Source organism: Sphingomonas kyeonggiensis, from assembly GCF_014196745.1.
In the GTDB taxonomy this organism is placed as follows: domain Bacteria; phylum Pseudomonadota; class Alphaproteobacteria; order Sphingomonadales; family Sphingomonadaceae; genus Sphingomonas; species Sphingomonas kyeonggiensis.
In genome coordinates, this window is the sequence record NZ_JACIEH010000002.1 from 1 (window position 1) to 113,896 (window position 113,896).

Here is a 113,896-nt window from a genome sequence, read left to right on the forward strand (position 1 = left end):
GCCTTTGGCGCGGGATGGAGCAGCCCGGTAGCTCGTCAGGCTCATAACCTGAAGGTCGTAGGTTCAAATCCTACTCCCGCAACCAGGCCCCGCAGCCAACAAGACAAGCCAGTCCACCAGGACTGGCTTTTTTCGTTTCTGCTGAACACCACAGACACCGCCCCGCAAGTCTAGCGACTTGGCGGGGCTTTGTTGTGGCCGGCGGAGATGGGCCCATCCTGCCGAAAACCCGATCCGCGCCTTCGCCGTTGACACCAGCGCTCGCGCACGGCTTTCTCCGCGGCGATGAAGCGCATCCTCCTCGCAATTGCCGCCCTCGCCGTGCTCGCCGCGGGCGTCTGGTTCTTCTTCCTGCGCACGACCGGGGTCCCGGTCTATGCCGCGGCGGTCACCGCCACGCATCCGCACGACCCGACGGCGTTCACCGAGGGCCTCTTCTTCAAGGACGGCGCGCTCTACGAGAGCACGGGCCAGGAAGGTACGTCGTTCATCCGCAAGGTCGATCCGGCAACCGGCAAGGTGCTCCAGCAGGTCGATCTGCCCGCGCCCTATTTCGGCGAAGGTATCGTGGCGTTCGGGGACAAGCTCTACCAGCTGACCTGGAAGGACCAGACCGGCTTCACCTACGGCCTCAAGGACATGACGCTTGGCGATACCTTCGCCTATCAAGGCGAAGGCTGGGGCATGACCCAGAACGGCAAGAATATCATCATGTCGAACGGCAGCGATGAGCTTCGCTTCCTCGATCCCAAGACGATGCAGACCGTCTCGACGCTAAAGGTCACGGCCAACAATTGCCCGGTCGAGAAGCTCAACGAGCTTGAATGGATCGACGGGGAGATCTGGGCGAACATCTGGCAGAGCAACCTGATCGCGCGGATCGATCCCGCCACCGGCAAGGTGAAGAGCTTCCTCGACGTGAGCGCGCTCGGCCCGAAGAACCGTGACATCGACGATGTACCCAATGGCATCGCCTATGACGCCACCGGCAAGCGCGCGTTCGTGGTCGGCAAGCGCTGGCCGCAGCTCTACGAAGTGAAGCAGGGTGCGGCGGTGAACGACAATGCCGACGCGGCGCGCCTGACGACCTGCTCGGGCTGATCCCGTAACATTCTGCGTTCAAACCCGACCGGGCGGCGACCAAATCGGACGCCGTGCCCTTCGCATCATGGTATGAGAAGGGAATGGGTCTGAAAGACATAATGGGTCTGCACCACAAGCGCCAAGTCCGCGCGGCCACGCTCCTGGCGTTGGCCCTTTGGTCTGTCGGACTCGTGCTCTGGACGATGCCGGGCTTGGCAGCGGGCAGCCCCTTCACGATGTCGCTGGCCGTGCTGCTCGCCGAGACGTTCGTGGTCGGCCTGGCCTTCTCCGCGCTCCTCGCCGCGGCACTGATGCGGGTGGAGCGCTGGGATGCGCGCGTGCCGCTATTGGCCGTCGCCGCGCTGACCCTGGCGCTCGCGCTCGTGCATGGCTGGTTCGACGCGATCTTCGTGAACCAGGCACGCGCGGCGATGGGACTGGCGGGAACGCCGCTATGGCGGCAGTTCGTATTCGGGCTGATGCCGTTCGTCCTGGTCTACGGGCTTTTTGCCTCCGGGCTCGGCCTGGTGTTCAGCAGCATGGTGGCACAGGAGCGCGAACGCCAGCTCGCCGCGGCGCAGAATGCGGCGCAGCAGGCCCAGCTCGCGGCGCTGCGTTTCCAGCTCAACCCGCATTTCCTGTTCAACACGCTCAACGCAATCTCGTCGCTGGTCATCACACGCCGGAATGACGAGGCGGAGGGGATGATCGGCAAGCTCTCTGACTTCCTGCGTGCCAGCCTGGAAGCCGATCCGCAGCGGGAAGTGACGCTGGACGAAGAATTCTCGACGCTCCAGTCCTATCTGGACATCGAGGCGGTGCGCTTCCGCGACCGGCTCGACACGGAGTTCATCTGCCCGGCGGAGCTGCTCGACGTGTTGGTGCCGAGCTTCATCCTGCAGCCACTGATCGAGAATGCCGTCAAATATGCCGTCGCGCCATCGCGCAAGGCGGTGCGGATCATCGTGCGAGCCACGGCCGACGCGCCGAGCGTGCTGCGCCTGTGCGTCGAAGATGATGGTGGCCAGGCCTTTGGCGGCGGTCCCAAGGGCGGCACCGGCCTGGGCCTCGCCAATGTCCGGCGGCGTCTCGAGGCTTTCTACGGGAACGAGGGCGGGTTGGTCGCTACCGCGCGGGACCGCGGCTTCGTCGCATCGATGACGCTGCCGCTTCGCCGCGCGCACAGGGCGGAGGCCGCGGAGTGATGCGAGTATTGCTGGTCGATGACGAGCCACTGGCGCTCGACAGACTGAAAGCAGGGTTCGAGCGGCTCACGGATGTCGTTGTCGCGGGGACTGCTTGCGATGGAATAGAGGCCGCCGAACAGATCCGTACGCTCGAGCCGGACCTGGTTGTTCTCGACATCCAGATGCCGGGTCGCAGCGGCATGGACATCGCGCGTGCGCTGCGCCCGGGCGAAAACCGGCCCGAGATCATCTTCGTCACGGCGTTCGACCGGTTCGCCACCGATGCCTTCGACGTGGAAGCGGCGGACTATCTGCTGAAGCCGGTGGCGTTCGACCGGCTCAAGCTCGGCGTGGAGCGCGCCCGGCGCCGGCGCGCGCTGCGCGACATGGAGGCACGGACCACGCCCCCAGCCACCACCCCCGCACCGGTGGAATCGCCCCATGACCAGGGCATCTGGGTGCCGGGCCGGCAGGGCGCGGTGCTGGTGCCCGTCTCGACGATCGACTGGATCGAGGCGGCACGGGACTATGTGCTGCTCAACACCCCGCTCAAGAGCCATATCCTGCGCGCGCGGATGAACGATATCGAGAAGCGCCTCGACCCAGGCGTGATGCTGCGCGTCCATCGCTCCCACATCGTGCGGATCGGCGCGGTGGTCGGCGTCGAGCGGCCCGGCAAGGGCGCGTTGCGGGTGGTGCTCTCCGACGGCGCAGTGCTGCAGGTGGGCCCCAATTACCAGGATGCCGTGGAGGCGGCCCTCAAGCTCTAGGCTCGTCGCAAGGGCGTCCGGACCGATCGCATCGCGCAGGGCAAGGCGGGTGGACGCGCATATCAGCGTCGGAATGGGCGAGGGGGACTCGCCATGGAGCTGATATGTCCAACCTCAGGAATTTTGCGCTTGTCGCCGCTGCGTTGCTGGCCATGGCCAATGGGCCCGCGGCCGAGGATGATTTCGACACGCTGATCGCCGCCGAACGGCACTTCGCGGCGGACGCCGCGGCGCTGGGGATCACGCCCGCCTTTCGCGCGCACGTCGCGCCCGAGGGGGTGTTGATCGCGCAAGAGCCGCGCTCTGCACCCGTCGCGCTTGCCACACAGACCGACCCGCCCGGGGCGAAGCTGGAGTGGCAGCCCGAAGCGGCAGGCATCGCGCGTTCAGGAGACCTCGGCTTCACTACGGGCCCCTATGTCCTGCGCCTCGGCGAACAGGTTTCCCATGGCCAGTTCTTCACGATCTGGCGGCGGGGCGCCGACGGCAAATGGCGCTGGCTGATCGATTCGGGAAGTGGTCCCTTCAAGCTCGGCGAAGTTGGGATGCCTGCACAGGTCAAGCGGATCGGAACGCCCGACGCCTCGGCGCAGGGCGAGGATCTCGCCGCCATCGAACGGCGGCTCGATGCTGACGTGACGGCGGTACGGGAGTTTCTCGCCGGGGATGGCCGCGTGCTGCGCCCGAGCGGCCCCCCGGCGATCGGGGAGGCAGGCATCGCACTTGCCGCGCGCGGGCCCCGGGGAACCGGCACGCGGCTCGGCGGCGGCCAGTCCTTCGCGGGCGACCTCGCCTATAGCTATGGCCGGATCGATGCTGCCGGCGGCACCCTGATCGGCCATTATGTACGCATCTGGCAGCGCGGGGCGACGGGCTGGCGCCTGCTGGTCGATCAGTTCGCGCCGCTGCCGCCCAGGCCCGTCGCTCAGGCTGGCGAGGTGACCCAGCCGACGCCGGGATCGTCATAGTCGACGACCTCCCCGAGCTCCCAGACATTCGCATAGCCATAGCCGACCAGGTTGATGAAGGTCTGGATGTTGAGCGCGAGCGGCGCCGATTTGAGCGGCACCGGCGGGCGGTGGTTCGAGAAGTTGTTGTTGCAGTAGATCAGTACCTGGCGATCGCGGTTCGGCCCGATCACTGCCGCCAGCGATTCCGCGGTGAAGTCGGTAAGGGGAAGGTTCACGGCCCCTGCGATGTGCCCGCGCGCGAAGGCGTCCTTCGAGCGGGCGTCGAGCAGCAACGCGTCCTTGCGGGCCGCCATCGCCTGGAAGCGGGCGAACGGCAGGAGCCGCTTGGCGCGGAGCCCGCGCACGTCGCGGGTGAGTGCCGAGAAGCCGGCATAGTCGATCTGCGGATTGGCCGGCGGATCCTGTGGCATGGCCAGGGTCAGGGCGAAAGCGGTGAGCAGCAGCGGCATGGCGGGCTCCATCGAATACCAGCGTAACGATTGCCCGGCGCTGCTGCACGGGAGCTGAATGCCCGTTCTTCCCTCTCCTCCGAAGGGGGGGAGAGCCCTCCTCCCAGGACGTTCGCGGATTGCTTCCCTCTCTCTTCCCCTCTCCCCGGCCCCTCTCCCCTGAAGGGAGGAAGGCGTAGTGGTGTGAAACAAAGTTGCGCGCTCGCCGCAGGTCGTTACATCTTCGCGGAAAGAGAGAGGATCGTGAGATGGCCAGCCTGTTCCGCTTGAAGCAGATCGTCGCGGAGGAAGATCGCCCGCCCGAGCACCGGCTCGCGCGTACGTTGTCCTGGCCGCATCTCGTCGCGCTCGGCGTCGGCGCGATCGTCGGGACCGGTATCCTCACCCTGATCGGTGTCGGCGCGGATCGGGCCGGGCCGGCGGTGATCCTGTCCTTCATCGTCGCGGGCGCGATCTGCGCCTGCGCCGCGCTGGCCTATGCCGAGATGGCGACGATGATCCCCGCCTCGGGCAGCGCCTATACCTATAGCTATGCCTCGCTCGGCGAGATCGTCGCCTGGGTGGTGGGCTGGAGCCTGCTCGCCGAATATACCCTGGTGGTCGCCACCGTGGCGGTGGGCTGGTCGGGCTATACCCATGGTTTCCTCGAGGGGATCGGCGTGCATCTGCCCGCGGCCCTGTCGCACGGGCCCAGAATGGTGGGCTGGCAGGTGGTCGAATGGGGCGTGAACGTGCCGGCGCTGTTCATCGTCGCCGTCGTCGCCGGCCTGCTCTGTGTCGGCACGCGCGAGAGCGCCACGATCAACGCCGTGCTGGTGGTGGTGAAGCTCGTCGCGCTCGCCGTGTTCGTCGCGGTCGCCTTGCCCTATTTCAATGCCGCCAATCTCGAACCGTTCAGCCCGTTCGGCTTCACCAAGCATCTGGGCCCGGACGGGGTGGAGCGCGGGGTGATGGCCGCCGCCGCGATCATCTTCTTCGCATTCTACGGCTTCGATGCGATCTCCACAGCCGCCGAGGAAGCCAAGAATCCGGGGCGCGACCTGGCCATCGGCATCGTCGGATCGATGGTGGTCTGCGTCGCGATCTACATGGTCGTCGCCGTCGCCGCGGTGGGTGCGCTCACCTATACCCGTTTCACCAACAGCCCCGAGCCGCTGGCGCTGATCCTGCGCGAAGTCGGCCAGCCCGGGGTGGCGACCTTTCTGGCGGCCAGCGCGGTGATCGCGCTGCCCACCGTGATCCTCGGCTTCCTCTATGGCCAGAGCCGCATCTTCTTCGTGATGGCGCGCGACCGGATGCTGCCCGAGAGCCTGGCCAAGGTCTCGTCGCGCGGCACGCCGGTGCGGATCACGGTCTTCACCGCCTGTATCGTCAGCTTCTTCGCCGCCTTCTTCCCGATCGACGAGATCGCCGCGCTGGCCAATGCCGGCACGCTGACCGCCTTTGCCGCGGTGGGCCTGTGCCTGCTCGTCATGCGCCGGCGCGCGCCCGATGCGGTCCGCCCGTTCCGCACGCCGGCGGCCTGGGTCGTCGGGCTCGGGGCGATCCTGGGCTGTCTCTATCTTTTCATCAGCCTGCCGCATCAGACGCAGGTCGCATTCGGCGTCTGGAACCTCTTGGGTTTGGTCTTCTATTTCGCCTATGCACGCCGCAACGCAGCAAAGGGGTGAGCAATGGGTGGCTGGACGATCGGGATCATCGGCGGGTCGGGTCTCTACGATGTCGAGGGCATCGAGGATGGCGAGTGGATCTCGACCGAAAGCCCCTGGGGCAAGCCTTCTGACGATTGCTTCGTCGGCTGGGTCGGCCATGTCCGCGTGGTGTTCCTGCCGCGCCATGGCCGCGGCCACCGCATCTCGCCTTCGGACCTGAACGTCCGCGCCAATATCGACGTGCTGAAGCGCCTGGGCGTGACCGACGTGCTGGCGGTATCGTCGGTGGGGTCGCTGGCCGAGGAGCGCGCGCCGGGCACCTTCACCATCGCCGACCAGTTCATCGACCGGACCAAGGGCCGCCCGTCGAGCTTCTTCGGTGCAGGCATGGTCGCGCACGTCTCGATGGCCGATCCGGTCTGCCCGCGCCTCTCGGCGCTGGCGGCCGACGCAGCCAAGGCGGCGGGCGCGACGACGCATGTCGGCGGCACCTATCTGGCGATGGAAGGCCCGCAATTCTCGACCCGCGCCGAGAGCAACCTCTATCGCAGCTGGGGCTGCGACATCATCGGCATGACCGGCATGCCCGAGGCAAAGCTCGCCCGTGAGGCGGAGCTGCCCTACGCGCTGGTCGGCATGGTCACCGACTATGATTGCTGGCGCGAGGGTGAGGAGGCGGTCGACGTCGCCACGGTGATCGCCCAGCTCGGCACCAATGCCGACAAGGCGCGCAAGCTGGTGATGCACCTGCTGCGCAACCTGCCCGAGGAGCGCCCCGCCTCGCCGATCGACACCTGCCTCGATTATGCACTGATCACCGCGCCGAACGCCCGCGACCCGCATCTGCTGCGCAAGCTCGATGCCGTCGCCGGCCGCGCTCTCTCCAACTGAGGACCGAACATGTCGTTTTTCGCCGCTCTCGCCCTGCTCGCCGCCCAGGATGCACCCGCACCCGATCGCTCGCAGGACATGGCCTGGCAGAGCCAGCAGATGCTGGCGCTCGCCAAGCTCAACGGCGCCCAGGGCTGGAACAGCACCCCGGAAGGGCTGCGCTGGCGCCGGGTGAAGGGCAATGGTTCGGGCAAGCACCCGACCGTGGCCGATACGGTGACGCTGCACTATGCCGGCACCTTCATCGACGGCGAGAAGTTCGACAGCTCCTATGATCGCGGCGAGCCGGCGACCTTCCCGCTCGGCATGCTGATCAAGGGCTGGCAGGTCGCGGTGCCGCTGATGGGCGTGGGCGACACGTTCGAAGTCGCGATCCCGGCGAACCTTGGCTACGGCTTCAAGGGCAAGGGCCCGATCCCGGGCGGCGCGACGTTGCTGTTCAAGATCGAGCTGCTCGACATTCCCGCCGCCGGCTGAGCCGAAGGCACTTTTCCCGGGCGGCGCCGTCGCCCGGACAAGGCACAAAAAAGGGGCGGTACCCGAAGGTACCGCCCCAATTTTTTGTTCTGCAGGCGGTTAGAACTTGAAGTTCGCGCCGGCGCGGAACGAGCGGCCGACCAGGCCCGCAGCGTGCCACGAGGTCAGCGTGTTCACCTGGCTCGGATAGGCCGTGTTCGCGAACAGCGGCGCATGCGCGCCGGTGACGTTGCCGACGAAGCCGAAGAAGCTGAACTGGTCGTTGACCTTCACCGTCAGGTTCACGTCCGTGTAGACGAAGCTGTGGATGTGGCAGAAGTCGGCCGAGCCGGTGCTCGGCTTGTAGATCGCCGCGGTGGCGCACGACGTGTCGCCATTGACCGAGGTCGCCTGGTCCGCCGCAACTGCCTTCATCGAGCCGGTGAAATAGGTCGTCGTGCTGAGCGCGAACTGGTTGAGCGTGAAGGTGTTCTGCCAGTTGCCGCGCCAGCGCGGGGTGCCACCGCCCGACGACAGATCCTCCGGACCCACCGTGCCGGCATAACGCTGCACGGCGCGACCGCCACCCGGGTGAAGATCGTACTTCAGCGTCTCCTGCACGTCGACGCGGCTCTCCCAGCGGAAGTCTTCGCTGAACTTGATCCGCGCGTCGGCCGTGAACTCGAGCCCGGCGATGACCATATAGGCCGTGTTCACATAGGGCGCGTTGACCACGAGCAGGCGCGGCAGGGCGTTGGGGGCGAAGGGATCGGCCCCGTCGACCACGTTGCACGAATAGCCCGTACCGACTGCAGCGACCTTGGCGCAGCCCGCTGCGGCGGCCGCCGCGGCGTTTGCGAAGGTCTGGCCCGCAACCGAGTAATAGGCGTTGATCGCGTCCGACGTCTGCGGGCCGGTGACGATCAGGTTCGACTTCTTCACGTTGAAATAGTCGGCCGTGAAGCTCAGCCACGGGGTCGGCTCGAAGATCGTGCCCAGCGTGAAGCTGCGCGACGTTTCCGGCTTGATCGCGGCGTTACCGACATAACCACGGCCGAGGCTGTACGGCGCGGTGTACGACGCGTTGGCCGCGTGCGCGGTCAGGAACGCGCCGGTCGGCGTGTAGCCGACGAAGCCGGAGTAGGAGCTGCGCGGATCCGATTCGGCGAAGGTCGGTGCGCGGAAGCCCTCCGAATAGGTGCCGCGGATCGCGAGCTGCTTGATCGGCTGGAACTTCGCCGTCGCCTTGGGCGAGAAGCGGCCGATGCCGGTCGAGTAGTGATCGTAGCGGCCGGACAGATCGACGTTGAGCGAATCCAGCAGCGGAACGTCGACTTCGAAGAAGCCTGCCCACACCGACCGGTCGCCATAGGCCTGCGCGGTCGAGAGACCCGGGATGTCCAGGTTCGGGTTGGCGCTGTTGTTGGTCAGCTTCTCCTTGCGATACTGGCCGCCGACGGCGAGCTTCACATCGCCACCCGGAAGGGTGAAGAGGCTGCGGCTGACCGACGCGTCCACCGTCAGCTCGCTCGAATTCGAGAGCGCGGTGATCGGCGGCAGCACCGAATCGCGGACCGCCTGCGAGTTGAGGCTCGGATTGACGAAATTGTACGAGCCGGTGTTGATCGCCTTGACCAGGCCGTTGAGATTGGCCCAGCCATATTGGGTCAGGTTGAGGTCGGCGCGGGAATAGCCGGCCTCGACGTTCCAGTCCCAGGTGTCGGCGATGGTGCCGTGCAGGCCGCCGGTGACGCGGTACACCTTGTTGATGCGATTGCTGCCCGAACGGACGTCGCCGAACAGATAGTAGAGGCGCGCGGCGCCATTGGCCGGGTCGTTGGCATAGGCCTGCGCATAGGGGTTGTTCGGGTTGAGCTTGCGGTCGGCCGCGGTCGAGCAGTTGACGCCCGATGCGCAGATATAGACCGGCAGCACGATGCCCGGATTGGTCGTCGACGTCGCCGGCGAACCGCCGAACGCCTGGGTCTGGCGGATCGCGCGCGGCGGCGAGATGATGTCGACGCGGCTACGGGCGAAGCTGCCTGCGACATAGCCTTCGACATTGTCGCCGAGGCGGAAGCTCAGCCGTCCGACGACGTCGTAGCGCTCCTGTAGCGGCGTGATCTGCGCATATTCGCGGGTGTTGTCGTGCTTGCAGGCGGTGCCGACGCGCGAGGAGGTGTTCTCCGAATAGGTGCCATAGGCGCAATTCGTGAGCGGCGTCAGCGTGGTGAAGAGTGCCGGCGAGGTGGCGTTGGTCACCGAGCCCGCGAGCGGGTTGTTGAGGTCGGTCTGGGTCGTGCGGGTGACCATCGCGTCGGTCGTCGCGGTGCCCAGCGTGTCGTCGGCGCGGTTGTTGTCGTTGCCGCCGATCGAACGGAGATCGAGCGTGTTGAAGGGGAAACCACGCGAGGCTGCCGAGATGCGGCCGCCATATTCATAGTCGCCGCCGATATAGATGTTGAAGCCCTGCGTGTCGTAGTCGCCATAGCCGAACAGCAGCTTCGCGCGGTACTTGGAGCCGTCGCCCTTCTCGGTCGCGCCGCCTTCGATGCCCGCCTCGAGGCCGGTCATCGTCTTGCGGGTGATGATGTTGACCACGCCGCCGATCGCGTCCGCGCCGTACAGCGACGATGCGCCGTCCTTGAGGACCTGGACCTGCTGGACGTTGACCAGCGGGATGCTGTTCAGGTCGACATAGGAATTGTGGCCGTCGTCGCTCAGCGGGAAGTTGGTCGAGCGGAGACCGTCGACCAGCACCAGGGTGGACGACACGCCGAGGTTGCGCAGCGAGACGGCGGCGCCGCCGGCCGAGAAGCCGCTGGTGAAGCCGTTACCGATCGAGCCGGCGCCGTCGGCCGAGGCCGAACGGATCGCGTCGGTCACGTTGGTGATGCCGGCGCGCTGCAGGTTCTCGGCCGTGATCACCGTCACCGGCAGGGCGGTGTGGGTGTCCGACTGACGGAAGATGGTGCCGGTGACGACGATGTCGCCGTCGCTCGAGGGCGCTGCCGGCTCCGGAGCGGCGGTGGTGGTGGAAGCCGGCGTATCCTGCGCGAAGGCGGGCGCGGCAAACAGCGAGCCCGCGAGCACGAAGGCGGACAGGGCCGCTCCAGTGCGCAGGCGTGCGATCTGAGTCTTCTTCATTATCTTCCTCACTCTCCATGGATCTGCCCGAGGCAGTCGGTGGAATTTCCCCGTATCTTCGTCACCCCCATCCCCTGGGGCTGATGGCGAAGCTGCGGCGAGGATGTGAGAGTGTCTGATGTGTGTAAAGCGCCTCCGATTGTTGCTCTTCTGTTTCTTGATCGTGTGTTTCTGAAAAGCAACACAGGCAGAGCCAGCGCGCGCATCGTTACGGGATCGGCACGAATTCCGCGTTCAGGCTCCCGGCTGCTCCTCGCAAGTTCCCGATCCGGGCACAAAAAAAAGGGAGGGCGTCGCCGCCCTCCCTCGATGTTCCCGGTGATGCCGATCAGGCGGCGAGCTTGCGCAGCACGTACTGGAGGATGCCGCCGTTGAGGAAATATTCCAGCTCGTTGACGGTATCGATCCGGCAACGGGTGAGGAAGGTCTCCTTGGTGCCGTCCTCGCGGGTGAGCTCGACCTCGACGTCCTGGCGCGGGCGGAGACCCGCGACGTTCTTGATCGTGAAGGTGTCGCTGCCCTTGAGCTTCAGCGTCTCGCGAGTCAGACCTTCCGCGAACTGCAGCGGCAGGATGCCCATGCCGACCAGGTTCGAGCGGTGGATGCGCTCGAAGCTCTCGGTGATGACGGCGCGGACGCCGAGCAGGTTGGTGCCCTTGGCCGCCCAGTCACGCGAAGAACCGGTGCCGTATTCCTTGCCCGCGATGATCACGAGCGAAGTACCGTCGGCCTTGTGGCGCACGGCAGCGTCGTAGATCGGCATGACCTGGCCGCCATAGCGGGTCATGCCGCCTTCGACGCCGGGGACCATCTCGTTCTTGATGCGGATATTGGCGAAGGTGCCGCGCACCATGACCTCGTCATTGCCACGGCGCGCGCCGTAGCTGTTGAAGTCCTTCTTCGAGACCTGGTGCTCCTGCAGGAAGGTGCCTGCGGGGCTGTCGGCCTTGATCGAGCCGGCGGGGCTGATGTGGTCGGTGGTGATCGAGTCGCCGAGGATGGCGAGCGGCTTGGCTTCGATGATGTCGGTGACGGGCGCCGGGGTCATCGTAAGGCCCTCGAAATAGGGCGGATTGTGGATGTAGGTCGAGCTGGTCGGCCACGCATAGGTGTCCGAGCCCACGACGTCGATCTTCTGCCAGTGCGTGTCGCCGGCATACACGTTCGCGTAGCGCGAGCGGAACATCTTGTCGTCGATGTTTGCACTGATCAGCCCGGCGACTTCCTCGTTGGTCGGCCAGATGTCCTTGAGGAACACCGGACCATCGGTGCCTTCGCCGATCGGCGTCTCGTACATGTCCTCGGTCACCGTGCCCTTGAGCGCATAGGCGACGACCAGCGGCGGCGAGGCGAGGAAGTTGGCGCGGACGTCCGGCGAGACGCGGCCTTCGAAGTTGCGGTTGCCCGACAGGACCGAGGCGGCGACGATGTCGTTGCCGTTGATCGCCGCCGAGATCGGCTCGGCGAGCGGGCCCGAGTTGCCGATGCAGGTCGTGCAGCCATAGCCGACCAGGTTGAACCCGATCGCGTCAAGATCCGCGGACAGACCGGTCTTGTTCAGATAGTCGGTCACCACCTGCGAGCCCGGCGCGAGCGAGGTCTTCACCCACGGCTTGCGGGTCAGGCCCTTCTCGCGTGCCTTGCGGGCGACGAGGCCGGCCGCGATCAGCACCGAAGGGTTCGAGGTGTTGGTGCACGAGGTGATCGCCGCGATCACCACGTCGCCGTCACCGATGTCGTGGTCGCGACCTTCGACGTCCACACGGACCGCATGGTCCTTCTTGTAGACCTTGGTCAGGTCGCCGTTGAACACTTCGTCGACGCTGTCGAGGCTGACGCGGTCCTGCGGACGCTTCGGACCGGCGAGCGACGGGCGCACCGACGACATGTCGAGCTCGAGCGTGTCGGTGAAGATCGGCTCGGGGCCATCGACCGAGTGCCAGAAGCCCTGCGCCTTGGCATAGGCCTCGACCAGCGCGACGGTCTCGTCCGGACGGCCGGTGAGGCGCATGTAATCGAGCGTCTTGTCGTCGATCGGGAAGAAGCCGCAGGTCGCGCCGTACTCGGGCGCCATGTTGGCGATCGTCGCGCGGTCCGCCAGCGTCATCGCGTGCAGGCCCGGGCCGTAGAACTCGACGAAGCGGCCGACGACACCCTTTGCACGGAGCATCTGGGTGACGGTCAGCACCAGGTCGGTGGCGGTGATGCCCTCGCCGAGCTTGCCGGTCAGCTTGAAGCCGACGACTTCCGGGATGAGCATCGACACCGGCTGGCCGAGCATCGCGGCCTCTGCCTCGATGCCGCCGACGCCCCAGCCGAGCACGCCGAGGCCGTTGACCATCGTGGTGTGGCTGTCGGTGCCGACCAGCGTATCCGGATAGGCGATCGTAGCGCCGTCGGCGGTCTTGGACGACCAGATCGACTGCGAGATATATTCGAGGTTCACCTGGTGGCAGATGCCGGTGCCCGGGGGAACCACCGAGAAATTGTCGAGCGCCTTCGAGCCCCACTTGAGGAACTCATAGCGCTCCGCATTGCGCTCATATTCCAGCGCGACGTTATCCTCGAACGCCTTGGGCGTGCCGAACTCGTCGACCATCACCGAGTGATCGATGACGAGGTGGACGGGAACCTGCGGATTGATCTTCTGCGCGTCGCCGCCGAGCTTGGTGATCGCATCGCGCATCGCGGCGAGATCGACCACGCAAGGCACGCCGGTGAAGTCCTGCATCAGCACGCGGGCCGGGCGATACTGGATCTCGCGGTTCGAACGCGCGTCCTTCTGCCAGTCGACGATCGCCTGGGCGTCGTCACGGGTGACGGTGACGCCGTCCTCGAAGCGCAGCATGTTCTCGAGCAGCACCTTCATCGAGAAGGGCAGGCGGCTGATGTCGCCGAGCTTCTTCGCGGCCTTGGGCAGCGAGAAATAGTCATAGCTGGCGGTGCCGACGGTGAGCGTGTCGCGGGTGCCGAGGGTATCGTTGCCGATCGCGGTCATGAGGCGCGGGGTCCTTTCTTTATGTCCGACCGGGCGCTCGGGGGACGTGGCTCCTTTATAGGGCCGCGCGGGCGCACCGGGGTGCTGCGAATGCGAAGATTCGCGGGTGCCGCTAGCACGCGGGAGGGGCGGGGGGAAGGGGAGGGAGCAGGCGGACTTCAAATGGCGGGATTTGGGCCGATTGCGGAACGTCCGCGCTTGGCACGACGTCGCGAATGCCGCCGTTTGTCAGATAGTCCCCAGCCCCATACTATTCGCGCCTAATGTCAAAGGCGTGCAACAACTACCAGGTTCCGCAATGGCATCAGAGAGAATTTCTCGAGGAGTGTCAGGCGAAGTTGAGCAACCTCGGCCTTCGACCGGCGCGGCGCGCCTGCGAACGAGGTCTTCAGGGCCAATGACATCGAGGGCTGGACGAGATTCAACATGGTGAGTTCGATATCCATGAGGACGTCGAACTCACCACATTCACCTAAGACGATTTGGATGTATTCTATTTAAATTACATCGCACTTGCAGAATATTTCCGCATTCACCCCCAAGGGGCTGGCTCCCGACCAAACTGGTGTAAAATTTTTGTCAGTCGTGAAAGCGACGGCAATGGGGCTTGTCGCGCCCACGGAGAACGGAGTCAGATGAACCATGATTGGCTCGCCCACCAAGCCATGGGATTGAGGAACTCCACTCTCCATATTCAGCGAGACGACATTCCTGGTCTTGTAGTTTATATTGCCACTCACCCGGATGCCGTTGAAATCCCCCTGTTTGCCGGTCACGGTAGGCTTGATCAGCTTTCCGGGTCCAAAGTTGTTGCCGGTCCATATTCCATCCGACCCGCCTGCGTGCTCAATTTCATACAAGCCCGGCGTGCCATCGAAATTATTGTCATGATAGTGACTGTCGGTTTGACCCGATACGATCGGCAATCCGCATTGATAGAAGTAGCAGTCCCTCACCTTGAGCCCCTGTCCGGCACTGAGGATCCCTGTCGACCAATTATAAATCTCGCAGCTATGAAGCGACGTGCCTCGAGCGCTGCTGCTGACTGCGACCGTCCCAGGTGCCGCCATCGCTACGGCACTGGCGGACGCGGTAACCGCTCCACTCCATGATACCGAGGTGCTGTTCTTGGTCAGAGTCGCAGTGCGTACCGATCCGTCTGAGAAGTAAATTCCATAGCTGCCGGTCGTCGCGTGCCAGCCGGTATTCAGGACTGCCGACGTGGCCTGCGAAAGCGGGCCGGAAAAGGTGATACCGGTGGCAGTCGATGGGCCAATCAACTTGACCCCTGTCAGGTCGATCTGGAAATTGCCTGGATCGTTGGCGATTTCCACTCCGCAAGGGGCAAGCGCGGTGTTGGCAATGATCGTCTTCCCGACAAACCGGGAGGAGCCACAGCCATTTCCGAACTCTGCTCCGGCAACGCTGAACCCTTCGAAGTGACAGTCGATAATGTGTGTCTCGGGCGAATTGTCACCATAGAAACCATGGGTGCATCCGTCAGAAATACATTGCGTCAGTCGAGACCATTTTGCTCTATTTTGAAATGCCTTTCCACCGCAATTATTTACGTAACAATTGCGCAATTGAGTGTGCCCAGTTACATCCCCATTGGTTACTCCATTCGTGAAACCATTTCCTCCAACCGACCAGACCTGACAGTCCTCGAACTTCATCAGTCCGACAAGGTCGATACGGAAGCCGTCACCAGTAGGATAAAGATTCAGGTCGCTACTTATTGCGATTCCGAAGATGGCACCACTCTCGGAATATCCGCCGGATCCGATAACTTCCACACCATGGTCTGAGTGGGCTTTGAAGATGATGGTGCCACAAACGCGGGCATTGCCGGGATTGTATGTGCCAACCGGGAACGGAACACCTTCGCCACGCCACGTAGTTTTTCGATCCTTGGAAATCTTTGCCGTTGTCTTGTAGGTTTTTGCGGCGAATCGAACCTCTGCACCATTTACGGCGGCAAAGTCATCGGCGGCCTGAATGGCCGAAGTATCGTCAGTAACTCCGTCGCCTACTGCACCGAACTGTTCCGGTCGGATAAAATAGACAAGTTCCTTTAGAATGGTGGATGAAACTTCATTGCCAGGGTGATTGAAACCTACCAGCGACGAACCGTCGTTGGTGGCGAGTTCTTCCTTTGTAACGTCGACCATTCAAATTCTCCATCATGCCAAGCGAATCACGCTGGAACATAAGGAGAACATTGCAAATCCTACATTGCAACTCGATCGAGGGCGCGGCCGCTATCTCCCCTCCAACCACCGTCTCCGTGCCAATGGAAGAATGCTGGCAACTGGGTCATCAGCGGCCACTCGGTGAAGGCTGAGCGAAGGTCTACCTTCTGGCGCTGGCGAGAGCGGATGGAACGACCGGAACTGGGGCGCAATGCGGACGAGCACTAGCGGCCGTTCCCACACCTATCGTTCGTCATTTGTTCTCCGCTCCACAGCAGCGGAGCGAGTCGGATGGCGGGGGAGTTCGGGCGGCAGCGTTGCCGTGCCGCGGTGCTGTCAGCCGATCCGGCGGATCACCACGTCGCCGGTGCCTGCCAGTTCCACTTCGGCGGGTTTCCCGGCCTGCAGGCGGAGATGCGTTTCGGCGGCGCCGGCGTGCAGCGCATAGTCGCCCGCCGCTTCGGCCCGGAGGCGCAGGCGGAGTTTCGGGGCGTGCGGGATGAAGCGCTCGGGGGTGAAGCGGATCCCGTCGCCCGTCTCCTCCAGGCGTATTGGGGTGGCGCTCGCGAAGCGGGCGTTGCGCAGCTCGAGGTCGAGGCTCGCATCCGCGAGCCGCACGCTCAGCCGGCGGCGGACGCCGTCGCGGGGGATAACCGCGATCTCGCTGCCCTGCTGCGTCCAGGTGCCGCCATGGCAGATGCGGCCGAGGATCGGGTCGTCGGCCAGGGTCGTGCGGGCGGCGCGCAGCGCGCCGCAGAAGCCGAGATCGGCTTCGCAGGCATAATACCAGGCGCCGCGGTGGTGCGGCTGGTCGAGCCAGGTCTCGCCGCGAGGCGCGGGCTCGAAGCCGCCGGCCGCGGCGCCGTCATTCGCCTCGCCCGGGAACCAATAGCCGTAATCGCTCGCCGGGGTGCCGGTGTTGAGGATCGCCCAGGCGCTCAGCTGCGAGGCATAGCCGAGGCGGAGCAGGGCGTTGAGCTCGGCCGGGTCGGGGCGCTGGTCCGGGGCGTGATCGCCGTGCAGCGCATGGTCGAGCACCGCCCAGCCGCCCATCTGCGCCATATAGGTGAGCGTGTAGGAATCGGCGCCCTGGGCGCGATAGTCGCTGCCGAGGGTGTAATAGGCCGGCTCGAGCCAGCCGCGGCAGAACAGGTTGGCGGCGATCTGTTTTTCGGCGAACGCGCGGGCCTGGTCGCGCGTGACGCCCATCGCGGCGGGATCGTCGAGCGCCGAGCGGGCGAGCGCCTGGGTCGATTCGAAGCCGGTCGAGTCGAAGGGATATTCCGAGCCGAACAGGTCCGGGCTCTCCTGGACGAAATGGCGGACCTTGCGGGCCCAGTGCGACTGGAGCTCGGCGGCCTCGCGCGTCCAGCCCCGGGCGGCGAGCGCCTCGATCAGCGCGGGGATCTCGCACTCATTGTAGAAGCCGGTGCCATAGGCCGACCAGCCGGTGACGCGCATCGGGATGGTGAACATGCCGAGCGCGGTGCCATGGGCGCGGCGGAGATAGGTGTCTGCGTCGAGCTTGGTGGCGATGTGCGGGTGGTCGCGGGCGACGCGGTACATGCCGAAGTACAATGCGATGAGGTGCGGATAGTCATAGGGGCGCCAGATATGGTCGCGGCCCTTGGGGCCGGGATCGGCGCTCTCGCGATTGGTCTTCCAGTCGGGAATGCCGTAGATGCCGTAGGTGTTCTTCTCGCGGTCCGAGCGCTGGAGGCCGCCCCAGACGAACCTGTCGACATAGCGGTCGAGCGCCGCGACTTCGGCCACGACCGGATGCTCGGCATTCTTGAGCGCGAGGAAGGCGGGCTTGCTGAGGCCCGGATCGTCGCAGGTCACTTCATAGATGCGCCAGCCCTTGATCCGGTCGTAATTGTCCGGGCCGAGCAGGGTGCCGGTGTCCGACGCCCATTCGCCGAACAGCCCGTCATACCATTTGGCGGGGTCGCGGTGCTGGTGCCGCGCGATGAAGGCGCCGCGCTTGGCGATGAGGGTTTCCTGGGGCTCGGTGGCGAAGAACTCCAGATGGGTGACGCGGCCGCCCGGCTGGTGGAGGGTGAGGCGGTTCTCGCCGAGCTTGCGGAAGGCGAGGCGGTAAAGCTGGCGGCCGGCGCGATCGGGCAGGGGCTCGATCCGGGTGTGCTCGGGGAATTCGGCCTCGATCCGGGTGACGGGGCTGGACGAGCGCAGCGCGAGTATCGCCTCCAGGTCGGTGGGGAGGGTCATGCCGGGCGCGATCTCGACATCGACGCCGCCGGTCTCGGCGATGGCCGCGCGAGCGGCGGCATAGTCGGCGACCCAGCGGAAGCGGAAGCCATGGGCGCGACGCTCGCCGGGGCGGAGCGTCAGCGCGCTGACCGGCTGGCGCCAGTTGGTGCCGGTGGCGCGGGTCTCGGCGGCGGAGGCGGCGGCGTGGACGAAGGCGCAATAGCTGTCGGGGGCCTTCTCGCCCTCGAGCCGGCGGCGCTCCCAATATTCGAGATGCGTGTCGGCATCGGGGAGCAGCATCAGATAGGGCCCGGCACTGTTCGAGCGCATCCAGAAGAGGTGCGAGCCATGGCCGGAGACGAAGCTGTGCTTGAGCACCGACTCGGTCGATGGGCGGCCGCCGACGAAGCGGGTGTGCATCGGGAGCGGGAGGATCAGGTCGCCGATCTCTAGCGGCTCGGCGCCGTGGTTCTCCAACTCGATGCTCCACAGCATCTCCTGGCCGACGAGGCGGAGGCGGCTGGTCAGCGCAAGCAGGCCGTCCGCGACGCGGGTCTCGAGCGTGTCGGCGGTGTAGGCGGGGGTGCCGGTGCGGCTGTCGAGCGGTTGCCAGGTGCCGCCGGCGGTGCGGTGGCGGGCGATGACCTGGCCGAGCAGCGAACCGGCGCTGACATAGTCGGTATCGAACCTGTCGCCGCGATAACGCAGGCTGGTCACGCCGGTGCTGTCGCAGCCGATGACGAAGGGCGTGCCGGCAGCGGCGAGCGCACGGGTGACCGTGCGGGGGCGGGGCTCGGGTTCGGCGCGCGGGACGGCGGCTGCACGGAGAGAGCTGGCGAGGCTGGCCGCCGCGCTGGTCAGGAGGAGGGTGCGCCGGCTCGGCATGATCGCTCTCGCATAGAATGTTATACGATATACGTCATTCCATGGCTCGCATTTGTCAAGGCGGCGTTGCACCCGTCAGCGGGCGTCCCATTCCTCGCGCGCCAGCCGGTATACCGCCGTATCGCGGACATGGCCGGTCCAGGTGGTGAGGTCGGCTCGGCGAGTCTCGACCAGCCGGGCGCCGAGTTTCTCGACGGCGCGGCAGGAGCGGGCGTTGCGGGTATCGACACGGAACTGGACCGCGGCAAAGCCCTTGGCGAAGGCATTGGCGATCATCAGTCGCTTCATTTCCGCATTGAACGGGCCGCCGCGCACATCGGGGGCGATATAGGTCGCCCCGATCTCGATCGCGTCGTCGGCACCCGGCACCGGGATGTAGCTGGTCATGCCGACCAGCCTCTCGCTGCCGGCCTCCGGCCCGTCGAGCACCGCGAACATCGTCCAGCCCGGCATCGCGCGCAGCAGGCGCAGCGAGGCGTCGAACTGCGTGCCGGCCATGCCGACCGGATAGATCTCCCAGATATCCGGATCCGCGGCGCAGGCCGCGCGCAGCGGCTCGACATGCGCGTCTTCGAATGGGCGCCAGCATGACGCGCGCGCCGGCCATGGGTGTCCCCAGGGTCATCCTCTCCCCCTTGCTTCCGGGCCGGTCGTTCTGCCGGCGCCCTGGGTGCAGGTTCGGCGCGGATTGCAGCGCAAGTACGGCGCCTTCACGGTCGGCTTTGCGTGGGAGGGCATATTCCAATGCGTCGGTAAGGGCGCGGGCCGAAGCCCGCGCCCACCGATGGTGACCGACGGGTGGGAAACCCGACAGCCCGCTTGGCCACCGAATTGGGTCGATGGCCTTGCTTCCAGGGGCGACGTCATGCCGCCCGAGTCCCTTGATTTGGCGCGGCTATTGGCGCCGGCGGCGATGTCCTCAAGCGGGTCGTTGCCCATTTTGGCGGAAGTCGGGACGAGTCCCGCTGCGGGATGCGATCAGTCGAAGGGAACCGGCTCCGGACGGCCGGCGAGATAGGCACGGGCGGGGTCGTGGAGCGGAAAACCATTCACTCCCAGGCGCGCGATCAGCAGCCGGACCGTGCCGAAGCTTCGGGTGCTGGTCTCGATCGCTTCGGGGCGGTTGAGCCAGGCTTCGGAGGCGAGCAGCTTCTTGCCGACCCGCTCGACCCGGCCATCCTCGAGCAGGCGGACGAGACGGCGGCGGACGGTGGCCTCGGGCAGGCCGAGCGCGCGGGCGACGTTGCTGGTGCGCACCGGCTGGCGCAGGTGCATCGGCGGCACCTTGCGGCCATCGGCATAGTGCCAGGCGAGCTCGCGATCGGCGTTGAGCAGGCGCGAATTGGCGGCGTAGATCGTCGAGAAGAGGACGAGCTCGAGCCAGTCGGCATGGACGCGGCGATTGGTGTCGAGCACCGCGAGCATCAGGTCGATCGCGGCCTGGACGCCAGCGGCGTGGTGATAGGGGCGGACGGTGCCGACCTCGGGCATCGGCACGCCGGCGCGGGCCATGTCCGCCACGAAGCGGACCGCGGCGTCGTGGACCAGGGTGAGGAACTCGGTCAGGTCTGGCGACTGGATCTCGGCATGGTTGGCATGGACGCCGTCGGCGCCGCGCGCGCACCAGCCGGCATCGACCAGGGCATGGACGTGGCGGCGGACGGTCTCGTACGGGCGCGACAGCGACATGGCGAGCGAATGGGCGGAGACGGTGGGCGCGAGCCCCTCGCGCGTGTCGAACGGATAGGTGTCGCGCGCGATCACCGCGAAGATCGTCACCCGATCGAGATCGCCGTCGAACATGCGGATCGCGCGGGCAAGCACCGTCGTCTGCAGCTCGGCAAGCAAGCGGGTCATTAGCCGGATCGGCGGGGGATCGAGAGGCAGGCGGATCGACATGCTCTGCGACGACCTTCGCCGCTGCGGGCGCGGACAGCTAGTCCGGGGAAACCCTGATTCGCCATTTTGAGTACCAGAAAATGTCTGATTCCCTAGGGAAAAGCGTCTTCCCTGCCTCGATTGCTAACCATGTTTTCCCGCGCTTGCGGTGACGGGCGGGGCGGTGGAGTATCCCGGGCGAGGAGACGGGAATGGGGTTGAGGCACATTGTCGCGGGCGTGGTGATGGCGCTGGGGGTGGCGGTGGTACCGGCCAACGCACAGGGTTTGGTGCCTGCCGCGCCCCCCGTAGCGCCGGTGCCGCCCGAGCGGCCGGCGTGCCGCGAAGTGGCGGACCTGCCCTTCCTGACGATCGACCCCGACAGCGCCGCGCGGCTGGGAGCGATCGGGCTGAGCCGGGCGGCGATCTTCGCCCAGATGCACGAGACGTCGATCCCCGAGACGATGGGCTGCTGGGCGATGCCGGTGGGCAATTTCGACAGCCAGCTGGTCTCGGTCGGCATGTCGCAGTGGAATTTCGGGACGGGCAGCCTGCAACCGCTGTTGAAGGCGTGGAAGAAGGCGCGGCGCGGCCGGTTCGGGCGCGAGCGGCGGGCGCTGATGCCGGCCTATGGCAAGACGATCTTCTCGCGCGACTGCCTGGCGGTGCCGGTGAAGGACAAATGCCGCGAGAAGATCCTCGCGGCGCACGGCGCGGACGGGAAGCTCAACCCGGTGATCCGGGGCGAGTTCAACGCGCTGTTCGAGAGCGATGCGATGCTGCAGGTGCAGCTGGACACCTATCTGGTGCTGCTCGAGGCGGTGCGGCAGGACCTGCTGCGCGTGTTCCCCGAAGGACCGATCACGCTGCGGAAAGTGCGCTGGGCGGTCGACACCAAGGTGCAGCAGGGCGGCTTCCCGCTCGACGAGGACCTGGCGCGGCTGCGGCGCAAGCTCGCCGCCATGTCCGAGGGCGAGCGGTGGGAGCGGCTCGGGGCGATCTTCGCCTGGTACGGCGCGCTGTCGCGCTCGATCGACCAGGACGGGGTGCAGCGCGACTGGGCGTGGAACATGGATCGCTGGCGATGCCTGCTCGACACGCGGCGGATCGATCCGGAGCAGTACGAGATGCTCCATTTGACCTTCCTCAGGAGCCGCACCGCGATCGGCAATTCGGGGCGCTGGCAGGCGCTGACCTTCGAACGGCGGGCCAAGATCATCCTTGGGGTGGGCAGCGTCTCCGGCAAGACGGACGGAGAATGTTTGCGCTGACCCCTTGGAACCGGCGGCTTCGACGACCATTACGTCACGGGAACATTTATCCGGAGTGCGGGCAATGCGCGGTTTGCTGATTGTGGCGAGTATGTTGGCGGTAGCGGGTTGTGCGAAGCCCGAGAAGAATGCGCGCTACATGGCCGGCCATTTCCGCGCCCAGGCCGACCTGAAGATGGCCGACGGCACCGATGTCGGCAAGGCGATCGCCGAGGAAGTGGACGGCACGATCCGGGTGATGGTGGAAGTGCACGGCATGACCAAGGGCGTGCACGGCACCCATGTCCACACCGTCGGCAAGTGCGAGGGCCCGGACTTCGCGAGCGCCGGCGGCCACTGGAACCCGACCGCGCACCAGCATGGCAAGGACAATCCCGCCGGCCCGCACGCCGGCGACATGCCCAACCTGTCGGTGGGCGAGGATGGCCGAGACCGCACGATCTTCGTGCTGCCGGGCGGCACCTATGAAGGGCTGATGGACCAGGACGGCGCCGCGCTGGTCGTCCATGCTAATGCCGATGACTACAAGACCGATCCTTCGGGCAATTCGGGCGGGCGCATCGCCTGCGGCGTCTTCCACGCGATGTAATTGCCGGATCGGGGTGGGGAAGTGACGTCGGTCCTGTTTGTGTGCCTGGGCAATATCTGCCGTTCGCCGCTCGCCGAAGGTGCGCTGCGGGCGGCGGCGGCGCATGCCGGGATCGAGGTGGAAGTGGATTCCGCCGGGACCGGCGGCTGGCATGCCGGCGACCCGCCCGACCGCCGGGCGCAGGCGGCGGCGCGGCGCCACGGCACCGACATTTCGGGCCTGCGCGCCCGGCAGGTGCGGCCCGAGGATTTTCGGCGCTTCGATTTCGTGTTCGCGCTCGACCGGCAGAATCTGCGCGACCTCCAGGCGATCGCGCCGGCGGATGCGAGCGCCGAGCTCGGGTTGCTGATGGACCTGGTGCCGGGGCGCGAGGGCAGCTCGGTCGCCGATCCCTATTATGGCGAGGACCGGGATTTCGACGTGACCTGGGCCGATGTGCACGCTGCGGCCGACGCGCTGGTGGCGCGGTTCGGGCGGTAAGTCGGGTCAGCCCGGAACGCTTTCCGCAGCCCATCCCGGCATCCGGGCGAAAGCCGGGATCTCGTGTGGCTCTTTCCCTGCGTCTTCGCCTGAGATCCCGGCTTTCGCGGGCATGACGATTGGGGCTGCGGCGGGCATTCCTGCCGCGCCCGCTTGACTTGCGCTGCGAAGGCACGAATTGCAGGTGCATGGGGGCGGCGATCCCCCCATGAGGCGTCAGCCAAAGTATCGCGTCCAACTCCAGAAGCGGACGCATTTCCATGCATTTCCCCCGATATCTGCTTGCTCTGACCCTGTGGCCGGCAACCGCGCCTGCGCAGGACCTCGACGTTTCCGGCACGGTCCGGGTTCGCTACGAGGCGATCGCGAACCAGCCACGCGCCGGCTTCAACCGCGACGACGAGCTGGTCAATCTGCGCACCACCCTGCTCGCCAGATACGATAGCGGGCCGATCCTCGTCGCGGCCGAGATCTGGGACAGCCGGGTGTATGGCGGCGACGCGGGCACGCCGGTGACGACCGGGGAATCGAATGCGCTCGAGCTGGTGCAGGCCTATGCCTCTGGCGAGATATCCCTGGGAGGGGGTGCCAAGGCCGTGCTTCGCGGGGGGCGCTTCATGCTGAACATCGGCTCTCGCCGGCTGGTCGCGGCCGACGACTACCGCAACACCACCAATGGCTATACCGGCCTCCATGCCGAGATCGCCACCAGGCGGGGCGTGACGGCGAGCCTGATCTACGTCCTGCCGCAACAGCGCCGTCCCGACGATCTGCTGTCGCTGCGGAACAACGCAGTTGCGCTGGATCGGGAGGGATTCGATCTGGTGCTGTGGGGCGGCACGGCGGCGAAGGCCCATGCCCTGGGGCCCCTGATGCTGGAGGGCAGCTTCTATCATCTGGGCGAGCGGGACAGGCCGGGAAGACCCACGCGCGACCGCTCGCTGAATACCTATGGCGGGCGGGTGCTGCGTGATCCTGCGCCGGGCAAGGCGGATGTCGAGGTCGAGGCCTATTATCAGTCGGGAAGGGCCAGCACCTCGACCGCGGGAAATGCGATGCCGATCCCGGTGTCCGCATGGTTCGTCCATGGCGATGCGGGATACACGTTCCGCGGCGGCTGGAGGCCGCGACTGTCCGTCGAATATGACCGCGCCAGCGGCGATCGCCCCGGCAACCGATATGGCCGCTTCGACACGCTGTTCGGGATGCGCCGCGCCGACCTGGCGCCCTCGGGTCTCTACAATGCCGTTGGCCGCGCCAACATCTCGGCTGTGGGCATGCGCGCGGAAGTGACGCCGTCGAAGCGGCTCGACGGTCTTGTCAGCTATCATGCGCTATGGCTGGCCGAGCGGACGGACAGCTTCTCGACGACGGGCGTCCGCGATGCGACCGGCCGGTCCGGGGACTTCGCGGGACATCAATGGGATGCGAGACTGCGCTGGTGGGTCCGGCCCGCGGCGTTGCGTTTCGAAGCGAATGCGGTGGTGCTTTCGAAGGGGCGGTTCCTGGAGCGGGCGCCCAATGCCAATGGCGGCGGCACCACCCTCTACGGCTCGCTGAACCTGACCGCGAATTTCTAGGCTTGCAAGGCGAGGGGATGCTCGTGATGGGGCGCGATGCGGCCCATTCGCTCGCGTTGAGCGGGTTGAGCGGAGGGCCGTTCGTTCGCCGCGCCAGCCGGCGCGACGGTACCGGGGAGTTCGCATGCTGTTGGTTCTGAGTGCCCTTCTGCTCCAGCCGAGCCCCGCAGCGGACCCGCAGGAGATCGTCGTGACGGCGGCGCCCGCCGACAAGGTGGAGCGGGTGCGGCGGTTCGTCGAGCGGGTGGCGCCGGCGATGCCGATGGACCGGCCGGTGGCGCGCTTCACCGATCCGGTCTGCGTCGGCAGCGCGGGGCTTCCTGCGGATGCCGGCCAGACGGTGATCGACGGGGTGAGCGAGATCGCCCTGTCGGTCGGGCTGCGCATCGGCGCGCCGGGCTGCGCACCCAATGTGCTGGTGCTGTTCGTCGAGGACGGCCGGGCGGCGGTGCGCAAGCTGGCGCGGGGCGGCTCGTCGGGGCTCAAGGGCCTGTCGCTGGCCGATGTCGACCGCATCCTCGAGGAACAGGGGCCGGCGCGCGCCTGGGGGCAGATCGAGACGCGCAGCCGGGACGGCGAGAGCGCGAGCCGGGCGCCCAACGAGCCGCCGGTGATGAACGTCGCCACGTCGAGCCGGCTCTCGTCCCCGGTGCGCCGGGACATATTGCGCGCGACGATCGTGATCGACCGCGATGCCGTGGCGAACCGCGACCTGCATCTGGTCGCCGCCTATGCCGCGATGCGGGGGCTCAGTGGTGCGCGGCCGGCGGCGGGCGCCGAAGCGGGCTCGATCCTCGGCCTGTTCGGGCCGGGCGGCGACGCGGAGCATCGCGCCGGGCTGAGCGCGCTCGACCGCAGCTATCTCGAGGGCCTCTATGCCGGGCGCGGCGACCTGCCCTGGGCGATGAAGAAGCAGGGCATCGTCGCCCATATGGTCGATGCCAGGCCCTGATCACCCACCGCGGAACGCATTGCCGCCAGCGATGGAAAATGGATAGATTCGGGCATGATCCATGCCCTTCTCCTCGCCGCTTCGATTTCGACCTGCGTCATCGAGAATGCCCGCTACGAACTGCGCGGCGCACCGGGGGTGACGGCCAGCTTCGAGCCGGTTCGGAGCACGGTAGACTGGCCCGCCGGGCTGGCGCTCCGCGTCAGCGTCGCCAAGTCCGGCAGATCCTATTGGTTCCTGCCATGGCAGGGCGGCACGGATGGAAGAACCAATCTGGCCTGGGTTCGTGAGGCGGGTTCGCCGATCCAGATTCAGTCGGTGCGACGCGACATGGAATTCTTCGCGACCGACGCAGCGTACAACCTGTCACCCGGGACTCCCAGGGCGGGCGGTCCCGCGCCGACGCATCTGCTGCTGCCCGACCTTCCGGACCTTGCCTGGCATTCGACGACCGATAGCAACCGCGATGGCCTTCCGCGCGCGTTCTTCGACCTGCGGGGCTGCAGCGGGCACGGCAAAGCGCGCTACGTGCCGCGGATCGATTTCCCGCCCGTTCCCTGATCCGTCCCGCGCTGCCCCGCGGTCCCGCCAGCCGCCCAGCGCCTCCAGTCCGCTCGCCATGCCCGGGAGCCACATCTTCGTGGCGAACTGCCAGGTGGCGAGCAGGATGAAGGCGCTCGCACCGAGCAGCGCCACCACCGCGCCGATGCGCAGCGCCGGGGCAGCGTCGTCGCGGCGGGCGCGGATGAAGGCTTCGGCGACGGCGAGGTTGGGCAGGTAGAAGGCGAAGTCCATCACCATGTCGAAAGCGCCGCGAAAGTCCGGGGTGTGGCCCTGCTGGCCGAACAGCAGGAACCAGAAGCCATATTCCATCCGGTAGAGCCAGGAGCCGATCGCCAGTGCGAACAGGCGGATCGCCCAGGCGCGGTGGACCTCGATCCGGCGCGCGCGGGCATTGGTGAAGGCGAGGGTGGCGCAAAGCACCATCAGCGCGCCGTACAGCCCGAAGCCGATGTCCATCGCCGGGCCGCCCACCGTGCCCTTGGCCAGGATGAAGCCGAGCCCGCCCAGACCGGCGATCGCGGCGGCGAGGACGTAGAGCCGGCCGAGCCAGCGGTGGAGCGGCGGGATGCGATTGCGGATCGCCGCGATCAGCTGGACCGGGCCGAGCAGCAGCAGGATGCCGCCGGTGACGAAATGCGCCCCGATCGCGATCGTGGCGAAGGGCGTGGCGGCTTCGTGCAGGCGGGGCAGGCTCTCGTTCCAGCGGTCCGGAGAACCGCCGGCCAGCGTGCCGCCATAGAAGGCCAGGATATAGGCGCCGAACAGGCCGGCGCTCAGCCAGCTCGCCGCGACGAGCAGGATCGCCGACCAGCGCAGCGCCGCCTCGAGCGTGCCGCCTGGTGTCCGTTCCGGAATGGCATCCGCCAGTGTCGCCACGCTGCGCCTCCCTCCTTGCCTCTGCCTGGGGAGTATAGGGCAGGGGCGGCGGGTGCGGACACTGTAATTGGTGCTAGCGGACGCTCCGGTTCGGAAATACCTATCCCCGAGGGACCGGCGACCCTTGCTCCACATCGGCGCAAACCCTTGCCATCGCCGCCATTCCCGCGTCTTTTCCTGCTTGGCTTTCGCTGTATAAACCATCGCACGGGCGGGGGCCTGAGGGACGCATAATGGCAAAAGCCGACGCCGCCTGGCCCGATCATGGCGGGGAAACAGGGGAGATGCTGCGCGCGCCGGGTTTCGCGGTGCCGGAGCTTGGTCCGATAGAACGCTGGCCGCGCGAGCTGCGCCAGGCGATCGACCTGATGCTGGCCTCGCCGCAACGGGCCTTCGTCACCTGGGGCCCGGACTATATATTCTTCTACAACGACCAGATCCTCGACGCCTATCGCGACGAGAACAAGCGGATCTTCGGCCGCTCCTATCGCAAGAGCTGGCCCAAGGTGTGGGAGGATGTCGGCGCGCATTTCGAGCAGGCCTATGCCGGCGCGCCGGTGCTGCGGCCGGGGCTGCACGTGCGGAGCGTGCGCGGCAGCGGCGAGAAGATCGACATCCGCGTCGACCTGGCGATGACGCCGATCCGCGGCGAGGACGGCAGCGTGCTCGGCATCTACGGCACCAGCGCCGACCGCACCGAGCATTACAACATCCAGCAGCGCGAGCATGCGGCGCTCACCGCGCTGGAGGAGAAGACGCGCACGCTGGAGGTGGTCAACCAGGCCGGCACCGCGATCACCGGCGAGCGCGACAGCGCACGGGTGGCGCAGACCGCGGTGGACGCGGGCGTGGCGCTGATCGGGGCGAAGTTCGGCGCCTTCTTCTACAACAGCACCGACGAGACCGAGGGCGAGCGCTACATGCTCTATGCCCTGGCAGGGGCGCCGCGATCGGCCTTCGACAAGTTTCCGATGCCGCGGATCACCAGGCTGTTCGAGCCGACCTTCGCCGGCACCGGGATCATCCGCGTCGACGATGTCACCGTGGACGAGCGCTATGGCCGGAACGGGCCGTTCCAGGGCATGCCCGCGGGGCATCTGCCGGTGCGCTCCTATCTGGCGGTGCCGGTGCGCACGCCGTCGGGCGATGTGATCGGCGGGCTGCTCTACGGCCATCCCGAGCCCGGCATGTTCGGCGCGGCGGCCGAGGCGAGCCTGGTCAGCCTGGCGGGGCAGGCAGCGCTGGCGATGGACAATGCCCGGCTGTTCGAGACGGTGGAGCGCGAGCTGGTGCGGCGCTCCCAGGCCGAGGAAGAGCTGCGCGTGCTCAACGAGCGGCTCGAGGCGCGGGTCGCCGAGGCGGTGGCCGAACGCGAGACGGTGTTCGCGGCGCTCCAGCAGGCGCAGAAGATGGAGACGATCGGCAAGCTGACCGGCGGCGTGGCGCACGACTTCAACAACCTGCTCCAGGTGATCTCGGGCAACCTCCAGCTGCTCACCCGCGACGTGCAGGGCAATGACAAGGCCGAGCGGCGGGTGGCGAACGCGCTGGCCGGGGTGCAGCGCGGATCGAAGCTCGCCAGCCAGCTGCTCGCCTTCGGCCGGCGCCAGCCGCTCGAGCCGCGGGTGCTCAATGTCGGCAAGTTCCTGGGCGGGATGGACGACATGCTGCGCCGCGCGCTGGGCGAGGCGATCGGGATCGAAGTGATCACCTCCGGTGGCCTGTGGAACTGCCAGGCCGATCCGACCCAGCTCGAGAATGCGATCCTCAACCTGGCGATCAACGCGCGCGACGCGATGCACGGGACGGGCAAGCTGACGATCGAGGCGGCCAACGCCTCGCTCGACGACGATTACACGCGGCGGCTGGAGGATGTGCCGGCGGGCCAATATGTGATGCTCGCGGTGACCGACACCGGCAGCGGCATCGCGCCCGAGCTGATCGAGCAGGTGTTCGAGCCCTTCTTCTCGACCAAGCCCGAGGGGCAGGGATCGGGGCTGGGGCTTTCGATGGTCTATGGCTTCGTCAAGCAATCGGGCGGCCATGTGAAGATCTATTCGGAGATCGGCCACGGCACGACGGTGAAGCTGTATTTGCCGCGCGTGCGCAAGCGCGAGGAAGTGCTGGTCGTCTCGCCCGAGGCGGTGGCGATGCGCGGCGGCACCGAGACGATCCTGGTCGCCGAGGACGATCCTGACGTGCAGGCGACCGTGGTCGAGCTGCTGACCGAGCTGGGCTATACCGTGCTGCGCGCGAACGACGCGCAGAGCGCGCTGAGCGTGATCGAGAGCGGGGTGGCGATCGACCTGCTGTTCACCGACGTGGTGATGCCGGGCGCGCTCAAGAGCCCCGAGCTGGCCCGCCTGGCACGCGCGCGGCTGCCCGAGCTCTCGGTGCTGTTCACCTCGGGCTATACCGAGAATGCGATCGTCCATGACGGGCGGCTCGACGTGGGGGTGGAGCTGCTGTCCAAGCCGTACACGCGCGAGCAGCTGGCGCGGAAGGTGCGGGCGGTGCTGGAGGGGAAGCGGAAATAGGGGGCGGTCGCCCATTACCGTCATCCCGGCGAAAGCCGGGATCTCAGGCGGAGGCGCGGGGAAGGAGCCGCACGAGATCCCGGCTTTCGCCGGGATGACGGCTGTGGAAGGGGATGGCGGACTGGGGAGGGGAACGCTGGGCCTCAGCCGTCCAGCCGGTACCGCTCCACTGCGTCGTACCGTGCGCCTTCGTGGCCGAGGCTGCTCTCGAACAAATAGAAATGGTCGAGGGTGAAGGGCGGGCTCGCCAGGCCGGCATGCGCCTCGATGAAGCGATCGGCGACTTCGGCGGGGCTGTTCATCCGGGCGAGGGTGATGTGGGGGAGATAGGCGCGGCGCTCCGGCTCCTGGCCGGCGCGGACCAGCGCCTGGTCGATCTTGCGGTGGAGCCCGGCGAGCGCGTCGCGCGGGCGGATGCCGGCCCAGACGGTGTGGATCCGGCCGCGCTTGTCGAAGGTACCGACGCCCTCCACGGCGATCTCGACCGGCGGCCAGTGCACCGCGGAGAGGGCGAGCGCGGCATCCTCGGCGGCGCGCTCGTCGACATCGCCGATGAAGCGCAGGGTGATGTGGAGCTGCCCGTCATCCTGCCAGCGCGCGCCGGGAATGCCGCCGCCGAGCGCGAGCAGCTGGGCGCGGATGGCGGCGGGAAGACGCAGGCCGACGAACAGGCGGATCATACAGAGGCACTAGACCCCCGGGTTTCGCTTGAAAACACCCCGTATCAGGGCGATATTACACGTGTTCCGGCAGGTGCCGGGAAAAGGAGTTTCAAATGGCTAATTGGTCGGATCCCCAGACGGGCGCCTATGTGACCGCCGGCGCGGGTGCGGATGCGCGCGATGCGGGGCTCAGGTCCTACATGCTGTCCGTCTACAACTACATGGCATCGGGCGTGCTGCTGACGGGCATCGTCGCGCTGCTGTTCGCCAAGAGCGGTGCGATCAGCGTGCTGTTCACGCTGCAGGAAACCTCGCGCGGCATGGCCTATTCGCCGTCGCTGCTCGGCTGGGTGGTGATGCTGGCGCCGCTGGGCATCGTCCTGGTGATGAGCTTCGCCCAGCGCAGCCTCTCCACCCCGGCGATGCAGGCCCTTTACTGGGTCTACGCCACGGTGATGGGCCTGTCGCTGTCGACGATCTTCCTCGCCTATACCGACACCTCGATCGCCCAGGTGTTCTTCGCCACGGCGGCGGGCTTCGCGGGCCTCAGCCTGTGGGGCTACACCACCAAGCGTGACCTGTCGGGCTTCGGCACGTTCCTGATCATGGGCGTGGTCGGCCTGATCGTCGCCTCGATCGTCAACCTGTTCCTGAACTCGGGCCCGCTGAGCCTGGCGATCAGTGCGATCGGCGTGCTGCTGTTCGCGGGCCTGACCGCCTATGACACGCAGAAGATCAAGAGCATGTACTTCTACGTCGCCGGCACCGACATGCGCGGCAAGGCCGTGGTGATGGGCGCGCTGACGCTCTACCTCGACTTCATCAACATGTTCCTGTTCCTGCTGCGCCTGTTCGGCAGCCAGCGGAACTAAATTCCGGGAACGGAATGCGAAATCACGGCCCGGCGGGGAAACTCGCCGGGCCGTTTTCTCTTGCGTCCAGAGAGTTACCGCCACGGGAACGCGAATCGAATTGTGTTCGTTACATCAGGGCAACGCTCAGGAGAGTGAGTCATGGAAGCGAACCCGATCGACCCGGCGCTGGACCGCATGTCGGTGGCACCGGGCCCGGACGAAGAAACCAAGCGCACGCCGGCCCAGTCGGCGGACGCAGGCACCGATGAATCGATTGCCGAGCGGCTCTACCGCAACCCGGAGAGCAAGGAGGCAAGGCTGGACCGCGGGCTCGACGAGTCGATGGACGCGTCGGACCCGCCCGCCTCGACCCAGCCGGTGCACAACCATGGGCATGACGAGCTTCCCGAAAGCTCGGGCTATGATCCAAAGGCCGAAGCCAAGCTCGCCAAGGCGGGCGAGGAAAAGGGCGTGGTCGGCAGGATCCTGTCGAAGATCGGCCTCGGCTAGAAGCGCGTGGCGGCCTCGCCTGCGTCAGGCTGGCGCGCCAATATCGTCATCTATGCGGCGCTGGCCGCAAACCTCGGAATCGCGGTCGCCAAGTTCGTGGCGGCCGCGATTTCCGGTTCTTCCTCGATGCTCACCGAAGGCGTGCACAGCCTGGTCGACACGGGCAACCAGGGCCTGCTGCTCTACGGGCAATATCGGGCGAAGCGCCCGCCCGATTCCGACCATCCCTTCGGCTATGGCCGCGAGCTCTATTTCTGGGCCTTCATCGTCGCGATCCTGATCTTCGGGCTGGGCGCGGGCGTGTCGGTCTACGAGGGCTGGAAGCACATCGCCGCGCCCGAGGAACTGCGCGATCCGCTGATCAACTATGTCGTGCTCGCCATCGCCTTTGCGCTGGAAGGGACGAGCTGGTGGATCGCGATGCGCGAGTTCGCGAAGAGCAAGGGCGATCATGGCTGGTGGCAGGCGATCCGCGATTCCAAGGACCCGTCCGGCTTCATCGTGCTGTTCGAGGATTCGGCGGCGCTGGCCGGGCTGGTGGTGGCGGCGGCGGGCGTCTGGGCCAGTCACCATTGGGGCGATCCGCGCATCGACGGCTGGGCCTCGATCGTCATCGGCGTGATCCTCGCCGGCGTGGCGATGCTGCTCGCGCGCGAATCCAAGGGGCTGCTGATCGGCGAGCGCGCCAATCCGGACATGGTCGCGGCGATCCGCGCGCTGCTCGAGGCAGAGCCGTGCATCACCCATGTGAACCATGTCCGCACCATCCATACCGCGCCCGACCGGGTGTTCGTCGCGGTGAGCGCGGACTTCGTCGATACACTGCCGATGGGCGAGGCGGAGACGCTCATCGAGCGGCTCGAACAGCGGCTGAAGGCGCAGGAGCCCAAGCTCAGCTCGATCTATATCCGGCCCGAGAAGCGCGAGGATGCGGTGGACGCGGTGGCGATGGGGTGAGGCCGGATTTCGGCATGCCCTTCCATCAAATCGTCATCCCCGCCTGCGCGGGATGACGAATGGAAGGAAACGAAAGCCTAGATCCGCCCGCAGTCGCTGGGCGGCCGCTCCCCCGCGAAGCGCGCATCGAGCCAGTCGAGCGTGGCGGTGGCACTGCCGCGGGTGACCCCGGCATGGCCGCCCGAGGACAGCGCGACATAGCGCAGCGGCGCGCCGCTGCGGCAGCGCTGTACGGCGAAGCTGCGGGTGACGGTGGGGGCGACCACCGTGTCGTCGCTGGCCTGGGCGATCAGCAGCGGGCCGGGCACGGCGCGCGGGAGGACGCTGTTGGCGCGGGCGATGCCGGCCCAGGGCTCGATCCGGCCCATGTCCTTGCTGCGCAGCGCGTTCCGGATCGACAGGATGCCGAGGATGGTGCCGATCCGCGGGTTCTTGCCGAGCTCGACGCAATTGTTGCGCGCCAGCCGCGTGGCGACGCCGGCATTGGTCTTGTTGAACAGGCTGGAGAGCGGATGGCCGAAATGCTGCGACCAGCTATAGGCGGCATAGGCCGCCAGCATCGCGCGGACATTGAGGTCGCTGCCCGAGCGGAGATTGGCCGCGAGGTCGGTCGGCGGTGCGGCGGCGGCGGTGCCGACCAGGCGCAGCTCGGGCGCGTAGCGGGCGGCTTCGGTGGCGGTCCACAGCGCGGCGTGGCCACCCTGCGATTCGCCCCAGACCGCGAAGTCGCGGCCGGCGCGTGCCTCGGGCAAGGCGCGGGCGGCGCGGACCGCGTCGAGCACCGAGCGGGCAGTGTCGGTACCGACCAGATAAGGATGGGGCATCGGCGAGCCGAGGCCGGGATAGTCCGGCGCGACGACGAGATAGCCGCGCGCCAGCATGTCGCTGAGAGCGGGCGTCGCGCTCCAGAAATTGGTGCCCAGCGAGGGCGCGCAGCGCTCGACCACGCCCCAGGTGCCATGCGCCCAGGCGATCACCCGGCGGGGCGCGAGCGCGCGATCAAGCGGAGCGACGAGCATGCCGGTGACCCGGATCGCGCGGCCGCGCGCGTCGCTGGTCCAATAGGCGATGCGCCAGGATCGGCTCGCCTCGGGACCGCCGGACACGGGGTCCGCGGAGATCAGCGTGCCGGGCGTCTGGGCCAGCGCGGTGGCGGGCAGGGCGGCGAGGAACAGGATCGCGGACAAGAGGATGCGCAGCATGTCGGGCCTCCTTTGGTCGCGGCATTATTCCAGATTGGCCGGGCGCCCTCAACCTGCAGGTTTCGGCTATGATTCTCGCGCCTCGCGCATCGCCTGCGGAACGATCAATCGCAGGTGCGGGCGCAGTGCGCGCTATCCCCCATCTCTGCGTCATGCTACAGCGAGCCATCGCGAGCAGTTCCGACATGTAGGCGCCCGCGGCTGAGAGACTTGTGCGCTCCCGCTTACACGGTGCGGAGGCTCATCATGGATCTCAATTATCTTCTTTACCGCCACCAGATATCGCTGATGCGTGCGGGTTCCGCCGCATCGGTGGAAGCGCGCCATGCCCATGAAGGGCTGGCACGCGGCTATGCGACGCGGATCGCCGGGTTGCGCGACTTGCTGGTTGCGAACCAGCCGATGCTGGCCGCCCAATGAGCGAGGCGAATGCGCCCGCCGCGGCGGAGGAAGCGCGGACTCCGGCCAAGCCCTTTCGCAAGCAGTTCAACACTGTGCGGCTCGATCCCCAATCCGCCGAACGCCAAGGGCGCGCGGCGCGGCTGGCGTTCGAGGCGCTGGGCCGGGAGGAAGCCACCAGCTTCCTCAACGGCCATGACGCGGGATTGGGCGGACGGCCGCTCGACCTTGCCGTGGCCAGCGCCGAAGGGCTCGCCGCGGTGGAGCGGGCGATCGCCGCGCGCAAGGAGGCCGCATGCTGAGTGGGACAGTCTATTTCTATCATGCCGCCAGCGGCTTCGGCGTGATCCGGGCGGACAAGGGCGGCGACGACGCCTTTGTCCATGAAAGCGCGCTGCGGGGCTGCGGACTCGACCGGCTCGAGCCGCGCCAGCGCGTCACCTATGCCCTGCGCACCGACGCGCGGGGCCAGACCTGCGCGCACGACCTGAAGCTTTGCGGCTGAGCCCCTGGAGCGGGGAGCTTGCCCGCGCACATGCCACGCTGGAGCGGGGCGCGCAGTTCCTGGGTAGGGGACTCGACGCCGGCATGGCGCGGGCGATCGTGGGGCCGTACCGCGCCAAGGTGCTCGGCAATGGCCTGCGCGAGCTCGACCGATTCCTCCAGTTGCTGGTGCTGGCGATCGCGGCGACGCGGGGAATCGCGCTGCCGGAGCAGGAGCGCAACACTGCCAACATGGTCGCACGGTTGCGGCAGGCGCTGGGTGCGGTCGATCCGGACCGGGCGCGGCTGCTGGCGCTGGGGCGCACGCGCGACTGCCTGTTCCATTGCGGCGGGCTGGTGCGGCGGGGTGACGCGCGCGGCGGCACGGTGATGACGATCGGCTGGCACGGCGCCGGCGGCGGCTCGCTGCTCCGCGTCGCGGTGGGCGAGCGGCTCGACCCTTCGGCGCGCGAGCTGCTCGACATCTGCCTCTATTATCGGGTGCTGGCGGCGCGGCTGCTCAGCGAGGCGGGGCTGGCAGTTCCGCCAATATCCATTCACGAAACGCCGCCATTGCCGGGCTCGTGCTGCGCGACTGGAGCCAGGTGAGCCAGTAGCGGCCGGTGCTGACCTCGAGGTCGAAGGGGCGGACCAGGCGACCCTCGTCCAGATGGCGGGCGAGCATCGCGGGCGGAGCGAGCGCGATGCCGATGCCCTGGATCGCCGCCTCGGCCATTGCCAGCGAACTGTCGAACACCGGGCCGCGCAGCGGCGGCGGGGCAATGCCCGCCTGGGCGAGCCAGCGCGGCCATTCATCGGCACGATAGGAACGCAGCAGCGGTAGCGCGAGCAGGTCGGCGGGTGTCGAGAGGCGCGCGGCGAGCGCGGGCGTGCAGAGCGGGGTGAGCGGGGTCTCGATCAGCGGCACCGCATCGGTGCCGTGCCAGGCGCCGGCGCCGAAGCGGATCGCATAGTCGAGCCCCTCGCCGGCCAGGTCGACCCGGTTGTTGTTGGTGAACAGCCTGAGGTCGATGCGCGGATGCGCTGCGTGGAAGGCTGGCAGGCGCGGCAGCAGCCAGCCAGTGGCGAAAGTGCCGACCGCGGCGACCGAGAGGAGCTGGGCGGCGGTGCCGCTGGCGATCCCCTCGACCAGCTCGGCGATGCGATCGAAGCTGTCGCCGAGCGCCGGGAGCAGGGCCAGTCCCTCGTCGGTGAGCGCCAGCCCGCGCGGGAGGCGGCGGAAGAGCTGCGCGCCCAGGCGCTGCTCGAGCCCCTTCACCTGGTGGCTGATCGCGGCTTGCGTCACGCACAGCTCGATCGCGGCGCGGGTGAAGCTCAGGTGCCGCGCCGACGCCTCGAAGGCGCGCAGGGCGTTGAGGGGGAGGTGGGGGCGGACCATCGGGATCGGAGCATAAGAAAAGCTAATGGCTCTTGCCAGCTTTGATCCTTTGCGAGGATGCGTTTCCGGGCCTTACTTCCCTGTCCGGACCTCAAAGGGGAGACGGACGATGAAGCTCGATCGACGCACATTCGCGGCATGCCTGGCGATCGGCGCGGGCGCTGTGGTGGCGGGGATTCCGGCAGCGGAAGCGGCGCTGGCGGTACCACGCAGGCTGCGCGCGACGGTGCTGGTCGATGCGGCGAGCGGGAAGGCCCTGCACCGCTCGGGACCGTGCGCCAGCCGCTTCACCCCCTGCTCGACCTTCAAGGTCCCGCTGGCGCTGATCGGCTTCGACAGCGGTATCCTGACCGATGCCCATCACCCGGCCTGGGACTATGATCCCGCCCGCCACGTCGCGCACCGCGAAGCCGAGCGCAAGCGCGTCGATCCGACCAGCTGGGAGGCGGATTCGGTGGTGTGGTACTCGCAGGAACTGACGCGCAAGCTCGGGATGCAGCGCTTCCAGGCCTATGTCGACCGCTTCGGCTATGGCAATCGCGACCTGCGCGGAAACCCCGGCAAGGGCGACGGGCTGACCCGGGCCTGGCTGGGGTCGTCGCTCGCCATCTCGCCCGACGAGCAGGTGGCGTTCCTGCGCCGCATGCTGGCGCACCGGCTGGTCTCGGCGCGCGCGCATGCCCAAGCGGAGGCAGTGATCCCGGTATTCGCGGGGCGTGGCGGCTGGACGGTGCACGGCAAGACCGGCAGCGGCGGCCTGCCCGATGGCAGCCTGCTCGGCTGGTTCGTCGGCTGGGCCGACAAGGGCGGGCGCCGCATCGTCTTCGCGCGGTTCGGCGCGGGCGAGGGCATGTCGGACTCAGGCGGCAGGCAGATGCGCGAGGCGCTGCTGGCGGAGTTCGACGGGCTGGCGGGGAGGTAGTCGCGCCCGGGCTTTACGACGGCGCTATATACCTATAGGGGGTATGGGTATATGGCACATCTTTCCCATGACAATGCCGCGCTGCTGGCGCGGGTGCGGCGCATCGGCGGGCAGGTCGGCGCGGTCGAGCGGGCGCTGCAGGGCGAGGCGGGCTGCGCCGAGGTGCTGCAGCTGGTCGCCGCCGTGCGCGGCGCAGTGAACGGGCTGCTCGACGAGATCATCGCCGATCATCTCGCGGCGCATGTCGCCGCACCGGGCCTGAGCGACGCCGAACGCGCGCAGGGTGCCGAAGAATTGCTGACGGTGATCCGCCGCTACGCGAAATAGGATCCCCGATGGCCAGCCAGCCTGAAATCGACGCATTCGCGCACGAGCATGTCTTCCTGGGCGCATCGCATGACGAGAATGCCCGGCGCACCCTGTGGGTGGTGGCGCTGACCGCCGTGATGATGGTCGGCGAGATCGTCGCCGGATACTGGACCGGATCGATGGCGCTGCTCGCCGACGGCTTCCACATGGCGACGCATGCCGGGGCACTGGCGGTGGCCGCGATCGCCTATGCCTATGCGAGGAAGCATGCGCGCAATGCCGCCTATTGCTTCGGGACCGGCAAGGTGGGCGACCTGGCCGGCTTCGCCTCGGCGATGGCGCTGGGGTTGATCGCACTGGGGATCGGGGTGGAATCGGTGCTGCGGCTGTTCGAGCCGACGGCGGTGGCGTTCGGCGAGGCGGCGATCGTCGCGGTGCTGGGGCTGGCGGTGAACCTGGTGAGCGCGGCGCTGCTCTCGGGCGGGCATCATCATCACCATCACCATCACCACGATCACGACCACGACCATCATCATGATCACGGCCATGGGCATCATCACGGGCAGGGCCACGACAACAACCTCCGCTCGGCCTATGTCCATGTGCTTGCCGACGCGCTGACTTCGGTGCTGGCGATCGCGGCGCTGCTTGCTGGGCGCTATCTCGGCTGGGGCTGGATGGACCCGGCGATGGGGATCGTGGGCGCGGTGGTGATCGCGCGCTGGTCGTGGACGCTGATGCGCGACACCGCCGCGGTGCTGCTCGACCGGACCGACACCCATGTCGCCGAGGAAGTGCGCGAACTGCTCGGCGATGTGCGGATACTCGACCTGCACGTGTGGCGGGTCGGCCCCGAGGCGCGGGCGGCGATCGTCAGCGTGGCGGGGCTCGATGCCGACACGGTCCGCGCGCGGCTGGCGCCGGTGCACGAACTGGCGCACCTCACCGTCGAGTGCCGCTGAGCGCAGGCTCAGTGCGCGGAGGACAGCTTCATCAGCACCAGGCCGGAGACGATCAGCGCCGCGGCGCCCAGCCGCATCAGGCTGGCCTGTTCGCCGAGCACGACGATCCCGACCGCGAAGGCGCCGACCGCGCCGATGCCGGTCCACACCGTATAGGCGGTGCCGAGCGGCAGGGTGCGCATCGACAGCGACAGCAGGCCGAAGCTGGCGCCCATGGTGACGAGGGTGACGATCGAGGGGACGAGCCTGGTGAAGCCCTCGGACTGCTTCATGAAGAAGGCCCAGACGACTTCGAGCAGACCGGCGATAACGAGAATGAACCAAACCATGGCAGCCTCCTTGAACAGAGCTGCCGGGCCGTCCCGGTCTTGAACCTCCGCATGGGAGACGGGAACGTGGTCGCCGCGCCGGTCATCTAGGGCGGCGCGGCGACCGGATCAAGGCGGGGTCAGTCGATCGCCTCGATGCCCTCGGCCTTCAGCCGCGCGAGCGCGTCCTTCATGTGCTGCAGCTGTTCGGGCGCATGGCCCTGCCATTGCTCGACCTCGCCGGTGACGCGCAGCGGCGCGTGCGAGCGGTAGGAGAGGGTGGGATTGCCGGGGAATTTCTTGTCGGTGAGGTTGGGATCGTCGATGAAGTCGCCGGTCGGCTCGACGATGTAGATGCGCTCGCGGCCTTCGCCCTGCGCCAGCTCGGCGCCCCAGATCGCGGCTTCGAGCGCGCCGGCGAAATAGACCCAGGGATTGGCTTTGCGCGCGCCATAGTTGGAGGCGTAGCCGGCGGCGATCAGGTCGCCGGGGGCCAGGTCCGCGCGGGTGCCGTGGTAATAGATCATGTGCCGTTGCTCCTCGTCTGCGAATCGAGGGCAGCTACATGCAACAGGAACCCCGGCTTGCCGCAATCCCGGTTCCGGGTTAGACAATGATAGTGGGAAGAGGCCGCGACGACTCGCTGGCATCCCGCCCCATCCCGTCCGTCTTTCTTCATTCTGGTTGCCGAGTGCAGCGCGCTGCCTTGCTGGATGCCGGGCCTTCGATAGAAGACCACATGGCCATTGAACGAAACTCAGCGGCGCGCGGGGTCAAACAGGGTGAGGATGCCGAGCAGTTTCGAGACGGCGTGATCCGGCCCGGCATTGTGCCAGATCGAGTTTCTGCACCTGTGGCGGCCTATTTTCGTATTCCCCCGATCTGGATCGACCAGTCGCCGCCCTTTTCACCTACCCAGGCGCGGCCTCTGGCATGGGGGCATGCCGTGGTTCTTCGTCGCGTGATGAGATGCGGGATAGAGGTTCGGGTTCAGCGTGACGGGTTATTCGCTTTCGACTTCACCGACTTCCCGCCAGCATCCTACACCTTAGTTCCGGGCTTTGTTCACCCTGAGTCGCCCCATCTAATTCCTGAGGAACATAGCGCGGCGGAAGAGCAGGCCGAAGCCATCGCCGTCTATCGCGCGCAGATCATGAATGCGCATCAGGCGTGTTTTACAACTGCGGAAGCCCTGGTCCGGGGGCGTGGAGCTGCGATGGGATATCCCGTCAACGCCTGGAACACTTTCAAGTCACTCGATCTGGAACTCGTACCTGAATATCGGGATGATACCGAAGACCCGCGTGCAGTTGCCCGGAATGTCTACAACAACAGCTATCAGGTGATCGGCGATCGTGATCTAGCGCGGCGGTTGGTCGAGCTGGACGTGATCGAGGCGTCGCTCGACCTGCTTGACCAAATACTGGCTGCGCCCCCCGGAACGGTCCCCATGGTCGAAGGCGCGTATATGGCCGCATCACGTGCCGCGGAGAAGCGCTTCGGGGAGAGCATCGTGCTCGGCTGGACGGTTTGCGAGCAACTGGTTTCCATCGCCTGGCGCAGGTTGCTCGATAGCGAGAAAGGTGAGGGCGCCGAGAACAGGACGCCGCGCAAACGCATCGAGAAGCCGATCGGTCGCGACCATTCAGCGTCGGTGATGACCGAGGCGCTGGAACTGAATGGCGTGATCTCGGCGGAGGTACATGGGTGGTTGGAAACGGGAAGAAAGGCGCGAAATGCCTGGGCACATGCCATGAAAGTGCCGGCGCAGGCTGAGGCGCTGGCATGTCTCTTGGCGGCACGCAGTCTCTTCCGGGAATTACTGGCGATCGATCTGCGCTTGCAGAGCGGAGGACGCGGCAGCGTTCCGCAATGGCCGATCTGGATGTTGCCAGATCGGCGCGGCTAGAAGGGTCCGCATCGCCGCGCTTGCATTCCGAAGCGGAGGCTATTTCTTCAGGATGTCCAGCGCCGCCGCGGTCATCGCCTCGGTCGCGGTGCCGACCACGGCCTCGGCGTCGGGCGCCCAATAGGCGCTGTGGAGCGAGGGCAGGGGCTTCTTGCCATTGTCCGAAGCCGCCCATTTGTCGGCCGGCACGCCACCCACCCAGAAGATCAGGCTCTGGATCGAATTGTCGGCGAGCCAGTAGCGGCTGAAATCCTCGCCGCCCATCACCGCCTTGGTCTCGACCACCCGGTCCTTGCCGAAGCGGGCGGTCCATAGCGCCTTCATCCGGTCGGTGATCGGCTGGGTGTTGAAGGTGGCGGGGGTGAAATTGTCGCGCACCTTGATCTCGGGCATGCGGTCGTCGGGGACCCCCGCCGCGATCGCCTCGCCCCTGGCGATGCGGGCGATGCCGTCGAGGAGGAGCTTGCGCACCTCCGGCTTGAAGCTGCGCACGGTGAGCAGCATCGTCACGTCGCTGCCGATGATGTTGTGGGTCGAGCCGCCCTTGATCATGCCGACGGTGACCACCGCGGCTTCCTGCGGATCGACCTCGCGGCTGACCAGGGTCTGCAGCGCGCCGACGATGCGGGCGGCGAGTACGATCGGGTCCTTGGTGGTCTGCGGATAGGCGCCGTGGCCGCCGACGCCCTTCACCGTGATGTCGACCGAATCGACATTGGCGAGCGCATAGCCGGCGGTCACGCCGATCTGGCCGGCGGGCGCGCCGGCGCTGTCGTGGAAGGCGAGGGCGAATTGCGGCTTGGGGAAGCGGGTGAACAGGCCGTCGTCGAGCATCGCCCGGGCGCCGAGCCCGCGCTCCTCGGCCGGCTGGGCGATCATCACCACGGTGCCGTGCCATTTCGCCTTCATCGCGGCGAGGTTGCGCAGCGTGCCGATCCAGCTCGCCATGTGCGTGTCGTGCCCGCAGGCATGCATCACGCCGCTCTCGATCCCGTCGTCATTGGTGGTGCGGACCTTGGAGGCGAAGGGCAGGCCGGTCGCCTCGGTGACGGGCAGGCCGTCCATGTCGGCGCGGATCAGCAGGACCGGGCCGGGGCCGTTCTCGAGCACCGCGACGACGCCGGTGCCGCCGACCTTCTCGGTGACCTTGTAGCCGGCCTTGCGCGCTTCCTCGGCGAGCTTGGCGGCGGTCTTCACCTCATGGGTGCTGAGCTCGGGATTGGCGTGGAAGTCGCGGTAGAATTCCATGAGCTGGGGGAGCGCGGCCTGGGTCGCGTCGTGCACCGGGTCGGCGAGGGCGGGCGTGGTGAAGGTCATCGCAGTGGCGAGAAGAAGCGACCGGAGCATATGGTTCCCCCTGATGAAGCGGGGAATGTCGCTTGGGGATCGGGGTGTGTCAAACGCTCAGGAGAAGCGTGGTCGCCTGCTTCTCCCCTCCCTGGAAGGGAGGGGTTGGGGGTGGGTACCGCCGAGGCACTCGGCGGTCTTGCTGAGGATATACTGGGCAGCCCCATCCGGGTTTGACAGGACATCGCTGTTCCACAGGCGGATGACCGTCCAGCCCTTGGTCTGCAGGAAAGCGGTGCGACGGGCATCCGCTTCGGCGGTTTCGAGATGCTGGCTGCCATCGAACTCGATGGCGAGCTTGGCGCCGCGGCATACGAGATCGATTATATAAGGAGGCTCGATGTGCTGGCGCGTGAAGGCTGGGCGGAAGCGCGAGACGCGATACCAGATTTCGCGCTCCGCTGGCGTCGGGTTGCTGCGCAACTCGCGGGCCCGGGCGGTCAGCTTGGGATCGATGCGGCGGAGCATGCGGTTAGCTTGTCATGGCGAGCTGCGCTCGCCAACCCACCCCTAGCCCCTCCCTTTCAGGGAGGGGAATCCCGCAGGCTCACCCAGCCGGCACGAGCTCGATCACGTCCAGTTTCGACTCGAACCCCGGATAGGGGAGGACCAGGCGCCAGCGGTTCTCGTCGATGCGCTCGATATAGCCGATCATGTCGCGCTTGCGATCTACACCATAACGAAGCGGCGCGGTCTCGTCGCCGAGGACCATCACGCCGATGAACATCGCCCGGGCATCGGTGTTCATGTAGATCAGCCCGTCGGGCCGCTGCTGGCCGTCGAGGCGGACGAAATGCGTCTCCTTGCCCTGGACGGTGATCCGGCACTGGCCGGCGGGATAGGCCGTGAAATATTGCGTGATCGGCTGCTGCGAGCCCAGCTTGAAGGTGCGGCAGCGATAGTCGCCCGCCGGCGGCAGGGCACGGCCGAGCGCGACGTCGGGATCGAACAGCTTGGGATCCGCCGCGATCGCCGTGGGGGCCGCCGCCTTGGCGGGGGCGAGCGCATCGTCCCAAGCTCGGCGCCACTGGCGGATGCGATCGGCATCCGCCGTGGTCATCACCTTGCGCCAGCTCCAGCCGGAGGGCGGACGCGTGGCGGTGGCGTCGCGATAGACGCTGCAGCCGGTGGTGAGGCCGATCGCGAGCAATGCCGCGGCGGCGGGAATCCCCTTCATGCCTCTTCCCTTCTTCAGGCGCCAAGCCGCCTTACGCAGCGGTCCAGCCGCCGTCGATCGAGTAATTGGCACCGGTAATCTGTGCCGCCTCGTCCCGGCAAAGGAAAAGCACCAGCGCGGCGACCTGTTCCGACGTGACGAACTGCTTGGTCGGCTGCGCATCGAGCAGCACGTCGTTGATGACCTGCTCGCGAGTGAGGCCGCGAGCCTTCATCGTGTCGGGGATCTGGTTCTCGACCAGCGGGGTCCAGACATAGCCGGGCGACACGCAGTTGACGGTGACGCCGTGCGTCGCGACTTCGAGCGCGATCGTCTTGGTGAGGCCGGCGATGGCGTGCTTGGCCATCACGTACGCGCTCTTGTTCGGGCTGGCGACGAGGCTGTGGGCCGAGGCGGTGGAGATGATCCGGCCCCATTTCTGCGCCTTCATGAACGGCACCGCGGCGCGGATCATGTGCCAGGCCGAGGACTGGTTGATCGCGATGATCGCATCATATTTCTCGACCGGGAATTCCTCGATCGGCGCGACGTGCTGGATGCCGGCATTGTTGATGATGATGTGCGGGCCGCCGAGTTCGTCGTGGCAGCGCTGGATCATCGCCGCGATCTGATCGGGCTTGGTCATGTCGGCCGCGTCGTAGAGCGCCTTGGCACCGCTGGTCGCCTCGAGCGCGGCACGCTCCTTCTCGATCGCGGCGGCGTCGCCGAAGCCGTTGATCAGCACGCTAGCGCCCTCGGCGGCCAGCGCCTTGGCATAGGCCAGGCCGATGCCCGAGGTGGAACCGGTGATGACGGCGGACTTGCCCTTGAGGAACATGGAATACTCCTAACGCTGGGTGAGATCGAAGGCGGCGGTGTTGCCGTCGAGGATGTTGCGGGCGACGATCTGGGCATTGGCCATCGTCTCGGCCACCGCGGTGCGGCCGGCCTGCCAATGCTCGTGCATCGAGCGCGCCGAGAATTCGAAGTCGCGCGCGCCGCCTTCCCAGGCATTGGCGCGGTAGATCAGCTGGACGAGGCTGACCGGATATTCGGAGACGCGGGCGCGGACCGCCTGGACGTCGGGATCGTCCATCAGCTCGGGGGGCAGCTTGTCGAGCAGGCGGCAGACCATCTGGCGCTCCTGGCGCAGGCGCATGCGCTCGTCCGAGACGGTGCGGGTGCGGCTGGAGAAGCGGATCTCCTTCTCACGCGCGACCACGTCGGTCATCGTGCGCGGCAGCTCGTCGGCGGCGGGGAAGAGATCGATCTGGAAGATCAAAGTCTCGGCATATTGCCGGTCGAGGATATGGGTGAGCGGGGTGTTGGAGACGAGGCCGCCGTCCCAATACCAGCAGCCGTCGATCTCGATCGGAGGCAGGCCCGGCGGCAGCGCGCCCGAGGCCATGATGTGGCGCGCGTCGAGCTTCTCGTCCTGCGTGTCGAAATAGCGGAAATTGCCGCTCTGGATGTCGACCGCGCCGACCGAGAGGCGGACGGGGCCGTTGTTGAGCAGGTCCCAGTCGACCAGGCGGTCGAGCGTCTCGCGCAGGGGCGACGTGTCGTAGAAGCTCAGCGCCTCGGGCGTGCCGGGGGCGGCGAAGGCGGGCGGCAGCAGGCGCGGGCGGAAGAAGCCGGGGACGCCGCCGAGCATGACCATGCCGGCGGCCCATTCGTGGCTGAGCTCGCGCGCGGCATCGTGCATCGGCAGCGAGAAATCGGGGAGCGCGGCGGTGGCGTCTTCCCAGAAGGTGCGGATCGCGGCGAGGCGCTTCTCGGGCGGGTTGCCGGCGAACAGCGCCGCGTTGACCGCGCCGATCGAGATGCCGGCGACCCAGTCGACTTCGATCCCGGCAGTGTGCAGCTCGTCGATCACGCCGGCCTGATAGGCGCCAAGGGCGCCGCCGCCCTGAAGGACCAATGCGACCGTATCCGGCAGCGGCAGGCCGGGCGCTTGGCGGCGGGGACGTGACTCGGCGTCTGCCATGCCCGGTGCTGTGGCCGAAAGCCGGGGCCGAGGGAAGTGCATCTTTTGGTATGGCTTGGCACGTGCAACGCAACGCCAGTTCGGGCATTGTCGCGATGGCTAAATAAAGAGGATCGCCATGCGGCTCGACGATATCGACCCCACCGACAATGCCGACGATCTGGGCAGCGGCGGCGGTGGCGGAGGCGGCGGCGGTTTCGGGCTGCTCGGCCTGCTGCCCCTGTTGCTCGGCCGCGGCATGGGCTGCGGCAGCATCGCGATCATCGGCCTGATCGCGATTGCCTATTTCGCGATGAGCGGCGGCGGCGGCGGAATGCTCGGTACCACCGGCGGGGGTGGTGCGGGTACCGGCCAGTCGCCGACCGCGGGGCAGAGCGGCCGCCAGGTATGCACCGGCGAACGGCTCGAATCGTGCCGGGTGATGCGGCTTGCCGACACCACCTGGGAGACGATCTTCCGCGAGGCAGGGCAAAGCTATCGGCCGGCGCGGATCCGGTTCTACCAGGGCGACGTCCAGTCGGGCTGCGGCGCGGCGAGCTCTGCGGTGGGGCCGTTCTACTGCCCGGCGGACAATGGCGTGTATCTCGACACCAGCTTCTTCCAGGAGCTGGAGAAGCGCTTCGGCGCCAAGGGCGACTTCGCCCGCGACTATGTGATCGCGCACGAGATGGGCCATCACATCCAGAACCTGCTCGGCACCTCGGACAAGGTCTCGCGGCTGCAGGCGCGGGCGAGCCAGGCCGAGGGCAATGCGCTGTCGGTGCGGCTGGAGCTGCAGGCGGATTGCTTCGCCGGCGTCTGGGCGGCGCGCAACAAGGACCGGATCGAGCCGGGCGACATCGAGGAAGGCATGACCGCGGCGAACGCGATCGGCGACGATACGCTCCAGAAGCAGATGCAGGGCACAGTGGTGCCGGAGAGCTTCACCCATGGCACCTCGGCGCAGCGCATGGCCTGGCTGAAGAAGGGGCTGGAGACGGGCGATCCGGGGCAGTGCGATACGTTTTCGGGAGGGATCTAATTCCCTCTCCCGCATGCGGAAGGGTGAGGGTGTGGGCTGGCCGCGAGCAATGCGCTTGCCTCCCGCACTGACCCTCACCCGGCCGGCGCTCCGCGCGGCCACCCTCTCCCGCAAGCGGTAGAGGGTTTTAAGGGGGCCATTGCGCAGCTATCCCCTCGTCATGACCGAAGAAACCACCGCGCCCGAAGCGCCGCCGCGTCCCAATCTCGCCTATCATCACACCCCGGGCGCCGGCCCGACGGTGATGTTCCTGTGCGGCTATGCGTCGGACATGCAGGGCACCAAGGCGCTGCACCTCGAGCAATGGGCCCGGGCGACCGGCAGGGCGTTCCTGCGCTTCGACTATTCGGGCTGCGGCGAGAGCGAAGGCAATTTCGAGGACGAGACGCTCGCGAGCTGGCGCGACGATGCGCTGCGGATGATCGACGACGTGGTGAAGGGGCCGGCGGTGCTGGTCGGCTCGTCGATGGGCGGCTGGATCATGGCGATGATCGCCAAGGCGCGGCCCGAGCTGGTCGCCGGCATGGTCGGCATCGCGGTGGCGCCCGACTTCACCGACTGGGGCTTCACCATGGAGCAGAAGCTCGCGCTGCTGCAGACCGGGCGGATCGAGCAGCCCAACGACTATGGCGATATGCCGACCGTCACCACCCGCGGCTTCTGGGCATCGGGCGAGGCGAACCGGGTGCTGGTCCAGCCGATCGCCTGGGGTGGGCCGGTGCGGCTGCTCCAGGGACAGAAGGACAAGGAAGTGCCGTGGGAATATGCCCCGCGGCTGGCGGCGATGATCCGTTCAGACATGGTGCAGACTCTGCTGGTCAAGGACGCGGAACATCGTTTTTCGCGCGAGCAGGACCTGGCCCTGATCGTGCGCGCGCTCGAGGAAGTGCTCGCCCTATGCTCCCCATCCTGATCCTCGCCCTCCAGACCGTTCCGGTGCAGGAGGCGACCGCGGCGCCCAAGGAGCCGCCGCGCTTCACCCAGTGCATGGACCTGGCGACCAGCGATCCGGCCAAGGCGCTGGCCGACGCCGTGCAGTGGCGCGGGGAAGGCGGCGGCGTGCTGGCGCGCCAGTGCCTGGGCGTCGCCTATGCCAATAGCGACAAATGGGCGGCGGCGGCGGGCGCGTTCGAGGACGCGGCACGCGAGGCGGAGACCGGCAAGGATCCGCGCGCGCCGCAATATTGGGCCTCGGCAGGCAATGCCTGGATCGCGGCGGGCGAACCCGCCAAGGGTCGCGCGGCGATCGACGCGGCGCTGGCGACGGGCAAGCTCGCCGGGCTGGACCTGGGCGAAGCGCATCTCGACCGCGCCCGCGCGATGGTCGCCGCGGGCGACATGGAGGCTGCGCGCAGCGACATCGACAAGGCGCTGACCTATGCCGACAAGGATCCGCTCGCCTGGCTGCTCTCGGCGACGCTGGCACGGCGCGCCGGGGACCTGCCGCGCGCGGCCAACGACATCACCACGGCGCTGCGGCTTTCGGGCGAGGATCCCTCGGTCCAGCTCGAGGCGGGCAATATCGCCGCGGCGAGCGGCAACGAGGCAGATGCGCGGACGGCCTGGGCGCGGGTGATCGAGCTGGCACCGGGCACTGGCCTCGCCACCGCGGCGCGCAAGGCACTGGAGCAGTTCTCCGCGACGGAGAAGTGATTTCCTAATTCCTCCCCCAGCTTGTCTGGGGGAGGAGGACCGCCGCCGAAGGCGGTGGTGGAGGGGCCGTCGATATCGTCGGCGTCCCGCAATTGCCCCACCACCATTCGCTGCGCGAATGGTCCCCCTCCCCGAGACGAGCTCGGGGAGGAATTGATTAGGGTAGCGCTCCCGCTTGCCCGCCCCTATCTCCCGCCGCATGCGCTATCTCCACACGATGATCCGCGTGACGGATCCCGACGCCACCATCGCCTTCTTCGAACTGCTCGGCCTCAAGCAGGTGCGGCGGATGGACAGCGAGAAGGGGCGGTTCTCGCTGATCTTCCTCGCCGCCGACGAGGACAGCAAGGGCGAGGGCAAGCGCGCCGATGCCGAGGTGGAGCTGACCTATAACTGGCCGGCCGAGGATGGCAGCCCGGCCGAAGTCTATACCGGCGGCCGCAATTTCGGGCACCTGGCCTACCGCGTCGACAATATCTACGAGACCTGCCAGCGGCTGCTGGACGGCGGCGTGACGATCAACCGCCCGCCGCGCGACGGCAACATGGCGTTCGTCCGCACCCCCGACAACATCTCGGTCGAGCTGCTCCAGGCGGGCGATCCGCTGCCGCCGGCAGAGCCCTGGGCCTCGATGGCCAATACGGGCGAGTGGTAGGATTGCTCGAACGGATCGGGGCCCGCGCCCCGATCATCCAGGCGCCGATGGCCGGCGCCGGGGGCACCGCCCTGGCGATCGCGGCGATGCGGGGCGGTGCGGTGGGCTCGTTGCCCTGCGCGCTGCTGACACCCGAGCAGCTCGCCGGCCAGGTCGCCGAGGTGCGCGGCGCCGTGAAGGGCCCGCTCAACCTCAATTTCTTCTGTCACCGCCTGCCCGAGCCGGCGCCCGACGAGCGCGGCTGGCGCGCGCTGCTCGCGCCCTATTATGCCGAGGAAGGCGTGGAACCCGGCCCACCGCCGCCGCTTCGCCGGCCGTTCGACGATGCGCTGTGCGCGGCGGTCGAGGCGGCGCGGCCGGAGATCGTCAGCTTCCATTTCGGGCTGCCCGAGGAGTCGCTGCTCGCCCGGGTGCGGGGCACCGGCGCGCTGGTGTTCGGCAATGCGACCACGATCGAGGAAATGCGCTGGCTGGCCGCGCGCGGCGTCGATGCGGTGATCGCGCAAGGGGCCGAAGCGGGCGGGCATTCGGGCTGGTTCCTGGGTGATGCGCACCGGCCCGTGCCGCTGGCCGAGCTGCTCGCCGAGAGGATTGCGGTGCCCGTGATCGCGGCGGGCGGGATCGTCGATGGCGCGGACATCGCCCGGGCATTGGCCGGCGGGGCGAGCGCGGTGCAGCTGGGCACCGCCTTTCTCGCCGCGGCCGAGAGCAGCATCTCGGCGCCGTTCCGCGCGCTGCTCGGCAGCGAGGCCGCGACCCAATTCACCAACCTGTTCTCCGGGCGCGCGGCGCAGGGCATCGTCAACCGGCTGATGCGCGAGCTGGGGCCGATCCGCAGCGAGGTGCCGGCCTTCCCCTATGGCTCGAACGCGCTGGCGCCGCTGCGCGCGCATGCCGAAGGCGAGGGCCGGGGCGATTATTCGCCGCTCTGGGCCGGCACCGGCGTCGCGCGGGTGCGGGCGATGGGGGCCGAGGAACTGGTGGGCGTGCTGGCCGGCGAACTTGCATCGACACGCAGCTAAATGGGCCGAAAATGGTGCAAAATCCGGCCACAGGCCTAAATAGCTAGGCGGGAGACTATCATGGCACTCGAGATCATCCGCATTCCCGCGCTGAGCGACAATTACATCTGGCTGGTCCACGACAAGCGTGCCGACAAGACCGCGGTGGTCGATCCTGGCGTGGCGGCGCCGGTGCTCGCCGAGCTCAAGCTGCGCGGCTGGAAACTCAACGCGATCCTCAACACGCATTGGCACCCGGACCATACCGGGGGCAATGCCGAGCTCAAGGCGGAGACCGGTGCGGTGATCATCGCACCGTCGGGCGAGGGCACGCGCATTTCCGGGGCCGACTGGCTCGCCGGGGGCAACAACCGGATCAAGGTCGGCCAGCACATCGCGCAGATTCTCGAAGTGCCGGGCCACACCGCCGGGCACATCGCCTATCACTTCGCCGAGGACGGCATCCTGTTCGTCGGCGACACGCTGTTCGCGATGGGCTGCGGCCGGCTGTTCGAGGGCACGGCGGAGCAGATGTTCCGCAACATGCAGCTGTTCCGCACGCTGCCGCCCGAGACAATCGTCTATTGTGCGCACGAATATACCCAGGCGAACGGGCGGTTCGCGCTGACCGTGGAACCCGACAACGAAGCGCTGCAGGCGCGCATGGCGGAAGTCGATGCGCTGCGCGAGGCGGGCGAGCCGACCGTGCCGACGACGATCGGCGCCGAGCTTGCCACCAATCCCTTCCTGCGTGCGGAAACCGCCGAGATCCTCGCGGAACGCCGCGCCGCCAAGGATGCTTTTTGAGCGGGGCGGGGCTATAGTCTCGCTGTCGGGGGCGACAGGAGAGACACGATGTTGCGTTTCGTCATTCCCGGCGCTCTGATCCTCGCCGCGGCCTGTGCCGCCAATGCCGCGCTGCCGCAGCGCGGCGGCGACCGCAGCGAGGAGGCGAAGATCGCCAGGCAGCTGGCCGGCATGACCCCGGGCAAGCCGCAGGACTGCCTGCCGCGCGATCGGTACAACGGCATGGAGGGCTACAGCACCACCATCCTGTTCATCGGCGGGCCGAAGAAGATATGGCGCAACGAACTGATCGGCGCCTGCACCGGTTTGTCGCGCGATGACCTGCCGGTGATCACCAGCCCCTCGGGCCGGATGTGCCGGGGCGACCGGGTGGAGACGCGCTCCCGCATCGGCGGGATGATGACCGGCGCCTGCGCGCTCGGCAGCTTCGTGCCCTACAGCAAGTGAGGAACAGGATGATGCGCAATCTTCTACTTGCCGCCCCTGCGGCGCTCGCCCTGGCGGGCTGCACCGCGAGCAGCGAAATGCAGGCCTCGCAGGCGGCCGAGGCGCAGAAGGACCTGGCCGCGGTGCTGGGCGACCGGGTGGCGGGGGCTCCGCGCGACTGCATCTCGGTGACCGATTCCGACGGCCCGCAGATCATCGACGACCACACCATCGTCTACAAGCCGCTGGGCAGGACGGTGTGGCGCAACGACCTGGGCGCCTCCTGCCCGGGGCTGCGGCCCTACACCACGCTGATCGTCGAGGTGCACGGATCGCAGCTCTGCCGGAACGACCGGTTCCGCGTGCTCGATCCTGGATCGAGCATCCCGAGCGCATACTGCATGTTCGGGAAGTTCACGCCGTACGAGAAGGCGAAGTAGCACGAATGTCGTCATCCCGGCTTTCGCCGGGATGACGGAATTACAGCACGTAGCGGCTGAGGTCGGTGTTGCGGGCCACGGCGGCGAGCTGGTTGTCGACATAGGCGCCGTCGATCACCAGCGTCTCGCCCTTGCGGTCCTCGGCGCCGAAGCTGATGTCCTCGAGCAGCTTCTCCATCACCGTCTGGAGGCGGCGGGCGCCGATATTCTCGACTTCGGCATTCACTTCGGCGGCGATGCGCGCGACGGCACGGATGCCGGTGTCGGTGAAGTCGATCTTCACGCCTTCGGTGCCGAGCAGGGCCGCGTACTGCTGGACCAGGCTCGCCTTGGTGTCGCTGAGGATCGCGACGAAATCCTCCTCGGTCAGGCCCTTCAGCTCGACGCGGATCGGCAGGCGGCCCTGCAGCTCGGGCAGCAGGTCGCTCGGCTTGGCGACGTGGAAGGCGCCCGAGGCGATGAAGAGGATGTGGTCGGTCTTCATCGGGCCGTATTTGGTGGCGACCGTGGTGCCCTCGATCAGCGGCAGCAGGTCGCGCTGCACGCCTTCACGGCTCACCGAGCCGCCGCGCACGTCGCTGACCGCGATCTTGTCGATCTCGTCGAGGAAGACGATGCCATTGGCCTCGGCATCGGCGAGCGCGACGCGGCTGACCTCGTCCTGGTCGAGGCGCTTGTCGGCCTCTTCCTCGACGAGCTTCTCCCAGGCGGCGCGGACGGTCATCTTTCGGCGCTTGAGCGGCGTGCCCGACAGGCCCTTCATCATCTCGCCCAGGTTGATCATCTGCGGGCCGGCGCCCGGGATCTCGAAGGGCATCTGCGAAGCCTGCTCGACTTCGATCTCGATCTCGCTGCCGTCGAGCGAGCCTTCGTGGAAGCGCTGCTTGAACGCCTCACGCGTGGCGGTGGACGAATCCTTGCCGGTCAGTGCGTCGAGCAGGCGGCCCATCGCGGCTTCCTCGGCCTTGTCCTTCACCGCGGCGCGGCGGCGCTCCTTCTCGAGCCGGATCGCTTCCTCGACCAGGTCGCGGGCGATCTGCTCGACGTCGCGGCCGACATAGCCGACCTCGGTGAACTTGGTCGCCTCGACCTTCACGAAGGGAGCGTCGGCGAGCTTGGCGAGGCGGCGGCTGATCTCGGTCTTGCCGCAGCCGGTCGGCCCGATCATCAGGATGTTCTTCGGCGTGACCTCGTCGCGGAGATCGGCCGAGAGCTGCTGGCGGCGCCAGCGGTTGCGCAGCGCGACCGAGACGGCGCGCTTGGCGTCCTGCTGGCCGATGATGTGCGCGTCGAGTGCGGCGACGATCGCCTTGGGCGTCAGATTCTCGTTCATTGGGGGATTGGGTACTCTGGTTCGTTTCGATCCCCGATGTTGGGGGCCGGCACCGCCGCTTCAAGCCGTGCAGCGAAACCCCGAGAAGAAGGCCTGTTGGCGGGCGAGTATCCTGGCGATGCGTTCGGGCTGGGGCGTGGGATCCCATTCGCCATGTTCGAAGCTGCCGCCGCAGATGATGCCGTCGGCGCGGGGGAACATGTAGCCCATCTGGCCGCCATAGGCATATTGGACTTCCGGCTGGGGGAGCAGCACCGCGAGCTGGCCGCGCACTGGCTCGATCCCGGTGTCGCCGAACAACCTGCCGGCGCCGAGGCCGGTGCAGTTGAAGACCAGCGTCTCGGGCAAGGCGAGAATCTCGGCGAGGGTGGCGAAGTCGCGGATCACGAACCTGCCGCCGGCGATCTGGATGTCGCGCATCAGCTGGCGGAGGAGATGGCCGCTCTCCGCGTACATGGTGCTGAAGCGGCGGACGCGCCGGACAGGGAGGGGGTGCTCGCCGGGGCCGAGGATCACCCGGTCGGCTTCATAGGCGTCGGCGGGATCGGGTTCGGCGGAATCCTCGGACGGATCGTCGTGCATCTGGAGATAGGTCGGCACCCAGCGGATACCGTACTCCTCGCCGACCATGATCTGGAAGCGCCGCCAGCTATAGTCCATCGCGGCCTTGAACTGCGCGATCCATTCGGGCGTGACCTGGGCGGGATCGTAGAGGCTGGCGGGGTGCCACTGGCCGCCGGCGATGTTCGACGTGGTGTGGGGCGGCAGCTGGGCTGCGTAGAGCGTGACCTGCCGGCCGGCCTCCTGGAGCAGGCGCGCGGTGGTGAGGCCGACGATGCCGCAGCCGAGCACGGCGACCGGGCCGCTATGGCCGGGCAGGCCGAGATCGACCGCGAGGCGCGAGGTGCCCCAGCTCAGCGTGATGCCGGCGCCGCCATGGCCGTAATTATGGACGAGCCGCTTGTCGCCCAGCGCCTCGGCGCGGACGACGAAGCCCGAGGGGCGATAGGGACGCAGGCCCGCGACGGTGCGGATGACGCGGGCGGGCGAGACGTTGACGATCGGCAGGCATCGCGGCCCGCGCGTGGCGCTGAGCGGCTGCGGGCGCGGCGTGGCGGTGCAGGCGGGAAGGGCGAGCGCGGCAGAGGCGATCAGCGGGCGGCGGGCGATCAGCATGGCCGCAGCCTAGGGGCGGTGGGGCCGGGCTCAACCTCGATTTGGTTGGGGGAGGCATGAGCTGGGCTCATGGATGGAGCTTGCCGATTACCTGAAAGCAGACCAGCGTTACCCATGCGCCTGGATGACCAGATCCGGGACCAGGCTTATCTTTTATCGCCCAACCAATCGGCGGTGATCTCGCCCCGATGCCCTTCCGGTGCCAGTGCGGCGCGAAGGGCTTCCAGCAGAGGCGGCAGCGCCTGCGTGAAGGCATAGGGCGGGTTGACGATGAAAAGGCCCGCGCCGTTATAGATGCCGGGCTGATCGGCATCATATAGCCAATGCTCCACCGAGAGGAATTTCGGGATGCCGAGCCTGCGCAAATCGCCCTTCCACCGCTGATGCGTCGCGCGGTCTTTCAGCGGATACCAGATCACCGTCACGCCATGCGCCCATTTGCGGTGCGCCGCGGCGAGGGTGGCTGTGATGCGGGCACGCTCGTCTGTCTGCTCGTACGGCGGATCGACCACCACCACGCCGCGAGGCGTTCGGGTCGGAAGCATCGCCAGCCAAAGCTCATAGGCATCGCGCTCATGCACGGCAGCAGGCGTGCCGCGCATCGCGCCGCGCAGGGCGTGCGCGTCCTCGGGATGCTTTTCATTGAGGATCAGCACGTCCTGCGGGCGCAGGAGCTGCGCCAAGAACTGTGGCGAGCCGGGGTAGAGGCGCGGCTCCGCCCCGACATTCACCGTCCGGACGGCGGCGCGATAGTCGTCCAGCAAGGGGTTCTGGTCGGCAAAGGCCCGTAGCACCCCTTGTGCGGCTTCGCCGGTGCGGAGGGACTGCTCGCCGCCAAGGTCGTAGAGCCCGCAGCCGGCATGGGTGTCGATCAGGGCCAACGCGCCGTCTTTTAGCTGCAAGGCCCGGACAAGGGCGATCAGCAGGCTATGCTTCACGACATCGGCACTGTTGCCGGCATGGAAGGAATGGCGATAATTCATTGGAATCCAAAACTCTGGAAGGCGTCGAAGCCCCTCTGAGCGAAGCCTCAAACCAGCTTTCGCGGTCGGCGGCAACTGGCAGCAGGTACAGCTGCGATCCGCCATCCCGCCAACCGGTTCGCCTTCGTCCGCCAAACTGCGCCATCGGTCCTGCGTGCTGCCGGTACCCTCGCCCAGGTTAGAGAACGCCTCGCACTGGCCGGGTAAGCAAGTGCAGGCATCGCCTGTACCTTGGGCATGAACCCGCCCCTGTGCTTCGGGATGGTTGGCATGCTAGTGCCGACTATATGTCGAACTCCCGAGGCAATGCCGGCACCGTAAATGTCGATGGCGTATCCTATGATTGGCACCTTCAGCGCGAACCGCATCTATCGGATGACGAAGGCTGGAAGGGAATGACGATTTCCATTCTCCAGCAGGATGCCAAGCGCGAAGCATTGGTGGAATTTCCGCCGCCCAAGCGGCTGTTGAAGGGGTTGCCACGCGGTCGTCTTCAGCTCGATGACGCCACGATCTCGCGGTGCGTGCGCGCCGCCCTGTCGGCTGGCTGGGAGCCGATGTCGCGCGGTCGGCCGATGGTGTTCATGGTCGACGCCGAAGGCAACTGAGACGCTCGCCGCGAATGCCGCCTGCGTCCACGGCCCGGTCAAGCAGAGGGTTTAGCGCGGTTCCGCGAGCCAGGCCTCGGCTTCTTCCACCGTCATGAAGATCCGCATCCGGGGATGGGTCTGGGTGCGTTCGGCCTGGAGCTTGTTGAGATGGCTGCCGACGACCGAGGCTGCCCGGCCCGAGGTGAGGGTGAGTCCCGCCTCGGCGATGCTGGGCAGCAGATCGGCGACGTCGTTGGCCTGGACCGGGAAGGCGCGCGAATCGATCAGCACGTCATAGTCGCTGCGGATCGCGCGCACTTCCTGGGCCTTGGCACCCGCCGCGGCCGCGAATTCGCGGACGGTATCGATCGTCCAGAAATCGCGGATCTCGACCAGGATGCGGTTGCGGGCGGTGTCATAGTCCATGCGGAACTTCATGCCGCCGCCGATGCGTTGGTTAATTGGCGCTGTCCAGCGTTTCCACCGTGAGGCGATCGTTGGTGTAGACGCAGAGCTCGCCGGCGATCTTCATCGCGGCGCGGGCGATCTTCTCGGCGTCGCTCTCGTAATCGACCAGCGCGCGGGCCGCGGCGAGCGCGAAATTGCCGCCCGATCCGATCGCGGCCACACCGCCCTCGGGCTCCAGCACGTCGCCATTGCCGGTGACGACCAGAGTCACTTCCGCGTCGGCGACGATCAGCATCGCCTCGAGGTTGCGGAGATACTTGTCGGTCCGCCAGTCCTTGGCGAGCTCGACCGCGGCGCGGAGCAGCTGGCCGTTATGGCGCTCGAGCTTGGCCTCGAGCCGTTCGAACAGGGTGAAGGCGTCGGCGGTGGCGCCGGCGAAGCCTGCGATCACCTTGCCATCGCCCAGTGGACGCACCTTGCGGGCGTTGGGCTTCATCACGGTGTTGCCCGCGGAAACCTGTCCGTCGCCTGCAATCACCACTTTGCCGGATTTGCGCACGGAAAGGATCGTCGTGCCGTGCCACGCGTTTGTTTCGCTCATGGCGACGATATGGGGAACACCCCGCACGCGCCGCAAGAGGGACTCCCCATGACCGGTCGATTGCGGGGTCGAGGGACGAGTGTTGCATTCCAGACACACCGCAGTGCAGCAAAATTCACCCCCGACAACGCTGACGCATTCGCCGCATTGACGTTTCATGGAACCGGTTTCATTGGGGGTTTCAGGCGATCACCAAGAACAGAACAACAGCCGCCGAAGTTTGTAACCGGTTACAATCTCGCTGGGGAGGAATGATAGTGGGAATTCAGAAGAAGAATCGCGTCCTGACGCGTGGCATCTCGGCAACGGCGATGGCGATGGCCACGCTGTTTGCGAGCGGTGCCGTCATGCTGCCGACCATGGCGTCGGCGCAGGTTAGCACCGCCAGCCTGAGCGGCCGGGTGACCGGCGCGGATGGCAGTTCCGCGGCGAGCGCGCAGGTTGCGGCACGCAGCATCGCGACCAACCAGACCGTGCGCGCGACGAGCGATGCGAACGGCTATTACACGCTCACCGGCCTGCGTCCCGGCGAGTATGAAGTGACCGCGACGGCGGGGACCGAGACGGTCAGCCAGAACGTCATCGTCAGCATCGGCCAGTCGGCCAGCCTCGATCTCGCCATCGGCGGCGCCGCGGCCGAGACGGTGCCCGAGGGCCAGATCGTCGTCACCGGCACCCGTGCCCGCGAAGTGCGCACCAGCGAAGTCGCGACCAACGTCTCGACCACGCAGATCGAGCGCCTGCCGCAGACCGACCGCAACTTCCTGTCGTTCGTCGCGCTCGCGCCGGGCGTGAAGTACAATGACAGCGAGACCGACAAGGGCTTCACCTCGGGCGCCTCGACGGCCAGCCAGGTCAACGTGTTCATCGACGGCGTCAGCCTGAAGAACCAGGTCCGCGAAGGCGGCATCGCCGGCCAGCAGAACAGCCGCGGCAACCCGTTCGGCCAGCTCGCCGTGCAGGAATTCCGCGTCCTCACCCAGAACTACAAGGCCGAGTACGAGCAGGCCGGCGCGGCGATCGTGACGGCGCTCACCAAGTCGGGCACCAACGAGTTCCACGGCGAGATCTTCGGCCAGTACACCGACAAGGGACTGAGCGAGAAGGCGTATCTCGACAAGCGCAACAACCGTCCCGAGCCGGCGTTCGAGCGCAAGCAGTATGGCGTGTCGCTCGGCGGCCCGATCATCAAGGACCGGCTGTTCTTCTTCGGTGCCTATGAAGGCAACGACCAGAACCGCGCGTTCAACGTCGACAGCACCGGCTCGGCCGCGGCGATCCAGCAGTTCGAGCAGTATTCGGGCCGCAAGCTGAGCGATTTCGAAGGCGCGTTCGTCAGCCCGTTCCGCGGCGACTTCTACTTCGGCAAGCTGACCCTGACCCCGGACGATCGCCAGACCTTCGACCTGTCGTTCAGCCGGCGCCAGGAATCGGACATCCAGGGCTTTGGTGGCAACACCGCCTATGAGAATGCCGAGAACAAGAAGAACAAGGTCGACACCTACCTGTTCAAGTGGGCGTACAATGGCAACAACTTCACCAACGAGTTCAACGCCAGCTACCTGAACTATAATTTCAACCCGACCTCGCTGCATCCCGAGCTGCCCTCGTACGAATATGCCAGCGTGATCCTGTTCGGCGGCAAGGATTCGACCCGCAACGAGACGCAGGCGAGCTACACGCTGCGCGACGACTTCACCTTCACGGGGATCGACGGGCACGCGTTCAAGTTCGGTGCGCGCGTCGAGGTGACGGACATCCAGTTCGACAACAACGCCTATCTCCAGCCGCGCTACACCTTCCGCATCGACAATGCCGGCACGCCGGCGGATGCGAGCGACGACACCAACTTCTCGTTCCCGGCGGAAGCGCGCCTGGGCCTGGGCAGCGGCCAGATCCGGGCGTCGAACACCCAGATCGGCCTGTACCTGCAGGACGACTGGGACATCACCGATCGCCTGCAGCTCAACCTGGGCGTGCGCTGGGATTACGAGACCAACGGCTTCAACAACGAGTATCGCACGCCGGCTGCCGCCGCCGCCGCGATCCGCTCGCTGCCGGCGACCTTCTACTTCAACCCCGAGAACTACATCACCGATGGCCACCAGCGTAAGCCGTTCGGCGGGGCGATCGCGCCGCGCTTCGGCTTCTCGTGGGACATCAAGGGCGATCGCTCGACGGTGATCTTCGGCGGCGCCGGCCGCTATTACGACCGCAACAACTTCAACAATACGGTCGACGAGCTGTCGCGCACGATCAACCCGATCGGCGTGTTCCGCTTCTCGGCGAACGGCCTGCCGCGCTCCGGCCTGCCGACCGTGATGTGGAACCCGGCCTATGCCACCCGCGCGGGCCTGCTCGCCCTGGCGGCGAGCTCGACCACCGGCCTGCCCGAGCTGTTCGCAGTGAAGAACGACGCGAAGCCGCCGGTGAACGACCAGTTCTCGCTCGGCGTGCGCCAGCGCTTCGGCGTGTTCGAGGCCTCGCTCACCGGTTCGTACCAGCGCGGCCGCAACGGCTACACCAACCTGTTCGCGACCCGTCAGAACAATGGCCTGGGCAATTGCTGCAACACCTCGACGGTCGTCCCGTTCGGCTACAGCAACGTGATCGTCGGCTATGATGGCCTGGATACGCGCTACAAGGCGCTCTTCTTCACGCTCGACAAGAACTACACCCGGTCGTCGGGCTGGGGCCTGAATCTCGCCTACACCTTCTCCAAGGCGGAGCAGAATGGCGGCGACCTGTTCAGCCTCGATGGCCTGACGCCGGACGGCTATGGCTGGCGTCCCAAGGCCGGCGACGAGCGTCACCGGATCGTGATCTCGGGCATGGTCGACCTGCCGATGGGCTTCCGCTTCTCGACGGTCACCACGCTGAGCAGCGGTTCGGCCTACCAGATCACCGACGCGACCCGCGGTTCGGACAGCGGCGCGGCGGCGCTCAGCGCGGCCTATCCGGAGAAGAACTGCATCAAGGGCCTGTTCGCCTTCTGCGAAGTGAACGTCTCGCTCGCGAAGACCTTCCCGATCCTGGGCGGCGACAATCTCGAAGCCGCGGTCGATGTCCTCAACGTGTTCAACAACAAGAACTTCAAGGACTTCGACACCTTCATGAGCGCGACCGACCCGCTCGAGCCGGGCCGTATCGGCGCCAACACGCTGACGCTGCCGCGGCGCATCCAGTTCCGCCTGGGCTACAAGTTCTAAGCCAGGTTCGAACTGACAATTCCGGGGGAGGCGAGCCGCAGGGCTTTCCTCCCCCTTTTCATTTTCGAGGAAGATAGATGCGTATCCTGTTTCCGCTGGGCCTGCTCGCTGCCGGGGCTGCGCACGCGCAGGATGCGCGCCAGACCTATGCCAACCCGATCGACATCGATTACCGCTACAATTTCGAGCAGGTGAACCAGGGCGTCTCGTACCGCACCGGCGCCGACCCGGCGATCGTCACCCACAAGGGCAAATATTATCTCTTCCAGACGCTGGCGGACGGTTACTGGTCGTCGAGCGATCTGGTCCATTGGACCTTCGTCACGCCCAGCCGCTGGCCGTTCAACTCGATCGTGGCACCCGCGGTATGGAGCGATGGCGAGCGCATCCTGATCCAGCCGTCGATGACGCGGCCGGAATCGATTCTCTCCACCACCGATCCCGACAGCGGCAAGCTCGACTTCTTCGTGCGGCGCATGCCGGACCTGGTCGATGCGGTGGGCGAGGGGCACGTGCCCGCGCCCGGCGAGGACAAGGTGCCGCCCGGTCCCTGGGACCCGGCGCTGTTCAAGGACGATGACGGCAAATGGTACCTGTATTGGGGCTCGTCCAACGTCTTCCCGCTCTACGGGATCGAGATCGCGTTCGAGGACGGCAAGCTGCTCTACAAGGGCAAGCCCAAGCCGATGCTGGCGCTGCACCCCGAGCAGCATGGCTGGGAGCGGTTCGGCCAGGATCATTCGGGCACGCTACCCAACGGCACGCCGATCCAGCCCTTCATGGAAGGCGCCTGGATGACCAAGGTGAACGGGCGCTATTTCCTCCAGTACGGCGCGCCGGGCACCGAATATAACGCCTATTCGAACGGCACCTATGTCTCGGACAAACCGCTGGGGCCGTTCGAGTACGCGCCGTGGAACCCGGTCGCCTACAAGCCCGGCGGATTCGTGCAGGGGGCGGGGCACGGCTCGACGTTCCAGGACGTCAACGGCAATTGGTGGAACACCGGCACGCCGTGGATCGGCTATAACTGGACCTTCGAGCGGCGCATCGGGATGTGGCCGGCGCGCTTCTGGGCGGACGGGCAGATGGCGGTATCGACCCGGTTCGGCGACTTCCCGCATTATGCTCCGACCGCGAAGGTCGAGGATCCGGAGAGCCTGTTCACGGGCTGGATGCTGCTCTCGTACAAGAAAGCGGCTGTGGCTTCGTCCACGCAGGGTGAGTTTGCGGCTAGCCGGGCAACCGACGAGGACCCGCGCAGCTTCTGGGTAGCGGGGGCGAGCAAGCCGGGCGAGACGCTGACCGTCGATCTGGGCGCGGCGAAGACGCTGCGCGCGGTGCAGGTCAATTTCGCCGACTACAAGGCGGGACGGTTCGGTGATGCGCCGGACATCTATACCGAGTTCGCGCTGGAATCGTCGCTGGACGGGAAGGCCTGGAGCCCGTTGGCGAAGACGGAGGCGCCGCGCCGCGACCGGCCCAATGCGTATTTCCAGCTGCCGGCCCCGGTTCGTGCGCGGTTCGTGCGCTATGTGCACGGTCATGTCGGGGGTGCGAACCTGGCGATCGCCGACCTGCGGGTGTTCGGCTCGGCCGGGGGCAAGGCGCCCGCGATGCCGGGCGGGGTTATCGTGAAGCGCGACGGCGATGCCCGCAACGCGCATGTGGCGTGGAAGCCGGTGCCCGGCGCGGTCGGGTACAATGTGCTGTGGGGCGTGCGGCCGGACCGGCTGACGCTGACCTATCAGCGCTGGGCCGACCAGGGCGCGGCGCTGGACATCCGTGCGCTCAATGTCGGGGTGGAATATTGGGTGGCGGTCGAGGCGTTCGACGAGAATGGGGTTTCGCGGCGGACCAAGGTGGTGCGGATCAGGTAGCCGCCACTCCGGCGCCTAAATCGTCATCCCGCGCCCCAGTCCGTCATCCCGACGAAAGTCGGGATCTCAGGCGGAGGCGCGGGGAAGGAGCCGCACGAGATCCCGGCTTTCGCCGGGATGACGGTAACAGGGTAGGGAGGAAGGGGTCGGGGGATCAGGCGCCCAGCCACCCCCCGGTGAACCCCGCCGCCTTCAGCCCCTTCCGAACGGGCGCGCAGCCCTGCATACGCTTCCAGACGAAGTCGTTCCGGTAGTTCGCCGCCTGGAGCAGGATCGGGCCCTGGTCGATGCCGATATGGTCGGTGTCGTACCAGCCCCTGGAGGGATCGACGCGGCCGTTTGAGAGCTGCTTGTCGGTCCAGCGGAAGCTCGGGTTGAACGAATCGTAGAAGCCGTACTTGCCGTAGAGCCGGTCGCCATGCTCGCGGCGCATCGCCTCGGCGGCGGGGATGACGATCTCCGGGGCGAAGGGCAGCGAGCCGAGCGCGGCGGTGGGGGCGAGCGTGCCGTCGTCGCGGCCGTCGGGCTGGCCGAGGGGGCCGCGCGCCGAATAGCTGAAGAACTCGGTGGGCTTGCCCTTGAACTCCAGCTTGAAATCGCCCGGGCCGTCACAGGCGGTGAGGCCCCAGATGTCCTTCGACCAGCCGTCCCAGCCCTGCGGATTGGCGATGCAATAGGCGCGGCTGGCATAGGTGGCGCGGCGGCTATTCTCGAAATAGTCCATGCCGGCCTCGCGCATCACCTTGTCGCGGATGCCGCGGAAATCGATCCAGCACTCGCTATACTGGTGGCCGAACAGCGGCGCGAAGGCGAGGTGGCGGGTCGGCCCTTCGCCGCGCCAGCAGCGCGGATAGGGCGCGGTCCACACGTCCCAGCTGTCCGCCGGCAGCGCGTGCACCGGAGCGCCGAGGCCGAGGATGTAGACGAACATCCCCTCGTTATAGCCGGTCCAGCTGCTCGGGATCAGGCCGCGCTCGGGATGCCAGCCCATCGACACCGCCTTGCGGCCGTCCGAGCGGAAGAAGTTCCAGTCGGCACGGGCATAGAGCTTCTGCGCCAAGTCGCGGATCTCGCGCTCCTTGGCGTCTGCCCGGTCATAATATTGGCCGGCGAACAGCACGCCCATCAGCAGCAGCGTGGTATCGACGCTGGAGAGCTCGGTCTTCCCGAAGCGCTCGCCGCTGATCATGTCGATGAAGTGATAATAGAAGCCGGCATGGCCGATCTTGCCGCTCGGCTCGGGGCCCTGCGGCGCCTCCCAGAAGAAGCGCAGCGTGGTGAGGGTGAGGTCGCGTGCCTCGGCCCGGGTGATCCAGCCGCGCTCGACGCCGATCGGATAGGCGGTGAGCGCGAAGCCGACCGAGGCGATCGAGCAGAAGCTGGGCGAAGGGTAGCGATCGGGCACCAGGCCGTTGTCGCGCCGCGCCGTCTCCCAGAACCAGCGGAAGGTGCGGTATTCGATGTCCTCGTAAAAGGCGGGCAGCGTGCGGACGCCGGCCGCCTTGCGCGACTGGGCGGCAGCGGCGCCCGGCAGGGCCGTGGCCGCGAGCAGCGCCGAAGACTGCGAAAGAAGCGCGCGCCGGTCGATCATGTCCAAAGCCTCATACACGAGAGTGAGCGAGTGGTCTCAGCCCCGGCCCGAAAAATCGGGGGCAGCGCGCAGGGCGCCGCCCCCGGAGGCGGGGTGTGGCCAAAAGCGGGTGAAGACGTGGAACCGGTTACAGTCCACGGCGAAAAAGAAACGGAGCCGCGGTCACGCATGCGCGGCTCCGTCCTTGGGAGCGGTGCGCGGCGCCGTGGTGGCGCGCACGACCAGCTCGGGGGTGAAAGTCTCGCTGTCGCGGCTGAGGTCCTTGCCCTCGAGCAGGTCGATCAGCCGGCCGACGGCGCGGGCGCCCATCTCGGCGATGTTCACGCGCACGGTGCTGAGCGAGAGATAGCGGGCGAGGGGGACGTCGTCGAAGCCGGCCACGGCGATCTTCTCGGGCACGCCGGTGCCCGCGCTGCGCAGCGTGTGGAGGCAGCCGATCGCCATCATGTCGTTGGCGGCGAAGACCGCGTCGGTGAGGGTATTGCTCGCCAGGATCGTGCGGGCGGCGGCTTCGCCGGCCTCTTCGTTGAAGTCGCCGGCGAGGATGCGCGGGGGCAGGGCGTGGCGGGCGCAGACGGCGAGATAGCCCTCGGCGCGCTGGGCGGCGTCGAGATTGCCTTCGGGCCCGGCAATGTGGACGATGTGGCGATAGCCATTGGCGACAAGATGCTCGACCATCGCCTCGGCACCCGCGCGATTGTCGAAGCGCAGCGCCGGGCGACCGGGCAGGTCGGCATGGCTGTTGAGCATCACCGAGGGCAGCGCGGGCGGGATCGCATGCTCGAGCGTCTCGGGCGCGATGTGCGGGGCCATGACGAGCAGCCCGTCGACCCGGCCGCGCATCGCGCGCAGCGCCACCGCCGCCTGGTCGCTGTCGTCATGCATGTTGGAGAGCAGCAGCAGATAGCCGCGCCGGCTGGCTTCCCGGTCCATGCCGCGCACGCATTCGGAGAAGAACTCGCCGTGCAGGTCGGGCAGGACCACGCCGATCGCGTGGGCGCGGGCGAGGCTGAGGCTGCGCGCGCCGGCATGGGGGACATAGCCCAGCTCGTTGGCCGCCTTGATCACCCGCTCGCGGGTTTCGGCGCGGACATTGTCGAGGCCGTTCAGGGCGCGCGACACCGACGCGACCGAAACTTCGGCGCGGCGTGCGACATCGCGGATGGTGGCCTCGCCCATTTCAGTCCCTTCTCCCCCGGTCCCCGGACATGGGAACGCATGTTTCCTGCGCTTCAGACCGCTTCGGCGATTGCAATACAAGCCGTGTGCGAGTTATGTAACCGGTTACGGTTTGCCGCGACAAGCAAAAAAGTTTCGCGGCGGACATCTGCAAGACAGTGTCCGTGGTGGTTGGCCGCGGGGCGTTCAGGAGAGGAGTAGCAATGTTCGACACCAGGATTTCGCGGCGCGCGGCTCTGATGGGAGCGGGCGCGGTCGCGGCCTGGGCCGCGAGCCCGGCGCGCGCGATGCTGCAGGCGGCGGTTCGCCTGCCGGTGCCCGCCTTCATCGATTCGCTCATCGCCAAGATGACGGTGGAGGAGAAGGCCGGCCAGCTCACCATCCTGCCGGCTGCCTGGGGAGGCGGCGTCGCCACCGCGCTCAACCCGCCGACCAACGGCCCGAGCTTCGAGGAGCAGCTGGCCGAGGTCGAGAAGGGGCGCCTGACCGGCGTGTTCAACGGCAATGGCGTGGAGATGGCGCGCCGGATGCAGACCGCGGCGATGACCAGGTCGCGCCTCAAGATTCCGCTGCTCTTCGCCGCCGACGTGATCCACGGCCACCGCACGATCTTCCCGGTGCCGGTGGGCGAGGCGGCGGCCTTCGATCCCGATCTTGCCGAGCGCACCGCGCGCATGGCCTCCTATGAAGGCGCGGCTGCCGGCATCGACTGGACCTTCGCGCCGATGGTCGACATCGCGCGCGACCAGCGCTGGGGCCGGACGATGGAAGGCTCGGGCGAGGACACCCTGCTCGGCGAAGTGATCGCGGCGGCGCGCGTGCGCGGCTTCCAGGGCAAGGACCTCAAGGCGAACGACGCGATGCTCGCCTGCTTCAAGCATTTCGCCGCCTATGGCGCGGCCGAGGCGGGGCTGGACTATAATTCGGTCGACATCTCCGAGCGGACGCTGCGCGAAGTCTATCTGCCGCCGTTCAAGACCGCCATCGACGAAGGCGCGCTCACCGGCATGGCCTCGTTCAACGAGATTTCGGGCGTGCCCTCGACCGGCAGCGACTGGCTGATGCGCAAGATCCTGCGCGACGAATGGGGCTTCGAGGGCTTCGTGGTGTCCGACTATACCGGCGACATGGAGATGATCGACCATGGCTTCGCGGCGGATGCGCGCGAGGCGGCCAAGCTCGCCTTCCTGGCCGGCGTCGATATGAGCATGACCAGCGGCTATTACCGCGATCACCTGCCCGATCTCGTCGCCAAGGGCGAAGTGCCGATCGCGTTGGTCGATGAATCGGTGCGCAAGGTGCTGGCGATGAAGGCGCGGCTCGGCCTGTTCGAGGACCCGTTCCGCCGCATCGACGCCAAGCGCGAAAAGGCGCGCTCGCGTACCAAGCAGGCGATCGCGCTCTCCCGCGAGGCCGGGCGCAAGTCGATCGTGCTGCTCAAGAATGACGGCGACCTGTTGCCGCTGCCCAAGAGCGGCAAGAAGATCGCGATCATCGGCCCGTTCGCCGAAGGCCAGCACGACATCAACGGGCCCTGGGTGGTCTATGGCGACAACAAGCTGGCGATCGACCTGGCGACGGGCGTGCGCGGCGCGGTGGCCGACAAGAGCGCGGTGAGCGTGACGCTCGGCTCGAAGGTCGAGGAACCGCTGGCCGGCGGGATCGAGGCGGCGGTGGCCGCGGCGAGTGCGGCGGACGTGGTGATCCTGGCGATCGGCGAGAGCGAGACCATGTCGGGCGAGGCGCAGTCGCGCGCGGAGATCGTCATCCCCGCGCCGCAGATGGAACTCGCCGAAGCCGTCGCCAAGACCGGCAAGCCGATCGTGGTGGTGCTCAAGAACGGCCGCGCGCTGGCGCTGGAAGGCGCGGTGCTGGATGCGCCGTCGATCCTGGTCACCTGGTTCCTCGGCTCGGAGGGAGGCAACGCCACCGCCGACGTGCTGTTCGGCGATTACAGCCCGGCCGGCCGCCTGCCGTGCAGCTTCCCGCGCTCGCCGGGCCAGCAGCCCTATTACTACAACCACAAGGCGACCGGCCGGCCCAATCCGAAAGGCCCGCTGGAGCCCTACAAGGCGCATTATCGGGGCATCCCGAACTCGGCCCTGTTCCCGTTCGGCCACGGCCTGACCTATGGCAAGGTCGGCTATGCCGACCTGTCGGTGCCGGCGACGCTGGCCTGGGACGGCGAGATCACGGTCTCGGCGAAGATCACCAATTCGGGTGCGCATGCGATCGAGGAAGTGGTGCAGCTCTATATCCGCGACCGGGTGGCGAGTGTCACCCGGCCGGTGCGCGAGCTGAAGGCCTTCCGCAAGCTGGCGCTCGCCGCCGGCGCGAGCGAGACGGTTACGTTCAAGCTCAAGCGCGAGCAGCTGCTGTTCATCGGCCGCGAGAACAAGCCGACGGTGGAACCGGGCCTGTTCGACGTCTGGATCGCGCCCTCGGCCGAGGCGGACGGCGTGCACGCGCAGTTCACGCTGGTGGCGTGAGGTAAATTCCTCCCCCAGCTTGCTGGGGGAGGGGGACCATTCGCGCAGCGAATGGTGGTGGGGCCGCCGCGGCACGCGGCGGAGATCCGCCGTGCCCCTCCACCACGCCCTGCGGGCGCGGTCCCCCTCCCCGAGACAAGCTCGGGGAGGAATTTCAGAGAGCCTCGCGCTCCTCCAGGGCCTTCACGATCTTCGCATGCGCGCCCTTGCCCAGCGGGTTGAGCAGCATCAGCAGGCAGGACAGCGCGAGGAAGGCCAGCGGCACCACCGCGATGGTGAAGCGCATCGTGGCGAGGGTCGCCGCGCTCTGCTGGACATTGGCGACGAAGCCGGCGGCGTCGAACCCGGTGGCGAGCAGCGCGGTGGCCAGGCCGATCGCGATGCGCTGGAGCAGCGCCGCCATGCCGAACACCGCGCCTTCGACCCGCAGCCCGGTGGCACGCTCGCCATATTCCACCGTGTTGGGCAGCATCGCCCAATAGGCGAAGTGCAGTCCGACGATCACCGCCTGCATCGCGACGAGGAACAGCTGCATCGGCCCTGCCTGGTCGATGTGCACGCCGGAGAACAGCAGCAGCCCGGCCATGCACAGGCCGGCGGCGAGGAACCAGAGGCCGCGCGTGCCGAGCAGGTGCTGGAGCAGCATCCAGAGCGGCACCGCCGCCGCGCCGACCACGCCCATCCAGGCGAGCGCGCTCTGCCCGGCTACGTCGTCGCCGACGAAATACTTGAAATAATAGAGCACCGATTTGTTGAGGATCGTCGCCGCGACGATCATCGCCATCATCGCGAGGTTCAGCGTGACGAAGGCGCGGTTGGCGGCGAGACTGCGCAGGCTCGCGGCGATCGACGGCGGCTGGGTGCGGACCGGCACCACCTGCTCGCGATAGGTGGCGCCGACCAGCATCAGGATCGCGGTGCCGAGGATCGCGAACAGGATCGCCGCCCAGAGATAGGCTTGAGCGGCGACGGTGCCGCCGCTGAACAGCGCGCCGAGCGGCAAGGTGCCGCGGGCGACCAGCACTGCCGCCATCGTGCCGAACAGCATCCGCATGCCGGCCAGGAAGGCGCGGTCGCGACTGTCGCTGCTCACCCGCGCGCTCATCGCCAGATAGGGCACGTTGACCGCGGCATAGGCGGTGCGGAACAGCAAATGACCGATGAAGATCGTCGCGATGCCCCACCAGCCCGTAGCGAGCGGCGGCGCATAGGTGAGCACGAAGGCGAGGCCGAGCGGCAGGCTGCCGAGCATCAGGAACCGGCCATAGCCGCGCCTGGGCTCGTGCCGGTCGGCAAGGGCGCCGACCAGGAAGTTGGCGAGCCCGTCCCACACCGAGGCGATGGTGTAGACCGCCGCGGCGGTCGCCACCGGCAGGCCGAGCGCCTCGGTATAGTAGAAGAGCAGGAAGAGCATGATGCTCTGCCAGTATAGATTGAAGGCGAAGTCCCCGAAGGCGAAGAGCAGCAGCCGTGCGCGGGCGGGGGCGGCGCGGAGACGGGAAATCATGTTGCTTTCCCTAGCGCGGCGGGATGCCGGGCGTCACGGCTTATCGCAGCGGCGGGATGCGACGAACGGATCATCTCGTATCCGGCACGTGCCCGCGCTGCCCGCTTGTATTCCCTAACCCCCAAGTCATGTTGCGTCGCAGCAAGCTCGCGTATCTGAGCTTAGGGAGTGTTGCATCCCATGACCAAGATCGACTTGGCGATCCAGGGGGTACCTGTCCGCACGCCGCTGGCCAAGGCGGCGCGGCGCAACGCCAAGATATGGCTCTGCCTGTGGCTGATGGCGGCCGATGCCGTGGCGCTGGCGTTCGGCTTCGCGGTGGCGCTGGTGGTCGAGGAGCCGCGGACCATCTCGGACGGATTGTGGACGGCGATGGCCGGCGCGCTGTTCGTCCATGCCGCGATCGCCTTCCAGAACCAGGCCTATAATCCGCGCTGCCTGACCAAGCCGAGCAAGAGCTGCCGCCAGGCCCTGCTCTCGTTCGCGACGACACTGCTCGTCTTCCTGCTCGTCGCCTTCTCGCTCAAGGTCACCGGCAAGGTGCCGCGGTTCGCACTGGGCATGGGCATGGTCACCGCGCTGACGTTGCTGATCTCGCAGCGGCTGCTGATCTGCCATGTCGTCAGCAAGACCTTCGGCAAGCTGACCGCCGAGCTGGTGATCGTCGATGGCGCCAACCTGCCCAATGCCTATCTCAACCGCGAGATCGTCGACGCGCGCGCATCGGGCCTGCGCACCGATCTCGACGACCCATACATGCTCGACCGGCTGGGCACGGTGCTGCAGGACTACGACCGGGTCGTCATCGTCTGCACGCCCGATCACAAGGCCGAATGGGCGCGCGCGCTGAAGGGCGTGAACATCGTCGGCGAGATCGTGATGCCGGAGATCGCCGAGCTTGGCCCGCTCACTACGCGGCAGCGGGACGGGGTGACCACGGTGGTGGTCTCCTGGGGCCCGCTCAACCGCGCCAACCGGGTGAAGAAGCGTGCGCTCGACCTGGCCGTGACCATCCCTGCGCTGCTGATGCTGCTGCCGGTGCTGGTGATGGTGGCGATCGCGATCAAGCTCGATTCGCCCGGGCCGATCTTCTTCCGCCAGGAGCGGATGGGGCGCGGCAACCGGATCTTCCAGATCCTCAAGTTCCGCAGCATGCGGGTGGAGAGCAGCGACGCGACCGGCGCGCGCTCGGCGAGCCGCGACGACGACCGGATCACCAAGGTCGGCCGCCTCATCCGGATGACCAGCATCGACGAGCTGCCCCAGCTGATCAACGTGCTGTTCGGCGAGATGAGCCTGGTCGGCCCGCGCCCGCACGCGCTGGGTTCGACTGCGGGAGACGAGCTGTTCTGGCGGGTCGACCGGCAATATTGGCACCGCCATGCGCTCAAGCCCGGCATCACCGGCCTCGCGCAGATCCGCGGCTTCCGCGGGGCGACCAACACCCGGCGCGACATCATCGACCGGCTCGAGGCGGACCTGGAATATCAGCATGGCTGGTCGCTGGTCCGCGACATCTCGATCCTGGTGCGGACCGCGCAGGTGCTGATGCATCACAACGCGTATTGAGCGAAAGATCGCGAAGGTCGCGCACGCGCGCGGCTTCCATCCTCGCAAGATCGTTGCGTGGGGGTGGTCCTATATTTCCTACGGGTCAAAGAGCGGCCGGGGAAGCCCCGGCGCGCGAAGTGCAGCAGGTAGAATCCTACATTGCAACTCCCCCGTCATCCCGGCTTTCGCCGGGATGACGGACTGGGCTCGGGATGACGATTGGGGCCGGGGTGACGATTGGTGCTACCGCTCCCGTCCCGCCGTCGTTCGGATCTCGTCGATCGGGCTCAGCAGGTAGGACGCCAGCGAGCGGCGGCCGGTGCGGATGTCGGCGGTTACCGCCATGCCGGGGGTCAGCGGCACGGTCGCGCCGTCGCGCCGGATCGTGGCGCGATCGAGGGCCACTCGGGCGGTGTAGATCAGGCCCCGCTTCTCGTCCTGCACCGCGTCCGAGCTGATCTGCTCTAGCTTGCCCGGCACCGCGCCGTAGCGGGTGAAGGAAAAGGCCTCGACCTTGAGCGCCACCGGCTGGCCGGGAGTGACGAAGCCGATATCCTTGTTGGCGATGGTCACTTCGGCGATCAGCTTCCCGCGCGCCGGCACGATCACCATGATCGGCTTGGCCGCCTCGACCACGCCGCCGACCGTGTGCACCGCGAGCTGGGTGACGGTGCCGTCGACCGGGCTGACCAGCCGCTGCAGGCTGGAGCGCTTCGTTGCCTTGGTCAGCTCCTCCTGGCGCAGCCTTGCGTCGCTCTCGGCCTTGGCGAGGTCGGCGAGGATGCGGGCGCGGGCCTCGGCCATGGACTGGCTGGAATTGCCGCCGGCCACCGCGATCTGCGCCTCGGCCTTGCGCGCGGTGGCGAGCGCGGCGTCGCGGTCGCGCGCGGCGGCGAGGCGCTGGCGGCGCATCTCGATCACCTTGAGCTTCGAGACATAGCCCTTTTCGAGCAGCGTCTCGTTCGCGGCGATCTGCTCGTCGAGCAGCGGGAGCGTCTCGTTGAGCTTGGCCGCCTGGATCTGCGCTTCGGAACGGGCCGCGCGAGCGGATTCGGTGTCGGCGGCGCGGGTCTGGCTGCCCGCCTGGATCTCGGCGAGCTGGGCGCGGGCGAGTGCGACCTGAGTTGCTGCGATTTCCGCCGTAGTGCCGGCGGGCGGCGTGAAGCGCAGCCCCTGGCCGTCGAGCGCGGACAGGATCGCGCGCAGCCGGGCGGCGTCGAGCTGGGCGGTCTCCAGCGCCTTTCCTGCCTGTGCCGTATCGGCATCGGAGACGGTAGGATCGAGCTCGACCAGCGCCTGGCCGGCGCGCACGCTCTGGCCGTCGCGGACCAGGATTGCGCGGACGATCCCGCCCGAGCCCGGCTGGATCAGCTTGACGTCGTCGGCCGGGATCAGCTTGCCCGGCGCCGAGGCGACGACGTCGACCCGGCCGAGGAACAGCCAGAGCAGGGCGACGACGAGCAGCCCGAGCAGCACCCAGGCGGTAACCCGCGCAGTGGGCGAGACCGGGCGCTCGACCACTTCGAGCGCGGCGGGGAGGAAGTCGGTCTCCTCGGTGCGCAAAACCGAACGCGAGCGCGCTCGCTCATTGTCGAGCGCGTCGCGCACCGCGCTCCAGTGCCGGGTTACTGCGTTCATGCTGCCGCTCCCGCCTGCACGCCGATCTGGCGATGATGGAGCGCGGCGTAGCGGCCGCCGAGATGGAGTAGCTCGTCATGCGTGCCGCTCTCGACGATATGGCCCTTGTCCATCGTCAGGATGCGGTCGCACTGGCGGATCGCGGAGAGCCGATGGGCGATGATTAGCACAGTGCGGCCGGCGGCGATCGCCTTGAGGTTGCGCTGGACGATTTCCTCGCTCTCGGCATCGAGCGCGCTGGTCGCCTCGTCGAGGATCAGGATGCGCGGGTTGGTGATCAGCGCCCGGGCGATGGCGAGGCGCTGGCGCTGGCCGCCCGAGAAGTTGACCCCGCGCTCCTCGACGATCGTGTCGTATCCCTGGGGGAGCGCGAGGATGAAGTCGTGCGCGCCGGCTAGCCGCGCGGCGGTCATCACCCGCTCGATCGACATGGCGGGATCGGCGAGCGCGATATTCTCGCGAATCGAGCGGTTGAACAGGATATTCTCCTGCAGCACCACGCCGATCTGGCGGCGCAGCCAGGCGGGGTCGATCTGGGCGATGTCGACGCCGTCGACCAGCACCCGGCCGGCGGCGGGGAGGTAGAGCCGCTGGAGCAATTTGGTGAGGGTCGACTTGCCCGATCCCGAGGCGCCGGCGATGCCGAGCGTGGTGCCGGCGGGCAGGTCGATATTGATGTCCTCGAGCGTCCAGGGGCCGTCCGCGGCATAGCGGAATCGGACATTCTCGAAGCGGACATGGCCGGCGAGCGCGGGGAGCGTGGTGCGCGATCCGGCGCCGGGCTCCGCACCGGTGTTGAGGATGTCGCCCATCCGCTGGACCGAGAGGCGGACCTGCTGGAAGTCCTGCCAGAGCTGCGCCATGCGGATGACGGGGCCGGAGACGCGCTGGGCGAACATGTTGAACGCGACCAGCCCGCCGACGGTCAGCGTGCCGGCGATCACTTCCCGGGCGCCGAAGAACAGGATTGCGGCGAGGCTGAGCTTGGAGATGAGCTGGACCGCCTGGCTGCCCGAATTGCCGAGGTTGATCACCCGCTGGTTCGCGGCGCTGTAGGCGGCGAGCTGGCGCTCCCAGCGATCCTGCCATTGCGGCTCGACCGCGGCGGCCTTGAGCGTCTGCATGCCCGAGACGCTCTCGACCAGCAGCGCATTGTTGGCGGCGCCGCGGGCGAACTTCTCGTCGAGACGACGGCGCAGCGGCCCGGTGACGGCGAGCGAGACGATCACATAGGCGGGCAGGGTGAGCGCGACGATCAGGAGTAGCGCGGGCGAATAGAGCCACATCGCGACGAGGAAGACGATCGTGAACAGCGGATCGACCAGCACCGTCAGCGAGGCGTTGGTCATGAACTCGCGCACCGTCTCCAGCTCGCGTACCCGAGTCACGGTGTCGCCGACGCGGCGGCTCTCGAAATAGGCCATGGGCAGGCGGAGCAGGTGACGGAAGAGGCGGCTGCCCAGCTCGACGTCCAATTTCTGGCTGGTCTCCGAATAAAGCCGCGTGCGCAGCCAGCCGAACGCGACTTCCCAGAGCGAGACCAGCACCAGTCCGAGCGCGAGCACCTGGAGGGTGGCGAGGCTGTTGTGGGCGAGGACCTTGTCGACGACGTTCTGGAAGAAGAGCGGCGCGGCGAGGCCGAGCAGGTTGAGCGCCAGGGTGATCAGCAGCACCTCGCCGATCAGCCGGCGATACTTGACGATCTGGGGGATGAACCAGGTGAAGTCGAAGCGCTGGGCGGCGACCTGGGCGGAATCGCGAGTGGTGACGAGGAGGAGCCCGCCCGACCAGCGCGCCTCGAGCGCTGCGCGGTCCCAGCGCTCGATCTCGGCGCCGGGGCGCTGGACGGCGACGGCATCCTCGCCGACCCGGCCGATGACGAACCAGCCCTCGGCGCCGCTGGCCAGCACCGGCATGGGCAGGCGACGCAGCCGATCGAAATCACCGGTGGTGGCGCGGGCGCGGACGCCGGGGATGCGCTTTGCCAGGCGAAGCAGGTCATCGGTGCCGGCCGGTTCGGCATGGCCGAGATCGTGGCGCAGCTCGGCCGGATCGGCTGCGACACGGTGCATCGCGAGGATCAGGGCGAGGGCGGCGAGCCCGTTGTCGGCGGGCTCCGGGGCGGGGTCGAAGGACAGGTCCTGCTTCACGGATCCCTCCTCTGGGTGCGGGCTCCTCAGCCGGTGACCATCTGCGGGGTGCGACAGGCCAGCGCGGTGGCGAAGCCCTCGGCCCGGCTGGTGGCACGCAGCAGGCCGGCATAGTCGCCGGTCCACTGGTCGGCGAAGCCCGCGACCTTGCCGTAGCTGTTGTCGAGCAGCACGTGCGGGATATCGAGCAGCAGCGAGAGGATGTGCGCGTGCAGCCGGTCGGTAACGACCAGCTCGCCCGAGGACAGCATCGCCAGGCCGCGCTGGAAGCGCCATTCGGCAAGGCGGCGCTGGCGGGCGGCACGCTGGGCCATGGGATCGCGGATGAACAGCTTCCCAAGCTTCAGCGACAGGCGAAGCTTGCGCTTCTGGGCGGGATCCTCCGCGAGCCAGTCATCGACGGCCACGCCGGCCGGCACCGCGGCATCGTCGGCGGAGCGTTCGTGATCGGTGCGCAGCAGGGCGAAGACCGGCACGGTGGCAGGCGCGCGCTGCTGGCGGCCGAGCATCAGCGCGGCGTCCGGGCAGAGATGGATCTCGCAGTCGAAATGTTCCTGCGCGAAGGCGAGCGAGCGGGCGTCGCGGACCAGCAGCGTGAAGGCGCCGTGATCGCGGATCGCCTCGGCCATCTCCTTTGCGGCGGCCGGGTCGGCATAGTGGATCGACTCCGGCATCTGGACGATCGGCCGGCCGCGATGGTTGCGCAGCAGGTGCAGGCGGAGGGCTTCGTGCTTGGGCCAGAGCGTGCCCATGTTGCCGCCGCCATGGATCAGGATCGTGCCGTCATTGCCGATCGCGGCGCGGCAGGCCGTATCGTCGAAATCGGCGATCGCGGAGTAATAGGCCGGCAGGCGGCCGCGCTGGCGGAGATAGGCCATCTCGCCGAGCCAGATGGCGGAATCGCCGACATTGGAGTGATCGGGGAAGTCGACGAGCGCGAGCTTGCCGGGGGGCAGCACGATGTCGAGGGTCTGGGCGAAACGCTGGGCGAGTTCGCCGACGAGCTGATCGGCGGTCTTGATGGTCATATCCGGCCCTTTCTGAGGCGTCTGGACAAGGTCAGGAGGCGGCCGCGCCACGGCCGCGAGATTGCGAGCAGCACTAGGCCGTAGAACAGCGCGCCCGATGCGCTGAGGAGCAGCAGCACGCTCCAGCCCGAAAGATGCGTGTCGAGCAGCCGCATCGCGACCGCGAGCGCCACGCCCATCAGCGTGGAGGCGATGAGCGGCGCGCCGACTGCGCGCCAGGTATCGACCGGACGGATGCCCGAGGCGCGGCGGAGCAGGAGGATCTGCATCGGCAGCGTCAGATAGGCGCGTCCGACATAGGAGATGGCGACGGCGAGCAGGCCATAGGGCAAGGCCGCCAGCGTCAGGATCACGCCGAGGATCAGCTGCGTCGTCGACAGCGACATCAGGCTGCGCGAGGCGCCGAGCACGCTCAGCGAGGGCGAGGCGAAGAAGTTGAGCGTGAAGGGCACGGCCATGAACGCGAAGATCTGGGCAAGTTGCCCGGCCTCGTCCCATTTCGCGCCGAACACGGTGGGGATTGCGACGGGCGCCAGCGCGCCGAAGCCGACGAGCGCCGGGAAGGAGATGGCGGAGGCCTGGGCGATCATCCAGCGATAGGCCTGGCGCAGCTCGGCGGGCTCGTCCTTCACCCGGGCGAGGGTCTGCACCGCGACCTGGGTGAAGGGCTGGATCGCGCCGCGGCCGATCAGCTCGACGGTGCGCCAGGCGGTGCGATAGACGCCGACCGCGGCGAGACCGATGCCCGCGCCGATCGCCATCTCCTGCACGCGCACCGTCGCCAGGAAGATCAGCTGGACATAGATCAGGCTGGCGTTGAGCATCAGGTTGCTGCGCAGGATCGGGATCTCGAACTTCCAGCCGGGCTTCCAGTCATAGGAGGCGCGCGAGAGGAATACGCCGGCGATCTCGGTGACGAGGCGCTGGATGACCAGGCTCCACAGGCCGAGCCCGGCAAAGGCGGCGACCACCGCGCAGGTACCGCCGATCAGCCCGCCGACCACCGAGCGCAACGCAGTCGTGCGGTGGCCGAACTCGCGCAGCCTGAGGGCGAGATGCGTGCCGCCGAACGAGGAGATCGGCAGCACCAGGCTCATCACCGCCAGCGGCAGGGCGATGGTCGGCGCGCCCATCAGATCGGCGATCGGCTGGGCAAGCGCGACGATCAGCGCGGCGGAGAGGAACGAGAAGCCCTGCTGCGAGCGATAGATGGTGTCGAGGAAGGCGGGCGTCAGCTCGCGCCTGCGGGCGATCGTCTGGACGAGGCCGGCTGTGGCGATGATTCGGAACGCCTCCGCGGTTACCGCCATCACCGCGAATGCGCCGATGTCCGCGCGCGTGAGCAGGCGGGCGAGGATGACGAAGACGATGAAGGAGAAGAGCTGGTCCGACAGGAAGCGCGTGATCGTCCAGCCGATCGAGCTGCGGCTGCGCGCGCGCAGGCCGTCGTCGAAGCGTGCGGGCGTCTCAGCGTTCAAGCAGGCGCCTCGCTTTCAGCATGCGCATTCGGGTGCGCTCGATATGGCGCCAGGCCTTCTGCCTGACCGAATGATAGAGCGGGTCGTTCTTCGGGCCGAAGCGCGCGGGGCCGATGTCGGAGACGATCGCCGCCTCGAGGATCGGCGCGGGATACAAAGCGAGATTGGGCAGGCCGTGCGCCCAGCTGCGGTCCATCTCGTCGTCGATCGGGCGGCGGACGATGCGGCAATGCGCGAGCAGCTTGCGCGCGCCTTCCAGCGTGATCGCATAGCCCTGGGTGCCATAAGCGGGGCCGACCAGCTCGACGATCGTGCGCGAATGCTGGAGGAAGTCGCGCTTCACCACGCGCTGCCAGGTCGGCCGCTTGGCGTAGAGGCGCAGATAGTCGATGCCCTGGGCGTGGAGATCGGTGGCCGCGAGCGGCTCCAGATAGGCCCAGTCGACCACCGTATCGTCCTCGAGCACGATCGCCTGGGGCACGCCCAATGCGATCATGTCGCGCCAGATCGAGAAATGGCTGGCATAGCAGCCGATCTCGCCCTTGCTCATCGCCCGCCCCTTGTTGCGGCGGATCGCGGGCTCGTCGATCGTCATGCCCTGGGCCGGGCCGGTGCACGCGTCGAAGAAGCGCCAGGCGAGCGAAGTGCCCGCCGCACGCGCAGCAAATGCCGCCCGGCGGGCGGTTGCGGTTTCGAGCGAGACCACCGTGATGTCGGTGGCAATGCTCGATCGGGAGCCCGATTCGGGCTGGAATTCACGCACGGTTACACGCCTCCTGCTCACGGTCGCGGCAACGCTTGTGCGGTGCAGCAACAACGATTGGTCCGGCGTGATCCTTGGTAGCGGGCAATTATTCGAGAGCGAAGGCGCCCAGGGCTCCGGTCACCCGGCCAAAGGGGCAGCTCGTCTTTCGCAGGCGCGGCATGCGGTTGACCCGGACAGCGCGGCGGGCTGACTGGGCCGCGACTAGCACTGGACAGGCGTATCTATGTTTCAAGTCGCAGTCGTCATACCCGTGTGGAACGGAGAAGCGGTGCTTGGCCGTTGCCTGGATGCGCTCGCGCGCCAGACGGTCCCGCGTGACGCATTTCAGATCATCGTCGTCGACAATGGGTCGAGCGACGCCACTGCCGATATCGCGCGGCGCTATCCGGGCGTCGAGCTGCTCGAGGAGAAGCGGCCCGGCTCCTATGCCGCGCGCAACCTGGCGATCGGCCAGGTGCGGGCGCCGATCATCGCCTTCACCGATGTCGATTGCGAGCCGGCGCCCGACTGGCTGGAGCAGGTGCTGCGTGCCGCAGCGGCGAATCCGGGGTTCGGCGTGCTGGCCGGCAAGATCGAGCTGTTCGACGAGATCGTCCAGGAGCGCGAGGTGTTCGGCGATTACGAGCGGCTCTTCTCCTTTCCCCAGGCGCATGCCGCGCGCGGCAATTGCGCGACGGCGAACTGGGCGAGCGAGACCGCGCTGCTACGGGAACTGGGCGGGTTCGACGCCGGGCTCAAGTCCGGCGGCGACCGGCAGATGGCGCTGCGGATCAAGGATGCCGGCTACCCGCTCGTCTATGTGCCCGGGATGGTCGTGCGCCATCCGGTGCGCGCGAGCCGGGCCGAGCTGGTCCACAAGCGCCGGCGGCTGAGCGGCGGGCGCTGGGACCGCACCGCCAGGCGCCCACGCCTCGTCCATGTGCTGGGAATCACTGCGGTAGACACCGTGCGGCGGCTGCGCCGCGCGGCGGTCTCGCGCGAACTGACGATGCGCCGCCGGCTGGCGGTGATGCTTCTGACGCTGGAACTCGCCGGGGTGGCGGTGGGCGAGTTCCTGCAACTCGCGGGGGGCAGAAAGGCAGCAAGAGACTGATGACCGTCCCACATTTCTCCGTGGTCATGCCGCTCTACAACAAGGCCGCGCATGTCCGCGCCGCGATCGAGAGCGCGCTCGACCAGAGTTTCGCGCCGCACGAGATATTGGTGATCGACAATTGCTCGACCGATGGCGGTCGGGAGCTGGTCGCCGCGATCGGGCACGAGCGGATCAAGCTGCTCGACCTGCCGACGCCGGGGCCGGGCGGCTATGCCGGGCGGAACCTGGGTATCCACGCCGCCAGCGGCGACTGGATCGCGTTCCTCGATGCCGATGATCTGTGGCAGCCCGATCACCTGGCCGTGCTGGCGGAAGGGATCGCGGCCGATCCCGAAGTACACGCGGCGGCTACCCGGTTCGATCATGTGTTCGAGAGCCGTTCCCAGCCGCAGCGGATCGCGCCCAAGCTGGAGCATGCGCGCACGCTCGACCTTGCCGATTTTCTCTCCGCGTGGCTGGCGGTGCGCGAATGCCCGATGTGGACCGGGGCGATCGCGATCCGCCGCGACGCGCTGTTCGAGGCCGGGCTGTTCCCCGAGGGGCGGGCGGTGCGCGGCGGCGACAAGGACCTGTGGCTGCGGGTGCTCGCGCAGGGCACGCTGCGCTACGACCCGCGCGTCACCGCGATCTTCCACCGCGACAGCGACAACAAGGTCAGCAAGTCGACCACCACGCTCGACCTGCCCTGCCTGGTCGATACCGCGCGGACGATCCTGGCCGGGGCGACCGGGCGCGAGGCCAGCCTGTTGCGGCGGCTGGTGAACCAGGAGATCGCGCACTACGCCCGCTACGCGATGAAATATCCGGGCCGCACCGCGATCCGGCTGGGCGACATCTACCTGCCCGAAGGGACCGGCACCGCGGCGCTGCTGCTCGCGGCCAAGCTGATCCCTGCCTCGATCCGGCAATCCGGCCATGCCCTGCGCAATCGGTTGCTCGCCCGCGCGTGAGGCTGGTCCGGGCCCTTGGCACCCTGCTGCTCGGCGGGGGGATCGTCGCTGCGTGGGCGGCGCTGGCGGGCATGGCCGTGCCGGCGCTCGACGCGCTGGCGTCGTTCCTGCCGATCTTCGGGCTGGTGACCCTGTTCGGGCTGCTGCTCGCCTGGCGGTGGCTGGGCTGGACGATCGCGGCCGCGCTGCTCGGCCTGGTGCCGGTGGCGATCGGCGTGGTGCCCGAGCTGATGCGCGCGATCCCGGTCGCGCGTGCCGGCATGCCGCAGGTCCGCGTGCTCAGCCACAATGTCTGGGTGCGCAACGACGACCCGGCCGAGACTGCCCAGGCGATCCTCGACGCGAAGCCCGACGTGGTGATGCTCCAGGAAGTCGATGGCAGCTTCCGCCCGATGCTCGCGGCGCTCGGCCAGCAGCTGCATCATTCCACCAAATGCCCGCCGGGCTGCGGGCTCGTCATCTTCTCGCGCTGGCCGATCGAGGACAGCGACTATTTCCTGAAGGACCCGCAGGGCCGCAAATTCGGCCCGCCCTTGCTCTGGGCACGGATCGCCGGACCCGATGGCCGGCCGTTCACCGTGGTGACGCTCCACTATCCGCGGCCGACGTCGCGCGATCAGGCGTTGCGCAGGCGCGCCGTGGCGCAGGCCTTGATACGGATCAATCGCGACCCCCTCATCGTTGCAGGCGACATGAACCTCACCCCATGGGCCGCGGCGATGCGCGAACAGGACCGATCCTTCGCGCCGCTCACCCGCATGACCCGCGCCGTGCTGAGCTGGCCGCGCACCGTTCCCGTCCTGCCGATCGACCAGCTCTATGCTGGGCCGGACTGGGGACTGGTGTCGGCGCGGCAGCTGCCGCCCACCGGCTCGGACCATCGCCCGGTCCTCGTGACGCTGGGCCGCCGGTGAAGCGCGCCGCCTTCCTCGCGCTGCTGGCCTCCGGCGGCTTCGCGGCGCCGGCGCTCGCCCAGCAATCGGACGCGACCGACGGGCTCGGCTCGGTATCGAGCGCGAACAGCTTCGGGCGCGACCGCAATATCGGCGTGCTCGAGCGGCGACGGCCCGACTATACGCCCGAGCCGATCCATGTCGGCAGCTTCGAACTGCTGCCGCGCGTCGCGATCGGCGCGGGCTATGACGACAATCTCTATGCCCAGCCGAGCGACCGGATCGGCGATGCCTATGTCCGCATCCGCCCCAAGGTCTCGCTGGTCCGGCCCTCGCCGACCCTGAAGCTCAACTTCGACGCCGAGCTCGACCTGCTGCGCTATGCCGATCGCGCGAGCGAGAACGCCACCCAATATGCGGTGAACGCCGGTGCGCTCTACACGATCAGCAAGTCGGACACGCTGAACGTCTCGCTGCGCAACGGGCGCTACAGCCAGGAACGCGTCTCGCCCGATTCGCCCAGCCAGGCCTCGCGCCCGATCCGCTTCACCCTGAGCGGGGCGAACCTGGCGTACACCCATGTCTTCAACCGGCTGCGGGTGCGCGGCGTGTTCGACGTCGAGAACCGCAACTATGCCGACAGCGTGACGCCCGGCGGCGCGCCGATCGACCAGGATTTCCGCGACCACACCGCGTACACGGGCACCGCGATCGGCGAATATGCGCTGAGCCCGAGCATCGCATTCTTCGTAGCGGGCACGCTCAACAAGCGGGACTATCGCGAGCGGACCGGGCCCGTGCCGGCGCGCGATTCCAGTGGGTTCGAGCTGGCCGGCGGGGCGAGCTTCGAGCTGGGGCGCAAGGCGCGCGGATCGCTGCGGCTCGGCTATCTCCAGCAGGACTACAAGCCGGCGCAGTTCAAGGACATCTCCGGCTTCCTGGTGCGCGGCGAGCTCGCCTATTTCCTGACGCCGCTGGTGACGATCACCGGCACGGTCGATCGCGGCATCCGCGAGACCGGGGTGAATGGCGCGACCGGCTATCTCGCCACCAACTTCACGCTGCGCGCCGATTACGAGCTGCTGCGCAACCTGATCCTGGGCGTGGGCGGCGAGCTGGAGAAGCGCGACTTCAACGATATCGACCGGCGCGACGATCGCTGGACCTGGCGCGCCGGCGGTTCCTACCTGGTGAACAAGCGCATGACGCTGCGGCTCGATCTGCAACGGCGGTCCCAGTCGAGCGCGGGGGCAACCGCGGGACGCAAATTCTCGGACGATCGCATTTCAATGGGGGTGACCTTCTCGGGCCTATGAGGAGACCCTTGCCATGCCGACGCTGTACATCTCGCCGACGGGAAGCGGTTCGGGCGACGGCTCGAGCGCGGCCAACGCCGCGACGCTGAAGGACCTGCCCAAGCTGATCGCGGCGGCGGGGCCGGGCGGTCAGGTGCTGATGCTTGCCGACCAGGGCGCCTATACCGCACCGACCAGCGCGTTGGCGATCGTCGCGGGCGGTACCGCGGCGGCACCGGTGACGATCCGCGGGGTCGACAGTGCGGGCAATGCGATGGCGGCGACGATCGTCGGAACCCGGCCCGAGCCGTTCGATCCGGCCAACCCCGCGGGCGAGGAAGTCTTCCGGCTGCTCGGCGGGGCGAACAATCTGCGGTTCAGCGACCTTGCCTTCGAGAATGTCGGCACGGCGATCCGCGCCGGCGGGGACCTGAGCAACCTCACGATCGAGCATGTCACGGCGAGCAATGTCGCGCGCTTCTTCGACGATATCGCATCGGGCGCGAACGCCAGCGCGAGCATCACCGGGCTGACGATCCGCGACGTGGCGGTGGACGGCTATTCCAAGGGCGCGATCCGCGTCCAGTACAACAGCAGCAACGTGCTGATCGAGGATGTCCGCGGCGACAGCCAGTTCCAGGACGGCGACAATTTCGCGATCGGCGTCCATATCGACGGCACCGCGCACGACGTGCTGATCGACCATGTCGCGATGCGCAATGCGCTCGACACGGTGAACGACTATCGGAATGGGGATGGCTTCGCGACCGAGCGCGGCACCTACAACATCACGTTGCGCGACGTGATCGCCACCGGCAACAGCGATGGCGGACTCGACCTCAAGAGCAACGGGGTGGTGGTCGACGGCGCGATCATCTCGGGCAATGGCCGCAACATCCGGCTGTGGGGTACCGGCGCGCAACTGAGCAACATCGTCAGCCTCGATGCGGGCGCGCCGCTTGCCGGGGGCAATCGCGAGCATGTCTGGCTGGCCGAGGGCGCCAGCGCGACGATCGACGGGGCGTTCTTCTCCGATCCGGGCTCGCCGACTTTGTTCAACCTCGCCGAGAAGAACGGCGCGCTGACGGTGCGCGACTATGGCCTCGCCACCGGTGCGGGCACGGTGACCACCAAGAAGGGCACCGGATCGGTGCTGACCCTGGACGGGCAGCGCGTGGTGGTGAGCGCGGGGACGGCGGGCGACGACATGATCGGCGGCACCGCGGGTGCCGATGCGCTGCTGGGCGGCGCGGGCAAGGACATGCTGGTCGGCAATGCCGGCGACGATCTGCTGGCGGGCGGCGCAGGTGCGGACATCCTGGTCGGCGGAGCGGGGCGGGACCTGCTCAGCTATGCGGGTAGCGGCGCCGGTGTGCAGATTGACTTGATGCGATTGACCGCGGCCGGCGGCGATGCCGCGGGCGATCTGTTCGACGGGTTCGAGGATGTCGAGGGATCCGCCTTTGCCGACACGCTGGCGGGCGATGCGGGGGCGAACCGGCTGTTCGGCGGGAATGGCGACGACACGCTGACCGGCGGGGCAGGCGACGACATGCTTGATGGTGGCGCGGGCGCGGACCTGCTCGATGGCGGGGCCGGGATCGACCGGGTCGACTATGGCAGCAGCGCCGCGGGCGTGACGGTCGACCTTGCCAATGGCGCGGCGAGCGGCGGGGAGGCGGCGGGCGACCGGCTGGTCGGAATCGAGGCGATCGAGGGCTCGGCCTTTGCCGACACGCTCTCCGGCACCGAAGGCGCGGACTGGTTCGGGGGTGGGGCGGGCGACGACCGGATCGACGGGCGCGGCGGCGACGACCTGCTGGTCGGCGGCGCGGGGGCCGATGTGCTGACCGGCGGGGCGGGGTTCGACAGCGCGGACTATTCGGCCAGCGGCGCGGCGGTGACGGTCGATCTCGTTGCGGGCACCGGCGCGGGCGGCGATGCCCAGGGCGACCGGCTCTCGGGCGTCGAGCGGCTGGTCGGCTCGCGCTTCGACGATGCGCTGACCGGCGACGCGTTCGACAATGTCCTGATCGGCGGTGCCGGCGCGGACCGGCTGACCGGCGGGGCGGGCGTCGACACCGCCGATTATGCGACGAGCAGTGCCGGCGTGATCGCCGTGCTGGGCGGCGCCGGCAGCGGCGGCGATGCGCAGGGCGATGTGCTGGCGGGGATCGAGAACCTGGTCGGCTCGGGCTTTGGCGACGTGCTGGTCGGCGATGGCGCGGCCAATGCGCTGTCGGGCGGTGTTGGCGATGACCGGCTGGTCGGCAATGGCGGGGCGGACCGGCTCGACGGCGGGCTCGGCGTGGATGCGGCGGACTTTGCCGCCAGCACGAGCGCGGTGACGGCGGACCTCGCCGCGGGGATCGCGTCGGGCGGGGCGAGCCTGGTGGCGATCGAGGACCTGATCGGCTCGGCCTTCGACGACGTGCTGAGCGGCGATGGCGGGAGCAACCGGCTGACCGGTGGGGCGGGCGCGGACCTGCTCGACGGGCGCGAGGGGTTCGACACCGCGGACTATTCGGGCTCGGCGGCGGCGGTGCAGGTCGATCTCGCTCTGTCGGTGCAGGCCAGCACCGGGGATGCGGCGGGCGACCGGCTGGTCGGCATCGAGGGCCTGGCGGGCTCGGCCTTTGACGATACGCTGTCGGGCACGGGCATTGCCGAGGCGCTATACGGCGGCGCCGGGGCGGACCGGCTCGACGGGCGCGGCGGCGACGACCTGCTCCAGGGCGGTGCCGGTGCCGACACGCTGATCGGCGGCGATGGGATCGATACCGTCGACTATAGCGCCAACGCCGTGGGCATCGCGATCAACCTGCAGACCGGTACGAGCAGCGGCGGCGATGCCGAGGGCGACCGGTTCGACGGGGTCGAGCGCTTCATCGGCACCGGCTTCGCCGACATGCTGATTGGCGATGGCGGCGACCAGATCCTGGTCGGCGGCGCGGGTGGCGACAGGCTCGACGGCGCCGGCGGGTTCGACACCCTGGTCTATTCGGGCAGCGCCGCGGCGGTGAAGGTCAACCTTGCCACCGGTGCCGTGTCGGGCGGCGATGCGCAGGGTGACAGCATTTCTGGAATCGAGGCGGTGGTCGGCAGCGGCTTTGCCGACACGCTGACCGGGGATGCGAACGCCAACCGGATCGAGGGCGGCGGCGGCAACGACACGATCGATGGCGGCGCGGGCGCGGACCTGATGATCGGCGGGACCGGCGACGACTCCTATGTGGTCGACAATGCCGGCGACCAGGTTGTCGAGGCGCTCGGCGGCGGGGCCGACATCGTGCGCACCAGCCTTTCGGCGCTGACCCTGGCCGACGGCGTCGAGGATCTCAGCTATACCGGCAGCGGCGGGTTTACTGGCACGGGCAATGCGCTCGACAACAGCCTGTACGGCAAGGCGCTGGACGATGCGCTCTATGGGCTCGACGGCGACGACAAGCTGGTCGGCGGCGCGGGGGCGGACCTGCTCGATGGCGGGGCGGGGCGCGACCAGGTCGATTACACCAAGTCGACCGCGATCACCGTCAACCTGGCGACCAACGTCAATCATGGCGGCGAGGCCGAGGGCGACCGGCTGGTCGGCATCGAGATGGTGATCGGCTCCAACTATGCCGACAGCATCACCGGCGGCGACGATCCCCTGGTCGGCGACATGCTCTATGGGCGCGGCGGCGATGACGTGCTGGTCGGCGGTGCGGGCGACGACCAGCTCGACGGCGGCAGCGGCAACGACGTGCTGCGCGGCGGCACGGGCAACGACCTCTATGTCGTCTTCGAGGCCGGCGACCAGGTGATCGAGGCGGCGGGCGAGGGGCGCGACCGCATCCGCACCGCCGCCAACAATTACACGCTCGGCGCCAATATCGAGGAGCTGGTCTATACCGGCACCGTCGGGGCGACGCTGACCGGCAATGCGCTCGACAATTTCCTGGTCGGCGGCGGCGGCGAGGACCGGCTGACCGGCGGCGACGGTGCGGACATGCTGCGCGGCGGATCGGGCGGCGATGTGCTCGACGGCGGCGCGGGGGCGGACACGGTCGATTATGCCGGGTCGCTGGGCGGGGTGCTGGTCAATCTGCGCACCCAGACCGCGACGGGCGGCGACGCCACCGGCGACAGGCTGGTCAGCATCGAGAATGCGCAAGGATCGGGCTTCGACGACGCATTGCTCGGCAGCGCCGGGGCCAATGTGCTGACCGGCGGGGCGGGCGACGACACGCTGTCGGGTGACGACGGCAACGACACGCTCTGGGGCGGGATCGGCGCCGACCGGCTCGACGGCGGCAAGAACGAGGATTTGCTCTACGGCGAGGATGGCGGCGACACGCTCTATGGCGGCCAGCAGACCGACAGGCTCTATGGCGGGGCGGGCAACGACCTGCTGGTCGGCGACAGCGAATGGGTCTCGTCGCTCGCCGCCAAGGACACGCTCGACGGTGGCGACGGCGACGATGTGCTGGTCGGCGACGGGATGAGCATGACCGCGGCGGGGATCGGCGGGGCGGACACGCTGATCGGCGGGCTCGGCAACGACGTGCTGTACGGCGATGCGGTGAACATGGTCGCCGGCGCGAAGGGCGGCAACGACAAGCTGACCGGCGGCGGCGGGAGCGACCGCTTCGTCTTCGCGCCGGGTTCGGGCGCCGACGAGATCACCGATTTCACCCGCGGCGGGGCCGAGGCCGACCGGATCGACCTCAGCGCCTTCGACATCGCCTATGAGCAGCTGCGCTTCACCACCAGCAGCGCGGGGGTGACGATCCAGCTGGGTGGCACCGACACGATCTTCGTGCGCGGCGCCACCACGCTCGATCAGAACGACTTCGTGTTCGGCTGATTTTCGCGCCAGCCGTGCAGCGCGCCCTCGCAGGCGGCGAGCAGTTCGGGCGGGGCGAGGCGGTTGATATAGCCGTCCGAGCCCTGGTCCGAGAGCAATTTGGCGGGGATGCCGCCGACGACGCCGCGCTCCGGCACGTCCTTGGTGACCACCGCATTGGCGCCGATCGCCGCCTCGGCGCCGACCTGAATCCCGCCGATCACCTTGGCGCCCGAGCCGAGAAAGGTGCGGTCCCCGATCACCGGCGCACCGCGCTTGGCGCCGCGGTTCATGTAGCCGAGCACCACGCCGTGCGTGATGTTGACGTTGCTGCCCAGCACCGTGTCGCCGTGGAAATAGAAGCCGCCGAACCGGTTGAGGAACAGGCCCGGGCCGATCTCCATATATTCGGGGATGGCGAAGCCGTATTTGTAGCGGGCGCGCAGAAGCAGCCATTTGGCGAGCGGGTAGAAGCCGAAGGCCTTGGCCGGCTTGAGCTTGAGCCAGCCGGCGGTGCGCATCAGCACCGTGTATTTATAGCCCGGCGTGAAGGCGTAGTGCTTGAGGAAGGCGCCCGTGCTGACCCGGCCGGCATAGCGGTAGAGATCGGCGGCGAGCAGCGCCTTCAGCTTGGCGAAGCTGACCGGGCAGCCGCGCAGATGCGGCTTGCCGGTCTCGGGCAAGGGCTCGGCATGTGCCGGTTCGGGCGCCATCCCGGGCGCGAGCGATGCGGTGGCCATGTCCATCAGAAATAGCGCTCGCCGAAGCGGATCGTGTCGCCGGGCAGCACCGCGAAATCCGCGGTCAACGGATAGGCCCGCTCGCCCGGCTCGCCGGTGCGCTTGAGGAAGACGCGCTTCTCGTTGGCGCGGTAGGTGAAGCCGTCCGCCTTGGCGACCGCGCCGCGGATGGTGAGCCCCTGGGTATAGGGATATTCGCCGGGCTTGTTGACTTCGCCCAGGATGTAGACCGGGCGGAAGCTGGCGACCTGCACCGAGACCTTGGGCTCGAGCAGATAGCCTTCGCGCAGCTCGGTCTCGATCGTCTTGGAGAGCTGGTCGGGCTGCATGCCCGCCGCCTTGACCTCGCCGATCAGCGGGAAGGCGATGGTGCCACCGGGCGAGACTTCGAAATCGCCGGTGAGCGCGACTTCGCCATAGGTGGCGACCTTCACCTTGTCGCCGGGCGAGAGGGTGAAGGCTGCCGCCGGCGGCGGGGCGTCGCCGCTGCCGGCAAGCGGGGTCTGGCCGGCGCATCCGCCGAGTAGCGCCCCCGCCAGCGCGATCTGCATGTGCCACTTCATCGATTTGCTCCCTGAACGCGACTTACATTGTCATCGGGTTGGTGCCTGGAAGGTGCGGCGAGCGCGGCTTCGATCCTGGCCCAGTAATTGGCGGCTGCCTGCTCCACGCCATAAGCCCGCGAGCGGGCACGCGCGCGCGCACCGCAGGCGCTGCGGCGCGGCTCGACGAGCACGCGGCGGAGCGCCGCAGCGAAAGCATCGACATCATCGGTGGGGACCAATGCGCCGGCATCGACATCGATCCCGCCGGTCACCGCGCTGCGAGGGCGGTCCGCCAGAATTTCGGACGGGCCCGAGGCGCAATTGGTCGCGACGACGGGCACGCCGCACGCCATCGCCTCGACCAGGCCGTTGGGGAAGCCCTCGGCATTGGAGGGCATGGCATAGGCCTGGGCGCGGGCGAGCAGCGCGAAGGGGTTGGCGACGAAGCCGGGCATGTCGACCCGGTCGGCGATGCCGAGCGCGGCGGCGAGCCGCTCGAGCGCGGGGCGCTCCGGTCCTTCGCCGAGGATGACCAGGCGCGCGTCGGGACCGGCCTTCGCATAGGCGCGCAGCAGCAGCGCCATGTTCTTGTTGGGCACCAGCCGGCCGGCGGCGGCGATATAGGGGCCGGCGGGGGTGAAGGCCGGCGGCTCGGCGGCAAGCGCGGCGATCTGGTCATGGTCGATCGGATTGGCGATCGCCGACATGCGGGCGCGCTGGACGCCGAAATTGTCGGCGAGATCGTCGACCACCCCTTCGGACACGGCGATGACGTGGGCGGCACGGGGATAGGCCATGCGGACCATCGCCTTGGCGGCGATCGCCCCGCGGCCCTTGCCCAGGTGCGCGCTGGTGTTGACTCGCTCGCTGATCAGCCAGGGCCGCCCGCGGCCCGCCATCGCCCAGGCATTGGCGATATTGGCGCGGGTGAGGAAGCTCAGCGTCGCATCGGGCGAGAGCCGTTCGGTCAGCGCGCGCAGCTGCTTGAGGCTGGGCAGCAATTTGTGCCGTGCATCGAGCTGATGAACCTCCACCCAATCGGGCACGGCATAGGCGCGCGGCTCGTCGTCGAGCAGCGCGAGGTGGATGTCGTAGCGGTTGCGCCACGGCGCCGATCCGCCGAGCAGGGTGGTGAGCACGCGCTCGGCGCCACCGCCGGCGAGTGAATTGATCGCGAAGACTATTCGCTTGTTGTCCGGCATCGTCCCTCGTGCGCTTCCGCGCGAAATCCGGCCCCCTTGCGACAGGGCGTACCACGCGGATTTGCTGCAATGCACCACGTCCGCGACCGCCCTGTCGTCCGGGTGGGGCAACTGGCCGATTAGGGGTCTTCGCACGGTGGCCTTGGCTCCGGATGCGGGTCATCAGCGGGTATCGACGAACGACAGCGGAGGTACGCGGTGGGCCTGGAACAAGGCGGTATTCGCCGTGTCGAATGTCTCGACGGCCTGCGCGGACTGGCGGCGCTATGGGTGCTCGTCGGGCACATGATGATCCTGACCGGTTTCCGGCTGCCGCTGTTGCGCAATGCCGATCTGGGCGTGGATCTGTTCATCCTGCTCTCGGGCTTCCTGATGGTGTTCCAGTATCAGTTGCGCGCGGGCAGCGAGGACTGGGGTGCGCCCGGCACCTGGGCGAGCTTCTGGGCGCGGCGCTTCTTCCGGCTGGCGCCGCTCTTCTACGTGACGCTCGCCGCCGCGCTGATCGCCGGACCCGCCATCTATGCCGACCGGGTGGCGATCGACAGTTTCCTGGGCCAGGGGCTGCAGCCGGCGGAACGCTATACCGACGCCAGTCTGGCCAATATCGCCGCGCATCTGAGCTTCGTGTTCGGGCTGCTGCCCGATTACGCCTACCGCACCCCGCTGCCCGACTGGAGCCTGGGGCTCGAGATGCAATTCTATGCGGTCTTCCCGTTCCTGGTGCTTCTCGCCCGGCGCGTGGGTTGGGTGCCGGCGGCGCTGATCGCGGCGGCGATCGGGGTGGCGCTGGTGACATTGGCGGTGGGGACAATGGGGCTCGACTGGCCGATGCCGTCCTTTCTGCCGCTCAAGCTGCACCTGTTCCTGTGTGGCATGCTGATCGCGGCCGATCCGGGGCCGGGCAGGCGGATATGGCTGCATCTGGCCGCGGCGGTGCTGCTCGCGGCGCTGCCGATCCGCGGCGAGCAGGACTGGTTGCACTTCGCGGTGCGCGAGCTGCTGGTGCTCGGCTTCTTCACGCTGGTCCATCTGCGCAGCCTTGGCGCGATCGACTGGGTGGCGCGGCTGCTGGGGAGCCGGCCGTTCCACTGGCTGGGCGAGCTCAGCTACGGCACCTATCTGATCCATCTGCTGATCCTGCAGCCGGTGGCGGCGGCGGTGATCGGGCATTTCGGCACCGGGCTCGGCGCGATGGGGCGGTTCGTCCTGACCGGCGCGATTGTAGTGCCGGTCACCTATGCGCTGGCGTACCTCACCTATCGCCTGGTCGAGCTTCCCGGGCAGCGGCTGGGCAAGGTGGTGATCCGCCGCGCCACCGGCAGCGCGAGGCAGTCCCGCCAGACGGTGCCGGAGGAGCTGGCGGCGCCTTGATACCGAGGGTTGTCATCACTTCCGTCATCCCCGCGAAAGCGGGGACCCATCTCCTGCACGCGCCAGCTGATACGGCGGCTGTTGTAACCGCGGCATCTCCCCGAGATGGGTCCCCGCTTTCGCGGGGATGACGATGGGCCTGTGGCTTCGGCCTAGCCGAACACGAAGTCGTTGGGGCTCACGCTCTGGGTGCCGCGCAGGAAGATGCTGTCGGCGCCGAAGCCGACGCGGATGCCGTCGGCGCTGGTAGTGAAGCTGAGCTGTTCGTACGCGATATCGAACGCGCTCAGGTCGATATGGTCCTGGCCCGAGGCGAAGTCGCCGATCTCGTCCGCACCCGAGCCCGGGGCAAAGACGAACCAGTCGGCCCCGTTGCCGCCGAACAGCATGTCGTTGCCGCCGCCGCCGATCAGATAGTCGGGCCCGTCGCCGCCATAGAGCTTGTCGGCGCCGCCGCTCACCATCGCGGACGAATCGCGGCCGTCGCCATAGAGCCAGTCATTGCCGTCGCCGCCTTCCAGCGTATCGGCGCCGCCTTTGGCATTGTCCTTCATCACATCGCCGTCACCGATCAGCACGTCGTTGCCGGCGCCGCCGACCAGCTTGTCGTTGCCGCCCTTGCCGCTGCCATAGATGTTGGTCGCGTCGCCGATCAGCAGGTCGCCATCGTCGCCACCGTCCAGCCGGTCATTGGCGCCCTGGCTGCTCAGCCATTCGAGATCGCCGACCAGCCGGTCCGCGCCCGTGCCGCCGATCAGCGTGTCCGACTGCCAGCCGCCGAGCAGATTGTCCGCGCCCGCCTGGCCCTGGAGCAGGTCCTCGCCATTGCCGCCGCTCAGCACGTCGGCGCCCGAATTGCCGGCGATGTCGTCATTGCCGTCGAGCCCGCTCAGCGTGTCGCTGCCCGCGCCGCCGATCATCGCGTTGGCAAGCGCGTTGCCGGTGCCGGTGAAGTCGGCGCCGCCGCGGCGGATCAGATTCTCGATCGCGCTGCCAAGCGTGTAGCTGCCCAGCGTCGTCTCGACCCGGTCGATGCCGGCATCGGCGGCCTCGCTGATCCGGTCGCCGGCATCGTCGACCAGGAAGATGTCGTCGCGCGCGGTGCCCGTCATCGCGTCCGCCGTCGCCGTGGCGGGCAGGGGAAGCAGCGCGATGTAGCTGGTCGCGCCGGGCGAGGCGGTGCCCTGGTCGATGGTCAGCGTCTCGCGGATCGTGTTGGCGCCGCTCAGGCCGGGCAGGCTGGCCTGGGTCGCGAGGATCGCCAGCTCGGAACGGGTGATCTCGGTGCCCTGGAGCGTGAGCTTGCCGTTCGACGAGATCACCTTGGTGCGCGATCCGGCATCGTCGAAATGGCCGCCGATCACGGTGACGTTGGCGGCGGTATCGAGCCAGAGCTGGTTCTGCTCGGAGATGCCGCCGCGCAGCACCGGGTTGCGGCCGGTCGGGTCGATCAGGGTCGCCTCGCCCCAGAGGCGGAAGTTGCGGCCATTCTCCTCGCTGAGTGCGCGGACCAGCACGGTGCCGGTCGACTTGAGGTCATAGCCGCCATCGCTGTTGCCGCGCGCGACCGTGTCGATGAAGCGGATGTCGTAGACGCCGCGCTCGGTCGCGAAGCCGTCGCCATTGAAATAGGCGCCGGCGGTGCTCTGGACATTCTCCATCGCCACCCGGTTGAGCGTGACGTTGTGGACGGTGCCGTCGAGATGCACGCCCTCGGGAAGATCGTCGCCCAGCTGCCCGTCCATGTCGGCACGGACATTGTCGATCAGCACGTTGTTGGTGTCGTACTGGAGGCGGATCGCCGCCTTGGAGAAACCCTGGATGTCGATGTCGCGCAGGGTGAGGCCGGTGATCGTCGCGGTGCCCGAGGCCGCAGAGGAATAATCCTCGAAGAAGCGGCGGACATTGTTGGCGTCGACGCCCTCGATGCGCAGGTTGCTGAGATCGGCGGTGACGCGGAAGGCGGTGCCGACATTGTCGATCTGCAGGTCGCGGAACACCAGGTTGTTGGCGCCGGTGCCGAGCTTGAACAGCTCGTTGCCCGCGACGTCGCCCGCCTGCCAGTCGGTCGGGCGCGAGCCGGTGAACTGCGCCTGCATGGGATTGCCGGCGGAATCCACGCCGCGGATCGTCACCGGATTGCCATCGGTGCCGCCGCGGGTGATGCCGAGGATGCCGGTGACGCCATAGTCGCCCTGGTCGGCGAGCAGCAGCACTTCGCCGCCCGGCCCGGCCTTTCCGATCAACGTGTTGAGCGAACCGATCGACGCTGCGTTGTTGATGTCCCGGCCGCTTTTGTCTCCGGATCCGGCAGGCGAGATGTACAGGCTAGGCATGGCTCGACGACCCCTGGTTGTTCGATGCTTAACATCGATCAATTTAGATGCCGTGGTGCGTCGCAGCGTGGTTAAGCCGGGATTATGCTGATTAACCGAGGGGTTATTGCGGTGGACCGTCGCGGACTTATCGTTTCAATTGCGGGGCTTGCAGCAGGAAGTGCATGTACTGCACGGGACCTGGGGGGCGATGCTCCCGGCCGGCCGAGCCTGGCCGTGGAGGCCGATGGGCCAGGCCGCTGGCGGATCCGTAGCTGGCAATGGCGCGGGGATGCGTGGCGGCCGGCGATCGCGCGGGCGGTGGCTGGCGGTTCCGGGATCGAGATCAGCGGGAAGATCGATGCGGCGAGCCGGGCGGAGGTAATGGCTCGGCTCTCATAACTCCCTCTCCCCTTCAGGGGAGAGGGAGATTACCCCTCCACCATTCCCGGCTGCCCGGAGGCCCGCGATTTCGCACGGCCCGGCGCCAGCGCGCTGCGATAGACCGCCAGCGTGTCCTCTGCCGCCTTGTCCCAGCTGAACCGCGCACGGACCGTGTCGCGATCGACCTGGAAGTCCGCGCAGTCCGCATCGAGCCGATCGGTGAGTGCCGCGACATCGCCGACGGGGAAGTAGTTCCGCAGCTCCAGCCCGATATCGAGATTGGCCGGGATGTCGCTCAGCAGCATCCGCGCGCCGCAGCTCGCCGCCTCCAGCGCCGCGATCGGCAGGCCCTCGTGATAGCTGGGCATGACGAACAGCGCGCAGCTTTCGTAGAGGCATTTGAGCGTGGCGCGCGACTGGACGCCGGCGAAGATCACCCGGTCGCCGGCGCGCTCGAGCAGGGCGCGGGCATAGTCGCTCTCGTGATCGGTGGCGCCGGCGATGACCAGCTTCGCGCTGGAGTTCGACGCCTCGAACGCCTCGATCAGGTCGTGCAACCCCTTCTCCGGCACCAGCCGGGCGACGGCGAGCAGGAAGTTGCCGCGCTCGACGCCGATCCGCGCCAACACCAGATCGGGATCGGCATCGTCCGGTAGGTCCGAGGTGCCGTTGGGGATGTAGTTGATCGTCTGCGCGCGGGCCGGGAACTGGCGCTTGAGCTGCGTCGCCAGCGACGGCGAGACGGCGATCACCCGGTGGGCGAAGTTCAGCGCCAGCCATTCGCCGGCGCGCAGGGCGGTGCGGGCGACCTTGCCCCATTTGGCGCGGTGATAATCGGTGCCGTGGTGCGTCACGACCACCTTGAGTCCGAGCATCCGGGCGAAGGGCGCGAGCAGGCCGGGGCCGATCGCATGGATATGGATCAGGTCCGCCCCGCGCTTCCGGGCGGAGAGCACCGCGAGGAAGGTGGAGACGATCGCCTCGAGATGCTGGGAACGCGGGCAGGGGATGCCGATGATCTCGACTCCGCGATGCACGTTCACCGTCTCGGGCAGATAGGGCGCGCGGCCGAGCACCACCGAGCGGTGATCGGGCCACAGCGCCTTGATCCGCGGCAGCAGTTCCTCGCAATGGCTCTCGATTCCGCCCATGACATGGGGGAAGCCGCGCAACCCGGTTACGCAGATGGTCGGCGAGCCCTCGGACCCGCCGGTAGACGCACTTGTCCGTTGCAGCATGTCGATACTCCGTACTCGCCCGGCCGGTTTCCCCGGCTCAGGCCACCGCTGCCATCGGCCCTCTTCCACCCTGTTCGATCTCGCTCAGATACCAGTCGACGAACCGCTCGATGCCCTGGGCGAGCGAGACCTTGGGACTGTATCCGGTGAGCGCGCGGATCGCCGAGATGTCGGCGAAGGTCGCGGTCACGTCGCCCGGCTGCATCGGGCGCATCAGCTTGACCGCCTGGCGGCCGAGCGCACGCTCGAGCGTGGCGATCATTTCCATCAAGCCTACCGGGTCGCAGTCGCCGATGTTGAGAAGGCGATGCTCGCCGTCGGCCGGCGGCTTGTCGAGCACGCCGACCACCCCGTCGACGATGTCGTCGATATAGGTGAAGTCGCGCGCCATCCGGCCTTCGCCGTACACCTCGATCGGCTGGCCGAGCAGGATCTTCTGGGCGAAGCCGAAATAGGCCATGTCGGGTCGGCCCCAGGGGCCATAGACGGTGAAGAACCGGAGGCCGCTCATCCTGAGACCGTAGAGCGTCGCATAGCTCTGGCTCATCAGCTCGCAACTGCGCTTGGTCGCCGCGTAGAGCGAGACCGGCGCGGTGCAGGGCTCGTCCTCGCGGAAGCCGGTGCCGCCGATCGGCCGCTCGCCATAGACCGAGCTGGACGAGGCATAGACGAGATGCTCGACATTGCCCGCCTGGCGCGCCGCCTCGAGCACCGCGAGGTGGCCCTTCAGGTTGCTGTGCTCATAGGCGAAGGGGTTCTCGATGCTGTACCGCACCCCCGCCTGCGCGGCGAGGTGGACGATACGGCGCACGCCGTTCCCCGCCACCAGCTCGGCGAGCAGCTCGGGGCTGGCGATGTCGCCGCGGACCAGGCGGAAGTCGAAATTGTCGACCAGCCGCGCGACCCGCGCCTCCTTCAGCGTGACGTCGTAATAGTCGGTGAAATTGTCGAGCCCGATCACGCGCTCGCCGCGCGCGAGGAGCCGCTCGGACACCGCATGGCCGATGAAGCCAGCGGCGCCCGTCACGAGGACGGGGCCGCCGGCGGTCATGCTGCCTGCCTGTCGTTCGCGGCTTCGCCATCCCCGGGCTTGCCCGGCCGGCCGATGCCGACATAGCGCAGGCCCGCCTGCTCCGCCTTTTCGGGCGGATAGATGTTGCGCAGGTCGACCAGCACCGGCTCGGCCATGATGCCGGCGAGGCGCTTGAGGTCGAGCGCGCGGAACGCATCCCATTCGGTGACGATCACCGTCGCCGCCGCGCCTTCCGCCGCCGCATAGGGCGAGCTGGCATATTCGACGTCCTTCAGCACCGCCTCGGCCGCGCTCATGCCCTCGGGATCATAGGCGCGGATCTTCGCCCCTGCGTCCTGCAGCGCCTGGATGATCGCGATCGACGGCGCGTCGCGCATGTCGTCGGTATTGGGCTTGAAGGTGAGGCCGAGCACCGCGACGGTGCGGCCGCGCACGCGCCCGTCCATCGCCGCCAGCACCTTGCGGCCCATGGCGCGCTTGCGCTGGTCGTTGACCGCGATGGTCGCCTCGATCAGCCGCAGCGGCGCGTCGTGATCCTGCGCCGTCTTCATCAGCGCCAGCGTGTCCTTGGGGAAGCAGGAGCCGCCATAGCCCGGGCCGGCATGGAGGAACTTGGCCCCGATCCGGTTGTCGAGCCCGATGCCGCGCGCGACTTCCTGGACGTCGGCGCCGACCTGCTCGCACAGGTCCGCCATCTCGTTGATGTAGGTGATCTTCATCGCGAGGAAGGCGTTGGCGGCGTATTTGATCAGCTCGCTGGTCCGCCGGCGGGTGAAGACGATCGGTGCCTTGTTGAGCGAGAGCGGGCGATAGACTTCCTCCATCGGCGCGCGGGCGCGTTCGTCCTCGATGCCGATGACGACGCGGTCGGGTCGCTTGAAGTCCTCGATCGCCGCGCCCTCGCGCAGGAATTCGGGATTGGAGGCAACGGCGAACTCGGCCGCCGGATTGGTCTCGCGGATGATCCGCTCGACTTCGTCGCCGGTGCCTACCGGCACGGTCGACTTGGTGACGATCACCGTGAAGCCGTCCAGCGCGCCGGCGATCTCGCGGGCGGCGCCATGGACGTAGCTGAGGTCGGCATGGCCGTCGCCGCGCCGGCTCGGCGTGCCGACGGCGATGAACACGACGTCCGCCGCGCCCACCGCTTCGGAAAGCTCGGTGGTGAAGTCCAGATTGCCCGCCGCGACGTTGCGCGCGACGAGGTCGTCCAGCCCGGGCTCATAGATGGGAATTCCGCCGGCGCGGAGCCGGGCGATCTTGTTCGCGTCCTTGTCGACGCAGGTCACGTGATGGCCGAAATCGGCAAAGCACGCGCCCGAAACCAGCCCGACATAGCCGGACCCGATCATTACGATACGCATTACGCACTGCTCCCTGTACGCGGAGACGATACTAATTCTGCTGCGCCTGCGAACACTCGTCCTGTGCCGTGGCGCCGTCAACTTGCCAGCTTTGAGCTGAGGGAAATCGGCGGCGAAATGAACTGGACGTCATTTCGCCGCTCTACTGCGTTGCGGCGCACAATTATTGCGCTTTCGCAACGAATGGCTCACGCCTCTGCTAGAACGGCGGCGTGGCAATTCGGCTCCACCGGTCGCAAACGCTTCGACCTGATCTTGCCACGCATCGGCGGCAGAGTAGGATCATCTGCGACAAGCCGTGGGACGATGAGGATGCTCGAAGCGCAACGCGCGGCGTTTTTCGCCGAACTGCCGGTTTCCCCGGCGATGCGCCGCGACCGGCTGCGGCGGGCCATGCTGATGATCGAGCAGCACGCACCGGCGCTGTGCGCCGCGCTTGCCGGCGACCAGGCGAATCAGGATGCCGAATCGGCGATGCGGACCGAAGTGGCGCCAGCGCTCGCCGCGTTGCGCGATGCGCTGGGGAATGTCGGTGGCTGGATGCGGCCCGAAGGCGCGCGCGGGCTGCGGGCCTGGCTGGGCGCGAGCCGGGACTATGTCGAATACCAGCCGGTCGGGGTGGTCGGTATCGCGGCGCCGGCGGCGCTGCCGCTGTTCCGAACGGCGAGCATCCTGGCGAGCGTGCTGGCGGCGGGGAACCGGGTGGCGCTGGGCTTCGACGCCGCGCCGCGCCTGGGCGAATTGATCGCAGTGCTCGCACCTTCCTTCTTCGATCCGCTCGAGCTGGCGGTCGTCGGCGATCTCGCGGGGGCGGACCTGCTGGTGACCAGCGAGCCCCAGGTCGAGGGGATGGCGATTCCCCGCTCGGGCAAGTCGCCGGTGATCCTCGGGCGCTCCGCCGATTTCGCCAAGGCGGCCGACCAGGTGATCGCGGCGAAGCGGATGAAGGACGGTCGGGTGCCGCTCGCCCCCGATTACGTGCTGGTGCCCGAGGAGCAGGAAGAGGCGGTGGCCAGCTGGCTGTGGCGCGCGGCGATGCAGCCGGCCGGTACGGGGGCATTGTCCGCGGCCGAGCAGGCGCGGGTGGCCCAGCTGCTCGACGATGCCCGGGCGCGGGGCGGCGAAGTGCTGACCGCCGAGCCGCGGAACGGCGGGATGGCGCTCCACATCGTCCGCCACGCCAGCGAGGACATGCGGGTGATGCGCGAGGAGATCGCCGGGCCGATCCTGCCCTTGCGCAACTATGCCCGCATCGGGGACGCGATCGCCGCGATCCACCGCCGCCCGCCGCCGCTCGCCATCTATCATTTCGGGCGCGACGCGGCCGAGCGCCGGCACGTGCTGGAACGGACGCTGTCCTCCGCGATCGCGATCGACAGTGGTGCGCTCGGTGCGCGCAAGGCTGCGATGACGCTCAACATCGGTGAGGGCGAGGCGGGATTCCGGCGGTTCAGCCAGGCGCGGCATGTCTACCGCGCGCCGCGCCCGCGCGCGTTCACGCGCGAGGGCGGTGACGATCTGGGCGGCGCGACGCCCGCGCTGCACTGAGCCCGGCGGCGCCACGCCGCGCCGCATCGGGCTGGCGTCCCGGCCCAGCGCCTGACTAGCCCGATGCATGACTTCCCGCCTGGTCCGGATCGCCGCCGAGGGTGAACCCGTCTATGTCGTCCATTCGGGTGCGGCCTATCGCGGCGTGCATGCCCGTGATGTCGGCAACGGCCTGTTCGTGATCCGCGAGTCGGTGCGCGGGGTGCAGATCTCCGACGTGGAGGTTGCCGGCGGCTACCGGGTGATCGAGAACACGTCGGTGCCGCGCGAGGCGGGCGCGGATATCGTCGGCCTGCGGGTGCAGGGCGCGAAGGCGAGCGATCTGCGCCGGAGTTTCGCCCGCATCCGTTACGGCAGCCATGACGGGGTGATCGCGGACGTCACCGCCAGCGGCACGCTGACCACCGGCGCGCACGACCTGCCGGTCGGCATCTCCTTCGCCGATACCGCGCACGACTTCCGGCTCGAGCGCTGCACGATGCGCGGCTTCCAGTGGAAGCGGGGCGACAACAAATACTGGAACGGCGACGGTTTCTCGACCGAGCGCGGCAATGCCCGGATCCTGTTCAGGCAATGCGCCGCCTGGGACAACAGCGATGGCGGGTTCGACCTGAAATCGACCGACAGCCTGCTCGACGATTGCACGAGCGGGCGCAACGCGCGCAACTTCCGGCTCTGGTCGAGCATCCGCGCGACCCGGCTGACCAGCGTGAACCCGCAGAAGATCGGCGGGATCGGCGATACCAATCATTTCGCGATCATGGCGGCACAGGGCCTGCGCCAGCCGCTGGTGATCCATATCGAGCATCTGGTGGTGCGCAGCGATAAGGCCTGGCCGATCTTCGACGTGCATGACGGGCCGGCGCACATCGTCATCGGCTCGCACGACATCCAGGTGCCGCCGGGCACCCCGCTGGTTCGCCCGCGCGGCAAGGGTTCGATACCCGGTGGCGTGACCTTTTCGGGCGCGCCGCCAAAGCTTTGAATATGCTTTGAGATGGTCCGGACGCAGTTCGGACACGCTTCGACGCCAGCCCCTTGCTGCAATGCAGCGGAAAGGCGCAGCATCCCTTTTGTCAGGCGAGGTGATCGAGTTCGCAGATCCGACTGACGTGTTCGAGTATCTGCGAGGTCATCTCGCCCTGATGGATGTTGCTGGTCTTCCGGGGGGACCCAGCACCCATGAAAGGGTGGAAGATGCGAAGAGTACGCAAAGCGGTTTTCCCCATTGGTGGCCTCGGAACCCGGTTTCTTCCGGCGACCAAATCCATGCCCAAGGAAATGCTTCCGGTCGTCGACCGGCCGTTGATTCAATATGCCGTCGACGAGGCCCGCGAGGCGGGCATCGAACAGTTCATTTTCGTCACCAGCCGCGGCAAGAGCCTGATCGACGATCATTTCGATCATGCCTTCGAGCTCGAAGAGACGATGACGCGGCGCGGCAAGTCGCTCGAGGTGCTGCACGGCACGCGGACGTCGCCGGGCGATATCACCATCATACGCCAGCAGGAGCCGCTGGGCCTCGGCCATGCCGTGTGGTGCGCGCGCAGGATCGTCGGTGACGAGCCCTTCGCCGTGCTGCTCCCCGACGACCTCATGGTCGGCGAGCCCGGCTGCCTCAAGCAGATGGTCGACGCCTATTCGGAGCTGGGCGGCAACCTGATCTGCACCGAGGAAGTCGCACCCGAGGACACGCGCAAATATGGCATCGTCACCCCGGGCGCCCGCAACGGCGCGATCACCGAGGTGCTCGGCCTTGTCGAGAAGCCGGCGCCCGAGGTGGCACCGTCCACGCTGGCGATCATCGGTCGCTACATCCTCCAGCCCGAGGTGATGGACATATTGGGCAGCCAGGAGGAAGGCGCGGGCGGCGAGATCCAGCTCACCGACGCGCTGGCGCGGATGATCGGCCAGCAGCCGTTCCACGGCCTCACCTTCCAGGGCAAGCGCTATGATTGCGGCGACAAGAGCGGGTTCGTGACCGCGACGCTCGCCCTGGCGCTTGCTCGGCCGGACCTCGCGCCGGCGGTGCGCGCCTTCATGGCCACGGCGTGATATGGACGCAATCACGAGGCGCCCGCCGCCCCGCATCGAGGCGGATCCGCAGGTCGATCGCGGTGCGCTGATCGACCTGCGCCATGTCGGCGCGGTGCTGCGCCGGCGATGGATGATACTCTGTGCGGCAATGGTCGCGGCGATCGCAGTCGCCGCGGCCGCCTATCTGGTCGCGGAGCCGCGCTACCTCGCCACCGCGCAGGTGGCGCTGGAACGGACGGCCGAACGGGTGATCAACGTCGATTCGGTGGTGCCGACCACCGATCCCGATTCGGCCGCGGTCGATACCGAGGTACAGGCACTGCGCTCGCCCGAGCTGATCGGGCGGGTGGTCGATCGCCTGCACCTCGATCGCGATCCTGCGTTCAACAAGGTGGCGGTGCCCGGTCAGGCAGCGCCGGCGCAGCCCGACCTGATCGGCCGCCAGCGCGCGATCGGCACCTTGCTGGGCGGGCTCACCGCCAAGCGCGATGGCCTGTCCTACGCGATCAGCGTGTCGTTCGAAGGCAGCACCCCGGTGCAGGCCGCGCAGATCGCCAACGCGATCGTCGATGATTATGTCTCCGGCCAGGCGGGCTCCAAGGCCGATGCGACGTTGCGCGCCCGCAAGTTCCTCGAGCAGCGGTTGCAGCAGCTGCGCACCCAGGTGCTGGATGCCGAGCGTGCGGTCGCGGATTACCGTTCGGCGCACAATCTGTTCGCCGTCTCCAATGCGAGCACGGTGACGCAGCAGGAGCTGTCGGGCCTCTCGACCCAGCTCGCCCAGGCCAAGGCGGAGAATGCCGCGGCCCAGGCGCGCCTCTCGGCCGCAAGGGCGCAGCTGCGCGGCGGGCGCAGCGGCGAGGAGTTGGGCGATTCGCTCGATTCGCCGGTGGTCAGCCAGCTCCGCTCGCAGCGCGCCGAAGTGGCGCGCGAAGTCGCGGCGCTGGAGAAGCGCTATGGCCCGCGCCATCCGGACCTCGTCCGGGCGCAGAGCCAGCTCCGCGTCGCCGACCAGGCGATCGCCGCCGAAGTGCAGCGCATCGTCTCCAACGTCTCGATCCAGGCGAACATCGCCAGCCAGCGCGCGGCTTCGCTCGCCGGCTCGGTTGCGCAGTCGCAGGGCAAGCTGGCCAGCGACAACGAGGCGTCGGTGCGGCTGGGCGAACTGGAGCGCAACGCCGAATCGTCGCGGACGCTCTACCAGGCGTTCCTCGACCGCTACCGTCAGACGGTCGCGCAATCGGGGCTGGAGCGCAGCGATTCCTACATCGTCAGCCGCGCCCGCGTGCCCAGTGCGCCGAGTTCGCCCAACAAGCTGATCTATGCGGCGATGGCCGTGGTCGGCGGCCTGGGCATCGGCGTGCTGTTCGTGGTGCTGCTGCAGCTGCTCGAACGCGGGCTGGAGACCAGCGACGCGATCGAGAACACGCTGGCCTTGCCGACGCTCGCCTCGATCCCCGATGCGAACACGCTGCCCGGCTATCGCAAGTCGGGTCCGCCGGCGCCACCGGCGGAGCTGCTGCTCAAGCGGCCGCAATCGACCTTTGCCGAGGCGTTCCGCACGTTGCGCACCTCGATCCAGTTCGCCGAGGCGAGCAAGCCGATTCGGGTGGTCGCGATCACCTCCTCGGTGCCGGGCGAGGGCAAGACCACCACGGCGATGGGCCTGGCCCGGGCCGTGGCGGCGGCGGGCGGCAAGGTGCTGCTGATCGACGTCGATGCGCGCCGGCGCGCATCCAGTCGCCAGTTCACCGACAATGTGACGCTGGGGCTGGACGAGGTGCTGGCGGGTACCGCCACGCTGGAACAGGCGATCGTCAAGGACAGCCTGTCCGATGCCTGCCTGCTCCCGCAGCGGCTCGATTCGAAGGGCATCAGCCTGGCCGAGAGCCCCAGGCTGGCCCAGCTGATCGAGCAGGTGCGCGAACGCTACGACCTGGTGATCCTCGACACGCCGCCGGTGCTGCCGGTCGACGAGGCGCGGGTGATCGCCAGCATGGCGGACGGCGTGGTGTTCCTGGTGCGCTGGCGCCGCACCCCGTCCAAGGCCGCCTCGGTGGCGCTCCGGCGCCTCTATGACGTCCATGCCGAGATGCTGGGCGCGGTGCTCACCCTGGTCGATGTGCGTGAGCAGGAGCGGGCTGGCTATGAAGGTGGCGGCAACTTCATGAAGGCCTATCGCCATTATTACGCCGACTGATCGGGCGGCACCGTGAACACGGAGTCGCTGCCCTATGGCCCGGCCTTCGGGCTCGGCATATTGCTGCCGGTCACGGCGATGCTGCTCGTCCCCCTCGTCATCGCGGCGCGGCGGGCGGGCAGCATGGCCGGCGCCTTTGTGGTGGTGGCGCTGTGGCTGCGCTACATCGCCGGCGCCTATCACCTCTACATGTTCAAGCCGTTCGCGGCGGGGCTGTCGGGCAATGCGCTCCTGTCGATCGGGGTGACCGGCTTCGGGCTGCTCTTCGTCGTGCGACCGGCGAACCTCGCGCTCAAATGGCTGTTGCCGGTCTATGCTCTGGTCGCGCTGGCATTGCTCAGCGCGGTGCTGAACGGCGATCCGGCGGGCGGCATCAATGCCGGCGTCAAATATGCGTACATGACCGTGATCATCGTCGCGGTGTTCCAGGCGCTGCGGATCGACCCCGATGCGCGTTTCCTCAGCTGGGCGATGGTCTCGTTCCTGCCGCTGCTCGTCTTCCAGGCGCTGTCGCTGGCGCTGCACCTGCCCAAGGGGTCGGAGGATGGCGACGGGCTGGTGTGGATCGGCGGCTACAACCACGAGGCCGCCTTCTCGGTCGCGATGATGACCGGCTTCCTGGTCGGCTGCTTCGCCAAGTCCGCGCCGAGGCCGATTCGGGTGGCGTTCCTGGCGGCGACGTTCCTCGGCATCCTGCTCGCCGGCTATCGCACGACGATCCTCGCCTTCGCCCCGCTCGCGCTGGCGGTCTTCCTGAGCGGCCTGACCTTGAGCGTCCGGCGCGACCAGCGCGTGCCGATGGCAGTAAGCGCGGGGGTGGCCGGGGTGCTGCTCGTCGCGGTCGGCGTGCTGCTCTACAGCGCCAAGTTCGCCGATCTGGGCGCCTTCCTCTCGGACCCGACGGCGCTGATCAAGCCGCCGCGCGACTTCGACTATCTCGAGCGCCAGGTGATGTCGGCCCGCCCGCTGATCTGGAGCAGCTACATCTACGCCTGGGCCGAGGGCACGCCGCTCCAGCACCTGTTCGGCTTCGGGCCGGAAAGCTGGGTGGGGCTGTTCAAGGTCTATCCGCACAACACGCTGGTCGGCACGCTCTACGATCTCGGCTGGTTCGGCGTGGCGGCGATGCTGGCGCTGTGGACGGTGATGTTCACCGCGGCGATCGCGGCGCGGGGCGAGCGGTTCAAGCTGCTCGCGGCGCATTTCGCCTTTTTCCTGCTCAACATGGCGACGATGCCCTTCTGGCAGGTCGAGGGGCTGGCGATGTACGGATTGCTTTGCGGCTACACGATCTATGCCGCGCGATCGGCGCAGGTGCCGCGCCCCGGGCCGCTGCGATTCGCCTACAGCTGACCGAGGCCCCCGGAAGGGGTTGTGAATATTGGATTTTATTTGAATGGTCGGGGCGACAGGATTCGAACCTGCGACCCCCACACCCCCAGTGTGATGCGCTACCAGGCTGCGCTACGCCCCGACCGAGGGAGCGGCCTCTAGGCCGGACCGGCGCGGGATGCAAGCCATTGGCGACAATAGTTGCGCCGACCTGTGCCGCATGTTAGCGCGCCGCGCTTGAACGGAGCGGGATTCCGCGACGCCCTCGCCACATAATAAAATCAGGATCTCATGCTCATCACGCCAGCACATGCACAGGCCGCAGGCGCGGCAGGACAAGCCAGCCCGATGGGCGGAATCCTCGGCCTCGCGCCGCTCGTCCTCATCTTCATCGCCTTCTACTTCCTGATGATTCGTCCGCAGCAGAAGCGGATGAAGGATCTTCAGAATTCGGTGAACGCCGTGAAGAAGGGCGACCAGGTCGTCACCGGCGGCGGTCTCGTCGGCAAGGTGACCAAGGTCGACGAGAACGAGGTCGAGGTCGAACTCGCCCCGAACGTGAAGGTCCGCGCGATCAAGGCCACGCTCACCAGCGTGATGCCCGCCGGCGGCGCCAAGCCCGCGAACGACTGATGCTCGACTTTCCTCGCTGGAAGATCACGACGATCCTCACCGGCATCGCGATCATGATCGCGCTGTCGGTGCCGAGCTTCTTCCCCAAGAGCGCGCGCGACCATTGGCCGAGCTGGGTGCCCAAGCCCGCGATCAACCTCGGCCTCGACCTCGCCGGCGGCAGCTTCCTGCTGTTCGAGGCGAACACCGATGACGTGCGCCAGGCCAAGCTCACGCAGATGCAGGAGCAGGTCCGCACCGAAATGCGCCGCGATCCCAAGATCGACATCGGCGACATCTCGGTCCAGGGCGGCAAGGTCAGCTTCATGCTCCGCGACCCGTCCAAGGTCGATGCGGCGCGCGAGAAGCTGCTCGCGATCACCGGCACCGGCGTCGGCACCACTGGCCAGCGCCAGTGGGACGTCGCCGTGGTCAACTCGTCCCAGTTCGTGCTGACGCCAACCGAGGCGGGGATTACCGAAGCGATCGACACCGCGATGAGCGATGCGCGCGAGATCATCGAGACGCGCATCAACGCGCTCGGCACGGTCGAGCCGACCGTGATCCGCGAGGGCACCAACCGCATCGTCGTTCAGGTCCCCGGCCTGCAGGATCCGACCGCGCTCAAGGCGCTCGTCGGCAAGACCGCGAAGCTCGAATTCCGCCTGGTCGATACCACCGCGGACCAGAATGCGGTGCAGCGCGGCGAGGCCCCGGCGGGTTCGGTGATCATGCCGCACCAGGGCGGCGGCAACGTCGCCGTGCAGCGCCAGGTGATGATCACCGGCGACATGCTCGTCGATGCCAAGCAGACCTATGACCAGCAGACCGGTGCGCCGGGCGTCACGCTCGAGCTCAACGGCGCGGGCACCAAGCGCTTCGCCAAGGTCACGCAGGAGAACAGCGGCAAGCCGTTCGCGATCATCATCGACGGCGTCGTGATCTCGGCGCCGAACATCAACGAGCCGATCCTCGGCGGCAGCGCCGTGATCAACGGCGGTTTCACCGTCGACAGCGCCAACCAGCTCGCCATCGCGCTGCGCTCGGGCAAGCTGCCGGTCGACCTGAAGGTCGTGCAGGAATCGACGGTGAGCCCCGAGCTCGGCGCCGACTCGATCCGTGCCGGCATCACCGCCTCGATCATCGCGATCGTGGCCGTGATCGCCTTCATGATCCTCACCTATGGCCGCTTCGGCATCTACGCCACGCTGGCGGTGACCATCAACGTGCTGATCATCCTGGCGGTGATGGGCCTGATCAACGCGACGCTGACGCTGCCGGGCATCGCCGGCTTCGTGCTGACCATCGGTACCGCGGTCGACGCCAACGTGCTGATCAACGAGCGCATCCGCGAAGAGCGGCGGCGCGGGCGAAGCGTGATGCAGGCGGTCGAGCTCGGCTACAAGGAAGCCAGCCGCACCATCTTCGAGGCGAACGTGACCCACGCGATCGCCGGCCTGATCATGGTGATCCTCGGTTCCGGTCCGGTGCGCGGTTTTGCCATCGTGCTTCTGATCGGTATCGCGACTTCGGTGTTCACCGCCGTCGTGTTCACCCGCATGCTCGTCACGATCTGGTTGCGCCGTAATCGGCCGACCGAAATCAACATTTAAGGAAGCGACGCGCCATGCGGCTCCTCAAGATAATCCCGGACAACACGAACATCGGGTTCGTGCGCGTCCGCCACATCGCCTTCGCGATCACGGCGTTCCTCACGGTCGCGGCGATCGCGCTGGTCGGTGTGCATGGCCTCAACATGGGCGTCGACTTTGTCGGCGGCGTTTCCATCGAGGAGAAGTTCCAGAGCCCGCCGCACCTCGACGAGGTGCGCGAGACGGTGAACCGGCTCGGCTTCGGCGAGGCTGCGCTTCAGCAGCTCGGCGGCCAGAACACCGTGACGATCCGCCTGCCCGTGCCCCATTCGAAGGCGGACGACGCGGTCGACAAGATGGTGGAGTCGGTGAAGACCGCGCTGGCGGCCAAGTTCCCCGGCGCCACCTTCAGCACCTATTCCACCGTCTCGGGCAAGGTCTCGGGCGAGCTGGTGAACAAGGGCGTGCTGGCGGTGATCCTGGCGATCGTCGGCATCGCGATCTTCTCGTGGTTCCGCTACGAATGGCAGTTCGGCGTGTCGACCGCGGTGGCGATCATCCACGACGTGCTGATGGCGCTCGGCTTCTTCGCGGTCACCGGCATGGTGTTCGACCTGAACATCGTCGCCGCAGTGCTGACGATCATCGGCTATTCGATCAACGACAAGATGGTGATCGACGATCGTATCCGCGAGAACATGCGCAAGTACCGCAAGATGGGGATGAGCGAGCTCATCGATCTTTCGGTCAACGAGACGCTGCCGCGTACCGTGATGACGTCGCTGACGATCATGCTCGCGCTCGCCTCGCTGCTGATCTTCGGCGGCCCGGTGCTGCGTGGCTTCACCGCCGCGATGATGCTGGGCATCGTCGTCGGTACCTATTCGTCGATCTACGTCTCGTCGTCGCTGCTGATCACGCTGGGCCTGAAGCCGGGTCCGCGCGAGGAGAAGCCGTCGGCGGCGAGCGGCGCAGAGCGCGTGGGTCCGCGCGAAGGCGCCTGATATGCCTGCGCGGAGGCGCTCATGATGGAAGTGAAGCGCGCCAGCGCGGAGGGGCCGGTCATCTCCGGCTTCTCCGGGCGCGGCTTCCGGGTCGACGAAGGCGTGTATGAGGGGCTGCTGATCACCCCCGAGCGCGCCGATGGCTGGGCGCCGCCGCCGATCGCCGAACTGACCGAAGCCGATCTCGCCCCGGTGTTGGGGCTGGAGCCCCGGCCGGAGTTCCTGCTGCTCGGCACCGGCGCCACGCTGGTTCGTCCGCCGCGCGCGCTCACCGCGGCGCTGGGGGCGAAGGGGATCGGGATCGAGGCGATGGACAGCCGCGCCGCCGCCCGCGCCTGGGGCGTGCTGCGTGCCGAACTGCGCTGGATCGCCGGCGCCCTCTACCCGCTGGATTGACCCTTTCTCAAATCCTCCCCCGCTTCGCGAGGGAGGGTTTTAGGGTTAGGCTTCCTCCAAACAGAGAGGGAGGCACACATGATTCTCGCGCTCGCGCTGGCCATGGCCGCGCAGTCGGACACGCCGGACTATCGCAACACCGCCAACTGGCTGTGCCGTCCGGGCCGCCAGGATGCCTGTGCCGCCGACCTCTCGACCACGGTGATCGCCGCCGACGGCAAGCAGAGCGTCGAGCCGTTCAAGGCTGCGACCGATCCGAAGTTCGATTGTTTCTACGTCTATCCCACCATCTCGCTCGACACGACGCCGAACAGCGACATGGTGCCCGGCCCCGAGGAGCAGCGCGTCGCCCAGTTCCAGGTCGCGCGCTTCGCGAAGAACTGCCGGTTGTACGCGCCGGTCTATCGCCAGGTGACGCTCACCGCGCTGCGCAGCGTCATGGGCGGCGGTACGCCGGCGATCGATCGCGACAAGGCATATGGCGACGTGAAGGCCGCGTGGGACGACTACATGGCCCATGACAACAAGGGCCGCGGCGTGGTGCTGATCGGGCACAGCCAGGGCTCGCTGGTCCTCACCCAGCTCGTCGCGCGCGAGATCGACGGCAAGCCGGCGCAGAAGCAGCTGGTCTCGGCGATGCTGATCGGCAGTTCGGTGCCGGTGCCGGTCGGCAAGGACGTCGGCGGCGTCTTCCCGACCATCCCGCTATGCCGCAGCGCCGACCAGGCGGGCTGTATCGTCACCTATGAGAGCTTCCGCGCCGATTCCCCGCCGCCGCCGACCAGCCGCTTCGCCAAGGGCGACCGGCCGGGCGTCGAGGCGGGCTGCACCAATCCCGCCGCGCTCGGCGGCAAGGCGGTTGCACACGCCTATCTCAATGCGGGCGGCAACATGCTGATCCAGGCGCCGGCCGAGGCCTGGAGCAAGGACGGTCCGGCGGTGACCACCCCGTTCGTCAGCCTGCCCGGTCTGATCTCCACCGAATGCGTCAACAAGGACGGGTTCAACTATCTGGCGGTGACGGTGAATGCGGATCCCGCCGATCCGCGGACCGACACGATCCCGGGCGACATCAAGGTCGGCGCGGTGACCCTCAAGGACTGGGGCCTCCACCTTATCGACATGAACGTGGTGCAGGGCGACCTGGTCGACCTCAGCGCACGGCAGTACCGCGCCTGGGCGAAGAAGCGCTGAGGCCGGGCCCTAATCGTCATCCCGGCGAAAGCCGGGATCTCGTGCGGCTCCTTACCCGGGGTGCGCCATCGCCTGAGATCGCGGCCTTCGCCGGGATGACGGGCGTGTTCGTCGGCACAGCTTGCAATGTAGGATTTCGTCTGTTGCACTCCCGCAGTCAGGCCCTTGGCCCGGCCGCTCTTTGAGGCAGTAGGAAAGATAGGATCACACCCGCGCAACAATGCTGCGAGATGCGAAGCCTCCGCGGGAACCGTGTCAATTTTGGCGCCGCAAAAACCCGCTCTTGGCGCGAACTTCGTGAACTTCGGCGAGTCGGCGTGGCGCGAGCCGTTGGAGATCAGCGCGCCGGCACGACCCGCACGAGCAGCAGGCGCCACAGCGGAATGGTGATCAGCGCGACCTGGGCGAGCGGCGGCACGAACAGGCTGGTGACGAACGCAGTCAGCGACCCCAGCAGCGCGGCCAGCCCGCGCAGGCGGATCAGCCGGGTCTGCTCGGGCGGCACATGCGGGTCCACCACCGGCGGTGCGGTGAGGATGCGCTGCACCAGGATGTTGAAGATCGAGATCAGCACCATCCATCCGCAATAGAAGGCGGTCGGCACACGGTGCCCATAATAGTCGGATGCGAAGGCGGTGAAGAAGGGCATCGCCGCGATCGTGCTGAGCAACAGCAGGTTGGGGCCGAACAGCGCGGGGCTCCAGTGCCGCGCGCAATTGAAGGCGCGGTGGTGCCCGATCCAGAACAGGCCGATCGCGAAGAACGATACGAAGAACCCGATGAAGTTCGGGATCAGCTGCGCCAGCGCCTTCAGGAACCCTGCATCGGTATATGGCGCTTCGACGTGCGGTACATGGATCTCGATCACCAGCAGCGTGATCGCGATCGCGAATACCGCGTCGGAAAAGAACGCCATGCGCTCAAGACCGTGCGCCGGCCCCTCGGCGTGCGGCTTGTGTTCCATCAATGCCCCCTTCTCTGTTCGGCGGGATGCCTAGCAGAGGATCAGCGCGTCGTCTTCGGCGCTGTTGCCTTGGTGCGGCGCGTGGTGGCGCGGGGCTTGGCTGCGGGGGCCTTGGCCGCCGCGGGCTTGCGCGACTTGGGCGCCGGCTTGGCCGCCTCGGTCGGCGCCGCAGCGGCTTCGGCCTTGGCCGGGGCCTTGGCAGCGGCCGTCCTGGGCTTCGCCGCAGCCTTGGGCGCTGCGGGCGCCTTGGCTACCGCCGGCTTGGCTTCCGCCTTGGCAGCCGGAGCCTTTGCCGACGCCGCCTTGGCAGCAGGCTTGGGTGCAGCCGGCTTTGCCTCTGCCTTGGCCGGAGCGGCCTTTGCCGGCGCCTTGGCGGCGGGCTTGGCTTCGGTCTTGGCGGGCGCCTTTGCCGCGGGCTTGGCGGCTGCGGGCGCCTTGCGGGCGCGCTTCACCACCGGCTTCGCCTCGGCGGCGACCGGCTGGGGAGTGGGTGCCGGTGCCGGTGCGGCTTCCGCCGGCTCGGAGGCCTTGGCCTCGGGCTTGAGCTTGGCGGCGAGCGCGACCAGGCCGGCGGCGAGCAGATCGTTCACCACCGGATGCTTGGCCAAGGCGTCCAACTGCTTGCGCAACTCCTTGGGCAGCTTCATCCCGGCGATGCTCTTGGGAAGGAAACCCTTCTTCTCGGTCTTCGGCTCGCCGGCCTTCTTGTCCTTCTTGCCCGCCATCACTCGGTCTCCACCGCCAGTAACTTCACTGTCATGAATGTCACGGAGCAGGGCGGGCTAGTCAACGCGGAAATGGTCATTCGTCGTCCGCGTCGAAATCGGCCTCGAATTCGAACTCGATTTCCAGGTCGCCGGGGCCGATCGGCGCCTCGGCATCCAGGCCGTCCTGCGGCAGGATATAATAGACGAGCGGCGTCGCCTCGGCGGGCGGCAGCGGCAGGTTGCGAAAGGGGTTCATCGTCTTTTCTCTCCGTCCCGCCCCGGACACGAACGGCGCGCGGGGCGAACCGGTTCCCTCGCTAGGCGGCGGGGCGGTCCGCGAGACGGCTGAGAAAGGCGTGGAGCCGGGCGCTGTTGGCGGCCCAGGTGAAGGGCGCCGCGACGGCGCGGGTGTCGGCGGGATCGGGCGGCGAGGCGATCAGCTCGGCCAGTGCGGCGGCGAAGGCGGGTGCGGTGCGCGGCGCGATGCGGCCCGCCGCCGGGGCGGTCACCACCTGGCGGGCGCCGCCGACATCGGGGATGACGATGGGCGTGCCACTCGCCAGTGCCTCGAGCCAGGCATTGGCCAGGCCCTCACGCTCGGAAGCCAGCGCCATCGCGTCGGCGGCGGCCAGCGCGGCGGCGACGCGGTCGGGCGGAACCGAGCCGAGCAGCTTGACCCTGTCGCCCAGGCCGAGCCCCTCGATCTGCGCCTCGATCCGCTTGCGGCCCGGCCCTTCGCCGGCGATCCACAGCGAGACGCGGGGCAGGGTGGCGACTGCGTCGATTACGATGTCGTGCCCCTTGAGCGGGATCAGCGCGCCGACCGAGAGGACCAGCGGACCCGTCACGCCGAGTGCGGCCTTGGTGGCGGCGCGGTCACGCGGGGCGAAGCGGGTGAGATCGACGCCGGTGGTGATCGTCTCGATCTTGTCGCCGGGGATGCCCATGGCAATCATGTCGTCACGCATCGCGTCGCTCACCGAGAGCACGCCATTGGCGGCCTGGCCCGCGGCGATGACCTGGGGGGCGATGTGCTTGCGCCGGCCCCAGTCATGGATGTCGGAGCCCCGCGCCTTGATCGAGACAGGCACACCAAGGCGCCTGCCGAGCTCGACCGCGGCGGGGCCGTCGGGGAAGAAGAACTCTGCGGAGATCACGTCGAAGGGGAAATCCTCGCGGATCTCCTCGAGCAGCGGCGTCACCGCCGCGGCCAGGGCACGGGCGTGAAAGCGGCCGCCGGTGCCGGGCAGGTTGCGGAAGCGGGGACGGTCGACCGTCAGGCCCTTCCACTGCTCATGCCGGGGCAGGCCGGCGAGGGCGGCATAGCGCGACAGGCGGGAGAGCGGGAAGGGCGGCAAACCCAGCGGGGCGACGACGCGGACCTCCACATCGTCCCGTGCAGCCAGCGAGAGCGTCTGGCGCTCGACGAAGATGCCGAAATTGGGCCGCGACGCGTCGGGGAAGAGCGTCGAAAGGATGAGCACGCGGAGCATGGCCCATGCCTATAGCGCGCAAGGGTTAAGTCCGAGTGCCCGAACGCGAAGGCGGTCCGCCCGGCGCTGTGCCGGGCGGACCGCTTTCATGCCGGGATTAGCGGCACTTGCGATTGCCGCTCCGCTCGATCTCGCGGCCTGCCACCGCGCCGGCCGCGGCGCCGAGCAGGGTGCCGACGGTACGGTCGCCGCGCGTGTCGATAGTGCGGCCGACCAGTGCGCCGGCCACGCCGCCTACCACCAGGCCGGTGGTGCCGTCGGGCTTGCGGCAATAGCTGCGGCCGTCACGGCCGCGCCACTCGCGATAGGCGTAGCGCTTGCGATAGCGGCGGTCCTGCGAATAGGCGCCGTCGGCACCCGCCTTGGCGATGGGGGCGGCGTTGGCCGCGACCGGCACGAAGCTGGCCGAGGGCAGCGCCACGGCGAGGGCGCCGAGCGCCAGGATCAATTTACGCATGTCTCACTCCTGATGATGCAGTTTTGGGCAAACCGGACGATGAACGTTTCGTATCCGCACTGGTTTCATTAACCGAAAACAACAAGCCGTTCATCCCGGAGGCAGTTATGGACGAAGCGAAGGCGATCATCGAGCGGCTGGGCCTGGCGCGGCACCCCGAGGGCGGCTGGTACCGCGAGACCTGGCGGGCGGCGGCGGGCGGGGACGGGCGGTCGAAGGGCACGGCGATCCATTTCCTCCTCGAGCAGGGCCAGCGCTCGCACTGGCACCGGGTGGATGCCGAGGAATGGTGGCTCTGGCACGCCGGCAGCCCGCTCGACCTGCACATCGCCGATGCGGCGGAGCAGGATCCGGTGACGACCCGGCTTGGCGGGGATGTACTCGCCGGCTATGCGCCCCAGTGCCTCGTTCCGGCGAATCGCTGGCAGGCGACCGAGGCGCCCCATGGCTGGGCGCTGGTGAGCTGCATCGTCGTCCCGGGCTTCGATTTCGCCGGGTTCGAATTGGCGCCTCCCCATTGGGCTCCCCGCAATATTATTACCTAGTTCTCCACATTATCCACAGTCTTCACAGGTTTGAAGGTGCGAATCCCGCTTTGCGCGACTCGGGTTCGATGACACCATCCTATCTGTAAGCGGGACGGTTCGGCGGCGGGAAACCAAAGCAAGATCAGAAGCTTACACGGGCCGAGAACGGTGCGGGTGCCTTCGGGAAACCGCATCCGGGAACGGTTCGGGGATGCGAAAGCTCCTGCAAGTTGCGAAACCGAAGTGCCGCCCAGGCGCTGCCAAGGTTTCGGGGAACAGCGGAGCACGGCTCGACCGGAAGCGGAGTGCGGCACGCAAGCGTCGTACGAAGCAGGAGTGGACCGCGGCGCGCAAGCGCGGTGGGAAACGAAGCGGAAGGTGGCGCGCAAGCGTGGCTCGAAGCGGATGCCGAAGGCGGCACGAAAGTGCGGCTCGAAGCGGGAAGGAAGAGACGGAAAGGGTACGAACCCTGGTTCGCGGAAACGGGTGCGCAAGCGCTCGGCTTCGGGAACGAAGGAACGGACCGCCGGGAGATCGGCCAGCCGGATGCGGCGCGCAAGCGATGCGGAAGGACCTGGAGGGATCGAGCGGAGAAAAGCGTCCAGCAAGGCTTCCGACTTCCGGTCCCGGCCGGAGAGACGAAGCGGGCCGCCGGGGCTGGCAACCGCAACTCCCCTTCGGGGTGAGTGGACAACGGCCAGCCTCGACGACCGACCCAAAGCTCGCATGCCCTTGCCGGCGCGAGTGGAGGAGCCGCCGAAACCTTGCCGAACGATCCGTCCGGGTCCACGGCAGCAGTCCGGCGACACGGGGCCTGGCAGCAATGCCGGGCCCCTTTTGCGTTTTGGGGCGTGGCATTTGCCGCGGTGGCTGGGTGCTGCTGACTTCTCGCTCTTCTTCGCTGCGAAGGCTGGGGCATCCGGAATCTTTTCGAGCGTCGCGCGCTCCATCGACCTGCGTGAGATATTCGCAAGCCTGGGCCCGGGTCTTCGCCGGGGAAACGCGCATTCGAAGGATCCGCCATCTGCCCCACGACACAGGCAAAGCAGGCGAAATCCTACATTGCAAGCGCCGTGGGGCAGGATGTTTCAGAGCAGGGTGGCGTCCAGGTTGCTCTGTGCCTTGATCAGCTTGGAGACGGGGCAGTTGGCATGGGCGCCGGCCGCCAGCGCGTCGAACTGCTCCTGGGCCAGGCCGGGGACGCTGGCCTTGAGGGTCAGGTCCGAGCGGGTGATGGTGAAGCCGTCGCCATCCTGTTCGAGCTTCACGGCGGCGCTGGTCTCCAGCGAGCCTTCGCTGAACCCGGCACGGGCCAGGGCGAAGCTGAGCGCCATGGTGAAGCAACCGGCATGCGCTGCGGCGATCAGTTCTTCCGGATTGGTGCCGGGCTCGTCGCCGAACCGGGTGTTGAAGCCGTAGAACTGGTCGGTCAGCACACCCGACTGGGTGGTGATGTGGCCCTTGCCTTCCTTGCCGAAGCCTTCGTAGCGAGCAGTGGCGGTACGGGTCGTCATGTCTCGGTTCTCCCTCATGGCCGGAGGCCCTGATCTAGGGCATCAGGGCCCCGGCTTGAAGGTACCCTTTAGGCTAGCGGCAACGAACCTCGCCCTTGTCGACCGAGGTACCGACCGCGCCGCCCGCCGCCGCGCCGATCAGCGCGCCGAGCACTTCCGAACCGCCCGGAGCGATGATCGCACCGAGCACGCCACCGGCTGCCGCGCCGACCACCAGGCCGGTGGTGCCGTCCGAGCGGCGGCAATAATAGCGGCCGTCCTGGCCCCGATAGACCCGGTCGTTGCGGCTCAGCTGATACTCGCGGTAGCTGCGGTCGTCGCGGTAGTAGCGATCGGCATAATAGCCGCCATAGGACGGATCCGGGCGGTTATAGTCATAGCTGGAATAGCCATAGCCGCCGCCGGGGCGGCCGCCGCCGTAATCGGTGCAGCCGGCGAGGGTCGCCGCGGCAGCGAGTCCCACAAACAGGATACGCATCTCTCTCCTCCTCCGTGAACCCGCTCGCATGGGGGAATGCACGGG

The 113,896-nt window shown here is 67.8% G+C and carries 99 protein-coding genes, 2 tRNA genes and 1 pseudogene; 55 read left to right on the plus strand and 47 right to left on the minus strand.

What is annotated here, in order from left to right; translation table 11 throughout:
• Window positions 1-8 precede the first annotated feature (8 nt).
• The 5 genes from GGR46_RS09060 to GGR46_RS09080 all read left to right on the plus strand — a co-directional run bounded on the left by GGR46_RS09060 (window position 9) and on the right by GGR46_RS09080 (window position 4,008).
• Window positions 9-85: transfer RNA gene (locus GGR46_RS09060), tRNA-Met, on the plus strand.
• 200 nt (window positions 86-285) lie between these two features.
• Window positions 286-1,101, plus strand: a complete 816-nt coding sequence (locus GGR46_RS09065) for a glutaminyl-peptide cyclotransferase (RefSeq protein ID WP_183996923.1) — start codon at window positions 286-288, stop codon at window positions 1,099-1,101.
• A gap of 185 nt (window positions 1,102-1,286) precedes the next feature.
• Window positions 1,287-2,288 (plus strand): sensor histidine kinase, encoded by a 1,002-nt coding sequence (locus GGR46_RS09070; RefSeq protein WP_183996925.1) that lies wholly within the window; start codon window positions 1,287-1,289, stop codon window positions 2,286-2,288.
• On the plus strand, window positions 2,288-3,040 hold the full coding sequence (locus GGR46_RS09075) for a LytR/AlgR family response regulator transcription factor (protein ID WP_183998739.1): 753 nt from the start codon (window positions 2,288-2,290) through the stop codon (window positions 3,038-3,040). The genes GGR46_RS09070 and GGR46_RS09075 overlap by 1 nt, the downstream gene beginning before the upstream one ends.
• A 104-nt stretch (window positions 3,041-3,144) precedes the next feature.
• Window positions 3,145-4,008, plus strand: coding sequence for a Cif family virulence factor (locus GGR46_RS09080; protein ID WP_183996927.1), 864 nt, complete (start codon window positions 3,145-3,147; stop codon window positions 4,006-4,008).
• On the opposite strand, the gene GGR46_RS09085 is transcribed toward GGR46_RS09080, so the two are convergent.
• Entirely contained in the window at window positions 3,966-4,460 is a 495-nt protein-coding gene (locus GGR46_RS09085; protein WP_183996929.1) for a rhodanese-like domain-containing protein, read from the minus strand. The genes GGR46_RS09080 and GGR46_RS09085 overlap by 43 nt on opposite strands.
• Before the next feature lie 248 nt (window positions 4,461-4,708).
• On the opposite strand from GGR46_RS09085, the gene GGR46_RS09090 reads away from it, so the two are divergent.
• From GGR46_RS09090 to GGR46_RS09100, 3 genes are read left to right on the plus strand one after another with little or no spacing between them, the layout of a single operon-like run.
• A complete protein-coding gene (locus GGR46_RS09090) occupies window positions 4,709-6,130 on the plus strand; it encodes an amino acid permease (RefSeq protein ID WP_183996931.1) in 1,422 nt (473 codons plus the stop codon).
• A 3-nt stretch (window positions 6,131-6,133) separates the two neighbouring features.
• Window positions 6,134-7,003, plus strand: coding sequence for an S-methyl-5'-thioadenosine phosphorylase (locus GGR46_RS09095; protein WP_183996933.1), 870 nt, complete (start codon window positions 6,134-6,136; stop codon window positions 7,001-7,003).
• A 9-nt stretch (window positions 7,004-7,012) separates the two neighbouring features.
• Window positions 7,013-7,480 (plus strand): FKBP-type peptidyl-prolyl cis-trans isomerase, encoded by a 468-nt coding sequence (locus tag GGR46_RS09100; protein WP_183996935.1) that lies wholly within the window; start codon window positions 7,013-7,015, stop codon window positions 7,478-7,480.
• Between the two features lie 99 nt (window positions 7,481-7,579).
• Here the strand turns inward: GGR46_RS09100 and GGR46_RS09105 are convergent, their stop codons facing one another.
• The 7 genes and pseudogenes from GGR46_RS09105 to GGR46_RS09135 form a co-directional block, all read right to left on the minus strand.
• Window positions 7,580-10,606, minus strand: coding sequence for a TonB-dependent receptor plug domain-containing protein (locus GGR46_RS09105; protein WP_183996937.1), 3,027 nt, complete (start codon window positions 10,604-10,606; stop codon window positions 7,580-7,582).
• 328 nt (window positions 10,607-10,934) lie between these two features.
• Window positions 10,935-13,604 (minus strand): aconitate hydratase AcnA, encoded by a 2,670-nt coding sequence (gene acnA / locus GGR46_RS09110; protein ID WP_183996939.1) that lies wholly within the window; start codon window positions 13,602-13,604, stop codon window positions 10,935-10,937.
• Window positions 13,605-13,870: 266 nt separating this feature from the next.
• A complete protein-coding gene (locus GGR46_RS09115) occupies window positions 13,871-14,050 on the minus strand; it encodes a hypothetical protein (protein WP_183996941.1) in 180 nt (59 codons plus the stop codon).
• Window positions 14,051-14,101: 51 nt separating this feature from the next.
• The gene (locus GGR46_RS09120; RefSeq protein ID WP_183996944.1) at window positions 14,102-15,775 is read right to left on the minus strand and encodes a glycosyl hydrolase family 28-related protein; all 1,674 of its coding nucleotides are present in this window, start codon (window positions 15,773-15,775) and stop codon (window positions 14,102-14,104) included.
• Between the two features lie 357 nt (window positions 15,776-16,132).
• A complete protein-coding gene (locus GGR46_RS09125; protein WP_183996946.1) occupies window positions 16,133-18,892 on the minus strand; it encodes a DUF5695 domain-containing protein in 2,760 nt (919 codons plus the stop codon).
• A gap of 75 nt (window positions 18,893-18,967) precedes the next feature.
• Window positions 18,968-19,462: pseudogene (locus tag GGR46_RS09130) on the minus strand (GNAT family N-acetyltransferase); the annotation flags it as partial.
• Window positions 19,463-19,870: 408 nt separating this feature from the next.
• Window positions 19,871-20,749, minus strand: coding sequence for a helix-turn-helix domain-containing protein (locus GGR46_RS09135; protein ID WP_183996948.1), 879 nt, complete (start codon window positions 20,747-20,749; stop codon window positions 19,871-19,873).
• 233 nt (window positions 20,750-20,982) lie between these two features.
• Here GGR46_RS09135 and GGR46_RS09140 point away from each other — a divergent pair, with 233 nt between their 5' ends.
• The 5 genes from GGR46_RS09140 to GGR46_RS09160 all read left to right on the plus strand — a co-directional run bounded on the left by GGR46_RS09140 (window position 20,983) and on the right by GGR46_RS09160 (window position 25,642).
• Window positions 20,983-22,041, plus strand: a complete 1,059-nt coding sequence (locus GGR46_RS09140; protein WP_183996950.1) for a hypothetical protein — start codon at window positions 20,983-20,985, stop codon at window positions 22,039-22,041.
• A gap of 91 nt (window positions 22,042-22,132) precedes the next feature.
• Window positions 22,133-22,630 (plus strand): superoxide dismutase family protein, encoded by a 498-nt coding sequence (locus GGR46_RS09145; protein WP_246426100.1) that lies wholly within the window; start codon window positions 22,133-22,135, stop codon window positions 22,628-22,630.
• A 21-nt stretch (window positions 22,631-22,651) separates the two neighbouring features.
• Window positions 22,652-23,110 (plus strand): arsenate reductase/protein-tyrosine-phosphatase family protein, encoded by a 459-nt coding sequence (locus GGR46_RS09150; protein ID WP_183996955.1) that lies wholly within the window; start codon window positions 22,652-22,654, stop codon window positions 23,108-23,110.
• Between the two features lie 260 nt (window positions 23,111-23,370).
• Window positions 23,371-24,690, plus strand: coding sequence for an alginate export family protein (locus GGR46_RS09155; protein WP_183996957.1), 1,320 nt, complete (start codon window positions 23,371-23,373; stop codon window positions 24,688-24,690).
• A 124-nt stretch (window positions 24,691-24,814) separates the two neighbouring features.
• Entirely contained in the window at window positions 24,815-25,642 is an 828-nt protein-coding gene (locus tag GGR46_RS09160; RefSeq protein ID WP_183996959.1) for a hypothetical protein, read from the plus strand.
• A gap of 366 nt (window positions 25,643-26,008) precedes the next feature.
• Here GGR46_RS09160 and GGR46_RS09165 read toward each other — a convergent pair whose 3' ends face one another.
• Window positions 26,009-27,082: a DUF2306 domain-containing protein gene (locus GGR46_RS09165; RefSeq protein ID WP_343058096.1), complete on the minus strand. Its 1,074-nt coding sequence runs from the start codon at window positions 27,080-27,082 to the stop codon at window positions 26,009-26,011.
• 233 nt (window positions 27,083-27,315) lie between these two features.
• On the opposite strand from GGR46_RS09165, the gene GGR46_RS09170 reads away from it, so the two are divergent.
• Entirely contained in the window at window positions 27,316-29,619 is a 2,304-nt protein-coding gene (locus GGR46_RS09170; protein WP_183996963.1) for an ATP-binding protein, read from the plus strand.
• A 143-nt stretch (window positions 29,620-29,762) separates the two neighbouring features.
• Here GGR46_RS09170 and thpR read toward each other — a convergent pair whose 3' ends face one another.
• Entirely contained in the window at window positions 29,763-30,299 is a 537-nt protein-coding gene (thpR, locus tag GGR46_RS09175; RefSeq protein WP_183996965.1) for an RNA 2',3'-cyclic phosphodiesterase, read from the minus strand.
• A gap of 95 nt (window positions 30,300-30,394) precedes the next feature.
• On the opposite strand from thpR, the gene GGR46_RS09180 reads away from it, so the two are divergent.
• From GGR46_RS09180 to GGR46_RS09190, 3 genes are all read left to right on the plus strand, one after another.
• Entirely contained in the window at window positions 30,395-31,153 is a 759-nt protein-coding gene (locus tag GGR46_RS09180) for a Bax inhibitor-1/YccA family protein (protein WP_183996967.1), read from the plus strand.
• A gap of 141 nt (window positions 31,154-31,294) precedes the next feature.
• Window positions 31,295-31,645 carry a hypothetical protein gene (locus GGR46_RS09185; protein ID WP_183996969.1) on the plus strand — a complete coding sequence of 117 codons (351 nt, stop codon included), beginning with the start codon at window positions 31,295-31,297 and terminating at the stop codon, window positions 31,643-31,645.
• A 6-nt stretch (window positions 31,646-31,651) separates the two neighbouring features.
• Window positions 31,652-32,602, plus strand: a complete 951-nt coding sequence (locus GGR46_RS09190) for a cation diffusion facilitator family transporter (RefSeq protein ID WP_183996971.1) — start codon at window positions 31,652-31,654, stop codon at window positions 32,600-32,602.
• Between the two features lie 77 nt (window positions 32,603-32,679).
• Here the strand turns inward: GGR46_RS09190 and GGR46_RS09195 are convergent, their stop codons facing one another.
• Entirely contained in the window at window positions 32,680-33,804 is a 1,125-nt protein-coding gene (locus GGR46_RS09195; RefSeq protein ID WP_183996973.1) for an alpha/beta fold hydrolase, read from the minus strand.
• A 246-nt stretch (window positions 33,805-34,050) separates the two neighbouring features.
• Between GGR46_RS09195 and GGR46_RS09200 the strand changes: the two genes are divergently transcribed.
• The 4 genes from GGR46_RS09200 to GGR46_RS09215 all read left to right on the plus strand — a co-directional run bounded on the left by GGR46_RS09200 (window position 34,051) and on the right by GGR46_RS09215 (window position 35,295).
• Window positions 34,051-34,224, plus strand: coding sequence for a hypothetical protein (locus GGR46_RS09200; RefSeq protein WP_183996975.1), 174 nt, complete (start codon window positions 34,051-34,053; stop codon window positions 34,222-34,224).
• The gene (locus GGR46_RS09205) at window positions 34,221-34,505 is read left to right on the plus strand and encodes a hypothetical protein (RefSeq protein ID WP_183996977.1); all 285 of its coding nucleotides are present in this window, start codon (window positions 34,221-34,223) and stop codon (window positions 34,503-34,505) included. The genes GGR46_RS09200 and GGR46_RS09205 overlap by 4 nt, the downstream gene beginning before the upstream one ends.
• Window positions 34,499-34,708 (plus strand): cold-shock protein, encoded by a 210-nt coding sequence (locus GGR46_RS09210; RefSeq protein ID WP_183996979.1) that lies wholly within the window; start codon window positions 34,499-34,501, stop codon window positions 34,706-34,708. Before GGR46_RS09205 ends, GGR46_RS09210 begins: the two co-directional genes overlap by 7 nt.
• An 83-nt stretch (window positions 34,709-34,791) precedes the next feature.
• On the plus strand, window positions 34,792-35,295 hold the full coding sequence (locus GGR46_RS09215; RefSeq protein ID WP_183996981.1) for a hypothetical protein: 504 nt from the start codon (window positions 34,792-34,794) through the stop codon (window positions 35,293-35,295).
• Here GGR46_RS09215 and GGR46_RS09220 read toward each other — a convergent pair.
• Complete coding sequence (locus GGR46_RS09220; RefSeq protein ID WP_183996983.1) at window positions 35,207-36,085, minus strand: LysR family transcriptional regulator; 879 nt, start codon at window positions 36,083-36,085, stop codon at window positions 35,207-35,209. The genes GGR46_RS09215 and GGR46_RS09220 overlap by 89 nt on opposite strands.
• A 109-nt stretch (window positions 36,086-36,194) precedes the next feature.
• Between GGR46_RS09220 and blaOXA the strand changes: the two genes are divergently transcribed.
• From blaOXA to dmeF, 3 genes are read left to right on the plus strand one after another with little or no spacing between them, the layout of a single operon-like run.
• Entirely contained in the window at window positions 36,195-37,007 is an 813-nt protein-coding gene (blaOXA, locus tag GGR46_RS09225; RefSeq protein WP_183996985.1) for a class D beta-lactamase, read from the plus strand.
• 51 nt (window positions 37,008-37,058) lie between these two features.
• Window positions 37,059-37,334: a metal/formaldehyde-sensitive transcriptional repressor gene (locus tag GGR46_RS09230; protein ID WP_183996987.1), complete on the plus strand. Its 276-nt coding sequence runs from the start codon at window positions 37,059-37,061 to the stop codon at window positions 37,332-37,334.
• Between the two features lie 8 nt (window positions 37,335-37,342).
• Window positions 37,343-38,278: a CDF family Co(II)/Ni(II) efflux transporter DmeF gene (dmeF, locus tag GGR46_RS09235; RefSeq protein WP_183996989.1), complete on the plus strand. Its 936-nt coding sequence runs from the start codon at window positions 37,343-37,345 to the stop codon at window positions 38,276-38,278.
• Window positions 38,279-38,286: 8 nt separating this feature from the next.
• Here the strand turns inward: dmeF and sugE are convergent, their stop codons facing one another.
• Window positions 38,287-38,607: a quaternary ammonium compound efflux SMR transporter SugE gene (sugE, locus tag GGR46_RS09240; protein ID WP_183996991.1), complete on the minus strand. Its 321-nt coding sequence runs from the start codon at window positions 38,605-38,607 to the stop codon at window positions 38,287-38,289.
• 119 nt (window positions 38,608-38,726) lie between these two features.
• On the minus strand, window positions 38,727-39,113 hold the full coding sequence (gene arr, locus GGR46_RS09245) for an NAD(+)--rifampin ADP-ribosyltransferase (protein WP_183996993.1): 387 nt from the start codon (window positions 39,111-39,113) through the stop codon (window positions 38,727-38,729).
• Window positions 39,114-39,325: 212 nt separating this feature from the next.
• Between arr and GGR46_RS09250 the strand changes: the two genes are divergently transcribed.
• Complete coding sequence (locus GGR46_RS09250; protein ID WP_183996995.1) at window positions 39,326-40,495, plus strand: hypothetical protein; 1,170 nt, start codon at window positions 39,326-39,328, stop codon at window positions 40,493-40,495.
• 39 nt (window positions 40,496-40,534) lie between these two features.
• Here GGR46_RS09250 and GGR46_RS09255 read toward each other — a convergent pair whose 3' ends face one another.
• The 5 genes from GGR46_RS09255 to GGR46_RS09275 all read right to left on the minus strand — a co-directional run bounded on the left by GGR46_RS09255 (window position 40,535) and on the right by GGR46_RS09275 (window position 44,985).
• A complete protein-coding gene (locus tag GGR46_RS09255) occupies window positions 40,535-41,842 on the minus strand; it encodes an amidohydrolase (RefSeq protein WP_183996997.1) in 1,308 nt (435 codons plus the stop codon).
• A gap of 57 nt (window positions 41,843-41,899) precedes the next feature.
• Complete coding sequence (locus GGR46_RS09260; protein ID WP_183996999.1) at window positions 41,900-42,310, minus strand: endonuclease domain-containing protein; 411 nt, start codon at window positions 42,308-42,310, stop codon at window positions 41,900-41,902.
• A 79-nt stretch (window positions 42,311-42,389) separates the two neighbouring features.
• A complete protein-coding gene (locus tag GGR46_RS09265; protein ID WP_183997001.1) occupies window positions 42,390-43,019 on the minus strand; it encodes a DUF4893 domain-containing protein in 630 nt (209 codons plus the stop codon).
• Window positions 43,020-43,050: 31 nt separating this feature from the next.
• Complete coding sequence (locus GGR46_RS09270) at window positions 43,051-43,836, minus strand: 3-hydroxybutyrate dehydrogenase (protein WP_183997003.1); 786 nt, start codon at window positions 43,834-43,836, stop codon at window positions 43,051-43,053.
• Window positions 43,837-43,845: 9 nt separating this feature from the next.
• Window positions 43,846-44,985, minus strand: a complete 1,140-nt coding sequence (locus GGR46_RS09275; RefSeq protein WP_183997005.1) for a patatin-like phospholipase family protein — start codon at window positions 44,983-44,985, stop codon at window positions 43,846-43,848.
• A gap of 118 nt (window positions 44,986-45,103) precedes the next feature.
• Between GGR46_RS09275 and ypfJ the strand changes: the two genes are divergently transcribed.
• The 8 genes from ypfJ (at window position 45,104) to GGR46_RS09315 (ending at window position 50,988) form a co-directional block, all read left to right on the plus strand.
• The gene (gene ypfJ / locus GGR46_RS09280; RefSeq protein ID WP_183997007.1) at window positions 45,104-46,006 is read left to right on the plus strand and encodes a KPN_02809 family neutral zinc metallopeptidase; all 903 of its coding nucleotides are present in this window, start codon (window positions 45,104-45,106) and stop codon (window positions 46,004-46,006) included.
• A 160-nt stretch (window positions 46,007-46,166) separates the two neighbouring features.
• On the plus strand, window positions 46,167-46,919 hold the full coding sequence (locus GGR46_RS09285) for an alpha/beta hydrolase (RefSeq protein ID WP_183997009.1): 753 nt from the start codon (window positions 46,167-46,169) through the stop codon (window positions 46,917-46,919).
• The gene (locus GGR46_RS09290) at window positions 46,904-47,659 is read left to right on the plus strand and encodes a tetratricopeptide repeat protein (RefSeq protein WP_183997012.1); all 756 of its coding nucleotides are present in this window, start codon (window positions 46,904-46,906) and stop codon (window positions 47,657-47,659) included. The genes GGR46_RS09285 and GGR46_RS09290 overlap by 16 nt, the downstream gene beginning before the upstream one ends.
• A 199-nt stretch (window positions 47,660-47,858) precedes the next feature.
• On the plus strand, window positions 47,859-48,314 hold the full coding sequence (locus tag GGR46_RS09295; RefSeq protein WP_183997014.1) for a VOC family protein: 456 nt from the start codon (window positions 47,859-47,861) through the stop codon (window positions 48,312-48,314).
• Window positions 48,308-49,336: an NAD(P)H-dependent flavin oxidoreductase gene (locus GGR46_RS09300; RefSeq protein ID WP_343058097.1), complete on the plus strand. Its 1,029-nt coding sequence runs from the start codon at window positions 48,308-48,310 to the stop codon at window positions 49,334-49,336. Before GGR46_RS09295 ends, GGR46_RS09300 begins: the two co-directional genes overlap by 7 nt.
• Window positions 49,337-49,396: 60 nt before the next feature.
• Entirely contained in the window at window positions 49,397-50,122 is a 726-nt protein-coding gene (gene gloB / locus GGR46_RS09305) for a hydroxyacylglutathione hydrolase (RefSeq protein WP_183997016.1), read from the plus strand.
• Between the two features lie 48 nt (window positions 50,123-50,170).
• Entirely contained in the window at window positions 50,171-50,569 is a 399-nt protein-coding gene (locus GGR46_RS09310) for a hypothetical protein (RefSeq protein ID WP_183997018.1), read from the plus strand.
• 11 nt (window positions 50,570-50,580) lie between these two features.
• Entirely contained in the window at window positions 50,581-50,988 is a 408-nt protein-coding gene (locus GGR46_RS09315) for a DUF6491 family protein (protein ID WP_183997020.1), read from the plus strand.
• Between the two features lie 40 nt (window positions 50,989-51,028).
• On the opposite strand, the gene hslU is transcribed toward GGR46_RS09315, so the two are convergent.
• The 3 genes from hslU to GGR46_RS09330 all read right to left on the minus strand — a co-directional run bounded on the left by hslU (window position 51,029) and on the right by GGR46_RS09330 (window position 54,480).
• Entirely contained in the window at window positions 51,029-52,321 is a 1,293-nt protein-coding gene (gene hslU / locus GGR46_RS09320) for an ATP-dependent protease ATPase subunit HslU (protein WP_183997022.1), read from the minus strand.
• Window positions 52,322-52,381: 60 nt separating this feature from the next.
• Entirely contained in the window at window positions 52,382-53,497 is a 1,116-nt protein-coding gene (locus GGR46_RS09325) for an FAD-dependent oxidoreductase (protein WP_183997024.1), read from the minus strand.
• Between the two features lie 146 nt (window positions 53,498-53,643).
• Window positions 53,644-54,480: a 23S rRNA (adenine(2030)-N(6))-methyltransferase RlmJ gene (locus tag GGR46_RS09330; RefSeq protein ID WP_183997026.1), complete on the minus strand. Its 837-nt coding sequence runs from the start codon at window positions 54,478-54,480 to the stop codon at window positions 53,644-53,646.
• A 287-nt stretch (window positions 54,481-54,767) separates the two neighbouring features.
• On the opposite strand from GGR46_RS09330, the gene GGR46_RS09335 reads away from it, so the two are divergent.
• Window positions 54,768-55,088: a hypothetical protein gene (locus GGR46_RS09335; RefSeq protein ID WP_183997028.1), complete on the plus strand. Its 321-nt coding sequence runs from the start codon at window positions 54,768-54,770 to the stop codon at window positions 55,086-55,088.
• Between the two features lie 51 nt (window positions 55,089-55,139).
• On the opposite strand, the gene GGR46_RS09340 is transcribed toward GGR46_RS09335, so the two are convergent.
• Together GGR46_RS09340 and hslV are read right to left on the minus strand one after the other, a co-directional pair.
• Window positions 55,140-55,508 carry a hypothetical protein gene (locus GGR46_RS09340; RefSeq protein ID WP_183997030.1) on the minus strand — a complete coding sequence of 123 codons (369 nt, stop codon included), beginning with the start codon at window positions 55,506-55,508 and terminating at the stop codon, window positions 55,140-55,142.
• Between the two features lie 19 nt (window positions 55,509-55,527).
• Window positions 55,528-56,079, minus strand: coding sequence for an ATP-dependent protease subunit HslV (gene hslV / locus GGR46_RS09345; RefSeq protein ID WP_183997032.1), 552 nt, complete (start codon window positions 56,077-56,079; stop codon window positions 55,528-55,530).
• A gap of 311 nt (window positions 56,080-56,390) precedes the next feature.
• Here hslV and GGR46_RS09350 point away from each other — a divergent pair, with 311 nt between their 5' ends.
• Together GGR46_RS09350 and GGR46_RS09355 are read left to right on the plus strand one after the other, a co-directional pair.
• Window positions 56,391-59,288 (plus strand): TonB-dependent receptor domain-containing protein, encoded by a 2,898-nt coding sequence (locus GGR46_RS09350; RefSeq protein ID WP_183998744.1) that lies wholly within the window; start codon window positions 56,391-56,393, stop codon window positions 59,286-59,288.
• A gap of 77 nt (window positions 59,289-59,365) precedes the next feature.
• Window positions 59,366-61,168 carry a family 43 glycosylhydrolase gene (locus GGR46_RS09355; protein WP_183997034.1) on the plus strand — a complete coding sequence of 601 codons (1,803 nt, stop codon included), beginning with the start codon at window positions 59,366-59,368 and terminating at the stop codon, window positions 61,166-61,168.
• 154 nt (window positions 61,169-61,322) lie between these two features.
• On the opposite strand, the gene GGR46_RS09360 is transcribed toward GGR46_RS09355, so the two are convergent.
• Together GGR46_RS09360 and GGR46_RS09365 are read right to left on the minus strand one after the other, a co-directional pair.
• Window positions 61,323-62,759: a glucoamylase family protein gene (locus GGR46_RS09360; RefSeq protein ID WP_183997036.1), complete on the minus strand. Its 1,437-nt coding sequence runs from the start codon at window positions 62,757-62,759 to the stop codon at window positions 61,323-61,325.
• Between the two features lie 162 nt (window positions 62,760-62,921).
• Entirely contained in the window at window positions 62,922-63,938 is a 1,017-nt protein-coding gene (locus tag GGR46_RS09365) for a LacI family DNA-binding transcriptional regulator (protein ID WP_183997038.1), read from the minus strand.
• Between the two features lie 203 nt (window positions 63,939-64,141).
• On the opposite strand from GGR46_RS09365, the gene GGR46_RS09370 reads away from it, so the two are divergent.
• Window positions 64,142-66,427, plus strand: coding sequence for a glycoside hydrolase family 3 N-terminal domain-containing protein (locus GGR46_RS09370; RefSeq protein ID WP_183997040.1), 2,286 nt, complete (start codon window positions 64,142-64,144; stop codon window positions 66,425-66,427).
• 154 nt (window positions 66,428-66,581) lie between these two features.
• Here GGR46_RS09370 and GGR46_RS09375 read toward each other — a convergent pair whose 3' ends face one another.
• Entirely contained in the window at window positions 66,582-67,934 is a 1,353-nt protein-coding gene (locus tag GGR46_RS09375) for an MFS transporter (RefSeq protein WP_183997042.1), read from the minus strand.
• 180 nt (window positions 67,935-68,114) lie between these two features.
• Between GGR46_RS09375 and GGR46_RS09380 the strand changes: the two genes are divergently transcribed.
• Window positions 68,115-69,503, plus strand: a complete 1,389-nt coding sequence (locus GGR46_RS09380) for an exopolysaccharide biosynthesis polyprenyl glycosylphosphotransferase (RefSeq protein WP_183997045.1) — start codon at window positions 68,115-68,117, stop codon at window positions 69,501-69,503.
• A gap of 225 nt (window positions 69,504-69,728) precedes the next feature.
• Here GGR46_RS09380 and GGR46_RS09385 read toward each other — a convergent pair whose 3' ends face one another.
• The 5 genes from GGR46_RS09385 to GGR46_RS09400 are packed head-to-tail and all read right to left on the minus strand — an operon-like array spanning window position 69,729 to window position 76,542.
• On the minus strand, window positions 69,729-71,123 hold the full coding sequence (locus tag GGR46_RS09385) for an HlyD family type I secretion periplasmic adaptor subunit (protein ID WP_183997047.1): 1,395 nt from the start codon (window positions 71,121-71,123) through the stop codon (window positions 69,729-69,731).
• Window positions 71,120-73,273, minus strand: a complete 2,154-nt coding sequence (locus tag GGR46_RS09390) for a type I secretion system permease/ATPase (RefSeq protein ID WP_343058098.1) — start codon at window positions 73,271-73,273, stop codon at window positions 71,120-71,122. The genes GGR46_RS09385 and GGR46_RS09390 overlap by 4 nt, the downstream gene beginning before the upstream one ends.
• 26 nt (window positions 73,274-73,299) lie before the next feature.
• Window positions 73,300-74,301, minus strand: a complete 1,002-nt coding sequence (locus tag GGR46_RS25390; RefSeq protein ID WP_246426024.1) for a polysaccharide pyruvyl transferase family protein — start codon at window positions 74,299-74,301, stop codon at window positions 73,300-73,302.
• The gene (locus GGR46_RS09395; RefSeq protein ID WP_183997051.1) at window positions 74,298-75,779 is read right to left on the minus strand and encodes a lipopolysaccharide biosynthesis protein; all 1,482 of its coding nucleotides are present in this window, start codon (window positions 75,777-75,779) and stop codon (window positions 74,298-74,300) included. Before GGR46_RS09395 ends, GGR46_RS25390 begins: the two co-directional genes overlap by 4 nt.
• Window positions 75,769-76,542: a glycosyltransferase family 25 protein gene (locus tag GGR46_RS09400; protein ID WP_343058099.1), complete on the minus strand. Its 774-nt coding sequence runs from the start codon at window positions 76,540-76,542 to the stop codon at window positions 75,769-75,771. Before GGR46_RS09400 ends, GGR46_RS09395 begins: the two co-directional genes overlap by 11 nt.
• Before the next feature lie 226 nt (window positions 76,543-76,768).
• On the opposite strand from GGR46_RS09400, the gene GGR46_RS09405 reads away from it, so the two are divergent.
• Genes GGR46_RS09405 through GGR46_RS09425 form a run of 5 tightly spaced genes read left to right on the plus strand, consistent with a single transcriptional unit; the run spans window position 76,769 to window position 85,625 of the window.
• Window positions 76,769-77,638 carry a glycosyltransferase family 2 protein gene (locus GGR46_RS09405; protein WP_183997053.1) on the plus strand — a complete coding sequence of 290 codons (870 nt, stop codon included), beginning with the start codon at window positions 76,769-76,771 and terminating at the stop codon, window positions 77,636-77,638.
• Entirely contained in the window at window positions 77,638-78,591 is a 954-nt protein-coding gene (locus GGR46_RS09410; protein WP_183997055.1) for a glycosyltransferase family 2 protein, read from the plus strand. Before GGR46_RS09405 ends, GGR46_RS09410 begins: the two co-directional genes overlap by 1 nt.
• Entirely contained in the window at window positions 78,588-79,505 is a 918-nt protein-coding gene (locus GGR46_RS09415; protein WP_183997057.1) for an endonuclease/exonuclease/phosphatase family protein, read from the plus strand. Before GGR46_RS09410 ends, GGR46_RS09415 begins: the two co-directional genes overlap by 4 nt.
• Window positions 79,502-80,800: an outer membrane beta-barrel protein gene (locus GGR46_RS09420; protein WP_183997059.1), complete on the plus strand. Its 1,299-nt coding sequence runs from the start codon at window positions 79,502-79,504 to the stop codon at window positions 80,798-80,800. Before GGR46_RS09415 ends, GGR46_RS09420 begins: the two co-directional genes overlap by 4 nt.
• Window positions 80,801-80,813: 13 nt before the next feature.
• Window positions 80,814-85,625 (plus strand): calcium-binding protein, encoded by a 4,812-nt coding sequence (locus tag GGR46_RS09425; RefSeq protein WP_183997061.1) that lies wholly within the window; start codon window positions 80,814-80,816, stop codon window positions 85,623-85,625.
• Here the strand turns inward: GGR46_RS09425 and GGR46_RS09430 are convergent.
• From GGR46_RS09430 to GGR46_RS09440, 3 genes are read right to left on the minus strand one after another with little or no spacing between them, the layout of a single operon-like run.
• Window positions 85,601-86,350, minus strand: a complete 750-nt coding sequence (locus tag GGR46_RS09430; protein WP_246426026.1) for a serine O-acetyltransferase — start codon at window positions 86,348-86,350, stop codon at window positions 85,601-85,603. The genes GGR46_RS09425 and GGR46_RS09430 overlap by 25 nt on opposite strands.
• Entirely contained in the window at window positions 86,350-86,907 is a 558-nt protein-coding gene (locus tag GGR46_RS09435) for a polysaccharide biosynthesis/export family protein (RefSeq protein WP_183997064.1), read from the minus strand. The genes GGR46_RS09430 and GGR46_RS09435 overlap by 1 nt, the downstream gene beginning before the upstream one ends.
• The gene (locus tag GGR46_RS09440) at window positions 86,904-88,091 is read right to left on the minus strand and encodes a glycosyltransferase (protein WP_183997066.1); all 1,188 of its coding nucleotides are present in this window, start codon (window positions 88,089-88,091) and stop codon (window positions 86,904-86,906) included. The genes GGR46_RS09435 and GGR46_RS09440 overlap by 4 nt, the downstream gene beginning before the upstream one ends.
• 198 nt (window positions 88,092-88,289) lie before the next feature.
• Between GGR46_RS09440 and GGR46_RS09445 the strand changes: the two genes are divergently transcribed.
• Window positions 88,290-89,462, plus strand: coding sequence for an acyltransferase family protein (locus GGR46_RS09445; protein WP_343058100.1), 1,173 nt, complete (start codon window positions 88,290-88,292; stop codon window positions 89,460-89,462).
• 152 nt (window positions 89,463-89,614) lie between these two features.
• On the opposite strand, the gene GGR46_RS09450 is transcribed toward GGR46_RS09445, so the two are convergent.
• The 4 genes from GGR46_RS09450 to GGR46_RS09465 all read right to left on the minus strand — a co-directional run bounded on the left by GGR46_RS09450 (window position 89,615) and on the right by GGR46_RS09465 (window position 95,796).
• On the minus strand, window positions 89,615-91,798 hold the full coding sequence (locus GGR46_RS09450) for a calcium-binding protein (RefSeq protein WP_183997068.1): 2,184 nt from the start codon (window positions 91,796-91,798) through the stop codon (window positions 89,615-89,617).
• 410 nt (window positions 91,799-92,208) lie between these two features.
• Entirely contained in the window at window positions 92,209-93,399 is a 1,191-nt protein-coding gene (locus GGR46_RS09455; RefSeq protein ID WP_183997070.1) for a glycosyltransferase family 4 protein, read from the minus strand.
• Window positions 93,400-93,436: 37 nt separating this feature from the next.
• Window positions 93,437-94,450 (minus strand): NAD-dependent epimerase/dehydratase family protein, encoded by a 1,014-nt coding sequence (locus GGR46_RS09460; RefSeq protein WP_183997072.1) that lies wholly within the window; start codon window positions 94,448-94,450, stop codon window positions 93,437-93,439.
• Complete coding sequence (locus GGR46_RS09465; RefSeq protein ID WP_183997074.1) at window positions 94,447-95,796, minus strand: UDP-glucose dehydrogenase family protein; 1,350 nt, start codon at window positions 95,794-95,796, stop codon at window positions 94,447-94,449. The genes GGR46_RS09460 and GGR46_RS09465 overlap by 4 nt, the downstream gene beginning before the upstream one ends.
• A 183-nt stretch (window positions 95,797-95,979) precedes the next feature.
• Here GGR46_RS09465 and GGR46_RS09470 point away from each other — a divergent pair, with 183 nt between their 5' ends.
• The 5 genes from GGR46_RS09470 to GGR46_RS09490 all read left to right on the plus strand — a co-directional run bounded on the left by GGR46_RS09470 (window position 95,980) and on the right by GGR46_RS09490 (window position 102,934).
• Window positions 95,980-97,344, plus strand: a complete 1,365-nt coding sequence (locus tag GGR46_RS09470; protein WP_281396589.1) for an aldehyde dehydrogenase family protein — start codon at window positions 95,980-95,982, stop codon at window positions 97,342-97,344.
• Window positions 97,345-97,411: 67 nt separating this feature from the next.
• Window positions 97,412-98,329 carry a hypothetical protein gene (locus GGR46_RS09475; protein WP_183997078.1) on the plus strand — a complete coding sequence of 306 codons (918 nt, stop codon included), beginning with the start codon at window positions 97,412-97,414 and terminating at the stop codon, window positions 98,327-98,329.
• A gap of 212 nt (window positions 98,330-98,541) precedes the next feature.
• On the plus strand, window positions 98,542-99,399 hold the full coding sequence (locus GGR46_RS09480; protein WP_183997080.1) for a UTP--glucose-1-phosphate uridylyltransferase: 858 nt from the start codon (window positions 98,542-98,544) through the stop codon (window positions 99,397-99,399).
• A gap of 1 nt (window position 99,400) precedes the next feature.
• On the plus strand, window positions 99,401-101,581 hold the full coding sequence (locus GGR46_RS09485) for a GumC family protein (protein ID WP_183997082.1): 2,181 nt from the start codon (window positions 99,401-99,403) through the stop codon (window positions 101,579-101,581).
• A 12-nt stretch (window positions 101,582-101,593) separates the two neighbouring features.
• Window positions 101,594-102,934 carry a hypothetical protein gene (locus GGR46_RS09490; protein ID WP_183997084.1) on the plus strand — a complete coding sequence of 447 codons (1,341 nt, stop codon included), beginning with the start codon at window positions 101,594-101,596 and terminating at the stop codon, window positions 102,932-102,934.
• 44 nt (window positions 102,935-102,978) lie between these two features.
• Here the strand turns inward: GGR46_RS09490 and GGR46_RS09495 are convergent.
• A tRNA-Pro gene (locus tag GGR46_RS09495) sits at window positions 102,979-103,055 on the minus strand.
• Between the two features lie 149 nt (window positions 103,056-103,204).
• Here GGR46_RS09495 and yajC point away from each other — a divergent pair.
• From yajC to GGR46_RS09520, 5 genes are all read left to right on the plus strand, one after another.
• Window positions 103,205-103,546: a preprotein translocase subunit YajC gene (gene yajC / locus GGR46_RS09500; RefSeq protein WP_183997085.1), complete on the plus strand. Its 342-nt coding sequence runs from the start codon at window positions 103,205-103,207 to the stop codon at window positions 103,544-103,546.
• Window positions 103,546-105,138 carry a protein translocase subunit SecD gene (secD, locus tag GGR46_RS09505; RefSeq protein WP_183997087.1) on the plus strand — a complete coding sequence of 531 codons (1,593 nt, stop codon included), beginning with the start codon at window positions 103,546-103,548 and terminating at the stop codon, window positions 105,136-105,138. Before yajC ends, secD begins: the two co-directional genes overlap by 1 nt.
• A gap of 14 nt (window positions 105,139-105,152) precedes the next feature.
• Complete coding sequence (gene secF, locus GGR46_RS09510; protein WP_183997089.1) at window positions 105,153-106,121, plus strand: protein translocase subunit SecF; 969 nt, start codon at window positions 105,153-105,155, stop codon at window positions 106,119-106,121.
• 24 nt (window positions 106,122-106,145) lie between these two features.
• Window positions 106,146-106,517 (plus strand): Mth938-like domain-containing protein, encoded by a 372-nt coding sequence (locus tag GGR46_RS09515; protein WP_183998756.1) that lies wholly within the window; start codon window positions 106,146-106,148, stop codon window positions 106,515-106,517.
• A gap of 78 nt (window positions 106,518-106,595) precedes the next feature.
• A complete protein-coding gene (locus GGR46_RS09520; RefSeq protein ID WP_183997091.1) occupies window positions 106,596-107,711 on the plus strand; it encodes a DUF3089 domain-containing protein in 1,116 nt (371 codons plus the stop codon).
• A 337-nt stretch (window positions 107,712-108,048) separates the two neighbouring features.
• Here the strand turns inward: GGR46_RS09520 and GGR46_RS09525 are convergent, their stop codons facing one another.
• The 5 genes from GGR46_RS09525 to GGR46_RS09545 form a co-directional block, all read right to left on the minus strand.
• Window positions 108,049-108,675 carry a TMEM175 family protein gene (locus tag GGR46_RS09525; RefSeq protein WP_183997093.1) on the minus strand — a complete coding sequence of 209 codons (627 nt, stop codon included), beginning with the start codon at window positions 108,673-108,675 and terminating at the stop codon, window positions 108,049-108,051.
• A gap of 41 nt (window positions 108,676-108,716) precedes the next feature.
• Window positions 108,717-109,400: a hypothetical protein gene (locus GGR46_RS09530; RefSeq protein ID WP_183997095.1), complete on the minus strand. Its 684-nt coding sequence runs from the start codon at window positions 109,398-109,400 to the stop codon at window positions 108,717-108,719.
• Between the two features lie 76 nt (window positions 109,401-109,476).
• On the minus strand, window positions 109,477-109,638 hold the full coding sequence (locus GGR46_RS09535) for a hypothetical protein (protein ID WP_183997097.1): 162 nt from the start codon (window positions 109,636-109,638) through the stop codon (window positions 109,477-109,479).
• A 61-nt stretch (window positions 109,639-109,699) separates the two neighbouring features.
• The gene (locus GGR46_RS09540; RefSeq protein ID WP_183997099.1) at window positions 109,700-110,875 is read right to left on the minus strand and encodes a glycosyltransferase; all 1,176 of its coding nucleotides are present in this window, start codon (window positions 110,873-110,875) and stop codon (window positions 109,700-109,702) included.
• Between the two features lie 97 nt (window positions 110,876-110,972).
• Window positions 110,973-111,332: a glycine zipper 2TM domain-containing protein gene (locus GGR46_RS09545; protein ID WP_183997101.1), complete on the minus strand. Its 360-nt coding sequence runs from the start codon at window positions 111,330-111,332 to the stop codon at window positions 110,973-110,975.
• A gap of 107 nt (window positions 111,333-111,439) precedes the next feature.
• On the opposite strand from GGR46_RS09545, the gene GGR46_RS09550 reads away from it, so the two are divergent.
• Complete coding sequence (locus GGR46_RS09550) at window positions 111,440-111,877, plus strand: cupin domain-containing protein (protein ID WP_183997103.1); 438 nt, start codon at window positions 111,440-111,442, stop codon at window positions 111,875-111,877.
• 1,070 nt (window positions 111,878-112,947) lie between these two features.
• Here the strand turns inward: GGR46_RS09550 and GGR46_RS09555 are convergent.
• Together GGR46_RS09555 and GGR46_RS09560 are read right to left on the minus strand one after the other, a co-directional pair.
• Window positions 112,948-113,373, minus strand: a complete 426-nt coding sequence (locus GGR46_RS09555) for an OsmC family protein (RefSeq protein WP_183997105.1) — start codon at window positions 113,371-113,373, stop codon at window positions 112,948-112,950.
• A gap of 73 nt (window positions 113,374-113,446) precedes the next feature.
• Complete coding sequence (locus GGR46_RS09560) at window positions 113,447-113,851, minus strand: glycine zipper 2TM domain-containing protein (protein ID WP_183997107.1); 405 nt, start codon at window positions 113,849-113,851, stop codon at window positions 113,447-113,449.
• Window positions 113,852-113,896 lie beyond the last annotated feature (45 nt).

Coding starts and splice junctions, on each gene's coding strand:
- GGR46_RS09065 (WP_183996923.1), top strand. CDS start 286: ATGAAGCGCATCCTCCTCGCAATTGCCGCCCTCGCCGTGCTCGCCGCG.
- GGR46_RS09070 (WP_183996925.1), top strand. CDS start 1,287: ATGCCGGGCTTGGCAGCGGGCAGCCCCTTCACGATGTCGCTGGCCGTG.
- GGR46_RS09075 (WP_183998739.1), top strand. CDS start 2,288: ATGCGAGTATTGCTGGTCGATGACGAGCCACTGGCGCTCGACAGACTG.
- GGR46_RS09080 (WP_183996927.1), top strand. CDS start 3,145: ATGTCCAACCTCAGGAATTTTGCGCTTGTCGCCGCTGCGTTGCTGGCC.
- GGR46_RS09085 (WP_183996929.1), bottom strand. CDS start 4,460: ATGCCGCTGCTGCTCACCGCTTTCGCCCTGACCCTGGCCATGCCACAG.
- GGR46_RS09090 (WP_183996931.1), top strand. CDS start 4,709: ATGGCCAGCCTGTTCCGCTTGAAGCAGATCGTCGCGGAGGAAGATCGC.
- GGR46_RS09095 (WP_183996933.1), top strand. CDS start 6,134: ATGGGTGGCTGGACGATCGGGATCATCGGCGGGTCGGGTCTCTACGAT.
- GGR46_RS09100 (WP_183996935.1), top strand. CDS start 7,013: ATGTCGTTTTTCGCCGCTCTCGCCCTGCTCGCCGCCCAGGATGCACCC.
- GGR46_RS09105 (WP_183996937.1), bottom strand. CDS start 10,606: ATGAAGAAGACTCAGATCGCACGCCTGCGCACTGGAGCGGCCCTGTCC.
- acnA (WP_183996939.1), bottom strand. CDS start 13,604: ATGACCGCGATCGGCAACGATACCCTCGGCACCCGCGACACGCTCACC.
- GGR46_RS09115 (WP_183996941.1), bottom strand. CDS start 14,050: ATGGATATCGAACTCACCATGTTGAATCTCGTCCAGCCCTCGATGTCA.
- GGR46_RS09120 (WP_183996944.1), bottom strand. CDS start 15,775: ATGGTCGACGTTACAAAGGAAGAACTCGCCACCAACGACGGTTCGTCG.
- GGR46_RS09125 (WP_183996946.1), bottom strand. CDS start 18,892: ATGCCGAGCCGGCGCACCCTCCTCCTGACCAGCGCGGCGGCCAGCCTC.
- GGR46_RS09135 (WP_183996948.1), bottom strand. CDS start 20,749: ATGACCCGCTTGCTTGCCGAGCTGCAGACGACGGTGCTTGCCCGCGCG.
- GGR46_RS09140 (WP_183996950.1), top strand. CDS start 20,983: ATGGGGTTGAGGCACATTGTCGCGGGCGTGGTGATGGCGCTGGGGGTG.
- GGR46_RS09145 (WP_246426100.1), top strand. CDS start 22,133: ATGTTGGCGGTAGCGGGTTGTGCGAAGCCCGAGAAGAATGCGCGCTAC.
- GGR46_RS09155 (WP_183996957.1), top strand. CDS start 23,371: ATGCATTTCCCCCGATATCTGCTTGCTCTGACCCTGTGGCCGGCAACC.
- GGR46_RS09160 (WP_183996959.1), top strand. CDS start 24,815: ATGCTGTTGGTTCTGAGTGCCCTTCTGCTCCAGCCGAGCCCCGCAGCG.
- GGR46_RS09170 (WP_183996963.1), top strand. CDS start 27,316: ATGGCAAAAGCCGACGCCGCCTGGCCCGATCATGGCGGGGAAACAGGG.
- thpR (WP_183996965.1), bottom strand. CDS start 30,299: ATGATCCGCCTGTTCGTCGGCCTGCGTCTTCCCGCCGCCATCCGCGCC.
- GGR46_RS09180 (WP_183996967.1), top strand. CDS start 30,395: ATGGCTAATTGGTCGGATCCCCAGACGGGCGCCTATGTGACCGCCGGC.
- GGR46_RS09185 (WP_183996969.1), top strand. CDS start 31,295: ATGGAAGCGAACCCGATCGACCCGGCGCTGGACCGCATGTCGGTGGCA.
- GGR46_RS09195 (WP_183996973.1), bottom strand. CDS start 33,804: ATGCTGCGCATCCTCTTGTCCGCGATCCTGTTCCTCGCCGCCCTGCCC.
- GGR46_RS09200 (WP_183996975.1), top strand. CDS start 34,051: ATGGATCTCAATTATCTTCTTTACCGCCACCAGATATCGCTGATGCGT.
- GGR46_RS09205 (WP_183996977.1), top strand. CDS start 34,221: ATGAGCGAGGCGAATGCGCCCGCCGCGGCGGAGGAAGCGCGGACTCCG.
- GGR46_RS09210 (WP_183996979.1), top strand. CDS start 34,499: ATGCTGAGTGGGACAGTCTATTTCTATCATGCCGCCAGCGGCTTCGGC.
- GGR46_RS09215 (WP_183996981.1), top strand. CDS start 34,792: ATGGCGCGGGCGATCGTGGGGCCGTACCGCGCCAAGGTGCTCGGCAAT.
- GGR46_RS09220 (WP_183996983.1), bottom strand. CDS start 36,085: ATGGTCCGCCCCCACCTCCCCCTCAACGCCCTGCGCGCCTTCGAGGCG.
- blaOXA (WP_183996985.1), top strand. CDS start 36,195: ATGAAGCTCGATCGACGCACATTCGCGGCATGCCTGGCGATCGGCGCG.
- GGR46_RS09230 (WP_183996987.1), top strand. CDS start 37,059: ATGGCACATCTTTCCCATGACAATGCCGCGCTGCTGGCGCGGGTGCGG.
- dmeF (WP_183996989.1), top strand. CDS start 37,343: ATGGCCAGCCAGCCTGAAATCGACGCATTCGCGCACGAGCATGTCTTC.
- sugE (WP_183996991.1), bottom strand. CDS start 38,607: ATGGTTTGGTTCATTCTCGTTATCGCCGGTCTGCTCGAAGTCGTCTGG.
- arr (WP_183996993.1), bottom strand. CDS start 39,113: ATGATCTATTACCACGGCACCCGCGCGGACCTGGCCCCCGGCGACCTG.
- GGR46_RS09250 (WP_183996995.1), top strand. CDS start 39,326: ATGGCCATTGAACGAAACTCAGCGGCGCGCGGGGTCAAACAGGGTGAG.
- GGR46_RS09255 (WP_183996997.1), bottom strand. CDS start 41,842: ATGCTCCGGTCGCTTCTTCTCGCCACTGCGATGACCTTCACCACGCCC.
- GGR46_RS09260 (WP_183996999.1), bottom strand. CDS start 42,310: ATGCTCCGCCGCATCGATCCCAAGCTGACCGCCCGGGCCCGCGAGTTG.
- GGR46_RS09265 (WP_183997001.1), bottom strand. CDS start 43,019: ATGAAGGGGATTCCCGCCGCCGCGGCATTGCTCGCGATCGGCCTCACC.
- GGR46_RS09270 (WP_183997003.1), bottom strand. CDS start 43,836: ATGTTCCTCAAGGGCAAGTCCGCCGTCATCACCGGTTCCACCTCGGGC.
- GGR46_RS09275 (WP_183997005.1), bottom strand. CDS start 44,985: ATGGCAGACGCCGAGTCACGTCCCCGCCGCCAAGCGCCCGGCCTGCCG.
- ypfJ (WP_183997007.1), top strand. CDS start 45,104: ATGCGGCTCGACGATATCGACCCCACCGACAATGCCGACGATCTGGGC.
- GGR46_RS09285 (WP_183997009.1), top strand. CDS start 46,167: ATGACCGAAGAAACCACCGCGCCCGAAGCGCCGCCGCGTCCCAATCTC.
- GGR46_RS09290 (WP_183997012.1), top strand. CDS start 46,904: ATGCTCCCCATCCTGATCCTCGCCCTCCAGACCGTTCCGGTGCAGGAG.
- GGR46_RS09295 (WP_183997014.1), top strand. CDS start 47,859: ATGCGCTATCTCCACACGATGATCCGCGTGACGGATCCCGACGCCACC.
- gloB (WP_183997016.1), top strand. CDS start 49,397: ATGGCACTCGAGATCATCCGCATTCCCGCGCTGAGCGACAATTACATC.
- GGR46_RS09310 (WP_183997018.1), top strand. CDS start 50,171: ATGTTGCGTTTCGTCATTCCCGGCGCTCTGATCCTCGCCGCGGCCTGT.
- GGR46_RS09315 (WP_183997020.1), top strand. CDS start 50,581: ATGCGCAATCTTCTACTTGCCGCCCCTGCGGCGCTCGCCCTGGCGGGC.
- hslU (WP_183997022.1), bottom strand. CDS start 52,321: ATGAACGAGAATCTGACGCCCAAGGCGATCGTCGCCGCACTCGACGCG.
- GGR46_RS09325 (WP_183997024.1), bottom strand. CDS start 53,497: ATGCTGATCGCCCGCCGCCCGCTGATCGCCTCTGCCGCGCTCGCCCTT.
- GGR46_RS09330 (WP_183997026.1), bottom strand. CDS start 54,480: ATGAATTATCGCCATTCCTTCCATGCCGGCAACAGTGCCGATGTCGTG.
- GGR46_RS09335 (WP_183997028.1), top strand. CDS start 54,768: ATGTCGAACTCCCGAGGCAATGCCGGCACCGTAAATGTCGATGGCGTA.
- GGR46_RS09340 (WP_183997030.1), bottom strand. CDS start 55,508: ATGAAGTTCCGCATGGACTATGACACCGCCCGCAACCGCATCCTGGTC.
- hslV (WP_183997032.1), bottom strand. CDS start 56,079: ATGAGCGAAACAAACGCGTGGCACGGCACGACGATCCTTTCCGTGCGC.
- GGR46_RS09350 (WP_183998744.1), top strand. CDS start 56,391: ATGGCGATGGCCACGCTGTTTGCGAGCGGTGCCGTCATGCTGCCGACC.
- GGR46_RS09355 (WP_183997034.1), top strand. CDS start 59,366: ATGCGTATCCTGTTTCCGCTGGGCCTGCTCGCTGCCGGGGCTGCGCAC.
- GGR46_RS09360 (WP_183997036.1), bottom strand. CDS start 62,759: ATGATCGACCGGCGCGCGCTTCTTTCGCAGTCTTCGGCGCTGCTCGCG.
- GGR46_RS09365 (WP_183997038.1), bottom strand. CDS start 63,938: ATGGGCGAGGCCACCATCCGCGATGTCGCACGCCGCGCCGAAGTTTCG.
- GGR46_RS09370 (WP_183997040.1), top strand. CDS start 64,142: ATGTTCGACACCAGGATTTCGCGGCGCGCGGCTCTGATGGGAGCGGGC.
- GGR46_RS09375 (WP_183997042.1), bottom strand. CDS start 67,934: ATGATTTCCCGTCTCCGCGCCGCCCCCGCCCGCGCACGGCTGCTGCTC.
- GGR46_RS09380 (WP_183997045.1), top strand. CDS start 68,115: ATGACCAAGATCGACTTGGCGATCCAGGGGGTACCTGTCCGCACGCCG.
- GGR46_RS09385 (WP_183997047.1), bottom strand. CDS start 71,123: ATGAACGCAGTAACCCGGCACTGGAGCGCGGTGCGCGACGCGCTCGAC.
- GGR46_RS25390 (WP_246426024.1), bottom strand. CDS start 74,301: ATGACCATCAAGACCGCCGATCAGCTCGTCGGCGAACTCGCCCAGCGT.
- GGR46_RS09405 (WP_183997053.1), top strand. CDS start 76,769: ATGTTTCAAGTCGCAGTCGTCATACCCGTGTGGAACGGAGAAGCGGTG.
- GGR46_RS09410 (WP_183997055.1), top strand. CDS start 77,638: ATGACCGTCCCACATTTCTCCGTGGTCATGCCGCTCTACAACAAGGCC.
- GGR46_RS09425 (WP_183997061.1), top strand. CDS start 80,814: ATGCCGACGCTGTACATCTCGCCGACGGGAAGCGGTTCGGGCGACGGC.
- GGR46_RS09430 (WP_246426026.1), bottom strand. CDS start 86,350: ATGGACATGGCCACCGCATCGCTCGCGCCCGGGATGGCGCCCGAACCG.
- GGR46_RS09435 (WP_183997064.1), bottom strand. CDS start 86,907: ATGAAGTGGCACATGCAGATCGCGCTGGCGGGGGCGCTACTCGGCGGA.
- GGR46_RS09440 (WP_183997066.1), bottom strand. CDS start 88,091: ATGCCGGACAACAAGCGAATAGTCTTCGCGATCAATTCACTCGCCGGC.
- GGR46_RS09450 (WP_183997068.1), bottom strand. CDS start 91,798: ATGCCTAGCCTGTACATCTCGCCTGCCGGATCCGGAGACAAAAGCGGC.
- GGR46_RS09455 (WP_183997070.1), bottom strand. CDS start 93,399: ATGCTGCAACGGACAAGTGCGTCTACCGGCGGGTCCGAGGGCTCGCCG.
- GGR46_RS09460 (WP_183997072.1), bottom strand. CDS start 94,450: ATGACCGCCGGCGGCCCCGTCCTCGTGACGGGCGCCGCTGGCTTCATC.
- GGR46_RS09465 (WP_183997074.1), bottom strand. CDS start 95,796: ATGCGTATCGTAATGATCGGGTCCGGCTATGTCGGGCTGGTTTCGGGC.
- GGR46_RS09470 (WP_281396589.1), top strand. CDS start 95,980: ATGGCTCACGCCTCTGCTAGAACGGCGGCGTGGCAATTCGGCTCCACC.
- GGR46_RS09475 (WP_183997078.1), top strand. CDS start 97,412: ATGACTTCCCGCCTGGTCCGGATCGCCGCCGAGGGTGAACCCGTCTAT.
- GGR46_RS09480 (WP_183997080.1), top strand. CDS start 98,542: ATGCGAAGAGTACGCAAAGCGGTTTTCCCCATTGGTGGCCTCGGAACC.
- GGR46_RS09485 (WP_183997082.1), top strand. CDS start 99,401: ATGGACGCAATCACGAGGCGCCCGCCGCCCCGCATCGAGGCGGATCCG.
- yajC (WP_183997085.1), top strand. CDS start 103,205: ATGCTCATCACGCCAGCACATGCACAGGCCGCAGGCGCGGCAGGACAA.
- secD (WP_183997087.1), top strand. CDS start 103,546: ATGCTCGACTTTCCTCGCTGGAAGATCACGACGATCCTCACCGGCATC.
- secF (WP_183997089.1), top strand. CDS start 105,153: ATGCGGCTCCTCAAGATAATCCCGGACAACACGAACATCGGGTTCGTG.
- GGR46_RS09515 (WP_183998756.1), top strand. CDS start 106,146: ATGGAAGTGAAGCGCGCCAGCGCGGAGGGGCCGGTCATCTCCGGCTTC.
- GGR46_RS09520 (WP_183997091.1), top strand. CDS start 106,596: ATGATTCTCGCGCTCGCGCTGGCCATGGCCGCGCAGTCGGACACGCCG.
- GGR46_RS09525 (WP_183997093.1), bottom strand. CDS start 108,675: ATGGAACACAAGCCGCACGCCGAGGGGCCGGCGCACGGTCTTGAGCGC.
- GGR46_RS09530 (WP_183997095.1), bottom strand. CDS start 109,400: ATGGCGGGCAAGAAGGACAAGAAGGCCGGCGAGCCGAAGACCGAGAAG.
- GGR46_RS09535 (WP_183997097.1), bottom strand. CDS start 109,638: ATGAACCCCTTTCGCAACCTGCCGCTGCCGCCCGCCGAGGCGACGCCG.
- GGR46_RS09540 (WP_183997099.1), bottom strand. CDS start 110,875: ATGCTCCGCGTGCTCATCCTTTCGACGCTCTTCCCCGACGCGTCGCGG.
- GGR46_RS09545 (WP_183997101.1), bottom strand. CDS start 111,332: ATGCGTAAATTGATCCTGGCGCTCGGCGCCCTCGCCGTGGCGCTGCCC.
- GGR46_RS09550 (WP_183997103.1), top strand. CDS start 111,440: ATGGACGAAGCGAAGGCGATCATCGAGCGGCTGGGCCTGGCGCGGCAC.
- GGR46_RS09555 (WP_183997105.1), bottom strand. CDS start 113,373: ATGACGACCCGTACCGCCACTGCTCGCTACGAAGGCTTCGGCAAGGAA.
- GGR46_RS09560 (WP_183997107.1), bottom strand. CDS start 113,851: ATGCGTATCCTGTTTGTGGGACTCGCTGCCGCGGCGACCCTCGCCGGC.